This is a genomic window from Streptomyces mirabilis (assembly GCF_018310535.1).
Classification (GTDB): Bacteria; Actinomycetota; Actinomycetes; order Streptomycetales; family Streptomycetaceae; genus Streptomyces.
In genome coordinates this window covers 2295383-2410725 of the sequence record NZ_CP074102.1, presented here as the reverse complement: position 1 = coordinate 2410725, position 115343 = coordinate 2295383, and the positions used below count along the sequence as shown (strand labels likewise).

Below are 115343 nucleotides of genomic sequence, written 5' to 3'. Positions count from 1 at the left end.
GCGGCGCGGCGAAGTAGCCCGAAGAGGCGCACGCACGCGCCGTAGGGCAGGGGACTCCAGCGCGCCCCCACACGGCCGAACTTGGGACTGAACGGTGACAATCCCGGGGAGCCATCTCTCAGAGCCGTGTGATTAATTAGCGCGATACGCGCGGTGACGCGCTGGGGTGCGGGCCTGATCAGGCCGTGCGAGGGGAGAACAGACTTGAACGGGCGACCGATATCGGGGGCGTCGGTTGGAACGCGGGCACGGGGAAGCCGGGGGAGCAAGGGAATCCTGGCGCTGCTGCTGGGCGTGCTGCTGCTCGCCGTGACCGCGTGCGGTGGGGGAGGGGACTCGGACTCCGGGAACGGCAAGGGCAAGAGCACGGGAAGCTCCGCCAAGGCCGACACCAAGGTCTCGCAGGCCGTGGTGACCATAGCCCCGAAGGACGGCACGAACGGCGTGGCCACCAGCGGGGCCCTCAAGGTCACCGCGGCCAAGGGCAAGCTGACCGAGGTCACGGTCAAGGACGGCAAGGGCAACGCGGTCGACGGCGCGATATCCGGCGGGGGTGCCACCTGGACGCCCTCGACCCACCTCGCCTCCGCCACCAAGTACAAGGTTCACGCGGTGGCCAAGGACACCGACGGCCGTGAGGCCGCCGAGGAGTCCGCCTTCACCACGCTGACCCCGAAGAACACCTTCGTCGGTATGTTCACTCCCGAGGACGGTTCCAAGGTCGGCGTCGGCATGCCCTTCTCGGTCCGCTTCACCCGGGGCATCACACACCCGGACGCCGTCGAGAAGGCCATCAAGATCAAGACCGAGCCGGCCGTCGACGTCCAGGGCCACTGGTTCGGCAACGACCGCCTCGACTTCCGCCCCGAGCAGTACTGGAAGTCCGGTACGAAGGTCACCGTCACCCTCAACCTCGACGGCGTCGAGGGCCGGCCCGGGGTCTACGGCAAGCAGGCCAAGACCGTGTCCTTCACGATCGGCCGCAGCCAGGTCTCCACGGTCGACGCCAAGACCCACAAGATGGTCATCAAGCGCGACGGCAAGGTCATCAAGACCATCCCGATCACCACGGGCAAGCCGGGCTACGACACGTGGAACGGCCAGATGGTCATCAGCGAGCAGCTCCGGGTGACCCGTATGAACGGTGAGACGGTCGGCTACGGCGGCGAGTACGACATCAAGGACGTGCCCGACGCCCAGCGCCTGACCGACTCGGGCACCTTCATCCACGGCAACTACTGGGGCGGCGACGCCTTCGGCAACTACAACGCCAGCCACGGCTGCGTGGGCCTGCGCGACGTGCGCGGCGGCGGCGACCGCAGTGCGCCCGCGGCCTGGTTCTTCGACCACTCCATCACCGGTGACGTGGTGATCGTGAAGAACTCCCACGACAAGACGGTCGCTCCGGACAACGGCCTCAACGGCTGGAACATGTCCTGGTCGGCCTGGACCGCCTGATCGTTCCGCCTCGACGGGCCCGCTGCGCCAGGTCACCTTTGTGACCGAGCACACCGGGCCCGTTGTCGTTGGTCCCCATGCTGCACTTGCCCCGGGGGACAACCCCCCAGACCCCCCGATACGGTGCCCTCATGACTGTGCATCTCGAAGTGGCCGAAGGCGTCGGCACCCTCCGCCTGGACCGCCCGCCCATGAACGCGCTGGACGTCGCCACACAAGACCGGCTCAAGGAGCTCGCCGAGGAGGCCACACGCCGCGAGGACGTGCGCGCCGTGGTCATCTACGGCGGCGAGAAGGTGTTCGCGGCGGGCGCGGACATCAAGGAGATGCAGGCCATGGACCACGCGGCGATGGTCGTGCGGTCCCGTGGCCTGCAGGACTCCTTCAGCGCCGTGGCCCGCATCCCCAAGCCGGTCGTCGCCGCCGTCACCGGCTACGCGCTGGGCGGTGGCTGCGAGTTGGCGCTCTGCGCGGACTTCCGTATCGCCGCGGACAACGCCAAGCTCGGCCAGCCGGAGATCCTGCTGGGCCTGATCCCCGGCGCCGGCGGCACCCAGCGCCTGTCCCGCCTGATCGGTCCCTCCAAGGCGAAGGACCTCATCTTCACGGGGCGGATGGTGAAGGCCGACGAGGCGCTGTCGCTCGGTCTTGTGGACCGGGTCGTCCCGGCCGACGAGGTGTACGCCCAGGCACACGCGTGGGCCGCGAAGCTGGCGCAAGGTCCCGCACTCGCGCTGCGCGCCGCCAAGGAGTCCATCGACGTGGGTCTGGAGACCGATCTCGAGACGGGGCTCGCGATTGAACGGAACTGGTTCGCGGGGCTGTTCGCGACCGAGGACCGCGAGCGCGGCATGCGCAGCTTCGTGGAGGAGGGGCCGGGGAGGGCGAAGTTCCTCTGATCCGCCGTTTCCGCCGCTTTCCCGGGGCGCCGATTCTCAGAATCACCGGTTCTCAAAATCACCGCCGGAGCCCCCGTGGTGCCGCGAAACTCACTCTCCAAGTTCCGCTGATCCACTTGCAGTTGACGCGATGTCCTCTCCGGTGTCCCCCGAAGGGCTGGTTTATGCCAGCCTTAAGGGAACCTTAAGCTTGCCTTGTCGGGAGCGAATGGCGATTGCCGCCAACCAGGTCATTCCGGCAGGTCGGATGGGCCTTGATAGGCCCTGAACTGCCGTGGGCATATGCCGATCGGATGTGGTGGAATGGGCGGTTCCGGGGGGCGTATTCCTCCGGAACGGCCCCGAAGCGGGCTCTGGGCGGCCATGATGGGGGGCATGGCGGGGCTGGAGGGTATCGAACAGCCGCGGCGGCACGGGAGTGCGACCGCGGCGCGCTGGTCGCCTGCGGTCGAGGACGAGCGGGCGCTCAAGGCGCTCGAGTTGTTCGGCAATCCGACGGAGGGCGAGGTCCCGCTGCCGTCCCGCCCCGAGTCCGCCGCCACCGCGCGGCGGCTCACCCAGGTCATCGTCCTGCGTCACTGGGGGCTCTCCCCGAAGATGACCGAGGACGCCGTGTTACTGGTGTCCGAACTCGTCGGCAATGCCGTACGGCACACGGGCGCCCGCGTCTTCGGACTCCGGATGCGGCGCCGCCGGGGCTGGATCCGCGTCGAGGTCCGTGACCCCTCCCGCGGTCTTCCCTGTCTGATGCCGGTCCAGGAGATGGACCTGAGCGGCCGCGGTCTCTTTCTCGTCGACAAGCTCTCCGACCGCTGGGGAGTCGACCTCCTGCCCCGCGGCAAGACCACCTGGTTCGAGATGCGCGTCGCCGACCGCTGACCGCTCGCCCCCGGGGCCCGCACCGCGACCCGCACCCCCGCCAATCGGACGAATCGCACGTTTTCTTACCATTACACCCTTAAATGGTGCGGGTGATCACGCCCGCTCGTCCCCCTCAGCCGTCCCCCGACGGAAGCCCCGACGGAAGCGTCGCGCGTGCGGCGCCGGAGCCTCGTACGGTTCCGGATCGGCGTGCGGCGCTGCGGTCGGGTGTCGCGCTCGCCGCCGGGACACTCGCCGCGGGGTGTTCCGCGACCGGCGTCGTCGCACACCCGGTCGCCGCGTCCCGCACGTCCGTCTCTCCCTCCGCGAACCCGGCCGCGGCCTCCTCCGCGAACCCCTCCGCCAAGCCCGCCGCCGCGCCCGCGCCCCGCCGCTTCCCGCAGCAGCCCGCCGAGATCACCCACGGCCCCCGCGACCGTCCCCGGGTCGCCCTCACCTTCCACGGCCAGGGCGACCCGGCCGTCGCCAAGGCACTGCTCGGCGAGGCGGAGAAGGCCGGCGCCCGGGTCACCGTGCTCGCGGTGGGCAGTTGGCTCGACGAGCACCCCGGCATCGCCCGCCGCATCCTCGACGGCGGCCACGACCTCGGCAACCACACCCTGCGCCACCTCGACATCAACGCGATGTCCGAGGCGGACGCGGAGGCCGAGATCCGGGGCTGCGCGGACCGGCTGCGACGGCTGACCGGGTCCATCGGCACCTGGTTCAGGCCCTCCCGCACCCCTAGCGCCTCCGCCCTCGTGGCGGGCGTGGCCCGCCGTGTGGGCTACCCGCACGTCCTCTCCTACGACGTCGACTCGCTCGACTACACCTCGCCGGGCGCCCCCGCCGTCACCCGCCAGGTCATCGGCGGGGTCCGCGACGGATCCGTGGTGAGCCTGCACTTCGGGTACGCGGACACGGTCGCCGCGCTCCCCGCCGTCCTGGAAGAACTCGGCCGCCGCGGTCTGCGCGCGGTCACCACCACGGAGCTGCTGAACTGATGCACCGCAACCGGAACCTCACGAAGCGCGCCCTGCTCGCGGGCGCGGTACTCGCCGCACTCGCCGTACTTCCGGGCTGCGACAGCGAGTCCAAGAACACCGCGCACGAGGCCGTCGGCACCCAGGCCGCCGTCAAACCGGCCCAGCCGAAGCAGGTCGACGGCCTGCCCGGCATGCCGCCCGTGCTCGACCCGACGGACCTCTACGCCGCCGACCGGCCGAACAAGCTCTCGCCGGTCGTCAAGGACTTCCCGTCCCGCGTGTACGTCCCCAACACCAACTCCAACACGGTCTCCGTGATCGACCCGAAGACGTACGAGGTCATCGAGACGATCCGGGTCGGCACCCAGCCCCAGCACGTCGTCCCCTCCTGGGACATGAAGACGCTCTGGGTCAACAACGACCGGGGCAACACCCTCACCCCCATCGACCCGAGGACCGGCAAGGCGGGCAAGACCGTCGACGTACACGACCCGTACAACCTGTACTTCACGCCCAACGGCAAGTACGCGATCGTCATGGCCTCCCTCGACCGCGAGCTGGTCTTCCGCGACGCGCACACCATGAAGACCGTGAAGACCGAGCCGGTCACCTGTTACGGCGTCAACCACGCCGACTTCTCCCTGGACGGCCGCTACTTCATCGTCTCCTGCGAGTTCAGCGGCGAGCTGCTGAAGGTCGACACCGAGCGGATGAAGGTGGTCGCCCAGGAGAAGCTGCCCTTCCGCGGCGCGATGCCGCAGGATGTCAAGATCTCCCCCGACGGCAAGCGGTTCTACATCGCCGACATGGTGACCAACGGCGTGTGGATCCTCGACGGGGACAAGTTCACGAAGCCGTCCTTCCTCCCGACCGGCAAGGGCTGCCACGGGCTGTACGTCAGCCGCGACTCGCGCGAGATGTACATCTCCAACCGGGGCGAGGGCACCATCTCCGTCTTCGACTTCACCCAGAACAGGCTGACCAAGAAGTGGCGCCTGCCGCACGGCGGCAGCCCCGACATGGGCGGCGTCTCGGCCGACGGCAAGGTCCTGTGGCTGTCGGGTCGCTACAACTCCGAGGTGTACGCCATCGACACCCGCACCGGCGCCCAACTGGCGCGCATCCCGGTCGGCAGCGGTCCCCACGGACTGGCCGTCTACCCCCAGCCGGGCCGCTACTCGCTCGGCCACACCGGTATCTTCCGCTGATCCAGGCATGGCTGACCCGAAGGCGGTGACACGCCGCCGTACGGGTGAAGATGCCCGGCCCGCCGCCGCAGAACCGAGATCGTGCTCCCCGTGATCACAACTCGCCTGCGGCGTCGGGCCGCCGCCGACCACCGTGTGCAGGTCTAGCGCTTCACCCCCGAGCCGGTCTGGCGCAAGACCTGCGGCACGCTGTACCGCAGCGACAGCCGGGGCCCCGCCACCGTCTTCGAGCAGGGCTTCAATCCCAAGGACGTCATCGACGGGCAGTACGACATCGAGCAGTACGTCCTGGTCAACCAGCCCTCGCCGTACGTGTCGACGATGTACGACCACGACCTGTACAAGACCTGGTACAAGTCGGGCTTCAACTACTACATCGACGCGCCCGGTGGCGTAGACGTCAACAAGACCATCGGTGACACCCACAAGTGGGCCGACCAGGTCGAGGTCGCCTTCCCCGGCGGTATCGCGCGCCAGTACATCATCGGCGTCTGCCCGGTCGACAAGAAGACCAAGACCGAGATCATGAGCGACTGCGAGAGCAACCCGTACTACGAGTAATGGCACTGGCGCCTACCCGGCGATGAGCAGCGCCTCCGAGCCCACGGGACGGTAACCGGCTGCCTGGAACGCCCGCATGCTGCGGGCGTTCCCCGGCGCGACCTGGGCCCACAGCGGCTCCGTGGCGAGCTGCCGGGCCGCCGTCACCAGGGCCCGGCCCAGCCCTCGGTGCCGCATGGAGTCGGCGTCCAATGAGCGGCTCGCCCGGTACCGGGAGTTGGTGTCCACGGTGAAGGGCGCGGGGACCCCGTCCGCGCACCGGGAGGAGTTCGGCTGGGTGGTCGCCGCACTGAGGGCCGGCGCGGACCGTTAATCTGACCTCCGTCAACACAGCTGTAATGCACTACGAAGGGGCGGATCGGTGGCGGACATCGAGGAAGCACGCAAGCAGTTCGAGCGGATCGATACGGACGGTGACGGTTTCATCACCGCGGCCGAGTTCAAGAGCGCCCTCGCCCAGGGCGGCGACTGGAACGTCACCGACTCGGTGGCGGAGGCCATCATCGCCACCCGCGACCTCAACGGGGACAAGGTCCTCTCGTTCGACGAGTTCTGGACCCACCTGAACAAGTGACCCGGGCCCTGAACAGGTGACCCGGGCACAGGGGCGCCCGCCGACCATCCGGCGGGCGCCCCTTCGTCATGCCGTGCGCGCGGTGCGCAGGAAGGCTGCCGGCATGTCGATGCTGATCTCGGTGATTGAAACCCGCACCAGCATGCCCGCGAGGTGCCCGGCCTCGACGGCGAGCGGTTCGCCGGCGTGCACCATGAAGGCGTACGCGTACAGGGCCGCCACTTCCTCGTTACGGCAGGCGAACGGCCTTGACCGCACCACGGTCGCTGCAAGCGTGGCCGCTCTCCAGGCGTTGTCGGCGTCGGCGCGGTTCTTGCTCGCGTGCCGGGTGATCGCGGCCTCCAGGGCGGGGATGTCCTCCACCTCGGGTGGGTCGGAGAGCTGGTCCGCGATGACGAGGGCCCAGCTGGTGGAGGTGCAGGCGGCCCGACTCGCCGCCGCCCGCCGCACACCGGAGGACGTCACCGCGCTGGCCGGCCGCCGCGCCGCGTCCGCCGGGGACGACGCGGCCTTCGTCGACGCCGACATCGCGCTGCACGCGGCCGTGGTCGCCGCCGTCCACAACCCCGTACTCGCCGACCTCTTCAGGGAGTTCGTGCCCGCGCTGCGGGAGGGCCTGATCGAGATGCTGGATCTGGTGGGGATGCGGGAGCACGACCCCAACACGGGCGACGACGCCCACGCGGCGCTGGTACGGGCCGTCGCGGACGGGGACGCGGAGACGGCGGGGACGGTGCTCCGAGGGGAGCTGGAGGAGACGCTCGCCCTGTTGCGGCGGCCCTGAGGGGCCTGCTCGCGGTACTGGCCCGACGGCGCCCCGGGCCTCGGCGCGGACGGCGGGCACCCGAACGCCGTACGTCCCGGAATAGGTGGGCGTGCACCGGGGTTGCCGATCTCCGTCAGTCCAGTGGCGTCAATCCCGGAAGGACCTGTCCATCATGAAGATCGGCATCATCGGCGCGGGCAACATCGGCGGCAACCTCACCCGGCGGCTCACCGCCCTCGGACACGACGTCTCCGTCGCGAACTCCCGCGGTCCTGGGACCCTCACCGCGCTCGCCGAGGAGACCGGTGCGACCCCCGTCAAGGTCGAGGACGCGGCGCGCGGCGCCGAGGTCGTCGTCGTCACGGTTCCCCTGAAGGCGGTTCCGAACCTGCCGGACGGGCTCTTTGACCAAGCCGCGAAGGGCGTCGCCGTCATCGACACCGGCAACTACTACCCCCAGCAGCGCGACGGCAGGATCGCAGCGATCGAGGACGAGGGTCTGACCGAGAGCGGCTGGACGGCCCGGCAGATCGGCCACACCGTCGTCAAGGCGTTCAACGGCACGTACGCCCAGGACATTTTGGACCGGCACCGCCCGGCCGGCGCCCCCGACCGACTGGCGCTGCCGGTGGCCGGTGACGACGAGGCCGCCAAGCGGGTCGTACGTGAGCTCATCGACGAACTCGGCTTCGACACGGTCGACACGGGCGGCCTCGACGACTCCTGGCGCCAGCAGCCCGGCACCCCGGTCTACGGCCTTCAGGAGGGCGTGGACGAGGTCACCAAGGCGCTGGCCCAGGCGCCCCGGGAGCGCTCCGCGGACTTCCGCGCGTAACGTCACACGATCCGCAACGGAAGGTGCGGCCCGACCGGCAACTCGACCTCGACGGGGTCCCCGGGCCGCACCACGCCGCCTTCCCGCACGACGCCCATGACCCCCGACTTGTAGACGACTCCGCCGCCGTCCTCGTCCCTCCCGACGACCTGCTTGAGCAGCCCCTTCTGGAAGTCGTCGATCTGTGCGCAGGGATTGCGCAGGCCGGTGATCTCCACGACGGCCGCGTCCCCGAGACGCAGCAGCGTGCCCACCGGCAGCCCCAGCAGATCGACACCCCGGGTGGTGACGTTCTCCCCGAGCTCCCCGGGAGCGACGGTGAAGCCGCTCTCGCGCAGCTCGTCGAACAGCTCCTCGTGCATGAGGTGCACCTGACGCAGATTCACCTGCGACGGGTCCTTCGCCATCCGGAACCGGTGCTTCACGGTGGTACCCGCGTGCACATCACCCTCCACCCCGAGCCCGGCGAGCAGCGTGATGCTCTCCCGGTTCGGCTTGGTGAAGGAATACGTCCCGTTACTGCTGACCGTGGTGACCGTCCCACCCATGTGCGAGAGCTCCCCTCTCTCCTGCGACTTCCGCCGAGCCGCAGGTCAGAGCCTACGCGTCAGGAGAACTCATGGGTCAGCCGGACTTCTCCCACCCCGGCTTCCGGGCCGGATCCGGCGGCCCGTCAGCCCCCCGTCGCCCACTCCTTCAGCGCGGCCTTGCTGCCGAAGTTCGCGACGTCCCTGTCCAGGGGCTCGTCGGTGTACTGGTGGAATCGCCACGAGGCCTTGATACGGGGCTTGCCCGCGGTCACGTAGTCGGCGATCCACAGGCCGTCTCCGGCGTACGAGGTGGTGTCGACGGTGAGCCAGTAGTTGCGGTTGGTGTAGAGGAGGACCCGGTGGTTCGGCCGAAGCTCCTTCACCATCCGGATGAAACGGTCCTTCTCGGCGTTGCTCGCGTGCGTGCCGTCACCGGTGGCCTCCCAGTCGACGGCGAGCAGGTCTCCGGCCTTCTCGGGGGCCTTGCCGACGAAGTACTCGGCCTGCGCGGTGATGTCGCCGGGCCACAGGAAGTGGTAGAACCCGACCACGCACCCGGCGTCCCGGGCTGTCTTCACCTGGGCGGTGAGTTTCGGATTGACGTACGTATGGCCCTCCGTCGCCTTGACGAAGACGAAGGAGAGACCGTCGGTGGAGAAAGAGGACGACTGATAGGCGCTTACGTCGATGCCGCGCAGCATGGGCGACTCCTCCGTGCGTGGGGGGGATGTACACGTACGTTCTGCCTGATACGTGCAGGGGCCTACTTCTTTTCAAATGCCCCCACTTCCTCCACCGCACCCTCGAACACCGGCCCGGACATGGAACCTTCTCCCGGTCGTCCGCCGGGCCGAGAAGTCCGAGCCCTGCCCGGGGCGGCACCTCGCGTTGGCCGGCGGGAGATGCCGTGGGTGCTCGCCGAGCGGCTCCTCCGACTCGCCCGCCCCGAGACCGTTGACCTCCGCTTTGATCATTCCCTCGGGCCGGCTACCGGGCTCTCCTCGGTATCCGCGGCATCGGTATGCAGTTCGGGCCGACCCAGCCAGGACACGAACAGCCCGTCGGGGTCCCAACTGGCGCGGAGGGTGTCGAGCCGCAGGAGGTTCTCGTCGGTCACGAAGCGATACGGGCGGTTGACCAGGTTCTCGTCAGCCAGCTGGATGCCGCTGCGCGAGGGGCGACGTATTTCCCGCCCATCCAAAAGCGCGAACGCGTCTCGGCGCCGCCCTTCACCCGGCGTACGTAGTGGACACCTGTCGCGGTAGGGAGCACTCTGGTCCCCCTGCCGCCGGTCAGCCGGAGAGTTTCACCACGCGGGAGTCCCCGATGACCCTGCCCTTCGCGTCCAGCGCCCTGACCTTGAAGTACGGTCCTGGTCCGGGCGTGGTGACGGCGGTCTCGAATCCGGACCGTGGGGCGTGTCTGACGACGACCGACAGGGAATTGGGGTCGGATCCGGCGAGTACCTGCCATGCGGCGGTCTGCGTCGAGCCGTTCCAGGAGGCGTAGACGACGCTGTGCCCGGCGTGGGACCGTGCCGCCGCACTCGGTGGGTAGTAGGGCGTGCCGATCCATTTGTTGCGGAAGGCTCGGTAGGAGATGTCGGCGCCCGGCAGTTTCGCGTCGTAGAGCAGGTTCTTCGAACCGTTGCCCTCGGTGTTCCCTGCACCCGCGTACTCCGAGTAGTACGGGCTCTGGCCCCACCCGATGAATTCGTTGCCGTTGGAGAGGGCCTGGGTGTTTCCCTGGGTCGGTGACTCCAGCGGCGGCCGGTGGTAGTAGGTCTTGACCGCCGTCGCCTTGTGGCTGCGGAAATCAAGGCTGAGGATCAGGCCGTGCGAACGCTGTTCGGGGGCGCCGTCGGGAAGGTCGCAGCAGCCGTCGTCGAACATGCTGATCCGGTTTCCTGGCCGGAATCGGGCGTCGTGCTGCCAGTAGAAGTCCGCGTTCGGACCGAAGGTGAAGTCGCTTTTCTTTCCCCCGATCTGATAGCGGACCTTCCCGGACTTCTTGGTGACGTCGTAGATCGCCCACATGTTCCGGGCCGAGATCAGCAGCCGGCCGTCAGGGCCCTCGTCGACGGAGTTGATGTGAAAGGCGTCCCACACTCCGCCGGACGACGATGCGCTGGAGGCTGCCTCCTCGGAATCGGCCGGGTCGATATGGTCCAGCGCGTTCCATGAGTAGAGGAGTCTCCCCGTGGCGAGGTCGACCTCCTGGACCTCGCTGTTCTCGATGGCTCCGTTCTTCGGACCCCCATAGGGGGTGAGATCCATGGGCACCGGTTTGGAGGCGATGAACAGCGCGGTGCCCCTGCGGGTCAGGGTGAATTCGTGCTCGTCCGGGTAGTAGCCGTGATGCGCGAAGACCGTTTTGAGCAGGCGGTAGTGGGAGTCGTAGATGTAGTAGCACCCGCCCGGTTCCGGCGCACCGGCCGGCAGGTTCGTATATGCCGGGGGAAGGGCGAGAGTCCCCTGCCACCAGGTCAGCACCGGTTGTCCCCGGTCCCGGCGGCCGTCGTAATAGGTCTGGACCTTGAAGTCGGCGTTCTGGAGGTTCGCGGAAGGCAGTGGGCGGAACCAGACCGGATCACCCGAGTCGTCGTTGACCAGTGCCCCCGTCTGGCCGACCATCTGGTCCGCGCTGAACGGGGCGACAAAGATGTCTCCGTGAGCCGTTCCCGGTCTGTTCGCAGTCACGGTCACCCGCATGGGGTGAAGGCCCGGTTCGGAGACGAAACTCCACACATCGCTGCCCGACAGGATCGGGGGTGGAGTGCTTTCCGATGGAGGGAAGGGTTTCGTCGCGCACCGGCGGGACGCGCCCCCTTGGGGACTCGCCGTGGCCGACGGCACGCAGTTTGTGAAGACACACCCCGCGGCGAGCACGCAGGCTCCGACGGTGCGACGGGTCCTTCTCCGTGTCCGGCGGACCCGCGGAGCTCGCGTCACCATTGCCGACCTCCTTGGCACCCGGAACCCTTCTCCGATGGCGGTGCCGCTCGTCTTCGAACGTCTGGTTCGGTTCACTCCTCCGACCCAGAACGATCAAGACCGGGAGCTGTTCCTCTGGTGACGGTATGCAGCAAGAGGGGCCCGCGCCTGCTGAAGGCCACTCAGGTAGGCCGTTCGGCAGGTACGGCCTCACCCGGACATACGGCAGCGCAGCTCCCTTGCGAGCAGCAGGCCGTCCTTGAGGGCGAAGTGTTCCCGGCCAGGGGCGATGAGGCCAGGCGGTGGATGGAGAGAGCACCCAACTCACTTGCGATGCGCCGGAGTTCGCTGACCCCGCCGCGTCCGCTTCGGCGCAGGTAGCGGCCGTGCGCGGACAGAGTGCCACGAACCCCCAGGCCAGGCGCACGTCCCGTGGGATTCCCGGCGACTTTCACGCCTGCCCCAGGGGCATTTTGGGGACTTTGCGCCGAGCAGGCAGGGAAGCCCCTGACAGCGCTGAAAGACGCGAACGCTCAGGTCGGGGCCCGTCCCCTCAGCACTCGATGATATTGACCGCCAGCCCGCCCCGCGCCGTCTCCTTGTACTTGACGCTCATGTCCGCGCCCGTCTCCTTCATGGTCTTGATGACCTTGTCGAGGGAGACCTTGTGGGAGCCGTCGCCGCGCATGGCCATGCGGGCGGCGGTGACCGCCTTGACCGCTGCCATGCCGTTGCGTTCGATGCAGGGGATCTGGACGAGGCCGCCGACCGGGTCGCAGGTGAGGCCGAGGTTGTGTTCCATGCCGATCTCGGCGGCGTTCTCGACCTGTTCGGGGCTGCCGCCGAGGACCTCGGCGAGGGCGCCCGCGGCCATCGAGCAGGCCGAGCCGACCTCGCCCTGGCAGCCGACCTCGGCGCCGGAGATGGAGGCGTTCTCCTTGAAGAGCATCCCGATGGCGCCGGCGGCGAGCAGGAAGCGCACGACGCCGTCCTCGTCCGCGCCCGGGATGAAGTTGATGTAGTAGTGGAGGACCGCCGGGATGATGCCCGCGGCGCCGTTGGTGGGGGCCGTGACCACCCGGCCGCCCGCCGCGTTCTCCTCGTTCACCGCCATCGCGTAGAGCGTGATCCACTCCATCGCGTGGGCCAGCGGGTCGCCCTCCGCCCGCAGCTGGCGGGCCGAGACGGCGGCGCGGCGGCGGACCTTGAGGCCGCCCGGCAGGATGCCCTCGCGGGACATGCCCCGGGAGACGCACGCCTGCATCACACGCCAGATCGCGAGGAGCCCCTCGCGGATCTCCTCCTCGGTGCGCCAGGCCCGCTCGTTCTCCAGCATCAGGGCGGAGATCGACAGGCCGGTCTCCTTCGTCAGGCGCAGCAGCTCGTCGCCCGTGCGGAACGGATACTTGAGCACCGTGTCGTCGAGCTTGATGCGGTCCTCGCCCACCGCGTCGTCGTCGACCACGAAGCCGCCGCCGACCGAGTAGTACGTCTTCTCCAGGACGAGTGCGCCGGAGGCGTCGTACGCGAAGATCGTCATGCCGTTCGCGTGGTACGGCAGGGCCTTGCGGCGGTGCAGGACCAGGTCGTCGTCGAAGGAGAAGGCGATCTCGTGCGTGCCGAGCAGGGCGAGACGGCCCGACGACTTGATCTGCTCCACGCGGTCGTCGGCGCCCTCCACGTCCACCGTTCGCGGCGACGCGCCCTCCAGGCCCAGCAGCACCGCCTTGGGGGTGCCGTGGCCGTGGCCGGTCGCGCCCAGGGAGCCGTACAGCTCCGCCCGGACCGTGGCCACCGAGGCCAGCAGCTCCTCGTTGCGCAGCCGGCGGGCGAACATGCGCGCCGCACGCATCGGGCCCACCGTGTGGGAGCTCGACGGGCCTATGCCGATCGAGAACAGGTCGAAGACCGAGATGGCCACGGGGACTCCTCACAACAGGGGTGGTGCATGGGGGCGGGCGCCGCGCACGGCTCCGGTTCCAGTGTGCGCGGCGTCCTGGTGAATCGTACGTTCCGTGCGAATTTCTGTACGAAAGTGAAATTTCGCAGGAACTGGTTCTGTACTACTTCAGGCCGGGGTACAGCGGGTGCTTGTCGGCCAGGGCGGAGACCCGGGTCTTGAGGGACTCCGCGTCGTACGAGGGCTTCAGCGCCTCGGCGATGATGTCCGCGACCTCGGTGAAGTCCTCGGCCTGGAAGCCGCGGGTGGCGAGGGCGGGCGTGCCGATGCGCAGGCCCGAGGTCACCATCGGGGGCCGCGGGTCATTCGGGATCGCGTTCCGGTTGACCGTGATGCCGACCTCGTGGAGACGGTCCTCGGCCTGCTGGCCATCCAGCTCGGAGTTGCGCAGGTCGACCAGGACCAGGTGCACGTCCGTGCCGCCGGACAGGACGTCCACGCCCACGGCCTTGACGTCGTCCTGGACCAGGCGCTCGGCCAGGATCCGCGCGCCGTCCAGCGTGCGCTGCTGGCGCTCCTTGAAGTCGTCGGAGGCGGCGACCTTGAAGGAGACGGCCTTCGCGGCGATCACATGCTCCAGCGGACCGCCCTGCTGGCCGGGGAAGACCGCGGAGTTGATCTTCTTGGCCAGCTCGGCGGTGGACAGGATCACGCCACCGCGCGGGCCGCCCAGCGTCTTGTGGGTCGTGGTGGTGACCACGTGGGCGTGCGGCACCGGGTTGGGGTGCAGGCCCGCGGCCACGAGGCCCGCGAAGTGCGCCATGTCGACCATCAGGTACGCGCCGACCTCGTCCGCGATCCGGCGGAACGCGGCGAAGTCCAGCTGACGCGGGTACGCCGACCAGCCCGCCACGATCAGCTGCGGCCTGGACTCCTTGGCGAGGCGCTCGACCTCGTCCATGTCGACCTGACCGGTCTCATCGTTCACGTGGTATGCGACCACGTTGTACAGCTTGCCGGAGAAGTTGATCTTCATGCCGTGGGTCAGGTGCCCGCCGTGCGCGAGGTTCAGACCCATGATCGTGTCGCCCGGCTTCAGCAGCGCGAACATCGCCGCCGCGTTGGCCTGGGCGCCCGAGTGGGGCTGTACGTTCGCGTGCTCGGCGCCGAAGAGCGCCTTGACGCGGTCGATGGCGATCTGCTCGACCACATCGACGTGCTCGCAGCCGCCGTAGTAGCGGCGGCCCGGGTAGCCCTCGGCGTACTTGTTGGTCAGGACCGAGCCCTGGGCCTCCATGACCGCGACCGGAGCGAAGTTCTCCGAGGCGATCATCTCCAGGGTGGACTGCTGGCGGTGCAGCTCGGCGTCGACGGCGGCGGCGACGTCCGGGTCCAGCTCGTGCAGGGGCGTGTTCAGAAGCGACATCAGTCAGAAGTCCTTAAGAGCCGGAGAACTCGGTGTACTCGTCCGCGGAGAGCAGGTCGCCCGGCTCCTCCGCGATGCGTACCTTGAACAGCCAGCCACCCTCGAAGGGGGCGGAGTTCACCAGCGACGGGTCGTCCACCACGTCCTGGTTGGCCTCCACGACCTCGCCGGTGACCGGCGCGTACAGGTCGCTGACGGACTTGGTCGACTCCAGTTCGCCGCAGGTCTCGCCCGCGGTCACCGTGTCACCGACCTCCGGAAGCTGGGCGTAGACGACATCGCCGAGCGCGTTGGCCGCGAACTCGGTGATGCCGACCGTCGAGACGCCGTCCTCGGCGACCGACAGCCACTCGTGCTCCTTGCTGTAGCGCAGCTGCTGGGGGTTGCTCATGGCCTGAATTCTCCTGTACGCGGGGGAGTGCGGATGAACGGGATGACCGAGTGGTCCTGGGATACGAGACGTGACACAGCGGCGTGCGTCACGTGGGCGCGCTGAACGGGGCCCTTTCGGCCCCGAAGCTACTTCTGGCGCTTGTAGAACGGCAGCGCCACGACCTCGTACGGCTCATGGCTGCCCCGGATGTCCACGCCGACCCCGGCCGTGCCCGGCGCGGCATGTGCGGCGTCGACGTACGCCATCGCGATCGGCTTGCCCAGCGTCGGGGAGGGCGCGCCGGAGGTGACCTCGCCGATCACCTTGCCGTCGGCGACGACCGAGAACCCGGCGCGCGGTACGCGACGGCCCTCGGCGACAAGCCCGACGAGTACCCGCGGGGGGTTCTCCTCGGCACGGGAGGCGGCCTCCTGGAGCGCGGCACGCCCCACGAAGTCCCCCTCCTTCTCGAACTTCACGACCCGCCCGAGCCCCGCGTCGAAGGGGGTGAGCGAGGTGGTCAGCTCATGCCCGTACAACGGCATGCCCGCCTCCAGGCGCAGCGTGTCGCGGCAGGACAGGCCGCAGGGGACGAGCCCGACGGGCGCGCCCGCGTCCGTCAGCGCCTGCCACAGCTTCTCGGCGTCGGACGGGGCCACGAACAGCTCGAAGCCGTCCTCGCCCGTGTAGCCCGTACGGGCGATCAGCGCCGGGACGCCCGCGACGGTGCCCGGCAGGCCCGCGTAGTACTTCAGCCCGTCCAGGTCGGCGTCGGTCAGCGACTTGAGGATGCCGGGGGACTCGGGGCCCTGCACGGCGATCAGCGCGTACGCGTCCCGGTCGTCGCGCACGAGGGCGTCGAAGCCGGCGGCACGCTCGGTCAGCGCGTCCAGCACCACCTGGGCGTTGGAGGCGTTCGCGACGACCATGTACTCGTTCTCGGCCAGCCGGTAGACGATCAGGTCGTCCAGGATGCCGCCGTCCTCCCGGCAGATCATCGTGTAGCGGGCGCGGCCGACGCCGGCGGAGGCGATGTTGCCGACCAGCGCGTGGTTCAGCAGGGCGGCAGCCCCAGGCCCGGTGACCGTGATCTCGCCCATGTGCGACAGGTCGAAGAGGCCGGCCCGGGTGCGCACGGCGAGGTGCTCGTCGCGTTCGGAGCCGTAGCGCAGGGGCATGTCCCAGCCCGCGAAGTCGGTCATCGTCGCGCCGAGCGAGCGATGCAGGGCATCGAGCGCGGTGAGACGGGGTGCGTTACTGCTCATCGGTGGGGCTCCCAAGGCATGACGGCGAGGTCGTTCCTCCCCATCTGTCATCGGAACCTGAGAGGTTCATCACGACCCCGCGAACGGAGGTCCTGACTTGCACCTTGGGTGGAGCCACTGGAGAGCGGCCCGCTTTTCAGATGTGCCTCGCCCGCGCGGTAACGGGGCCTGAGAGATTCAAGGGAGGGACTTGCTCCTTCGGCGCCCGGGTACCCGAAGGTTCCCGGAACTCTCCCGCGCGGATTCAAGCGGCCGGTATGCAGTTGGCGGGCACATCATCGCACGCGCCGTCCGATCACGGCAGTCCGCATCTGTAACCGGCCTGTGGCAGTCCGCGTACGGAAACGAGAGACACCGCGCATTACCTTCTCTTTACACTCGACGGGGATGGGACTCCACACCCAAGGGGAGGACGATCACGGTGAACAGGACCACGGCGTACGCCACGACCTCGGGCCTCGCGCTGCCCGAGCAGCCCGGCGCCCCGGCCAGGACCCGGGAGGCGTGCGGAGCGCTGCCGTCGGCCGTCGTCCGCGACCTCAGGGCGCGCGCGGGACACTCTCCGCACGGTCTGCACTTCGGAGCGGCCGACGTCGTCGTGGTCACCGGGTTGCCGGGCAGCGGCAAGTCGACCCTGATGCGCCGCGCCGTCGAGGGACCGCGCATCGACTCCCAGGACACCAGGGACCGCTGGGACGAGCGGGGGGCCGGCCGGCTGCCGTACGCCGTCTACCGGCCCCTCGTCCGCCTCGCGCACTACGCGGGCCTGCGCCGCGCGCTGCGCTCCGGTACCGGGGTCGTCGTGCACGACTGCGGTACGCAGGCCTGGGTGCGCCGCTGGCTCGCCCGCGAGGCCCAGCGCCGCGGTGGCACCCTCCACCTGCTGCTGCTCGACGTCACGCCCGGCACGGCGCTGGAGGGCCAGCGCGAGCGCGGCCGGGGCGTCTCGCGCTACGCGTTCGCCCGTCACCGGGGCGCGGTCGCCCGGCTGCTGCGCTCCGCCGAGCGGGGCGACCTGCCGGAGGGCTGCGGCTCGGCGGTGCTCCTCGACCGGGATGCGGCGGACGTGCTGCGGAGGATCGGCTTCGGTGACTGAGAAACGGACGGGAGTGGCGGCGAGTAGCCGAGAGCGACCGAGAGCGGTCGGGAAGTCGTACAGGCCCACTAATCTTTCCAGCCAGAACACCAGAACAGTGGTTCACCGCAGGCGGTAGACAGGTAGACAGATGGACATCCCCGACTTCCCGGACTTCTCGGCATCGGCGTACCCGCAACCCGGCTCTCACCCCCACTCGCACGGCGGCTGGCCGGGCAACGAACTGGAGGAGGTGCTCTCCGCCTCCCTCGGAGTGCCCTCGGCCGGCGGCCGCATCGTCGAGGTCCTCGGCCGCAGCTTCGTCTGGGTGCCGCTGCCCAACGGCGGCGGACCGCACGCGGGATCCCTCGACCTGCCCACCCTGGAGATCGACGGCCAGGCGTACGTGCCGGTCTTCAGCTCCGAGGAGCAGTTCCGCCAGGTCGCCGGCAGCCATCTGTCGTACACGATCGCGCCCGCGGTCGATTTCGCCCGCGGGCTGCCTCCGCAGGTCGGCATCGCGATCAACCCGGACGGGGTGGTCGGTGTGCCGCTGCCGCCCCTCGCGGTCGCCGAGCTGTGCCGGGCCGGGCGCACCCCGCTGGACGGGCCCACGAGCGGTGGCCGGGTGAAACTCTACGAGCCCGACTGGCAGGACGATCCGGTGGACTTCTTCGCCGCCGCCTCGGCCGAGTTCGCGGCGACGGGCGTCGTACGGACCGCCCGCCGTTGTCTGGCCAGCATCGAGGGCGACGACCCGGTCATGTTCGTCGGGGTCGAACTCTCCGTGTGGGAGGGAGACCTCCGCGCCCTCCCCATGGACGCGCTCTCCCGCGCCCTCTCCCGCGTCGCGGTCAAGTGGCCGGTGAACCTGGTCCTCCTGGACGTCGCCCAGGACCCGGTGGGCGACTGGATGCGAGCCCAAGTACGGCCCTTCTATCAGCAGACCCAGTAGAAGCGCCCCGCAAGGGGCGCGAGGAACTGCGCGCCCAGCCACGAACAACCCGCAGCCTCCAGACCACAACGGGCACCGAGCTCTCAACGGCTCCCCCAGCGGAGCGCATTCGCCGCTTAAGCTGGTTTCATGGCTCGGCCGGGGTTCGGCCGAGGTGTTGGTCGACGTCATGATTTCTTCACGAAGGGGCGGTTGAAGGTGAGCGCGTCGGGCACGGCCGCGGCCGGTCAGGTCGAGCACATGCTGCGCCAGGTGACGCCCGGGCGTTACGACGCCTACGAGGCGCTCCTTCGCGCGCTCGCGACCCCGTCGTCCGGTCAGGTGTGGATGCTGCTCTGGCACGGCCAGGGCGGCTCCCCGGACGCCCAGTACGGGAACATGGAGGTGGACGGCTTCGGCTACGCGCCGTGCGTCACCTCCGCCCAGGAACTCTCGGCCAGCGGCTGGAACCGGTCGTACGAGGTCGTCGACGGCCTCGACGTGGCCCGCACCCTCTACCCCAATGCCGCGTAGTTAAGCGACCTGCGGTTTCGTCAAATGGGCGGCGGGATGCGGCTCGTCACATCATGCCCAGTCCGGGACGAGGGCGTAGGTGTCCTTGGCGATCTTGCGGAGCATCCCGTCTTTCACCCAGGTCGAGAGCTGTGTCCATAGGCTCTTGATGTTGGAGCAGGCGATCGCTTCGGCGATCTCCTGTGACCGCCAGGGTCGTTCGGGATCGGTTCGCAGGAGGTCGAGCACGAGCGTCTTGCGGCCCGGAGTGAGGGATGGGCGGGTAGGAGCGGGCGGTGGCATGACCGCCTGATGGACCGCGATGTCCAGGGCAGTGATGTCCTGGCTGATCGCCGGGCGGGGGTCGACGGGGTTGCCGGGGTATCGGGTCATGGGGCACTTCACCTTGCGGGCGCTGACGCGGGGGCGCCGGGCCGGCAGCAGGTTGGCGAGTACGGCTTGGCCGATGCGTCCCGAGCACCCGCTGCTGTCTTCGGCGGGCAGGATGCCTCGCGCCGCGGTGAGCTGGTCCCGCGCTGCTTCGAGGGCCACGGTGAAGCTCACGCGGTCGGGATCAGTCCCCGACGCGGCCTCGGCGGCCTCGACCATGGCCCTGCGGAGAACCTGGTAGAAGGCCAAGGTCGCCCACAGTTCCTGCTCCAGTCCGAACGGGTCGCAAGACCGCAGGACCCGTCCGCGAAGCAGCGTGTGCCGCAGCGAATAGAAGGCCGACTCGATCTCCCACCGCTCATGGTAGAGCCGCACCAGCACGGACGCCGGGTCGCTGCCGGGGTCGAGCAGTGTGGTGACCAGACGGTAGCGGTCGTGCACGCGTTGCCCGTCGCGAAGGGTCACGGTGATGTCCGCCTCAATGACCCGGAGCTTGAGCCCGCCCAGCAGGGTGAGGTAGGAGCCGTCGGCGAGGACTTCCAGGACGACGGGCTTGCGGTGCGGGCCGAGGCGGACCAGCAGCTGAGCACCGCTGCGGGCGACGGCTGCATAGAAGTTGTTCCCGTCGAAGCCACGGTCGGCCAGGAGGAGCATTTTTGGTGACAGGAGGTGCATGAGCTGGGCGGCATGGGTCGGTTCGCCGACGCTGGTGGGGCCGAAGACTGCGCCGAGTAAGCCTCGTGTCCCGGTCTCGACCAGGGCCGTCAACCGCAGGGCCGGGTAGCCGGAGATGCCCCACCGGTGCTTGGACTTGCTGAACAGACTGCGGATCCGAGGCTGGTCAGGGGCCTTGAGCGAACTGCAGCCGTCGAAGGCGACCGTGCGCCAGGAGCGGTAGCAAGTGCCCTTCGTGCCTGGCCGGGCGAGTGGCCCGGACACCGCGTCGAACAACGCCTTCAACGGAGCCGGCCCCAGACGGCGCCGCAGATCGCGTAGTGCCTTCTCCGACGGCCGGTGCGGCGCCAGTCCGTGCAGGCCGACGACAAGCTTGTCCCAGACACGCGCATAGCCCAGGGCCGGGAACATCGCCAAAGCCAGGAGGAAGTAGATGCCGACGCGTGAGGGGAGATGCCGCAGGCGACGATGCCCGGTCCGAGTCTCCTCCAGTACGGCGTCAGCCAGTTCGAACGGCACATGCTGGGTCAACTCGCCGAGGTGCCCGGGCGCGAAAGCGCCAGCCGCGCAGGTGATGGTCTCGGTGAACGTGGTGGTGGCACACTGATCGGGCAACGGGACCTCTCGGGAGGGAAGACCTTGGTCGGCTTCTCTGCCTAACGAAGGTCCCGTTGTCACGTCCGTGGCATCGACGGGCGCAGTTTGACGAAGCCGCAGGTCGCTTAACTACGCGGCATTGCCCTCTACCCCGACCACTTCGGGCTCTGGCTCAATCCGCACGCCCCGGGCGGCGGGGTCGGCATCCCATGGCTGGATCTGCGCAGAATCGCGGCGGGTCTGGAGCGCCAGCCCGCCGGTCCGCTGGGACTGTCCGAACCCGGCATCGAGATCCCGCAGTTCTACGCCCTGCTCACCCAGAACGCACATCGCACCACCGCCGTGCGCTCGCTGCGCCGCGCCTGGGTGCAGCCGGCGCTCGGGGCGCCGTATCTGGCCATCGGGCTCGACGTCTACGACACCTCGCCGCCCGCTGTCGACTCGGTGCGGGCGATGATGCAGCAGTCCATCGGCGCGGTTCCGGACGGGCTGCCCGTGTCGACCGTCGCGATGTCGGACGAGTACGACCCGGTGGCGATGTGGCTGCGCGCCAACGCGCGGCCGTTCTACGACCGCGAGGCCCACGCGGCCCCCGCCCAGGCTCCGATGGCGGGTGGGTACGGCTATCCACCGGCACCCGGCGGATACTGATCCGACGTCCGGCGAACCGTGAAGGATCGGCACGGGTCCTTCACCGCGGCTCTGCATTTCTTCGCGCGTAGATGGCAATGGATTGTCCGGATAATGCCCGTATTCATCTCCGGCGTCCCAACTGCCCCGTGTCCGACCCCCGTTACCCGCCGTCCGGATAACGGAACCCCCCTGACAGCATCACGTTTACGCATCCATTCACCGTCAAGTCTGGCTACAGATCGCCGAGGCGTTGAAGACTCCCGCTCCAGGGGGTTTAGCCCCTGTGTACGACGGACTGATCACGCCGCTACAAGCGGCACGTGTGGGCCGGCTACCGCCGGTTGAGAGGGGTCCCTGCCAGATGACGGCACCATTGCACGAGCCGACCGCGGAAGCGGCCCCGAGTGCGGCCGAAGAAGCGGCGGCTGCCGCCGCCGGCGAGAAGGTCGTGCAGGGACGTTCCCTGGGCCGGATCGCCTGGGAGCGCCTGAAGAGGGACAAGCTCGCGCTGACCGGCGGCATCGTCGTGCTCGTCCTCATCGTGATCGCCCTGCTCGCGCCAGTGATCACCCACCTGCTCGGTCAGGACCCGGACACCTTCAACGAGAAGCTGATCGACCCTCTGTTCGGCACTCCCACGGGGTCATTGGGCGGCATCAGCGGCGACCACCTGCTGGGCGTCGAGCCCGTCAACGGCCGCGACATTCTCGCCCGCATCCTCTACGGTGCCCGCGTCTCGCTCCTGGTGGGCTTCCTCTCCGCCGTCGTCGCGGTCATCCTCGGCACCGTGCTCGGCATCCTGGCGGGCTTCTTCGGAGGCTGGGTGGACTCGCTCATCAGCCGCGTGATGGACGGCCTGCTGGCCTTCCCGCAACTCCTGTTCACGATCGCCCTGGTCTCGGTGATGCCGAACGACATGCTGGGCCTGTCCGGCTCCAACGTGCGCGTGTTCGTGATGATCCTGGTCATCGGCTTCTTCGGCTGGCCCTACATCGGACGCGTGGTGCGCGGCCAGACGCTCTCGATGCGTGAGCGCGAGTACGTCGAGGCCGCGCGATCGCTGGGCGCCGGGCGGTTCTACATCCTGTTCAAGGAACTGCTGCCCAACCTGGTCGCGCCCATCATCGTGTACACGACGATGATGATCCCCACCAACATCCTCACCGAGGCGGCCCTCAGCTTCCTGGGCGTGGGCGTCAAGCCGCCCACCTCGTCCTGGGGACAGATGCTGTCGAGCGCCATCGACTACTACGAGTCCGACCCCATGTACATGGTGGTCCCGGGTGTGGCGATCTTCATCACCGTCCTGGCCTTCAACCTCTTCGGAGACGGCGTGCGGGATGCGCTGGACCCGAAGGCATCCCGCTGAACAGCCGTACCCCAAGCGTCCCGTGGCACCAATCACGGGGTCTCTCATCAAATCCGGAGGATCCGAGATCGTGACTACCCAACGCACCTCAGGGCGGCGTAAGCAGGCGTTTGCCGCCGCTGCTGCGGTCGCCGCACTGCTGACCACGGCGGCGTGCGGCGGCGGCAGCGACGACAACAACGGTTCGAAGACCGGCGCCGCCGGCTTCGACGCCGCCAACAACAAGGTCGCCCAGGCCTCCCTGGTCAAGAAGGGCGGCACGCTGCGGTTCGGCGGTGCCCAGGACGCCGACTCGTGGGACACCACGCGTGGCTACTACGGCTTCATGTGGGACTTCGCGCGCTACTACAGCCGCCAGCTGGTCACGGGCAAGACGGAGCCGGGCAAGGCGGGCGCCGAGCTCACCCCGGACCTCGCCACGGGTCTCGCGAAGGTCACGGACGACGGCAAGACCTACACGTACACCCTGCGTGACGGCGTCACGTGGGAGGACGGCAAGGCGATCACGTCCAAGGACGTGAAGTACGGCATCGAGCGCGTGTGGGCGCAGGACGTGCTGTCCGGCGGTCCGACGTACCTCAAGGACTTCCTGGACCCCAAGGGCGAGTACAAGGGTCCCTACAAGGACACGTCCAAGGACAAGCTGGGCCTGAAGGCCATCACCACGCCGGACGACAAGACGATCGTCTTCCACCTCCCCAAGGCCAACTCGGACTTCCAGGAGGTGCTGGGTCTGGTCTCGGCCTCCCCGGTCCGCCAGGACATGGACACCAAGTCCAAGTACGGCCTGAAGCCGTTCTCCTCCGGCCCGTACAAGTTCGACTCGTACAGCCCGGGCAAGAGCCTGACGCTGGTGCGCAACACGAACTGGAAGCAGTCCTCGGACCCGATCCGCAAGGCGTACCCGGACAAGATCACCGTCCAGTTCTACTCGGACGCCAACCAGCTGGACCAGCGCCTGCTCAACGGTGACCTGGACCTGGACATCAACCAGACCGGCATGTCCCCGCAGGGCCGCACCACCGCCCTGAAGGAGCACAAGGCCAACCTGGACAACCCGATCTCGGGTTACATCCGGTACGCGGCCTTCCCGCAGAGCGTGAAGCCGTTCGACAACGTCGAGTGCCGCAAGGCCGTGATCCTCGGCGCGGACCACGTCTCGCTGCAGACCGCGCGCGGTGGCCCGATCGCCGGTGGTGACATCGGCACCAACATGCTCCCGCCGTCCGTCCCGGGCGCCGAGGGCCAGAAGTACGACCCGTACGGCATCTCCGGTGCCGACAAGAACGGCAACGTCGAGAAGGCCAAGGCGGCGCTGAAGGCGTGCGGCAAGCCGAACGGCTTCTCCACCACCATCGCGGTGCGCAACAACAAGCCGGTCGAGGTCGCCACGGCCCAGTCGCTCCAGGCGTCGCTGAAGAAGATCGGCATCAACGCGCAGATCGACCAGTTCGACGGTTCGCAGACCACCGGCATCATCGGCAGCCCTTCGAACGTGAAGAAGAAGGGCTACGGCATCATCATCATGGGCTGGGGTCCGGACTTCCCGACCGTCCAGGGCTTCGGTCTGCCGCTGTGGGACAGCAAGTACATCGCGCCGAGCGGTAACAACAACTTCTCCCTGATCAACGACAAGACCATCGACGGTCTGTTCGACCAGTACGTCACCACGCTGGACGAGGCGGGCAAGACCAAGATCTCGACCGAGATCAACCACAAGGTCATGGAGGGCGCGTACTACCTGCCCTTCACCTTCGAGAAGTTCATCAACTGGCGCAGCGACAACCTCGCGAACGTCTACACGACGGACAACTACAGCGGTACGTACGACTTCGTCAACCTCGGCCTGAAGAACCCGAAGAAGTAAACCGGCACACCCGCCGTACAGGCACGAAAGGCAGGTGAAGGCCGGCGCGGCGTGGTCGCGGGCCATCGGATGACCTCCGGTGGCCCGCGGCCCCGCGGCGGGCCGTAAGCTGTGCTCGCTTACCTCATCAGGCGGCTGTTCGCCGCCGCAGTGATGCTCGTGGTCATCGTCATGGTGGTCTTCGGCATCTTCTTCCTCGTCCCCAAGTGGGCGGGCGTCGACATCGCCTCGAGCTTCGTGGGCAAGCAGGCCGACCCGGCAGCCGTCGAGGCCGTACGGCAGAAGCTGGGCCTGAGCGACCCGATCTACTCCCAGGTCTGGGAGTTCTTCAAGGGCATCTTCGCCGGCCGCACCTACTCGGGCGGTGGCGACGTCACGCACTGCGCGGCGCCCTGCTTCGGCTATTCCTTCCGCAGCGAGCAGGCCGTCTGGCCGGTGCTCACCGACCGCTTCCCGGTGACCCTGGGGCTCGCGCTCGGTGCCGCCGTGCTGTGGCTGGTCTTCGGTGTCGCGGCCGGTGTGCTCTCCGCGCTCAAGCGGGGCAGCATCTGGGACCGTGGCGCGATGGTCGTCGCCCTGGCGGGCGTCTCCCTCCCCATCTACTTCACCGGTCTGCTCAGCCTGGCGATCTTCGCCTTCGGCCTGAAATGGATCAACGCGCAGTACGTGCCCTTCGACCAGAGCATCAGCGGCTGGTTCGGCGGCATGATCCTGCCCTGGATCACCCTCGCGTTCCTCTACGCGGCGATGTACGCCCGGATCACCCGCGCCACCATGCTGGAGATCCTCGGCGAGGACTACATCCGCACGGCACGCGCCAAGGGCCTCAAGGAGCAGGTCGTCATCGGCAAGCACGCCATGCGCTCCACGATGACCCCCATCCTCACCATGCTGGGCATGGACCTCGGCGCCCTCATCGGCGGCGCCATCCTGACGGAGTCGACGTTCAACCTGCCCGGCCTCGGCCGCGCGGTGCTCGACGCCATCCGGAACCAGGACCTGCCCATCATCCTGGGCGTCACCCTGATCACTTCTCTCGCGGTGCTGATCGCCAACCTCGTGGTGGACGTCCTGTACGCCGTGATCGACCCCCGAGTGAGGCTCTCATGACCGAACTCAGCAAGAGCGGAGCGGTGGCCGAGCCCGTCAAGGACTCGCCCGCACCCTCCGCCTTCCTCGAAGTACGCGACCTGAAGGTGCACTTCCCGACCGACGACGGCCTGGTCAAGTCCGTCGACGGGCTCAGCTTCCAGCTGGAGAAGGGCAAGACCCTCGGGATCGTGGGCGAGTCCGGCTCCGGCAAGTCGGTGACCTCGCTCGGCATCATGGGCCTGCACACGGCCGGCCAGTACGGCAAGCGCAAGGCGCAGATCTCCGGCGAGATCTGGCTGAACGGCACCGAACTGCTGTCCGCCGACCCGGACTACGTACGCAAACTGCGCGGCCGCGAGATGGCGATGATCTTCCAGGATCCGCTGTCCGCGCTGCACCCGTACTACACGATCGGTCAGCAGATCGTGGAGGCGTACCGCATCCACAACAACGTGGACAAGAAGACGGCGAAGCGCCGCGCGGTCGAGATGCTCGACCGGGTGGGCATCCCGCAGCCGGACAAGCGCGTCGACAGCTACCCGCACGAGTTCTCCGGCGGTATGCGCCAGCGCGCGATGATCGCGATGTCGCTGGTCAACAACCCCGAGCTGCTCATCGCGGACGAGCCGACGACCGCCCTGGACGTGACCGTCCAGGCGCAGATCCTCGACCTGATGCGGGACCTGCAGAAGGAGTTCGGCTCCGCGGTCATCATCATCACCCACGACCTGGGCGTCGTCGCGGAGCTCTCCGACGACATCCTGGTGATGTACGGCGGCCGTTGCATCGAGCGCGGTCCGGCCGAGAAGGTGTTCTACGAGCCCCGGCACCCCTACACCTGGGGGCTGCTCGGCTCGATGCCGCGCCTGGACCGTGAGCAGACCGAACGCCTCATCCCCGTCAAGGGCTCCCCGCCCTCGCTGATCAACCTCCCGTCCGGCTGCGCCTTCAACCCGCGCTGCCCGTACGCGGACGTTCCCAAGGACAACGTGACCCGCACGGTCCGCCCCGAGCTGACCGAGGTCGGCGGACGGCACTGGGCCGCCTGCCACATGACCCAGGAGCAGCGGGAACGCATCTGGATCGAAGAGATTGCGCCGAAGCTGTGAGCGAGAAAGCCAAGGACGCGGAAGTGACCATTCCCGCACAGGCACAGGACGAAGGCGGCGCCACCCTCACCAAGGACGCCGCTCCCGGTGACGTCCTGCTGAAGGTGACCGGACTGCAGAAGCACTTCCCCATCCGGAAGGGCCTGCTGCAGCGTCAGGTCGGTGCCGTGCGCGCCGTCGACGGCCTCGACTTCGAGGTGCGCTCCGGGGAGACCCTGGGCGTCGTGGGCGAGTCCGGCTGCGGCAAGTCCACGATGGGCCGGCTCATCACGCGGCTGCTCGAACCGACCGCGGGCACGGTCGAGTTCCAGGGCAAGGACATCACGCACCTCGGTGTGAGCGGTATGCGTCCGATGCGCCGTGACGTCCAGATGATCTTCCAGGACCCGTACTCGTCACTCAACCCCCGCCACACGGTCGGCACGATCATCAGTGCCCCGTTCAAGCTGCAGGGCGTGACCCCCGAGGGCGGTGTCAAGAAGGAGGTCCAGCGACTGCTGTCGGTCGTCGGCCTCAACCCCGAGCACTACAACCGCTATCCGCACGAGTTCTCCGGCGGCCAGCGCCAGCGCATCGGCATCGCCCGCGCGCTCGCGCTCAACCCGAAGCTGGTCGTGGCGGACGAGCCGGTCTCGGCGCTCGACGTGTCGATCCAGGCGCAGGTCGTCAACCTTCTCGACGACCTGCAGCAGGAGCTCGGCCTCACGTACGTGATCATCGCGCACGACCTGTCGGTGGTCCGGCACGTCTCGGACCGGATCGCGGTGATGTACCTCGGCAAGATCGTGGAGCTCGCCGACCGCGACTCGCTCTACAAGGCGCCGATGCACCCGTACACCAAGGCGCTGATGTCCGCGGTGCCGATCCCGGACCCCAAGCGCCGGAACGTGAAGAGCGAGCGCATCCTGCTCAAGGGCGACGTGCCCTCGCCGATCGCGCCGCCGAGCGGCTGCCGCTTCCACACGCGGTGCTGGAAGGCCACGGAGATCTGCAAGACGACCGAGCCGCCGCTCCTGGAGCTGAAGCCCGGCCAGCAGGTCGCCTGCCACCACCCGGAGAACTTCGAGGACCAGGCGCCGCAGGACACGGTGCTGCTGTCCGTGGCGAAGGAGGCCGCGGCGCTCGTGGCCGACGAGGTGCTGGCGGAGTCGGCGGAGACGTCGGCTGCGGTGGCCGCGGAACTGGAAACCACGGAGGAGACTCCGGAGCCCGCCGCGGAGACGACCACCGAGCCTGGCGAGGAGGCCACCACGGAGGAGGCCGCCACGGAGGAGGCCGCCACGGAGGAGGCCGCCACGGAGGAGGCCGCCACCGAGGAGGCCGCCACCGCCGAGGAGGCCTCCGAAACGGTCGCGGTCGACGAGTCGGACTCGTCGGAGGAGTCGGGAACCGACAGCCAGAAGTGATCGGGTAAAAGTAAATGCCCCGGTAACCAGAGAAATGGTTACCGGGGCATTTGTTTTGAAGAATTATCAGGAACTGGTTTCCCAGTAGTGCCAGCCGACCGAAGTCGCCGGAAGTTTGGCCGTACCCCTCGCGAGCGTCGTCACCGAACAGTTCGGATTCGTGCGGTTCGACTCCCATCCGACCTTGAAGCCGTTGGAACCGTACTGCAGGTTCCCGTACTTGTTGGAGTGGATGTTGTGCGAGTACGTGTGGCCGGTCGTGACCGCCACGGACTTGGTGATGCTGCCGCTCACCGAGGCCTTCGCCGAGGCGAACAGGTAGCTCGCGCTCACCTCCAGGGAGGTGGAGAGGCTGTACGTGATGGTGGACGCCCTGGTGACGGAGGCGGTGATGGTGCCGCCAGGACCGTCCTTGAAGTACGCCCCCGAGGCGGGAATCCGATAGGACGAGTGCGAGGTGATCAGGACCCCGTAATCGACCGGGCACGACCTTTTCGGAGTGACGACCGCCGAGGCCGGCGCCGCACCCGCGACGAGCGGCATTACTCCGGCGACGACGAGTGTGGCCAGCTTGGTTCTCTTACGCATGAATTTCCCCCATGCAAGTGGTCCGGCCTCCGTTTCGGCGGAGCCCGTCAAGCTGGAATGAGCCTATGAAGTTGACCGAGACCGGTCAATCACATTCTGTGGAGTTGAGCAACAATTGAGCCTGCCGCTCCGGGTGGTAAAGACTCGGAAATGCCAGGGTCTTCGTGCGGTCAAATGGCGGACTGCTTCCGCCCGTTCGGGGAGCGGAAGTCGATCGTCAGGAGTCAACTGGCGGGTAGGCCATGACGATTGGGCAAAGTCATGAACATGCCCGAACGGAAGAGTGCAGAGTCTCGCGTGTCCAACTGATCGGGAACGATCGGAACACGTACGAAAGGGACGCTCATGGCACTCTCCCGTTCGGCACGTTTAGGGGCCCTCGCGACCGCGGCGGCCTCCTTCCTCGTCATCGCCGCCTCCTCCGCCCCGACCCCGGGCGCCGACGGCATCGGCGACTCCTACTTCCCCCAGCTCGGCAACGGCGGCTTCGACGCCCGCCACTACGACCTGAACGTGGCGTACAACCCGGACACCGACCGCCTGGACGGCCGTACGACGCTCACGGCCCGCGCCACCCAGTCCCTCTCCTCCTTCGACCTCGACCTCCAGAGACTGGAGGTCACGCGCGTCGAAGTGAACGGCAGACGCGCCGACTTCACCCGCGACGGCGACGAGATCCACATCACCCCGCACGGGGCGATCCGCAAGGGCAGGACCTTCACCGTCACCGTCACCTACGGCGGCGTCCCCGAAGCCCTCAACGGTCCCATCGTCTTCGGCTCCGACTACGGGTGGATGAAGACCGCCGACGGAGTCTTCGTCGCCTGTGAGCCCAACGCCGCCTCCACCTGGTTCCCCTCCAGCGACCACCCCTCCGACAAGGCCACCTACGACATCCGGATCAAGGCACCCAAGGGCCTGACGGGCGTCTCCAACGGGCGGCTGATATCGACGTACGACACTGGCGACAGCACGGTCGCGCACTGGCGCGAGAGCAGGCCGATGGCGACCTACCTCGCGACCGCGACCATCGGGAAGTTCGACGTGAAGACGGGGACGACCCCGGCCGGGACGCCGATCTACGTGGCCATCGACCCGGTGCTCGCGGGCAGCAACAGCGTCGACGTGTACGCCGTGACGGCCGAGGCCACCGACTACTGGTCGCAGGTCTTCGGGCCCTATCCCTTCGAGGAGACCGGCGCGATCGTCGACGACATGCCGCAGGCGGGGTTCTCGCTGGAGGTGCAGTCGAAGCCCGCGTACTCCGCCGTGCGCTCGGAGTCGACCATCGTGCACGAGCTGGCCCACCAGTGGTTCGGCGACTCCGTGTCGGTGGAGCGCTGGAAGGACATCTGGCTGAACGAGGGCTTCGCGACCTATGCCCAGTGGCTGTGGTCCGAGCACAAGGGGATCCGCTCGGCGCACGACTCCTTCCTCGCCGGGTACAACGCGCGGCCCGCGGACTCCGCCTTCTGGGGGACCGTCGTCGCCGACCCGCAGCGCGACACCATGTTCGCCTCGGCGGTCTACCAGCGCGGCGCGATGACCCTCCAGATGCTGCGCGAGCGCATCGGCGACACCGCGTTCTTCAAACTGCTGCCCGCCTGGACGAAGCTCCACAAGTACGGCAACGCGAACACCGCCGACTTCATCCACCTCGCCGAGAAGATCTCGGGACGACAGCTCGACGACCTTTTCCAGACCTGGCTGTTCACCACAGGGAAACCAGCCCTGTAAGCCTTTCTTTGTAAGGCGCAAGCCCCGCGACAGGTGAGAATGTCCGGGTGCTTCAGGAACTGTTCACCCCCTCCGTCCAGCATGTGCTCGACCTCGTGGGGATCTTCGTCTTCGCGATCTCCGGCGCCCTGCTGGCCGTCCGCAAGAACTTCGACGTCTTCGGCATCGCCGTCCTCGCCGAGGTCACGGCGCTGGGCGGGGGGCTGTTCCGGGACGTGGTCATCGGTGCCGTGCCCCCGGCCGCGTTCACCGACCTCGGCTACTTCAGCACCCCGCTGCTCGCCGCCCTGCTCGTCTTCTTCCTCCATCCGGAGGTGGAGCGGATCCAGGTCGCCGTCAACGTCTTCGACGCGGCCGGGCTCGGTCTCTTCGCCGTGGCGGGCACCACGAAGGCGTACGAGTACGGCCTCGGCCTGACCCCGTCCGCCGCGCTGGGCCTGGCCACCGCGGTCGGCGGCGGTGTGCTGCGCGACGTCCTCGCCAACGAGGTGCCCTCACTGCTGCGTTGGGACCGCGATCTGTACGCGGTCCCGGCGATCGTCGGCGCCACGATGGTGGTCCTGTGCATCCGCTACGACGCGCTGTCCCCGTTCACCAGCGGGCTCGCCGCTGTCACCGCTTTCGTCCTGCGGTTGCTCGCGATGCGGTACCACTGGCGAGCGCCGCGTGCTTGGCACCGCCGGTCGACGGCGACGGAGTCGGAGACTCCTTAGCGTGGGCCCCCGGCCCGATCTGCAGGGTCAGCCAACGGAAGGTCTCCGGGATCTGCGGCCGCCACAGGGCCATGTTGTGGCCGCCCGCACTCCGCGGCAGCAGCACCACCTGCACGCTCGTCGGCGCCTTCGCGATCGACTGGAGCGCCGCGCCGGCCTCGTAGCCGTCATGGGCCTCGCCGGAGATGTAGAGGGAGATGCGGGGCGGCGTGCGGTAGGACTTGAGCAGCAGGTAGGGATTGTTCTCCCGGCGCAGCGTCAGGGTCCGCGCCGCGAGCGAGTTGCGTTCCCCGATCGGGTCGTTGTACCCGGACATGCTCACCGCGGCCCGGTAGCGGTCGGGGTGGGCGACCGCGAGCTTGGCCGCGCAGTGCGCCCCAGCCGAGTAGCCGGCCACGCCCCAGCCGTCCGGCGCGGACTTCGCCCGGAAGTTGTCCACCACCATCTTCGGCACGTCGATGCTGAGCCAGGTGTCGGCGTTCACCTTGCCGGGCACGTTCGCGCAGCCGGTGTCGGTCTTGGCCAGCAGATTCGTGCGCGGCGCCACCAGGATGAACGGCGCGACCTGCCCGTCGCGCATCAGCGGCAGCAACTGCTCATGCACCTTCAGCGAACCGAACCACGCCTTCGCCGAGCCCGGATAGCCGGGCAGCAGCTCCACGACGGGGAACTTCCGGTTGCGGTAGGCGGGCTCGTTGTACTGCGGCGGCAGCCAGACGTAGACCTCCGCGTCCACACCCGACACCTGGCCGTGCAGCTGCGTGACCTTCACCCCGCCCGCCTGGGACATACCGGGGCCGTCGGCCTGCGAGAACGTCTGGCGGACCTTGGGGAGCTGGCGCAGCGAGATACCGCCGGTGCCGTCACGGCCGAGGTTGGCGGCCGCCCGCACGTGGTTGCCCGTGCCGAGCAGGTCGGACCAGTTGTCGTACAGGCTGTTGGAGTTGTTCACGAGCACGAAGACGAGGGTGATCGCGGTGCCCTGGGCGAACAGCAGCATCACCATCCGGGCCACGCTACGCACCACCGTGGGGCCCGGAACGCGCGACCACAGCACGAGGGGAAGGAGCAGGGCGACCGCGACCAGGATGATGGCGGTGAGGAGGAACGGCGTTCCGGTGAGGCTCACGGTGTGTGCGGCTCTTCCTGTGACGGGCTGGATCAACGGTCTGCAGCTGCATCGGGTTCTATGTCCTTGGAGAGGGGGATCCGATGCCGTTGGTTCACGGAAGAGTTCGGACACTTACCAAGAAATTGCCGAAACCTCACTCCCGAGTGACGGGGTTCACATGCCCGAAACAGGAAAAGCTACCGCTTAGTAATTACCTGTTGTACCGTTCAGGCATGTCAGAAGCAGCTACCGCACAGGCCGCGCGCGCCGCGATCGGTGACAGCGAGTTCGACCGCGACACCGCGGTCACCCTGCGCGAACCCGGCGTCTACGACATCGACCTGTCCGCCGGATGGACCATCATCAGCGCCGTCAACGGCGGCTATCTGCTCGCCGTCCTGGGCCGCGCCCTCGCCGACGCCCTGCCGCACAGCGACCCGTTCACCGTCTCCGCGCACTATCTGACCGCGTCGCAACCCGGCCCGGCAGTGGTCCGAACGGACGTCGTCCGGACCGGGCGGACCCTGTCGACCGGCCAGGCCTCGCTCTTCCAGTTCGACGACGAGGGCCGCGAGGTCGAACGGATCCGCGTGCTCGCCTCGTACGGCGATCTCGACGCCCTGCCCGACGACGTCCGCACCACGGCGACACCGCCCGTGATCCCGCCCATGGAGCACTGCTTCGGGCCGGAGGACGGACCGGCGCCCGTCGACGGCAGCTCCGCCATCACCGAGCGGCTGATGCTCAAGCTCGACCCCGCGACCCTCGGCTGGGCCCTGGGGGCGCCGTCCGGGAAGGGCGAGATGCGCTCCTGGTTCGGGCTCGCCGACGGCCGTGACCCCGACCCCCTCTCGCTGCTCCTCGCGGTGGACGCGCTGCCGCCCACCGCCTTCGAGCTCGGCATCTCCGGCTGGGTGCCGACGGTCGAACTGACGGTCCATGTGCGCTGCCGTCCGGCGCCGGGCCCGCTGCGGGTGTCGATCACCACCCGCAACCTCGCCGGTGGCTTCCTGGAGGAGGACGCCGAGGTGTGGGACAGCGCGGACCGGCTGGTCGCGCAGTCCCGGCAGCTCGCCCGGGTCCGGCTCAGCTGAGCGGTCGCCGGCCCAGGTAGGCCGCGAGCAGTCCGTAGGCGTCGGCCCCTTCGGGGGCCGGCACCGCCGAGTCGAACGGCAGCTCCTCGTCGTCGCGCCGCTCGTCCGGCAGCACACGCCGGGCGATCCCGAGCGCGAACTCGGCCAGCTCCGGATCGAGTGCGAGCGGCCGTCCGAGGGACTCGGAGAGGTCCCACGTGTGGGTGACGGCCTCCATCACATAGCCCGACAGGGCGATACGTCCGGGGGCCTCGCCCCACGGCACGGTGACGAGGGCGTCCAGGCGCGCGTCGTCCGCCCAGGACTTCTGGACCTCCGTCCTGACCTCGTCGTACGCCGCGCTCCAGCGGTCGTCCTCGACGCCGTCGAGGAACGGTCGAACGGCCATTCCGTCACCGCCCGCGCCGACCACCGCGATCCGGCGGGTACCGCCCGCGATGTGCGACAGCAGGGTCCGTACGTCGAACTCGGCGCACGGGGTGGGACCGGCGAGCTGCTCCGGGCGAACCGTCTTGACCAGAGCGGCGATCTGGTCGGTGGCGCGGGAGTAGAGGGGGCGGGGGTCGATGTTCATGGCGGACCTCAATCGGCGTAGGTGTGTCGGGTGTCGGGTGTCGGCGTCGCGCTGTCTTGCCGTTGTGCCTCAGGTTCGCTGGATAACCTGACAGTTTCCGTCAGCATTTACCGCGGGCTTCGGACGAGCGTCGGCGGGCATCGGCGGCCGTGATCCGCGGTGCGCGATCCTGGTGCGCGTGAAGTCCGACCGCCTGCTCTCGATCCTTCTGCTGCTGCAGACCCGCGGCCGCGTCCCCGCACGCGAACTCGCCGACCGGCTCGAGGTGTCGGTGCGCACCATCTACCGCGACATCGAGGCCCTTTCGGCCTCCGGCGTCCCGGTGTACGCCGAGCGCGGGCGGCACGGCGGGATCGAACTGCTCGCCGGATTCCGTACGGACGTCACGGGACTGACCGCCGACGAATCCCGTGCGCTGTTCATCCTGGCCGCGCAGGGCGCGCACGCCGCGCTCGGCCTGGACGCGGCACTCGGGTCCGCGCTGCGCAAGGTGATGGCCGCACTGCCGGCGCCGCACCGCCCGGCCGCCGAGGTGACCAGCCGCCGGATCCTCGTCGACGCGACGCGCTGGAAGGGCGGCCCCCAGCGTGCCGTGGACCTGGAGGTGCTCCAGGACGCGGTCTTCGCCGACCGCAGGCTGCGGCTCAGCTACCGGCACGGCGGGCACACCGAGCCCAGCACCTACACCGTCGACCCGTACGGGCTCGTGTCCAAGGCGGGCGTCTGGTACCTCGTGGCCGACCGGCGCGGGCAGCCGCGGCTGTTCCGGGCCGACCGGGTGCGCTCGGCGACGCTCCTGGGCGATCCCGTGAAGCGGCGCCCGGGCGTCGAACTGGGAGACGTCTGGGAGGTGTTGCGGCGCCAGGTCGAGGAGCGGCCGGGCGGTCTCGATGTCACAGTTCGGGTACGGCGTGCCCGCCTCGACATGTTCCTCAGGCTCAACGCGGCCTCCCTCACGGCGCTCCCGGAGGACGACGGCGAGAGCGAGTGGGTCCTCGCGCAGCTGTCGTACGGCGTCGTCCGCGAGGCCCGCACGCTGCTGGCCTTCGTGGATGCGGTGGAGGTGCTCTCGCCGCCGGAGGCGCGGGCGGAACTGGCCGGGGCGGCGGCCGCGATCGGTGCGGTGTACGGCGGGGATCGGGCCCCGCACGAGGGAAGTTGACCCACAGGTAACCACAGGTTCGGCACAGCGCGGCCCTACGTGGATCTGGTCCTCTGTCCACCGCTCATCCCGCACTCATCCGGCCTTCATAAACCGGTCCACGTGATTTGACTGGGAGTTACCTCATGAACCGTCGTGCCCGACTCGTCCCCGCCGTCGCCCTGCTGGCGCTCTCGCCGTTGCTGGCGGCCTGCGGCTCGGGCGACTCGTCGTCCTCGAACAGCGGCAACTCGAGCCAGAACTGTCAGCGGCCCTCCGGCATGCCGAGCGGAGGCCCGTCGGGCATGCCGAGCGGCGGGCGCTCCGGGATGCCCACGGGCTCGCCCTCCGGGACGCCGTCGAACATGCCCACCGGCAAGATGCCCTCCGGCGGTCCCTCGGGCATGCCGTCCGGCGGTCCGGGCGGTGGCCAGGGCGGCGGTCAGGGTGGCGGTCAGGGCGGCTGCGGCGGCGGCCCGGGCGGTGGCGGGCAGCCGAGCGGGCAGGCGGCACAGGGCTGAGCCCGTCCCGGTTCTCTCAGGGGTGACGTACTCGATACTCGGGTGCGTCACCTCGCCCTTCGGTGAACGGGTGTCGTCACCCCGCCCTTCGGGGACGGGTGCGTCACCCCAGCCAGTTGCGGCGGCCGATGGCGATCAGCCGCATCTGGCGGGTCGCGACACGGGCCACCCGCTCCCGCTCCTCCTCGGACGCCTCCAGCGCCTCCAGATAGAGCGAGGCCGTCATCAGCATCTGGTCGACGTACAGTCCCGCGAGCATCAGCAGATCGTCGTCGCTCCACCCCTCCGACTCGGGGTGCTTGGCCAGTTCGACCTTCACCTCCTCGGCGAACCGCTCCAGTTGCTCCCTGATCGCCCGCCGCACCCGCTGGACGCCGCCGTGCCGCTCGCGCGCGATGAAACGGACGTGCGCGGGATGGGATTCGACATGGTGGGCGATCAGGTCGACCGCGCGCTCGATGCGTCCGGCGCTGTCGCCGGCCGCGGAGACCGTGTCCCCGATCATCGGGTGCAGACTGCCGAGCGCCTCCTCGACCAGCGCCACGCCGAGGTCCTCCGTCGAGCGGAAGTGCCGGTAGAAGGCGGTCGGCGCGACTCCGACGGCGCGTGTGACCTCGCGCAGACCCAGGCTGCTCAGGCTCTGCTCCTCCAGCAGTTCCAACGCCGCGTCCAGGAGCGCCTGACGGGTCTTCTGCTTCTGGGCCTGCCGGATGCCGAGAGTGTGACTCATACCATGCAGTTAACAACTGTTCTCTGTAATTGAAAAGCCGGGCGACACGCTAGACTCTAGAGTCAGTGAACAAGTGTTACTACAACCGTTCACTGAGTCGTCAAGTCCCCGAAACAATCGGGGTTCACTGTCGAGAGGCACCTCATGCTGTTCCTCGTTGCCGTCCTGCTGCTGCTGGGTGTCGTGATGGGCTCCGTAGCCCACGCCCCGCTGCCCGTCACCCTCGTCGCCGCGGCCGTCATCGGCGTCTGGCTGGCCGTCTTCGCGGTCCGCGAGCGCAACGCCCGCCGGCGCCACACCTCCACCAACTGATTGTCGGGAGCTGACTCACGTCATGGAACTCACCGAGCGAACCGACCTCACCACCGCGCCCGCGCCCACCGCGTCTGCGGCCAACGCGCCCACCCGCGGGACCGGCACCAAGGACGCCGACGGCATGGCCGTCGCCTCCTTCATCCTCGGCCTCCTCGGCCTGCTGGTCCTGAACGTCTTCCTGGGCCCGATCGCCATCGCCCTGGCCTCCGTCGCCCTCTGGCGCGGCACCGCCCGCCGCGGCCGGGCCATCCTCGGCCTGGGCCTCGGCATCGCCGATCTGCTGGTGCTGGTGGCGTTCATGCAGTTCGACAGCACGGTGTCCTGGAACTTCTGAGCCGCCGCCGAACGAGGCGTTCGATCCAGCGCGGAACGAGGGGCGGACGGGCGGCTACCCCGACGGGGGCCGAGGCCGTGGACGGACGGCCCGTAGAATCGGGCCCATCATGGCTTACCTCGACCACGCCGCGACCACACCGATGCTCCCCGAGGCGGTAGAGGCGCTGACCGCCCAGCTGAGCGTCACGGGCAACGCCTCCTCCCTGCACGCCGCCGGCCGCCGCGCCCGGCGGACGGTCGAGGAAGCCCGGGAAACCCTGGCGGAGGCCCTCGGCGCCCGCCCCAGCGAGGTCGTCTTCACCTCCGGAGGGACCGAGGCCGACAACCTCGCCGTGAAGGGCCTGTACTGGGCCCGCCGTGACGCCGACCCGGCCCGCACCCGGGTCCTCGCGAGCCCGGTCGAACACCACGCCGTCCTCGACGCCGTCCACTGGCTCGGCGAACACGAGGGCGCCACGGTCGAGTACCTGCCCGTCGACTCCTACGGCCGCGTCCACCCGGGCGCCCTGCGCGAGGCCATCGTCCGAAACCCCGACGATGTCGCCCTCGTCACCGTCATGTGGGCCAACAACGAGATCGGCACGGTGATGGCGGTCCGCGAACTGGCCGACGTCACGGCCGAGTTCGGGATCCCGCTGCACGCCGACGCGGTCCAGGCCTTCGGCCAGGTGCCCGTCGACTTCACGGCGTCCGGTCTCGCCGCGATGACCGTCTCCGGCCACAAGATCGGCGGTCCGTACGGCATCGGCGCCCTGCTGCTGGGCCGCGAGTACACCCCCGTACCCGTGCTGCACGGCGGTGGCCAGGAGCGGCATGTGCGCTCCGGCACCCTCGACGTACCCGCCATCGCCTCGTTCGCGGTCGCCGGGCGGCTCGCCGCCGAGCAGCGCGAGTGGTTCGCCCGCGAGATCGGCGCTCTGCGCGACGACCTGGTCGACGTGGTGCGGGCTGCCGTGCCCGACGCGATCCTCGGCGGCGACCCTGCGGCCGGGGGCCGCCTGCCCGCCAACGCGCACTTCACGTTCCCGGGCTGCGAGGGCGACTCCCTGCTGCTTCTGCTGGACGCCCAGGGCATCGAGTGCTCCACGGGCTCCGCGTGCACGGCGGGGGTCGCCCAGCCCAGCCATGTCCTGCTGGCCACCGGCACCGACCCCGACCTGGCCCGCGGCACCCTGCGCTTCTCCCTCGGCCACACCTCCACGGAGGCGGACGTCGAGGCGGTGGCCAAGGCGATCGGCCCGGCGGTGGAGCGGGCACGGACGGCAGGTCTGACCTGACACGCCGGCGCCCGCCCGCAGGGCCGGACAGGCGCTAGCTGTCCGTCACCATGAGGGAGGCCATCATGCCCTCGTCCTCGTGCTGCAGCAGATGGCAGTGGAGCATGTACATATAGGTGTCGTCCGAGAAGTCGGTGAACTTCATCGCGATCTCGATGGAGCCGCCGCCGACCACCTCGAACGTGTCGTACCAGCCCAGTTGGACGCCTGTCGGATCCTCCCCGTTGATGGAGATCAGCTGGAACGGCACATCATGCAGATGGAACGAGTGTTCAAGCTGCGTGCTGTTCTTGACCGTCCACACCTCCTCGGCGCCCAGGGTGGTGCTGATCATCGCCATCGAGGACATGCTCGTCCCGGCGGAGCCGTTGATCGTCATCGTTGTGCCGCTCTGGCCGAGCGTGATCGTCCGGGCGGTGAAGTCGCTGGTGTCGTAACGGGTGATGGTGTTGAGGGTCGGCAGGGTCTCGGGGGTGTCCGAGGTGTCCGGGGTGACGGTCAGGAACTCGTACGTCCCACTGCCGCCGCGCACCCAGCCCGTCGTCACCACGGCTTCCAGGGTCACCGCGTCGCTGAGCTCCATGACGAACTCGGCCCGCGCGCCCGCCACCAGCCGGATGGACGCCACCTCGGTGGCCTCGGTCAGATAGCCCTGATCGGTGGCGATCTGGGTGAGCGTCGCACCGTCGCTGCGCTGGACGGTGATGATGTCGGACGGTGAGGCGTTGAGCAGCCGAAAGCGGGTGCGCTTCTTGGTCGCGGTGAAGGAGAGCGTGGTGTCGTCGACGTTCGTGCCGTTGCACAGCAGCGGGAAGCTGAGACCGTTGCTGAGGTAGCCGCTCAGGTTGTACTTGATGTCTCCCGCGCTGTCCGTGGCCAGACACTGCAGGATGATCGGGATGTCGTCGGTGCCGTAGGTGCTCGGCAGGGCCGCGGACGCGTCCGAGTCGTCCTCGACGATGATCATTCCCGCGAGGCCGTGGGTGGCCTGCTCCGCCGTGGTGCCCAGGGCGTGCGGGTGGTACCAGAGCGTCTTCGCCTCGTCCTTGACCGTGAAGGTGGGCGACCAGGTCTTCCCCGCGGCGAAGGCGTTCTGCGGGCCGCCGTCCATGCTGGGCGGGACGTGTGCGCCGTGGAAGTGGACGGTGGTGTCCTCGGTGAGGCTGTTGGTGATGTTCAGCAGGACGGTGTCGCCGGAGGTCCACTTCATGGTGGGGCCGAGGAACGACTGGTTGTAGCCCGCGGTCGTGCTGGTCACTCCGCTGAGCACCTCGCTGGTGCCGGTCTTCGCCTCCAGAGTGAACGTCGTGGTGCCGTCCGTGGTGGTCCCCTCCAGGAGATCGGGGATGGTCAGCGTGGTGCCCGCGGCGTGCGCCTTGTTCTGTGTCGCGTTCGTCAGCAAGGCGATGGCCGTGCCGCCGGCGGTCACCGCCGCGATGCCCGCCCCGGCCATCCCGCCGAGGAACTTGCGGCGGTGCATGCCCTTGCCCTTGGTCTTGGACCGGCCCTTGTCCTTGCCCGCGCCGGAGGCGGGCTGTGTGGTGTGCGTCATGGCGGTGGACTCTCGACCTAAGGGCTGTGTAAAGACTTGGGTCGACTTAGGAGAACGCCGTCTTCGCTGTGAAATCCGATGACTAAAAGTCAGGATCAACTCCCTTCGGAAGAAGGAGAGTTGACGTGCCGCTGGTCACATCGGCAGCACGGGACGCAATGGACAGGCGCGTCCCGCGAGTGCCTCACAGCATCACGATTAGGTGACTCGAACCCTGCGTACCGCAGTCTGTGAGCGCGCGTCGAAAGCGCTCTCTGGCAGCTACGCCCCGGCTGTGCGCGTCGGCTCCGCCGCGGTGCGGGCCTGTCGTACGAGGCGTATGTACCGGTCCCAGTCCCAGTACCGCCCGGGGTCGGTGTGGTCCGTGCCCGGCACCTCGACGTGTCCGATGATGTGCGTACGGTCGACGGGAATGCCGTACCGCCCGCAGACCGCGGCCGTCAGCCGAGCCGAGGCCGCGTACATGGCGTCCGTGAACGACGAGGCGCGCTCGACGAAGCCCTCGTGCTCTATGCCGACGCTCCGCTCGTTGTACCCCCGGTTGCCCGCGTGGAACGCCACGTCCAGCTCGCGGATCATCTGGGTGATGTGGCCGTCCTTGCGCACGATGTAGTGCGCCGCCGCGCCGTGTGCCGGGTCCTGGAAGACCTTCACGGCGCTTCGGTAACTGCCCTGGGTGACGTGGATGACGACCCGGTCTATCCCGTAGTCGTCGGGCCGGTCCGCCCGCCGCCAGTTCGCCGACGAGGCGGCCACCCACTGCGCACCCCGGAAGTCGACGGCACCCGCCACCCGGGGCTTCTCGACGCCGGGCAGCCGCCACCACAGGTGGCCGAGCTCGCCGCGTGCGAGCACCGCCGTGCCCACGGCGGCCGCGGCGCCACCGATCAGCAGCGTCCGGCGCCCGATCCGCCGGTCGCGGTCCCGGCCGGCACGCCCCTTGGTCTTGTTCGCGCCCACGCCGCCCCCGCTGCTCCCGGTGCTCCCGGTGGATTCTCCGGCTCCGGCGATCCCCGTGGTGCCCACAGCCCTCGTGGATTTCGTGGTCCCTGTGCCGACCGCGGCCCCACTGCTTCCCACGGTCCCTGTGGCCTCGGTGGTCCCTGTGTTGCCTGTGTTCTCCGTGTTCTCCGCGGCCTCACTCATCGCGTCCGCCCCGTCCTTCGTGCCCGCCCGTCCTCCGGCGGTCCCCGTTGCGATCATCAACGGATACCCGCGGGCTTCGGTTCCCGCGGCCCCGTACTCTGGAGGGGCTATGACTGAGACCTCGCAGCGCCCCCGCCCCCTCCGCGTCCTCGCCGCCATGTCCGGCGGCGTGGACTCCGCCGTCGCCGCCGCCCGCGCGGCGGAAGCCGGCCACGACGTGACGGGCGTGCACCTCGCGCTCTCCGCCAACCCGCAATCGTTCCGCACGGGCGCGCGAGGCTGTTGCACCATCGAGGACTCGCGCGACGCCCGCCGCGCCGCGGACGTCATCGGCATCCCGTTCTACGTGTGGGACCTCGCCGAGCGCTTCCGGGAGGACGTGGTCGAGGACTTCATCGCCGAGTACGAGGCCGGGCGCACCCCCAACCCGTGTCTGCGCTGCAACGAGAAGATCAAGTTCGCCGCCCTGCTCGACAAGGCGCTCGCGCTCGGCTTCGACGCGGTCTGCACGGGCCACTACGCCAAGGTGATCGTGAACGAGGACGGCACGCGCGAGCTGCACCGCGCCTCGGACATGGCCAAGGACCAGTCGTACGTCCTCGGTGTCCTCGACGACAGCCAGCTCGCCCACGCGCTGTTCCCGCTGGGTGACACGGTGACGACGAAGGACGAGATCCGCGCGGAGGCGGAGCTCCGGGGCCTGGCCGTCGCCAAGAAGCCCGACTCGCACGACATCTGCTTCATCGCCGACGGCGACACCCAGGGCTTTCTGGCGAACCGCCTGGGCAAGGCGGAGGGCGACATCGTCGACGAGTCGGGGTCGGTCATCGGCTCCCACGAGGGCGCGTTCGGCTTCACGATCGGGCAGCGCAAGGGGCTGCGCATCGGCACGCCGGCCGCGGACGGCAAGCCGCGCTACGTCCTGGACATCTCGCCGGTGAACAACACGGTGACGGTGGGTCCGGCGGCATCCCTCGATGTCAGTGGGCTGACCGCCATCAAGCCCCGCTGGTGCGGCGCCGCCCCCACCGGCCCGGGCACCTACACCGCCCAGCTCCGCGCCCACGGAGGCGAGACGGAGGTCGCTGCCGAGCTGGTCGACGGCGAACTCGAGGTCACGTTCACCGAGCCGGTCCGCGGCGTCGCCCCCGGCCAGGCGATCGTCCTGTACGACGGCACGCGCGTGGTCGGCTCGGCGACGATCGCTTCTACGGTGCGTGCGGCGGTCGTCGTTTGATCGTTCGGGGGTGGCTCCGGGGCCACAGCCGTCATAGGCTGCTGCCGCGGAGTGTCCGCACGGTCATGTCCCTATGACCACTGACGAGCACGTGAACGACGGGCACCCGCCCGTCCTCCTGGAGGTCGACGGTGCTGCTGCGCTTCAGGGTGGCCAACCACCGGTCGATCCGTGACGAGTGCGAGCTGTCGCTGGTCGGCACGAAGGACTACGACGACGGCGGTGCGAGGGCGATCGGCCTGCGTCAAGGCGACGACGAGGTGTCGGTCGAGCCCGTGGTGGGCGTCTTCGGCGCCAACGCCTCGGGGAAGTCCAACCTCCTGAGCTCGATGTACTTCATGCGCAGAGCGGTACGCGAGTCGTTCGCGGAGTGGACGAAACTCACGGGGGTGCCGCGTGAGCCGTTCAAGCTGGACCCCGATGCACGCGAGGAGACCTCGGTCTTCGAAGTCGATCTGGCACTGGGACGGCGCAAGAGCCGCTACACCTACGGTTTCGAACTCTCGGACGACCGGGTCGAGGCCGAGTGGCTGTACGCCTACCCGGAGGGGGAGCGCGTTGTCTGGTTGGACCGTGAAGCGGACCGGTCGCCAGAGCAGGGCGGCGAGTACGTCTTCGACCCCGGGGGATTCCGAGGCCGGCGCGACGACCTGGTCGGTTTCACCCGTCCGAACGCCCTGTTCCTGTCCACCGCCGCCGCCCTGAACGACCCGCAACTGTCGGCTATCCACCGGTGGTTCCTGGACAACATGTGGCTGGTCACACCGGGCAAGGATGTCGCGGCCCGCACGGACTGGACGCGACGCCTTCTCGCCGAATCCACGGCCGGGGCGAAGAAGCGGACGCACGCCGAGCCGCGAGACTACCCCGAGCGCCTGACGCGGCTGCTGGCCATGGCAGACCTCGGACTGACCGGAGTGGACATCGACCGCGAGACAGGCGAGGTGACCCTGCGGCACCGCACCCCGGATGGTGACGAGGCGCTGCTGGACTTCCGCAGCGAGGAGTCGCTCGGCACGCATACCTGGTTCGCGTTCCTCGGCCCCATGTTGCACGTCCTGGACCACGGCTCGGCCCTGCTGGTGGACGAACTCGACTCCAGCCTCCACCCGACGCTCGCGGCCGAGGTCGTACGCCTCTTCCAGGACCCGGAGGCCAACCCTCGGGACGCCCAACTGGTCTTCACCACGCACGACGCGACCCTCCTCGGCAGCGAGGTTCTGGACCGTCCGCTCGGCCGCGACCAGGTGTGGATCACGGTGAAGCGCAAGTCCGGCGAGACAGAGCTCTACCGCTTGACAGAGGCTGACCCGGGCCCCGGCGAGAACCTGGAGCGCGGCTATCTGAGGGGCCGCTACGGCGGCGTCCCGCGGCTCGGCGCGGGGGACATCGCCCGCGAGCTGGCCTGGCGGGAGCAGGAGAAGGTACGCGAGCGGGAGGCGAAGGCGTCAGCGTGACCAGGCGGGGCGGAGGACACCAGGGGCACGACGCAGGCACCGGGGCTCGGCAGGACGGGCGGGAGCAGACCGATGGCACCGGCACGGGCAAGCGCAAGAAGGGACGGCGCGACCGGCGCGCGGAGCACCCGCTGGTGCCGACGGCTCCCCCTGCCATCACCCGTCGTCGGCGTGTCCTGTACGTCGGCTGCGAGGGCGAGTCGACGGAGCCGGACTACCTGAGATATCTCCAGGACCGGTTCGGGTCCGGTGAGCTGACCGGACAGCCGTTCGTGATCCACACGGTCAGCAAGAAGAACGGGCTCAAGCCGGAAGAGGTCGTCGAAGAGGTGAAGGCCCAGGCTGCCGAGGACGAGGCGTGGGCGCTCTTCGACCGCGACCAGCACACCAAGATCCCGCAGGCGGTGGCGGACGCCGCTGCGTTCGGTGTCGAGATGTGCTTCTCTCATCCCTCCTTCGACCTGTGGCTGCTTCTGCACTTCCAGGCGTTCGGCGGTGCGCAGAGCGGCAGCAGCGAGGTCGTGCATGACAAGCTGCGCAAGGCCCACCCCGCGTTCAAGAACTTTGACAAGCGCAACGACAAGAGTGTCAAGGGCGCGCGGGCCGAAGCCCTGGAGGACAAGGCGGACAAGGCGATCGCGAACGCCAAGAGCCTGCTCGCCCAGTGCGAGTACGGGGCGTGCAAAGCCATCCAGGCCAAGATCGTCGAGCCTCAGCGCCAGTACGGGGACGGGGCGGTTGCGCTGCCGAGCCCCAAACCGCCTGAGCGCTGGGCGGCCCGGTCCGGGCACGCGCCGGGCTGCCAGGTCCTGGACCGGGACCCGTCCACCGACGTCTGGCGGCTCCTGGTCAGCCTGGGGATCACCGAGGGCTGACCAGCGGCGAAGCCGCGGGCGGCCGAGACCTGAGTGGCGCCCTCGGTTCCGTTTTCCACCTGACCCGCCGGGCGTCTAGGCTTCCAGGGCACTCCGGCCGACACGGTGTGCCCCTGGATCCCCGTCACACAAAGGACCGGCGCGTGGCCCGACTCACCCTGCCCGAACTGGAGCGGCACCTGTTCGCCGCCGCCGACATCCTGCGCGGACGAATGGAGCCCTCCGACTACCGGGACTACATCTTCGGGATGCTGTTCCTCAAGCGCTGCTCGGACGAGTTCCAGCCCGAGTGGGAGCGCGTGCACGCGGAGGCACTGAAGACCACAGGCGGTGACGAGGAGCGTGCCCGGAAGCGGGCGGACGACCCGGAATCCTACGATCGCGTCTACTACGTCCCACCGCGCGCCCGCTGGTGGGCGGGACCGCACCGTGACCCGGAGCTCTCCGACGGCTTCGCCCCAGGAATCTCCGAACTCACCGAGCGCGTGGGGGAGCGGCTCGACGAGGCGCTGGCCGCCCTGGAGGCCGGCAACGACCTGCTCGCCGGAGTCACCTCCCACATCACCTTCAACGCCCAGATCGGCAACCGTTCCCGCTTCACCACCACCGAACTGCGCTCCCTGATCCGCCACTTCAGCGTGTACCGGCTGCGCAACGAGGACTTCGAGTTCCCCGACATGCTGGGCGCCGCGTACGAGTACCTGCTCGCGCGCTTCGCCGACAGCGCGGGTCAGAGCGGCGGCGAGTTCTACACCCCGCGTTCCGTGGTGCGCATGATGGTGCGCCTGGTCGACCCGCAGCCCACCGAGACCGTGTACGACCCGTGCATGGGCTCGGGCGGCATGCTCATCGCCGCCAGGGAGTACGTCGAGGAGCACGGCGGCAGACCGGAGGAACTGGGCGTCAACGGCCAGGACCTCCGCCCCGAGTCGTGGTCGATGGCCAGCATGAACATGGTGCTGCACGGCATCCGCGACTTCGACCTCCGGCACGGCGACACCCTCACCGAGCCGCTGCACATCGACCCTGCCACGGGCCGGCTCCGCACCTTTAAGAAGGTCCTCTCCAACCCGCCCTTCTCCCAGCTCTACGACCGCCCGTCGGTCGAGGCGGCCGAGGCGCGGCACGGCACCCGTATGAGGTGGGGATGGGCTCCGGAGAAGGGCAAGAAGGCAGACCTGATGTTCGCCCAGCACATGCTCGGTGTGCTGGAGGAAGAGGGCATGGTCGCGGTCGTCATGCCGCACGGCGTGCTCTTCCGGGGCGGCAGGGAACGCGACATCCGGATGGAGCTGCTGCGCGACGACTGCGTGGAGGCGGTCATCGGCATCGGCCCCAACCTCTTCTACGGTGTCGGCGTTCCGGCGTGCATCCTGATCCTGCGGCGTCCCCACCGCAAGCGCCCGGCCCGCGTGAAGAAGGTCCTCTTCGTCAACGCGGACCGCGACTTCACGCCGGGCCGCAATCAGAACGAACTTGGCCCGGAACACGTCGAGAAGATCGTCACGGTCTTCCAGGAGGGCCGCGAGGTCCCCGGCTACTCGGCGTTCGTGGACCGCGACACGCTCCTCGCCGCCGACGCCAACCTCAACATCCGCCGCTGGGTGGACAACTCCCCGCCCGCCGAGCCGCACGACGTGCGCGCGCACCTGTACGGGGGCGTCCCGGTCACCGAGGTCGCCGCGAAGAAGGACCTGTTCGACGCGTACGGCGTCGACGCGACCTCCCTCTTCGCGGTGCGCGAGGACGACCCGGCCTACTACGACTTCCTGCCGGAAGGGCCGGAGGCAAGCGCGGCCCGCATCCCCGAGCTGGCGGCTTCGCGCGAGGCGGCGCTGCGGGAGGCGTACGAGACCTGGTGGGCCGAGGGCCAGGAGCTGTTCGTGCAACTGGCGAAGGACGGTCCGCGCAGGCTGATGCAGCTGCGCACCGGCCTGCTGGACGGCTTCGCCGAGGCGATCGGGGGTGTGGGCGTCCTCGACCGCTACCGCACGGCGGGCACCGTCGCCGATTGGTGGACGGAGTCCCGCTACGACATGAAGGCGCTGGCCGCCGGCGGCTTCAAGCGGGTCCTGGAAGGCTGGGTCGACTCGACAGAGGCGATCCTGACCCCGGCCGCCGGTTCCACCGGCACGACCCGCCGCGCGACCGTCGCGGCGGCGGACCGTCGGACGGCCATGGACCGGCCGGTCGTACGGCTGCTGATCCCGGACTTCCTAACGGCGTACACGGCGGCCGAGGCGGACTCGGCGGCGGCCGACGCGGCCTTCAAGGAGGCGACGGAGGCACTGGTGGCGGCGAAGCCGGAGGATGCCGAGGAATCCGAGGACGCGGACGGTTCGGAGGAGGCCGAGGAGGCCACGGACGTCGACGGTGACGAGTCGGCCGCCGAGCCGGTGTCTCCGGAGGAACTGGCCCGCCTGGAGAAGGAGTTGGCGGCCCGGAAGAGGGAACGCGCCGCCGCGACGAAGAAACGCAAGGCGTTGGAGGACCAGTTCCTGACGCAGCTTCTGGCGGCTGCGGAACTGGCGCTGGTGGATGAGGTGCGTACGCGCGAGGTCGTTCTGTCGATCCTGAACGAGAGCCTGTCGGCGCGGCTTGAGACTGCGGTCGCCGTCGGGCGGCGGGAGCTGGTGGCGGCGTTCCGCCGGTGGGCCGAGAAGTATGCGGTGTCGCTGGCGGAACTTGAGGGGGAGAGCGCGGGGGCTCAGGGGGAGTTGGCTCGGTGGCTGGAGGAGTTGGGTTATGGGCGGTGAGGGTCGGGTGGTTCCATTGGTGCGGCTGGGAGACGTGCTGCTCGGGAATCCGAGGAACGGTTACTCACCAAAGGCTGTGGCTGGTTGGACTGGGGTTCAGGCGCTGGGCCTTGGCTGTCTGACTGCGAACGGCTTCTCTCCGATCCAGCTGAAGAACGTTCCGAACACGCCGTTGGCACGTGCGGCGCTTCTGGCAGACGGTGATCTGCTGATGAGCCGGGCCAACACGCGTGAGTTGGTGGGACTCGTCGGTCGTTACCGATCCACGGGACGACCCTGCATCTATCCGGATCTGATGATGCGCCTGCGCACGGATGAGGACCGGTGCTTGTCTGAGTACCTGGAGATCGTCCTGCGCTCCACTCGCACTCGCCGAGAAGTGACTGCTGGAGCCCGAGGAACCAGCGAAAGCATGGTCAAGATCAGTGCGGAGCTGGTCAAGTTCCTGGAGATCCCGCTACCTTCGGTGGACGAACAGCGCCGCATTGTCGCCGCGCATGCCGCGTTCGAGCGGCGGATCTCGGGATTGGAACGGGTCCGGGAGAAGCTGCGTGAGGCCGAACGGGCCACGTCGGAAGCGTTGCTGGCTCGCAGTGTTGGCCGAGAGAGCGTGTGGCTGGGTGAGCTGCTCGCAGACATTGAGACGGGCTGGAGCCCGGCGTGCGACAGCATTCAGCCTGCCTCAGATGAGTGGGGCGTCATCAAAGTCAGTGCGGTCACTTCAGGACAGTTCGAAGCAGATGAGTCCAAGAGGCTCCCCGCCGGGCTGGTGCCACGGCCTCGGATCGAAGTACGGGAAGGTGACATCCTGGTCGCCCGCGCCAACGGAGCACGTTCACTGGTCGGCGCTGTATGCCAGGTGGGACCAACGCGGCGACGGCTGATGCTCTCGGACAAGATTCTGCGCCTTGTCCCTGATACGGACCAGGCTGAAGGCGCGTTCCTGCCCGTCCTGCTTCGCTCGGTCGGCGTGCGACAACAGATCGGCAACTTGTTGAATGGCGGTACTGGGCAGAACAACATCTCGCAGGGAGACGTGAGAGGCCTGAAAGTGCCCCACGTCACTCTTGGGGAGCAGCGGCAGATCATCGCCACGCAGGCAGGCTGGCAGCGGCGTTTCGACGCTGTCGGGAAGCAGGTCGAGAAGCTTCGGACGGTTCAGCAAGCCGTAGCGGAGGACCTTCTCGGCGGTCGAGAGGCCGACTCAGTGACCTGACCCGCCCGATGCCCTGGCTCCGGTCTTCACCCCACGTATGAGCGACAGCAGCGCATCCCGGCCCGTCACCAGGACCTCGGCCGGGCTGTCGCTCTCGCGGAGAGCAACGCCGTCGCCGGTGGCGGCCAGCTCGACGCAGTTGTTGCCTCCGCCCCCGCAGAACGACGAACGCTGCCACCCGTTCTCGATCATGTCTCTGCTCCCCTCATAGCTCACGCACGATGGACCGGATGAGCTGCTCCGACTCATCAGGGGGCAGCGCCGACTGCTCCATCAAGTCCAGAAGGGAACGATAGTTCGCCAGGGGGGTCGGGGCATCCACAAAATGGGCGCCGAGGGCCGTGTCGAGTTGCACCGTGTCCAACTGCTGCACTGGGCCCTCCGCGTACAGGATCGACTGTCCGGCGCCGTGGAAGGCTCCGGCGCTGAACGGAATCACCAGCAGTGTCACGTTGTCTCGGTCGGCTGCGTCAGCGAGGTGTTCGAGCTGGGCGCGGGCTACATCACGTCCGCCGAACTCCAGGCGCAAGGCGGCCTCGTGGATGATTCCGACGTAGGGCGTCGGGTTCTGTCCGACGAGGATGCCCTGTCGCCTGAGCCGGTGTTCGACCCGTAGCTCCACGTCCAGTCGACGCAGCTTGGGCACCGTGAACTCGAAGATCGCCCGCGCATGATTCTCTGTCTGGAACAGGCCAGGCAGGTGCACTGTCTGTGCTGTCCGAATCCGGGTGGCGAAATGCTCGACCTCGGAGACCTCCAGGTGCCCCTCTGGAAGCTTGCCGCTGTACTCGTCCCACCAGTAGCTCGGTCGACGCGGGGTCGCCATGGCCGCCAGGGCATCGACCAGTGCTGAGTCGGGGCACCTGTAGTGGCACGCGATCTGGCGTACCCGCTCCTCGCTGAGGCCGGTGCGAGCTGCTTCGATGTTGGAGATCATCGTCCGGTCCGAGCCGAGCAGCGAGGCCGCTTCCTGGATGGAGATGCCGGCTTGCTCACGCATCCGGCGCATCTCCGTGGCCAGGCGTCGCTTGCGGTTCGTGGGTGCGTTTCGTGGGGCCATGAGTCCTCTCTCGTGCGCGCGAGCAGTCTGTCAATCAGAATGTGAGCGGTCTAGTGAGTGAATCAACTGTTCACTAGAAAGTGGAAGTTGCGCTCACTAGTGAGTCTTAGTGGTTTACGGTGTGACCCGTGCCACTCCCTCTCCGCCGGAACCGGAAGCGCACCGCCCCCTCCTGCCCGCCCGGGACGGCAGGCGCGGCGCGGCAGAGCCACCACCCTGACGGCCGAACAACCCGTGGCACACGTTCACTTGACCCATCACCACTGCGCACCCCAGGAGGTGCCACGTGAGTACAGACCACGACCGAGCCCAGAGCCGAAACCGGCCCCAGCACCAGACGAGGCCGCAGCCCCAGAACCGGAGCCATCAACCCCCACCCACCCAAGAGCCTCCGCCCTCCGCCGCACAGCACCAGACCCCGCCCACACCTCCCGGAATCCCCTACCTACTTCCCACCCTCGACCCGCTCTCCGGCCTCCCGCACCCCCCGCCCCTCCCCTTCACCGCCCCCTGGCACTACGAGCTCCACTTCCCCTGTGATCCTCGGGGCCCTGGCATCGCGCGCCTTACCCTCCGGGCCGTCCTCACGGCCCACGGGCTCGCCGAACTCATGGACCGCGCCGAGCTGTTGACCTCGGAGCTGGCGACGAACTCCGTACGGCACACCAAGGGCCCCGCCTCCGTACGGCTCCAGTGGCTGCATCCCGTACTGCGGGTCAGCGTCTGGGACATGAGCCCCGATCTGCCCGCGCTGCCGGGACCGCTCGGAGCGCCGACCGCCTCGCCCGAGGCGCACGCCGACGGTGGGCGCGGGCTCCTGATTCTCGGTGCGGTCGCCGACCGGTGGGGCGGTTGCGCCATAGGCGATGAACCGATGGGGCCGGGTGGCAAGACCCTCTGGTTTGAGCTGAACCTGCCCACACCGCCACCGGACGGCAGCCCGGCCGCCGCGCTCGCCGCCTGACCGGCGTACCGGCCCGCCTGCGCTCTCCGCTCTCGTACCTTCCCCGGTCGCCTCCGCTGTGGCCGATTCCCGATCATCGTGTCCCGGTCATATCCACACCCCACGAGTACAGTTGTGCGCACGCTTCGTGAGGGAGCCGCGGGGCGGTCGTGACGGTGTGGTGACGGGCGGGAGAGCGGCAGTGGCGCGGGCGCTACCGGAGTACGAGAAGACCGAACAGCCGCTGATCGAACAACTCGTGGCCCTGAGGTGGGAGCATCTGCAGGGCGCGCCGCCCGGATCACCCGCTACCGACCCGGCGGCCTCGGAACGGCAGACCTTCACCGAGACCGTCTACCCCGAGCGTTTCAAGAAGGCCGTCTCCCGCATCAACCCCGGTGCGGACGGACGGCCCTGGCTCGACGCGGCCCAACTCGACGCGTTGCTCGCCCTCGTCCTCGGGACCAGCCGGGGCCACGGCCACGCGGAGCCCGGAGTCGCCGGGAACCTCCAGGTGACCCGCCTTCTGCGCGAGGGCGTCAACGCCCGCACCCTGGTCGGCTGGGAGGAGGGCGACCCCGAGTTCGTACGGCTCGTCGACTGGGACGGAACGTTCGGCCCAGAGGACGGGGAGGCGGAAGGCGACGGACGGGGCGGGAACGACTGGCTCGCCGTCTCCCAGTTCCGCGTCGAGCGCGCTGGCGTCGGCCCGGCCACTCCCGACCTCGTCCTGTTCGTCAATGGCCTGCCCTGGGCCGTCGTCGAGTGCAAGGCCCCGCTCACCTCCGGCAGCGACAGCCGGGCCGCACTGGACGCGGCCGTGGCTCAGGTCCTCGGGTACGCCGGTGCGTACGCCGCCGCCCCCGTCCCCGCGTTCACCCGCTTCGCGCAGCTCCTGGTCGCCACCGACCGCGACCACGCCGAGCTCGGTACCGTCACTGCCGACCCCGAGTACTTCACCCCGTGGCGCACCACCGCGCCCGCGCCCGCCGCCGGATGCGGCAACGACATGGCGGTCCTGGCGGTCGGTGTACTGACTCCACGTCATTTTCTGGCCCTCGTCAGGGATTTCACCACCGAGCGGCTCCAGGGCGGCCGTACCGTCAAAGTGATCGGGCGCTACCAGCAGTTCCGCGCCGTGACGTCCCTCGCACGCAGGCTGCGGGAACGCCAGAAGGCCATCGCGTCCGGCCATGCCCCCAACCACCGTGGCGGCGTCGTCTGGCACACGCAGGGCTCCGGCAAGAGCCTCACCATGGCCTTCCTCGTGCGGCACCTCAGGAGCGACCCGGAGCTGAGGACACACAAGGTCGTCGTCGTCACGGACCGGCGCGACCTGGAGAAACAGATCAGCCGGTCCCTGGCCGCCGCCGAGGAAACCGTTCACCGCGCCACCTCCGTGCCCGACGCCCGCGCGCAGCTCGGCGTGGACGTGCCGGACATCGTCCTCGTGATGCTCCAGAAGGCGCGCCGGGACGACAGCGCCGACGACGGCACCGAGGAAACGCTCGGGAGCGACGACGAGTCCCCCCGGCTGCACAACGTGCCCGCCAACGAGAGCTCCCGGATCGTCGTCCTGGTCGACGAGGCCCACCGGGGCCAGGACAGCTGGCTGCACGCCCGGCTCCGCAGGATGCTGCCGAACGCCGTCCTGATCGGCTTCACCGGCACCCCCATCATCGACGACACACGCAAGAAGACCGAGCAGATCTTCGGCGACCTCGCCGACACCTACACACTGCGGGACGCGGAGCGGGACGGCTCGGTCGTCCCCGTGCGCTACGAGGCGTGGGACGTCCCCCTGGAGGTCGTCGAGAAGGCCGTACTCGACGCTCGCTTCGACGAGCGAGTGCCCAGCGATCCGGACCAGCGGCGCCGTGTGCTGCGCAAGTTCGCGCGGCGCAAGGAGATCCAGGAGGCGCCTGTCGTCATCGCCGCCAAGGCCGAGCATATGCTCCGGCACTGGGCGGTGAACGCACTGCCCGACCGCTTCGGCGCCCAGGTCGTTGCTGTTTCCCGGCGCGCCGCCGTCAGCTACCGCGACGCCCTGCTCGCCGCCCGCGACCGGCTCCTCGCCGAGGTCGACGCCCTGGACCCCGACCTCGTACATGATCCGAACGCCGCATTCGACGCCGACGAGCCGACACGCGAGCTGCTCACCATCCAGCGACAGCGCGAGCTTCTGCGCTCCATCGACGCCGCAGTGGTCATCTCCGAACGGTCCCCCACATCGCCGGGCAGCGACCCCGAAAGCTGGCGTCGTTGGAAGCTCAAGTCCCGCCAGGACGCGTACATCGAACGGTTCCTGCAGGGGCTCGGCGACCCGCTGGCCGCAGCCGACGACCCCTCCTGGTACGCCGATGCGCACGGCCCCGCAGGGCAGGGACTCGACGGCGACGGGGACACCACGGGCGGCGACGAATGGCACGTCCCGGGCACGGGTGACGGTCCGCCCGACCCGGACGACTCCGGCGCCGCTGACCAGGAGAGCGGCGAGGAGCCACTGGCCTTCCTCGTCGTCCAGTCCATGCTGCTCACCGGCTTCGACGCCCCCGTGGAACAGGTCCTCTACCTCGACCGCGCGATCAGCGGCGTGAACCTGCTACAGGCCGTGGCGAGGACCAACCGCCCCTACCCGAAGAAGGAGTGGGGCCTGGTCGTCGACTACGCGGGCGTCGGACCGGAGCTCGCCCGTCTGCTGCGCGCGTACGACCAGCGGCACCTTCGCGAGGTGTACGGATACGAGCGGGTCGACGTGGACCACCTCAAGCGCGACGACGAGGGCCGCTATCCGGACGACCAGCCGACGGGCGACGGTCTGCTGCTCCAGGCGGACGCGGCCGCCGACCGGCTCCTTACTGACCTCCACGACGCCCTGTTCCGCTTCCTCGACGGCCAGGGCCTGGCGGTCCGCGACCTGGACGGCATCGTCACACTCGACGACGAGGGGCGCCGCGAAGACCTGCTGGACGCCCTGCGCGATCCGATCACGCGCGGTGAGTTCGACGAGCTGGTCCGGGACTTCCTGTCCGCCCTCGGCGCCGTGCTGCCCCGACCGGCCGCGTTGCCGTACGAGCGGCTCGCGGGGCATCTCGGAGAGGTGCAGTACCTGGTGCGCCGCCGCTACCTGGACGGACGCGACGAGTTCAGCCCGCGTCGCTACGGTGCCAAGGTCCGGCAGCTCATCGCCCAGCACCTGCGCGCCAACGACGCGGAGCTTCGGGTTCCGCGCGTCGACCTGAGCGACCCGGAGTTCATGGAGCGCGTCAACGCCAACCCCGACACGCGGGCGCGGATCGCCTACATGGAGAGCTCCCTGCGCACCCGCATCACCGCCCGCCTGGCCGGTGACCGGGCCACGTACGACAGGTTCAGCGAACGCCTCGACGCGATCGTGCGTCAGATGCGCGACGACAGCGAGCAGGCGGCAGCCGACCTCGTCCGGCTCGTCGGAGATGTCAACGCGGCGGAGGCGGAAGCCGGGAGCGCCGACGCGGCGGCGGGACTCGATCCGCTCACCGAGGGCCCCGTATGCCGGGCGCTCGCCAAGGCGCTGGAGGAAGCGGGGATGCTGCCTCTGCCCCCGACAGAGGAGCTCCACCAGGCCGTCCGCGTGATCACTAGCCAGATAGTGGATCTGGTGCGCATGCCCTCCTTCACGACCTCCAACGCGACCCGGATCGATGCCCGCAAAACCCTGCGGCGCACGGTGGAGGTACGCCTCGGCATGCAGTGGGAGGACACTGCGGAGGTGGCCACCGAGTTGGTGCGGCTGGCTGAGGCCCGACGCCAGGACTTCCTGCTCCGCGGGGACCGGCCGCCCCGCCCCTGACCGGCACTGTCAGTGCAGGGTGGTACGAATACGGCGTGAGCATCACTGTCGAGTCGGCACTCGCCGCCCTGCCGCTGCCGGCGGAGTGGCGGTGGCGCGTGGCCGTCCGGCCCCGTCGGCAGACCCTGGGCATCGAGGTCGCCGAGGACGGCGCGGTGCTCTTCGCCGTCCCGGCGGACGCCGAGCCGACGGCTGTCGCGGACGCCGTCCGCTCGCGGCTTCCGCGCCTGGCCGCCGAGGTCCGTAGGCGCGGCCCCCGTCCCGGCCAGCCCGTGAAGGAGCTGGTCAGCGGCGCGAGCTTCACCTACCTCGGTCGCCGGTATCGGCTCCGCGTACTGCCCACGGCGGTGAAAGGGAGGGTCCGGTTGTACCGGGGTTGGCTGGAACTGCCGCAACCCGCCACCCGTGCGGACGGTGCCCGCCGTCTTGCCGAGTGGTACTCGGTAAGAGGCACTCCTTGGCTCGCGGCCCGAGCGGAAGCCCTTGCCGCCCGAGCCGGGGTGAAGCCTCAGCAGATTGCGGCACGAGACCTGGGCGACCGCTGGGGATCCTGCGATCGCGACAGTCGGCGCATCACCGCGCACTGGGCACTCATGCAGCTGCCCCCGGCTCTGATCGACCTCGTCCTCGTCCACGAACTCGTCCACCTGAAGACGTCCGGCCATGGAGCCGCGTTCCGCCGAGCGATGAGAGCGGTGCTCCTCGACCTCGACGATCTCGAACGGCGCTTCGAGCAGGCGGAGCCAGAACTCTGGCGCGGAGCGGTGGAGTAGCCCGCAGCGAGGCGGCGCACGCGATGATCACGGTCGCGTGACCGTCCGCCCTGCGACGCGAAGAACTCGGCCAGCACTGGCGCGAGCACGCTGGGATCCACGATATGGGTCTGTCCTTCGAGGGTCCGGTACGTGTTCTTCAGGGACCGCTTCCATGACCGCCCGTACGGCCTCGCGCAGCCACCGCGGGCTGGCCCCTCCCACGACCGCCAGCACGGGAACCGTGCCCGGGGGGACCAGATCGTCTCCCATGGCGGCGTTGTCGTACACGAGGGTCGGTGCGATCGCCTCCATGCCCGGCCGAACGGGGGACTGCCCTGCGCCGGCGATCATCTCCCGGGGCATGCCGATGAGCGCCATGAAGAGAGTTCCACGGCGTCCCCGCGCCGGCCTCGGCCGAGGAGCTCCGTCAGCCGCTCCGTGTACTCCTGGCGCTCTTTTCCGCCCCCCTCGTAGACGGCGAACGGCGTCTCGTGGACGGCGCCCCCGCTGACCGGCAGGCCGCTCGCAGCCGCCTCCAGGGCCAGCGCGCCGCCCGGCGAGATGCCGTAAAGCGCCGCGCTGCCCCCGGACGCATCGATCAGCGCCGCGATGTCCTAGACCTCGCGGGCCACCGCGAAGGGTGCGGTGTCGCCGCTGCCGCCGCGGCCCCGGCGGTCGTAGGTGACGGCACCGAAGCGGCCCGAGAGCGCCTGCACCAGCGGCGCCGCCATGGCGCCAGTGCACAGGGCGCCGCCGACCAGGACTACCGCCAGGCCATCCCCGAAGCGTCCGTACGCGAGAGGGGTCCCGTCACGCGAAAAGGTCTTCTTGTCCATGCCCGTGGAGACCGCTGCCGGGCACGGGCTTCATCGGTTACGCCACTTCGACTTCGTAGAAGCAGAAGTGGTCCTTGATCCGGGCGACGTCCGGCTTGGGGTCGGGGTAGGACCAGACGAGGTCGGGGGCGTCGGGCAGGGACCAGTAGGACGCGTCGCCCTTGAAGGGGCAGTGCGTGTGGGTGTCGGAGGTCGTCAGCAGGTCCAGGCGGACGTCCTCGGCCGGTAGGTAGTAGCGCACGGGACAGCCGGTCTCGCGCAGCACCAGGGGCCGGTCGCTCTCCGCCAGCACCTGGTCGCCGTGCACGACGCGTACCCGCTCCGTGCCCTGTTCGATCGTGATCGTGTGTCCATTGGCCATACCCGTACAGCGCGCGTGGGACCCGGGTTCTTCCCTCGTACCGTAGGCACATGAATATCTGCGTCTTCCTCTCCGCCGCCGACCTCGACGACCGCTACACCCGACCCGCCCGGGAGTTCGCCGAACTCCTCGGCAAGGGCGGCCACTCGCTGGTGTGGGGCGGTTCCGACGTCGGGCTGATGAAGGTGGTCGCCGACGGGGTGCAGGAGGCGGGTGGACGGCTGCTGGGCGTCTCCGTGGACTTCCTGGCGGCCACGGCACGGGCGGGTGCCGACGAGATGGTGATCGCCCGGGACCTCGCCGAGCGCAAGACGCTGCTCCTGGCCAAGGCCGACGCCGTCGTGATCATGGTGGGCGGCACCGGGACCCTCGACGAGGCGACCGAGATCCTGGAGCTGAAGAAGCACGGGAAGACCGAGAAGCCGGTCGTCCTGCTCAACACTGCGGGCTTCTACGACGGCCTGAAGGAGCAGTTCCGCCGCATGGACGCCGAGGGCTTCCTGCCGTGCCCGCTCACCGACCTGGTGTTCTTCGCCGAGGAGCCGGTAGGGGCGCTGGCCTACCTGGAGGAGAGCGTGGGCACCCAGTGATGCGAGCATGGCGTCCATGGCTACACATGTGATCACCGGGGCGGGCTCCGGCATCGGCGCGGCCGTCGCCCGCCGTCTGCACGCGCGCGGGGACGACCTCGTGCTCCACGCGCGCGACGCGGGCCGCGCGAAGGAACTGGCGGCCGAGTTCCCCGGGGCCCGGACCCTGGTCGGCGACCTGGCGGACCCGGACAAGCTGTCCTGGGCGTTCTCGCACCAGTCCCTGCCCGAGCGCGTCGACTCGCTCCTGCACATCGCGGGCGTGGTCGACCTCGGCCCCGTCGGGGAGCTGACCCCGAAGTCCTGGCGCCACCAGCTCAACGTCAACCTGATCGCCCCCGCCGAGCTGACCCGCCACTTCCTGCCGCAACTGCGCGTCGCCCAGGGCCACGTGGTGTTCGTGAACTCCGGCGCCGGCCTCGCCGCGCACGCCGACTGGTCCGCGTACGCCGCCTCCAAGCACGGCCTGAAGGCCCTCGCGGACTCCCTGCGCCACGAGGAGCACGCGGGCGGCGTCCGGGTGACCTCCGTCTACCCCGGCCGGACGGCGAGCCCCATGCAGGCGAAGGTCCACCAGCAGGAGGGCAAGGAGTACGACGCCTCGAAGTGGATCGACCCGGAATCCGTCGCGACGACGATCCTGATGGCCGTCGACCTGCCGCGCGACGCGGAGGTCAACGACCTGACCGTGCGGCCGGGACGATGAGTTTCACCTGGGGCCCCGCCACCGGGGTCGGATCCATGCCCGGCGACGACGCCCGCGAGGCCGCCAAGACCGTGACCGGGTCCTTCGAGGACTTCCCGTTCCTGCCCGAGCTGCCCGCCCGGGGACCCGGCGCGGACATGATCGGACGGACCGCCGGGATGCTGGTCGAGCTCTATGCGCGCGTGGAGCCCAGCGGCTGGCGGATCGGGGACCGGCCGGGGCGCGACACCAAGCGGGCCAGGTCCTGGCTCGGCGAAGACCTCGACGCGCTGGAGGAGTTCACCCAGGGCTACGAGGGGCCGCTCAAGGTGCAGGCCGTGGGCCCCTGGACGCTGGCCGCCGCACTGGAGCTGCGGGGCGGCGAGGCGGCGCTCTCCGACCTCGGCGCCTGCCGGGACCTCGCCGGATCGCTCGCCGAGGGGCTGCGCACGCACCTCGACGAGGTACGGCGCCGGGTGCCCGGCGCCCAGATCGTGCTGCAGCTCGACGAGCCCTCGCTCATCGCGGTGCTGCGCGGCCAGGTGAAGTCCGCCAGCGGCTACCGCACCCATCGCGCCGTCGACCGGCAACGGGTGGAGTCGACGCTGCGGGACGTCGTCGGGGTGCACACCGACGGCCCGGTCGTGGTGCACTCGTGCGCACCCGACGTACCGTTCGCGCTGCTGCGCAGGGCGGGGGCCGCGGCCATCTCGTTCGACTTCTCACTGCTCACCGAGCGTGACGACGATGTCATCGGCGAGGCGGTGGAGGGCGGCACCCGGCTGTTCGCCGGTGTCGTGCCGGGCACGGACGGACCATTGTCAGACCCTGCCGGTAGCGTCATGGGTGTCAGGACGCTGTGGCGCAGGCTGGGGCTGCATCCGGGTCTTCTCGCGGAGGCGGTCACGGTCACTCCGACGTGCGGACTCGCGGGCGCTTCCCCGGAGTACGCGCGCCGGGCACTCGCCCACTGCGCCCGGGCGGCGAGATCCCTCGCGGACAACCCAGAGTAACGGGAGGACAACACGGTGGCCGGCGACAAGGACGCACAGCCCAATTCCCTGCCCGCCGAGGCACGGGAGCAGCACGCCCAGCTCGCTGAGCAGATCGAGGAGCACCGCTTCCGGTACTACGTGAAGGACCAGCCGGTCGTCAGCGACGCGGAGTTCGACCAGTTGCTGCGCTCGCTGGAGGCCCTGGAGGAGCGGTATCCCGAGCTGCGCACCCCCGACTCCCCGACCCAGAAGGTCGCGGGCGCGTACGCGACCGAGTTCACCTCCGTCCAGCACCGCTCGCGCATGCTCTCGCTGGACAACGCTTTCAGCGACCTGGAGCTCGCGGCCTGGGCCGAGCGCGTCGCCAAGGACGTGGGCACCTCGGACCACCACTTCCTGTGCGAGCTGAAGGTCGACGGCCTCGCGGTCAACCTGACCTACGAGCACGGCCGCCTCACCCGCGCGGCGACCCGCGGCGACGGCCGCACGGGCGAGGACATCACGCCCAATGTGCGCACGATCGCGGAGATTCCGGACCGCCTCAAGGGCGACCACGTCCCGGACCTGGTGGAGATCCGCGGCGAGGTCTACTTCCCGATGGAGAAGTTCGAGGAGCTCAACGCCCGCCTGGTGGAGGCCGGCGACAAGCTCTTCGCCAACCCGCGCAACGCGGCGGCGGGTTCGCTGCGGCAGAAGGACCCCCGCGTCACCGCGAGCCGCCCCCTGCACATGGTGGTCCACGGAATCGGCGCCCTGGAGGGCTTCGAGGGCCTCACCCGGCTCTCCGAGGCGTACACACTGCTGCACTCCTGGGGCCTGCCGACCACGCGGTACGCGAAGGTGGTCGACGACCTCGACGGCGTACGGGAGTTCATCGCGTACTACGGCGAGAACCGGCACTCCGTGGAGCACGAGATCGACGGAGTCGTCGTCAAGCTCGACGAGATCCGTCTCCAGGGCCGCCTCGGTTCCACGGCCCGCGCTCCACGCTGGGCCATCGCCTGGAAGTACGCGCCGGAAGAGGTCAACACCAAGCTGGTCGACATCAAGGTCGGCGTCGGCCGAACAGGGCGCGTCACTCCGTACGCGCAGGTCGAGCCGGTCACCGTGGCGGGCTCAGAGGTCGAGTTCGCGACTCTGCACAACCAGGAGGTCGTGAAGGCCAAGGGCGTCCTCATCGGGGACACGGTCGTGCTGCGTAAGGCCGGTGACGTCATCCCGGAGATCCTCGGACCGGTGGTGGATCTCCGCGACGGCACCGAGCGGGAGTTCGTGATGCCGGCCGAGTGCCCCGAGTGCGGGACGCCGCTGCGCGCCATGAAGGAAGGCGACATCGACCTGCGCTGCCCCAACGGCCGTACCTGCCCGGCCCAGTTGAGAGAGCGCGTCTCCTACCTCGCGGGCCGGGAGTGCCTCGACATCGAGCACTTCGGCAATGTGGCCGCGGCGGCGCTGACCCGTCCGCTGGAGCCCGCCGCCCCACCGCTCGTCGACGAGGGCGACCTCTTCGACCTCACGGTCGAGCAGCTGCTCCCGATCAAGGCGTACGTCCTCGACCAGGACAGCGGCCTGCCCAAGCGGGACCCCAAGACCGGTGAGGAGAAGGTCGTCACGGTCTTCGCCAACCAGAAGGGCGAGCCGAAGAAGAACACGCTCGCTCTGCTCGACAACATCGCCGAGGCGAAGAGCCGCCCGCTCGCGCGCTTCATCAACGGACTCTCCATCAGACACGTCGGCCCGGTGGCCGCCGAGGCGCTGGCCCGCGAGTTCCGTTCCATCGACCGCATCGAGCAGGCCACCGAGGAGGAACTCGCCGCGGTCGACGGGGTCGCCGGGATCATCGCGACCTCGGTCAAGCAGTGGTTCACGGAGGACTGGCACCGCGAGATCATCCGCAAATGGAAGGCCGCCGGCGTCCGGTTGGAGGACGAGGGTTCCGGCGAGGACGAGGGCCCGCGGCCCCTCGAAGGACTCACCGTCGTCGTCACCGGCACGCTCGAACACCACACGCGGGACGGCGCGAAGGAGGCCCTTCAGAGCCGGGGAGGGAAGGTGACCGGTTCGGTCTCGAAGAAGACGTCTTTCGTGGTCGTGGGCGACAATCCAGGATCTAAGTACGACAAGGCGATGCAGCTGAAGGTGCCGGTTCTGAACGAGGAGGGCTTCGCCGTCCTGCTCGAACAGGGACCGGAGGCCGCCGCGGAAGTCGCCCTCCCGACCGGGGAGTAGCGGTTGAAGACCACCCGTTCGGCGCATATCAGATGCATACGGGTGGCCGGGTCGCATTCGGGCAACCGTCGTCGACCGCTGCCCGTAGAAGCCTTCTGCGGCCTACTGTTGAGGTGTGCGCCTGCCGTGCCCAGCTGCGGTTGGGGCATCCCCTGCTCCGCAAGAGTCTGGGGAAGGGTTTTCAGACGCGGTGCCGTTGGCAGTTGTCGCCGGCAGCGGACCGCGTGGCGTGGGCACCGCCGGCTGTGAGAGGGACGGGAATGGAACCGACCGAGAGCGCCGCCCCGGACTCACGGCTGCGCCTGCGCCGGATGACCGGCGCGTGGATGGCCGGCCTCCGGACGGGGCGTTCGTCGGAGCGCCCCGGCACGGGCGGGCAGGGCTCCGCACCACCCCTCACCGTAGCGGCTCCGGCCCCGGGTGTCGGCAGGCTCACCGCCGGGCGTGGCGGCGGCCTGTCCGGTCACGATCCCGAACGGCACATCTCCTTGCCCACGCTGCCCGCCGCGGTAGTCGGGATGGCCGCGTTCGTCCTCGGCGGCGGCTTCTACCGGGCGTTCAGCGGCCACCACGCCCTCTTCCCGTCCGGCGCGGTCGGCTGGTCGCTGGCCGTACTGACCGGCATCATCGTCGGCCATCTGGTCGCCCTCGGCCGCGCCCGCTGGTGGGGCGGCACGGGCTCCGGCGCCGCGCTCACCCTCGCGGTCCTGCTGCTGTACGGCTGGGTGGCCGCCGGGATGGTCAGCCTGACCGTCGTCGTGCTGGTCGGCGCCGCCCGCCGAGGCCGCTGGCGCCAGGGGGTGTTGCACGGCGCGGTCGACATCCTCGGCATCGGCGCCGGAGCGCTGGTCCTCGCCATGTTCGGGCGGGTGTCGTCCGTGGAGGCGCCCTGGGATCCGGAGAGCTGGAACTTCTACGCCGCACCCGAGGTGGTGCTGGTCGCGACCGCCTATCTCGCGGTCACCCGCGTCCTGCTCTGGTACCTGCACGCGCCGGGCACCGGCGGACTGCCCACCGCCACTCGCACGGCGCTGGTCAGGCAGGGCCTGGTCGCCGTCGCGCTGCTCGGCATCGCGCCGCTGATCTGTGTGGTCGCGGTCGCCCAGCCGATGCTGCTGCCGCTGTTCTCGATCCCCCTCATCGCACTCGACTCCACCCTGTGGATCGCCCGCGTCCGGGCCGAGGAGCAACTGCGCGACCCGCTGACCGGGCTGCCCAACCGCCAGTGGCTGCTCGAACGGACCTGGACGGCTCTGGACGATGCCGAGCGCATCGGTGCGCGCTCCGCCCTGATGCTGATCGACCTCGACCGCTTCCGTTCTGTGAATGACACATTGGGGCACCTCGCCGGCGACCGACTGCTCCTTCAGATAGCCGACCGGCTGCGGCTGGCGCTGCCGCGCGGGGCGGAGGCCGCGCGGCTCGGCGGGGACGAGTTCGCCGTGTTACTGCCCGTCGCCGACTCCACCACGTCGGCCACGCGGGTCGCCCGCAATCTTGTCGCCGCCCTCGGCTCGCCGCTCGACCTCGACGGACTCACCCTCGTCCTGGAGGCCAGCGCCGGGCTGGCCGTCTTTCCCGACCACGCGCTGGACGCGGAGGGGCTGCTGCGGCGGGCGGACGTGGCGATGTACCAGGCCAAGCGGGACCGTACGGGGGTGGAGGTGTACGAGTCCAAGCGGGACTCGAACACGCCGGACCGGCTCGGTCTGCTGGGGGATCTGCGCCGGGCGCTGGACGCCGGTGACGTCGAACTGCACTACCAGCCCAAGGTCCGCTTCGACGGACAGGTGGTCGGGCTCGAGGCGCTGGTCCGCTGGGTGCATCCCGAGCGGGGGAGGGTGCCGCCGGACGAGTTCATCGCGATCGCCGAGTCGTCCGGGCTGATGCCGTACCTCACCGAGTACGTGCTGGAGACCGCGCTCGCCCAGGTCGCGCGCTGGCGGGCGCAGGGACTGCGCGTACCGGTCGCGGTGAACGTGTCCCCGCGGGACGTCCACACTCCCGGTTTCGCGGGCTCGGTGGCCGCGCGGCTCGCCCGGCACGGGGTCCCCGCGGGGGCGTTGCAGCTGGAGATAACGGAGCATGTGCTCCTGGAGGACCCGCAGCGGGCCGCGGACACGCTGGCCGCGCTGACCGGGCACGGCGTGAAGATGTCGCTGGACGACTTCGGTACGGGGTACTCCTCGCTGGTGCATCTGCGGCGGCTGCCGGTGAGCGAGCTGAAGATCGACCGGTCCTTCGTCGCGCGGCTCGCCGTGGACAACGAGGACGCGGAGATCGTGCGCTGCACCCTCGATCTCGCGCATTCGCTGGGGCTGCTCGTCGTGGCGGAGGGTGTCGAGGACGACGAGACGTGGGAGCGGTTGCGGGATCTCGGGTGTGACGCGGTGCAGGGGTGGCTGGTCGCGGCGGCGATGCCTCCGGAGGAGGCGACGGCGTGGCTGCTGGCGCGGGGGTCGCGCGGCTGGCAGCGGCCGCGTGCCGCGCTGCCGGCGGCGGAGTAGCTCCGACGGTTCGTTGTCGGGTGCCGGGTCGTGGGGCTCCCGCCGGGTTCTCCCACCCGCGCACCACCCGTGACGGCCACCCGACAAGCGGACCTCTCCCGTGCGGCTTGTTCGCCGTCGGCGTCCGCGCCCCGTCAGGGGCACGGAGAACCGCGCCATCAGCCACGGACGGCCCGCAGCTTCATCACGGTGGAGAATGACGCGCCGATGGGGGCGCGGGGAACCGCGCGATCAGCCACGGGCGGTCCGCAGGTTCTGGACGGTGGTGCCGGTTCCCGGACGGGTCGGCGCCGACGGCGGGGAACCCCCACCGGCGACTTCCACCTCGTACACAAACCGTCACGGATGGTACGGGTGGGAAAGGGGCCTGAGGCAAACCCGGGCGCAGGCATCGGCCCCGGACCCATAGGATTGGGCCAAACCACACACTCTCACCCAGAGGATCGCTGCATGCCTGGCATCACGCGCGAGGAGGTCGCCCACCTCGCACGGCTGGCGCGTCTGGAGCTGAAGGCCGAAGAGCTCGACCACTTCGCCGGCCAGCTCGACGACATCATCGGCGCGGTCGCCCGCGTCAGCGAGGTCGCCGACCAAGACGTACCGCCGACCTCTCACCCGCTGCCGCTGACGAACGTCATGCGCGCGGACGAGGTCCGTCCGTCGCTCACCCCCGAGCAGGCGCTCTCCGGCGCCCCGGCCCAGGAGCAGCAGCGTTTCAAGGTGCCGCAGATCCTGGGGGAGGACTAATCACCATGACGGACACCAACGTCAACATCATCAAGCTGACGGCGGCCGAGATCGCCGCGAAGATCGCCGCGGGCGAACTCACGGCCGTCGCGGTCACCGAGGCCCACCTCGCCCGGATCGAGGCCGTCGACGAGAAGGTGCACGCCTTCCTGCACGTCGACCGCGAGGGTGCCCTCGCGCAGGCCCGCGCCGTCGACGCGAAGCGGGAGCGGGGCGAGAAGCTCGGCCCGCTGGCCGGTGTGCCGCTCGCGCTCAAGGACATCTTCACCACCGAGGGCATCCCGACGACCGTCGGTTCGAAGATCCTCGAGGGCTGGATCCCGCCGTACGACGCGACGGTTACCGCGAAGCTGAAGGCCGCCGACGTCGTCATCCTCGGCAAGACCAATATGGACGAGTTCGCCATGGGGTCCTCCACCGAGAACAGCGCGTACGGCCCCACCGGCAACCCCTGGGACCTCACCCGTATCCCCGGCGGCTCCGGCGGCGGGTCGAGCGCCGCGCTCGCCTCGTTCGAGGCGCCCCTCGCCATCGGCACGGACACCGGCGGCTCCATCCGCCAGCCCGCCGCCGTCACCGGCACGGTCGGCGTCAAGCCGACGTACGGCGGGGTGTCGCGCTACGGCATGGTCGCGTTCTCGTCCTCCCTCGACCAGGGCGGTCCCTGCGCCCGTACGGTCCTGGACGCCGCGCTGCTGCACGAGGTCATCGCGGGCCACGACCCGCTCGACTCCACCTCCATCGACGCCCCGGTCCCGCCGGTCGTCGAGGCGGCCCGCAACGGCTCGGTCGCCGGCATGCGTGTCGGTGTCGTCAAGCAGTTCCGCGGCGAGGGCTACCAGGCCGGTGTCGTGCAGCGCTTCGACGAGGCCGTCGCCCTGCTGGGGGAGCTCGGCGCCGAGATCGTCGAGCTGGACTGCCCGTCCTTCGACCTGGCGCTGGCGGCGTACTACCTGATCGCCCCGTCCGAGTGTTCGAGCAACCTCGCCCGCTTCGACGCCATGCGCTACGGCCTCAGGGTCGGCGACGACGGCACGAAGTCGGCCGAGGAGGTCACCTCCCTCACCCGTGAGGCGGGCTTCGGCCCCGAGGTCAAGCGCCGCATCATGCTCGGCACGTACGCGCTCAGCTCCGGCTACTACGACGCCTACTACGGCAGCGCCCAGAAGGTCCGTACGCTCATCACGCGCGACTTCGAGAAGTCGTTCGAGAAGGTCGACGTCATCGTCTCGCCGACCACGCCGACCACCGCCTTCCCGATCGGCGAGCGAGCCGACGACCCGATGGCGATGTACCTCGCGGACCTGTGCACCATCCCGACCAACCTGGCGGGCAACGCCGCCATGTCGCTGCCCTGCGGTCTCGCCCCGGAGGACAACCTCCCGGTCGGTCTGCAGATCATCGCCCCCGCGATGAAGGACGACAGGCTTTACAAGGTCGGCGCCGCAGTCGAGGCCGCCTTCGTGGAAAAGTGGGGGCACCCGCTGCTCGAGGAGGCTCCGTCGCTGTGAGTAAGGCTCTGACCAAGGCCAAGGGCTTCAAGAAGTCCAAGTCCGGCACGTACCTGTCCATCGCGACCACCGCGTTCGGTGCCGTCGGCGTCGCCAAGCAGGCCAAGAAGGCCCGCACGGAGCACGACACGCTGCGACTCATCGACGCGGCCGTGTCCGCCGCCGCCATCGTCACCGGCCTCGCCATCCTCTACCGGGAGCTCAGGCGCCTGGGCGACGACGACGTCCTGCTGGGCTGAGAGGGAAGTTTTCACCGTGACCACCACGACCGACGAGCTGGTGTCGTACGAGGACGCTCTCGCGACGTACGACCCCGTCATGGGCCTCGAAGTCCATGTCGAGCTCGGCACCAAGACCAAGATGTTCTGCGGGTGTTCCACCGAGCTGGGCGCCGCGCCCAACTCGCAGACCTGCCCGACCTGCCTCGGCATGCCCGGCTCGCTGCCCGTCGTCAACGCGACCGGCGTCGAGTCCGCCATCAAGATCGGCCTCGCGCTGCACTGCGAGATCGCCGAGTGGTGCCGCTTCGCCCGGAAGAACTACTTCTATCCGGACATGCCGAAGAACTTCCAGACCTCCCAGTACGACGAGCCGATCGCCTTCAACGGCTACCTCGACGTACAGCTGGAGGACGGCGAGGTCTTCCGCGTGGAGATCGAGCGCGCACACATGGAGGAGGACACCGGCAAGTCCACCCACGTGGGTGGCGCGACCGGCCGTATCCACGGCGCCTCGCACTCCCTGCTCGACTACAACCGCGCGGGCATCCCCCTCATCGAGATCGTCACCAAGCCGATCGAGGGTGCGGGCGAGCGCGCTCCCGAGGTCGCCAAGGCGTACGTCGCCGAGCTGCGCGAGCTCATCAAGGCGCTCGGCGTCTCGGAGGCCCGCATGGAGATGGGCCAGATGCGCTGCGACGTGAACCTGTCGCTGCGCCCGCACGGCCGCGAGAAGTTCGGCACGCGCTCCGAGACGAAGAACGTCAACTCGCTGCGCTCCGTGGAGCGTGCGGCCCGCTTCGAGATCCAGCGGCACGCCGCGGTTCTCAACAGCGGCGGCACGATCATCCAGGAGACCCGCCACTTCCACGAGGACACCGGGTCCACGACCTCGGGCCGTGTGAAGGAGGAGGCCGAGGACTACCGGTACTTCCCGGAGCCCGACCTCGTCCCGGTCGCCCCGTCCCGCGAGTGGGTCGAGGAGCTGCGCGCGGGTCTGCCAGAGCAGCCGCTCGCGCGTCGCAACCGCCTCCGTGAGGAGTGGGGTGTCTCGGCGCACGACATGCAGTCGATCCTGAACGCCGGTGCCATCGACCCGATCGTCGCCACGATCGAGGCCGGTGCGGACGCCGCGTCCGCCCGTAAGTGGTGGATGGGTGAACTGGCGCGCAGCGCAAACGAGTCGGGCAAGGCCCTGGAGGACCTGCCCATCACCCCGGCGCAGGTTGCCCGGGTGACGCAGCTCGTCGCCTCCGGGGACCTGAACGACAAGCTCGCCCGCCAGGTCATCGAGGGCGTGCTCGCGGGCGAGGGCACCCCGGACGAGGTCGTCGACAAGCGCGGTCTGAAGGTCGTCTCGGACGAGGGCGCGCTGACCGCCGCCGTCGACGAGGCCATCGCCGGCAACCCGGGCGTCGCGGACAAGATCCGCGGCGGCAAGGTGGCCGCGGTCGGCGCCCTGGTCGGCGCGGTCATGAAGGCCACCCGCGGCCAGGCCGACGCGGCCCGCGTCAAGGAACTCATCCTGGAGAAGCTGGGCGTCAGCGAGGGCTGAGTACCCGTCAAGCACCCACCTGGGGGGATGCATCGACACCGATGCATCCCCCCAGGCATGTCCGGGGGCCCTTGATGCGACAGAGTTCATCGGATTGTCGTGTGAACTACCTCGCACTCTTGTGAGCAGGCCCATGAATGAGGCAAACGATCGCTTCTGGCTGCAAGAGTGATGACGCATTAGTCATGCGTTCTTTGCGGGCAAATCCCGGTAAAGATCCGTAAAACACTCTGGGAGCTTGTCCGTTGGCAGCCCTTGCGCGCTGGTGTGTACGGCACCGCCTCGTCACCGTCCTGCTGTGGCTCCTCGCCCTCGGCGGGGTGAGCGCCGCCGCGGCCGTCACGGGCTCCGCGTACTCGAACAACTACGAGGCCCCCGGCACCGAATCGGGCCACGCCGACCGGCTCCTGCAGCAGGGCTTCCCCGGTCTCGGCGGCGACAGCGACACCGTCGTCTGGCGGACCACCCCCGGCACCGTCCGCGCCGCCGCCGTCGAACAGACCATGACGCGCGCCCTCGACGAGATCGCCGCCCTGCCCGGCGTGGCCTCCGTCGTCAGCCCCTACGAAGGGCAGGGCACGGGCCGGATCAGCGGCGACGGACGTACGGCGTACGCCACCGTCACCTTCGACGGCCAGGCCGACAACATCTCCAAGAGCGAGGCGCAGGCCGTCGTCGACGCCGCCAAGGCCGCCGAGACCGACGGGCTCCAGGTGGAGTTGGGCGGCAGCGCCATCGGGCTCACGGAGTCCTCCGGCGGGCACCTCGCCGAGGTCGTCGGCGTGGTCGTGGCCGCCGCGGTGCTCTTCCTCGCCTTCGGCTCGCTCGCCGCCTCCCTGCTGCCCATCGCCACCGCCCTGGTCGGCGTCGGGACGGCGTACGCCTCGATCGTGCTCCTGGGGCACGCGATGACCGTCGCCGACTTCGCGCCCATGCTCGGCACGCTGATCGGCCTCGGCGTCGGCATCGACTACGCGCTGTTCATCGTGACCCGGCACCGGCGCGGGCTCAAACGCGGGCTTCCGGTGGCCGAGGCGGCCCGCAACGCCGTCGCCACCACCGGCCGCGCGGTCGTCTTCGCGGGCGCCACCGTCTGCATCGCCCTGCTCGGCATGCTCATCCTGCGGCTCAGCTTCCTCAACGGTGTCGCGATCGCGGCCTCCTCGACCGTGGTCCTCACCGTCGCGGCCTCCGTGACCCTGCTGCCCGCCCTCCTGTCCTTCATCGGCCCGCGCGCCCTCAGCCGGCGCGAGCGGCGCAGGCTGTACGAGCACGGGCCCCAGCCGGAGCTCCCCACCGGACTCGCCGCCCGCTGGTCGGTGTTCGTGGAGCGCCACCCCAAGCTGCTCGGCGCGGTCGCCGTGGCCGTCATGGCGCTGCTCGCCCTGCCCACGCTCTCCCTCCATCTCGGCACCTCCGACCAGGGCAACAACCCGAGGTCGACGACGACCCGGCAGGCGTACGACCTCCTCGCCGAAGGCTTCGGGCCGGGCGTGAACGGACCGCTGACCCTGGTCACCCACGTCGGCGGCGCCGAGGACAGGCTCGCCCTCGACAGCCTGGACAGCACGCTCCGGGCGACCGCAGGGGTCGCCTCGGTGACCCCGGTGACGTACGACACCGGGGGCGACACCGCGTACCTCACCGTCGTCCCGCGCTCCGCGCCGCAGTCCCAGCAGACCAGCGACCTCGTGGACCGGCTGCGCACCGAGGTGCTGCCGCGCGTCGAGGCGGGCACCGGGCTCGACGTGCGCGTCGGCGGCGTGACGGCGAGCTACGACGACTTCGCCGCCGTCATCGTCGGCAAACTGCCCCTCTTCGTGGGCGTCGTGATCGGCCTCGGGTGTGTGCTGCTCCTGCTCGCCTTCCGCTCGCTCGGCATTCCGCTGAAGGCCGCCGTGATGAACATCGCCGCCGTGGCCGCCGCGTTCGGGGTGGTCGTCGCGATCTTCCAGTGGGGCTGGGGGAGCGAGCCGCTGGGCCTCGGCCGCGCGGGTCCGATCGAGCCCTTCCTCCCCGTGATCATGGTGTCGGTCCTCTTCGGGCTCTCCATGGACTACCAGGTCTTCTTGGTCAGCCGGATGTACGAGGAGTGGCTGGAGACCGGCGACAACCGCCGTGCCGTCCGGGTCGGGCTCGCCGAGACCAGCCGGGTGATCAACTCCGCCGCCGTCATCATGATCTCGGTCTTCCTCGCCTTCGTGCTCAGCGGCGACCGCGTCATCGCGATGTTCGGCATCGCCCTCGCCTCCGCCGTCGCTCTCGACGCCTTCGTCCTGCGCACTCTCCTGGTCCCCGCCCTCATGCATCTGCTCGGCGGCGCCAACTGGTGGCTGCCCCGCTGGCTCGACCGGCGGCTGCCGCGCATCAGCGTCGAACCGCCCGAGTGCCGCGCCGCCCATGAGAGGCTGGCTGCTGCGACGGACGCCGAGGTGGCGGACGTACTGGAGGACGAGCTGGAGAAGGGGCGGCAGCAGGATGTACGCGATATCCCTGGGTGACGACGGCGCGGAACTGCGGCCCCTGGAGCCCTGGCAGGCGGAGGAGTTTCTCGCGCACCTGGACCGGGGGAGGGAATTCATCGGGCAGTACATCCCCTTCGGCTCCAAGGCCACGGACGTGCCCTCCGCGCGGGAGACACTCCAGCGGTACGCCGACATGCGCGCCGCCGACACCGGGTCCCTGCACGGCCTGTGGCTGGAGGGGAAGCTCGTCGGCGGGGTGCTCTTCCTGAATTTCGACGCCGAGCATGGCAACTGCGAGGTCGGCTGCTGGCTGGAACCCGCCGGCACCGGACGCGGTCTGGTCACCCGGGCGATGCGGATCCTCATCGACTGGGCGGTCGAGGAGCGCGGGATCCACCGTGTGGAGTGGATCGCCGCCTCGGCGAACGTGCCGAGCGTGAACGGCGCCCGGCGGCTCGGGATGACCCGGGACGCGGTGTTGCGGGAGAGCTACCCCCACCGGGGCGTACGCCTCGACATGGAGGTCTGGTCGGTGCTCGCGCCCGAGTGGCGGGCGGCACGCGCGCGTGAGCAACGATGATCGTGGCCGTCGCTCACAACGATCATTAAGAGACTTCTCAGACTCCGTCCGTACGGTGCGGGTCATGGGAACCAAGACAGTTGACGAAGCCGTGGACGCGAACGGCACCGAGGCAAAGAGCGACGAGGAGACCGTGAACGTCACCAAGACCGACGAGGCGCCGGACGCCGAGGTCGAGGAGACCGGCAACGCCGTAGCCGAGGACCAGGACGACCTCGACGCCGAGGCCCTGGAGGGCGAGGACGCCCCCGAGGCCGAGAAGGGCACCCCCGGCGTCGGCCAGGGCGCCGCCGCCGTCGTCTCCGCCGGCCTTGGCGTCGTGTCCCTCACCGGCAGCTGGGTCGCCACCGTGGCCGCCGCCCGCGAGACCCTCGTCGGCCAGCTGGGGACCTCCTCGACCGCGAGCGTCGCCAAGCAGGTCAAGGAGGTCTACGGCGACGCGTGGGCGACCACCGCGCTGGTCGGCGGCCTCTTCGCGCTGGCCGCGCTGATCGTCGGCGTCGTGGTCCTGGTCCGGCCCGCCTTCGGGGCCCCCGGCAAGCCGCAGGCCGCCTGGATCAAGTCGGTCGCCTGGGCGGGCGTCTCGCTCGGCGTCATCGGCCTGGTCCTCGCCGTCGCCAAGTACTCCGACATCATTCTCGGACTGCCGTCCACCAGCTGAATCCCGGGCTGAATTCCCGGCTGGATCTCCGTACCTCTGAGGGGCCTTAGGGCCGCCGTAAGTCACCTACGGCCGCTCTAAGGCCCTTCGCGTGCGCAAGATGCGGAACTCTCCCGATGCGACGCACCCCCCTGGGAGACGAAGGTTGAGGCATCGCGGAAAGCGATGACGAAACCCACTCCTCACGAGGGACACGACATGTTCGAGTACGAGCTTCAGCAGATGCGATCCAACGAACTGATCCGCGAGGCACAGAACCACCGCCAGGCGCAGGAAGCCCTCCGTGGCCGTCGCGCCGCAGCGCGCGAGTCCGGGCAGAACGACTCGGAGGGGCAGGCGCATAGTCCGCGTCCCCGCCGACACCGGTTCGCCCGCGCCGCATGAGCGCGGGGGCGGGGGGCGGCCGTACGGGGGTCGGCCGCCTCCCAGCGAGCGGGGTGGCGGTCGCCCGCTCGATAACCAGTGCCGCACTGTCAGACCCCTGTGCGATGCTCGGGCCTGTGGAAACCAGGTCCGTCAGCCCGGTGTTCGTCGGTCGCACCGACGAACTCGGCGTCCTGCACGACGCGCTCGCCCGTACGGTCACTGGGGGTACCTCCCAGGCGTTCAGCACCGGGGGAGAGCCGCAGGCGTTGCTGCTGGGTGGTGAGGCCGGAGTCGGGAAGACCCGCCTGCTCGAGGAGTTCGCCACCGTGGCCGTCCGCGAGGGCGCCGTCTTCGTGTGCGGCGGCTGTGTGGAGATCGGCGCCGACGGACTGCCCTTCGCCCCGTTCTCCACCGCCCTGCGCGCTCTGCGCCGGCTGCTCCCCGACGAGCTCGCCGCCGCGGCCGCCGGACAGGAGGACGAGCTGGCCCGGCTGCTGCCTGAGCTGGGCGAGACCGGCCGCGGCGGACGGCCCGACGAGGAGGGCATGGCCCGCCTCTTCGAGCTCACCGCCCGCCTCCTGGAGCGCGTCGCCGCCGACCGCACCGTCGTCGTCGCCCTCGAAGACCTGCACTGGGCCGACGCCTCCACCCGCCACCTGCTGGCCTACCTCTTCCGCACCCTGCGCAGCGGCCGCCTCGTCGTCATCGCCACCTACCGCGCCGACGACATCCACCGCCGCCACCCCCTGCGCCCCCTGCTGGCCGAACTCGACCGCCTCCGTACGGTCCGCCGCATCGAACTCGGCCGCTTCAGCCGCGCCGAGGTCGGCCGTCAGATCGCCGGCATCCTCGCCCACGAACCCGACCCCGCCCAGGTCGACGACATCTTCGAACGCTCCGACGGCAACGCGTTCTTCGTCGAGGAGCTCGCCGTCGCCGCCCACCAGGGCTGCCGCACCGGACTCACCGACTCCCTGCGCGACCTGCTCCTCGTCCGCGTCGAAGGCCTCCCCGAGAGCGCCCAGCGCATCGCCCGGATCGTCGCCGAGGGCGGCTCCACCGTCGAGTACCCGCTGCTGGCCGCCGTCGCCCGGCTCGCCGAGGACGACCTCATCGAGGCGCTGCGCGCCGCGGTCGGCGCCAACATCCTGCACGCCTCACCCGGCGGCGACGGCTACCGCTTCCGCCACTCCCTGGTCCGCGAGGCCGTCAGCGACGACCTGCTCCCCGGTGAGCGCTCCCGTTTCAACCGCCGCTACGCCGAAGCCCTGGAGGCCGACCCCACACTCGTCCCGGCCGACGAGCGCGCCACCCGCCTGGCCAGTTACTGGTACCACGCGCACGACGCGGCCAAGGCCCTGCCCGCCGTCCTCGACGCCTCCGTCGCGGCCCGCCGCCGCCACGCCCACTCCGAGCAACTCAGGCTCCTGGAGCGCGCGATGGAGCTGTGGGAGGCCGCCCCCGAAGCCGTACGGGACGAGCTGCGCCCCATCGACTACGTGGAGGTCTTCCCACCCTGTGGCTGCGACCCGGCCAAAACCCCTCTGCGTTACCTCGACCTGATGGCCGAGGCCGCCGTCGCGGGCCGGCTGTGCGGGGAGCGCGAGCGCGCCCTGAAGATCACCAAGCGGGCGCTGCGCGTCCTGGAGGACGAGGACGACCCCCTCCGCGCCGCCTGGTTCTGGACCCAGCGCTCCCGCCTGGTGCAGGCACAGGCCCGGGGGGACGGCTGGACGGAGCTCGCCACCGCCCAGGACCTGGTGCGCGGCCTGCCGCCGTCGGAGGTGCACGCCGAGGTGCTCTCCATGGTCGCCGCCTGGTGCATGCTGCACGAACCGGGCCCCGGCGCCCTCTCGGCCGCCGAGCGCGCCGTGGAGTACGCGCGCATGGTCGGCGCCCGGGACATCGAGCTGAACGCCCGGCTCACGCTCGGCGGCCTCATGGTCGACGCGGGCGACGTGGAGACGGGCATCGCGGAGATGTACGAGGTCAAGGAGCGGGTACCCCGGCACGGCGCCTCCCACGTCACGGGGCGTGTATACGTCAACCTGCCGTCCCACCTGGAGTCGGTCGGCCGCTCCCGGGAAGCGATCACGATCCTGCGCGAGGGCATCGAACTCGCCCGGAAGGCCGGGCTGTTGGACACCGAGGCCTGGGTGTGGGGCAACCTCTCGGAGTCGCTCTACGCGCTCGGCCAGTGGGACGAGGCCGTGGAGGCCGCGCGCAACGCCCTGCGTGTCGGGCTCAGCGGCAAACCGTCCGGCAGCGGTGCCATGCGCCTCGCGGATCTCGCGCTCGCCCGCGGCGACCTCGCCGAGGCCGCACGTCAACTCACCGCCGCCCGCGCCCACTTCGGCACCCACGACTCCATGCCGCAGCACTCGCTGCCCCTGGTCCGCACCGCGATCGGCATCGCCGCCGGAGAGGGACGCCTCCTCGACGCCCGCGCCGCCCTGGAGGACACCCTCGACGCGGGCTTCCCGCCCGGCACCCAGCGTGACGGCTGGCCGCTGCTGCTCGCCGCCGCCACCGCGGAGGCCGACGCCCGCGGACTGCCCGTCGCCGAGGCGGGCCGCGCCGGCACCCTGGAGCGGCTGCGCAAGGCCGCCAAGTCCCTGGCCACCGGAGCACCCGTCTGGCTCGCCCATGAAAGGTGGGTACGCGCCGAGCTCCGCCGCGCCGAGGGCACGGCCGACCCGCACGAATGGTCCGAGGCGGTCACCGCCTTCGAACCGCTGGAGCGCCCCTACGACCTCGCCCGTGTCCGTCACCGACTCGCCGAGTCCCTGCTGATCGCGGGAGCCGACGAGGACGACCGGGCCCGCGCCACGGAGCTTCTGCGGCTGGCCGGTGCGGCGGCCGGCCACCTCGGCGCCCGCCCGCTCGCCGACGCCGTCGCGCTCCTCGCCCAGCGGGCCCGCCTCGCCCTGGGCCGCGCCCCCGAGCCGTCGGCCCCGGCTCCCGCCGACCCGGCCGAGGCCCTCGGCCTCACCAGTCGTGAGCGCGACGTCCTGCGCCTCGTCGCCGCCGGCCGCAGCAACCGCCAGATCGCCGAGGAACTCTTCATCTCCCCGAAGACCGCCAGCGTCCATGTCTCGAACATCCTGGCCAAGCTGGACGTCTCGGGCCGGGGGGAGGCGGCGGCGCTGGCGCACCGCCTGCGTCTGTTCCCCCAGGAGGCCCCCACCGCCCGGACGGCGGGCTGAGGCATACGCTGGTACGGACCCGGGCCGAGGGAGGCGCCGTGTTCAACATGTTCGAGGAGCTCTTTGCACCAGGCCGCAAGCACACCAACGACGAACGCAAGCGACTCGAACTGAGCCGCGTGGACCTGAACGACGGTGACCCGGGCCGCGGCCCCATAGACCTGACCTCCGGCAAGGTGGTCGTACGGCTGCCCAAGCAGGAGCGAGACCAGGGGCAGGAGGACGGGCAGGACGACACGGGGGAGGAGCCCGCGTCGGAACCGGACGAGTCCTGAGGCCGGACGCCTACTTCACCTCCAGCTCCAGAATCCTGTCGTCGCCCTTCCCGGGGCTGCCGCGGCCGTCCGTCTCGCTCGTCACGAGCCAGAGCTTGTCGCCGCCCGCCGGGACCACCGTCCGCAGCCGGCCGTACTCGCCCTTCAGGAAGGCCTGCGGGGCGGCGGCGGCCTCCGTGCCCTTCAACGGGATGCGCCACAGCCGTTGGCCGCGCAGCCCCGCCATCCAGATGGAGCCCTCGGCATAGGCGATACCGCTCGGGGAGGCCTGGTCCGTGTGCCACTGGGCGACCGGATTGTGGTACTTGGGGTTGTCGCTCCTGCCCTCGACCACCGGCCAGCCGTAGTTGTCGCCCGGCTTGATCTGGTTCAGCTCGTCCCAGGTGTCCTGGCCGAACTCGGAGGCCCACAGCCGCTGCTTGTCGTCCCAGGCGAGGCCTTGCACATTGCGATGGCCGTACGAGTAGACCACCGAGTTGTCGAAGGGGTTGCCGGGCGCGGGATCGCCGTCCGGTGTCATCCGCAGGATCTTGCCGCCCAGCGCCTTCGCGTCCTGGGCCTGCCCCCGGTCACCCGTCTCGCCCGCCCCCGCGTACAGCATCCGGTCCGGACCGAAGGCGATCCGACCACCGTTGTGGATCAGCCCCTTGGGGATGCCCTTGAAGATCGTGTCCGGCGCCCCGAGCTGCTCTCCGGACGGCTTCTTCTCGTCGTACAGCATGCGGACGATGCGGTTGTCCGAGGCCGTCGTGAAGTACGCGTAGATCATGTGGTCGGAGGCGTACGCGGGGGAGAGCGCGATGCCGAGGAGGCCGCCTTCGCCGGCGGGGGCCACGCCGGGCACCTGGCCCAGTTCGGTCTTCCTGCCCGTCTCCTCGTCGACCCGCGTGATCGTCCCCTCGTCCCGCGAGGACACCAGCAGGCCGCCCTCCGGCAGCGGCGCCAGGCCCCAGGGCGACTTGAGGTCCTCGGTGACGGTGCGCACCACCTTCACCGAGCCCTTGGCGGGCGCGGCCGTCTCGGTGGCCCGCGGGGCGGACGACGCCCCCGTCCCCGTACCGCTCGACGACGGGCTCAGGCCGCCGATCGGCGCCCCTCCTCCGCCACCGGAGGAACAGCCGGCCGTCACCACCAGCGCTGCCGCGGCCAACACGGCCTTCATCACTCGACGTTGCACGATCAGAGGTCCCTTCGACGCGGCGGTCCTACTGTTCATACACCGCGCGAGTCCCAGGGGTTCCCGAACCCGGACACCCGGTCCCTCCGGAGCGGGACCTCAGTCCCAGGACCCCCGTGCCCCCGGCAGCGCCGCAACCTCCGCCAGGTCCTCCGCCGTCAGCCGCAGCCCGGCCGCGCCCGCGTTCTCCGTGACCCACCGCTCCCGCTTGGCGCCCGGCACCGGGACCACGTGCCGCCCCTGGGCCAGCACCCAGGCCAGCGCCACCTGGGCCGGCGAGACCGCGTTCCCGAGGTGGCCGTGGCGCCGGGCGATGCGCCGCAGCCCGACGACGATGGGCTGGTTCGCGGCCATCATCTCGGCCGTGAAGCGGGGGTGGCGGGCGCGCAGGTCATCGGGCTCGAACCCCTCGCCGGGGGTGAGCGTGCCGGTCAGGAAGCCGTTGCCGAGGGGCATCGCCGCCAGGAAGCCCACCCCGCGCGCCGCACACCACGGCAGCAGCGCGTCCAGCGCCTCCGTCGACCACACCGACAGCTCCGCCTCCACCGCGCTCACCGGGAAGACCTGCTGCACCCTCTCCAGTTGCCGGATCGTTCCGTCGTGCAGCCGCGCCCCGGAGCGACGGGCGGACCGGGCGCCCACCGCGCACAGCCCGAGCGAGCGCACCTTTCCGGCCGACACCAGGTCGGCCATCGCGCCCCACGTCTCCTCGACCGGAATCTCCGGGTCCGCGCGGTGCAGCTGGTACAGGTCGATCACATCGGTCTGGAGGCGGCGCAGCGACGCGTCGCACGCCCGCTTCACATAGCCGGGGCGCCCGTTGGCCACGATGTGCTGATCGCCCACCAGCAGTCCCACCTTCGTCGACACGAAGGCCTCGGAGCGCCGCTCCTTCAGCACCCGCCCCACCAGCAGCTCGTTGGTGAAGGGCCCGTACATGTCGGCCGTGTCGAGCAGTGTCGACCCCCGGTCGAGCGCCGCGTGCACCGCGCGCAGCGACTCCTCACCGCGCTGTCGCGAACAGGTGTACGCCCAGCTCATCGGCATGCACCCGAGCCCGATCGCCCCCACATCGAGCGTTGCCGCGCCGATCGTCCTGCGCTCCACCTGGCCCTGACCCTCCTTCTTCCGGCACCCCAACCTAGCCTCTGCGCGACCGGGCACCTGGCATAGCCTCCTGACCATGACTTCCGATGTGTGGCTTCCCTTTCAAGCCGACGAGATCGAGGGCATCCCCGAGGGCCTGAGCTACCGCTTCTGGGACGGCGACCAGGAGTTTCCCGCGGATCCCGCCGACTGCGAGTTCTACGTCGTCCCCTATATGAAGGCGCCCGGCGTAGGGCAGCGGCCGCTGGCCGAAATGACCTCCCTGCGGGTCGTGCAGACGCTCTCCGCCGGGGTCGACCACGTCCTGCAGGGCGTGCAGTCCCTGCCCCCGGGCGTGCAGTTGTGCAACGCCCGTGGAGTGCACGAGGCGAGCACCGCCGAGCTTGCGCTCACGCTGATCCTCGCCTCGCTGCGGGGTGTCCCCGACTTCGTACGGGCGCAGGACAAGGGGGAGTGGCACTCCGGATTCCATCCGGCGCTGGCCGACAAGTCCGTACTGATCGTGGGCTACGGCTCGATCGGGTCCGCGATCGAGGACCGGCTCACGCCGTTCGAAGTGGCGCGGGTGGCGCGCGTCGCGCGCTCCGAGCGCACCACGGCGCGCGGTCCGGTGCACCCACTCACGGAACTGCCCGCACTGCTCCCCGAGGCCGATGTCGTGGTGCTTTCCACGCCCCTCACCGACAGCACACGGGGCCTGGTGAACGCCGAGTTCCTGGCCCGGATGAAGGACGGCGCGCTGCTGGTGAACGTCGCCCGCGGGCCCGTCGTCGACACCAAGGCGCTGCTCGCCGAGCTGGACAGCGGACGCCTCACCGCGGCCCTCGACGTCACCGATCCGGAGCCGCTGCCCCAGGGACATCCCTTGTGGCAGACGCCCGGCGTGCTCATCAGCCCCCATGTCGGCGGCCCCACCTCCGCGTTCCTGCCGCGCGCCAAGCGGCTTCTGACCGCGCAGTTGAATCGTTTCGTGAACCAGGAACCCCTGGGCAACGTGGTCCTTACGACGGGCGCGTAGCCGACTTCGGGCACCCTCCGCAGTCCTGTGAATGCGGGCGGTGTCCGTGCGGCCGCTGATCGTCACGGAGCGTAGAGGAGCTATGTCCCTGAGTGACGAGACTGGTGTATCGTCCCGACAGGGGCTGCGCCGCGCACCGTTCGGCGCCGGGGATGGACATTCGGACTGCGAGGGGGGCGACGGGCGATGCACGGCCTATGGACCAACGATCCGACGCGGCGGGGCCGCCGACGACCCTGGCGCGCGGCCACGCGCAGACGCGGCCACGGCGGCCATGGTGGTCACGGTGGCCATCACCACAGCGGGCACAGCGGCCGCAGAAGGCATGCGCATCCAGCGCACACGGGTCGGCGGGACCCCGCGCGGACCGGGTGGGCCCGGTGAGCTCCCCCGGGGCGCTGCTGCCCCGGCGGCCGTTGTGCGGCGGTGGGACGGGCCTGATTTCGCAACTCGTGCTGGCCCTGGTGTGCGCGGGATACGCCTTCGGTTCCGCGCTCGGCTGGGGCTCCGTGACCCTCGCGCTGTTCATGGGCGACTTCGGGCTGAGCGCCGCCGCGGGCACCGCCGCGGTCTCCTGCTTCCTCTATGCCCGCAGCCGCCGCAGCCGCTTTCGACCCGCATGGCTGCTGTTCGCGCTCTCCTCCACCATGGCCGCGCTGGGCAACGGAGTCTGGGGGTGGTACGAGGTCGTCCTCGACCGCCAGGTCCCGAGTCCAAGCTACGCCGATCTCTTCTTCCTCTGTTTCGCTCCGCCCGCCATCGTAGGACTGCTCGTGCTAGCCAAGAGGCCTGTGACCAAGGCGGGTTGGGTCTGCCTGGCGCTCGACTCCTGGCTGATCGGCGGTTCCCTGCTCACGCTGTCCTGGAGCCTCGCGCTCGCCCAGGCGGCGAAGTTCGACGGCCCGAGCGTCGCGCACACCGCGCTCTCGCTGGCGTACCCGCTGCTGGACATCGCCCTGGTCAGCATGGTGCTCGCGCTGCACTTCAGGCGCTCGTCGGTGAACCGCTCGGCGGTGAACACCGCGATCGGCGCGCTCGCCCTGACCGTGATGTGCGACGCCCTGTTCACCTCGCCCCTCCTGCACAACAGCTACCACTCCGGGCAGCTCCTCGACGCGGGCTGGTTCGCCGGGTCACTGCTCCTCGCGTACGCCCCGTGGGTCGGTCCCCGGCTCGGGCAGTCGACCGCCGACAGCCATGGCACGGACGAGCCCCGTAGGGACGGGCACGCACGCGTGGTGCACGAGCACATCCCCGGGTCCCGCCAGGGCGGGCCCGGGATCACCCAGGGAACTCAGGGATCTCAAGAGCCTCAGGGATCTCAGGGGCCTGAGGGATCTCAGGGGCCTCAGGGGCCTCAGGACGCAGGCCACAACCGGTATCCGACCACCCGTCCGATCGCCGGATCACTGGCCGCGCTCACGCCTTACCTGGCCGCCGCCGTGTGCACGCTGGGCATTCTCTACAACGTCCTGAACGGCCGCAGCGTCGACCGCGTCGTGCTCATCACCGCCGGGCTCGTCGTACTCGCCCTCGTGGTGCGCCAGGGCATCATGCTGCTCGACAACATCACCCTCACCCAGGAGCTGGCCCAGCAGGAGAACCACTTCCGCTCCCTGGTGCAGGGCTCCAGCGACGTCATCATGATCGCCGCACCGAACGGCATCCTGCGGTACGTCAGCCCGGCCGCCGCCGGGGTCTACGGCCGCAACGCGGAGGAGCTCGTCGGCTCCGAGCTCGCCTCCCTCATCCACCCCGAGGACCTCGGCTGTGTGGTGCACGAGGTGCGCCGCTTCCTGGCCGCCAGTCACCTGGAGGAGCCCACCACCCGCATCGAGTGCCGCTTCAAGTCCGGCGACGGCGGCTGGCTCAATGTGGAGTCCACCGTCAACCGACACCACGGCGGCCTCATCTTCAACAGCCGTGACGTGACCGAGCGGGTCCGGCTCCAGGCGCAGCTCCAGCACAACGCCGAACACGATCCGCTCACCGACCTGCCCAACCGCGCGCTGTTCACCCGGCGCGTCCAGCAGGCCCTGTCCGGCCGCCGTTCCACCGACCGCGGCGCCGCGCTGCGCGGCACGGCCGTCCTCTTCATCGACCTCGACGGCTTCAAGGCCGTCAACGACACGATCGGGCACCAGGCCGGCGACGAGCTCCTCGTCCAGGCCGCCCGCAGGCTCCAGGACTCGGTGCGGCAGGGCGACACCGCCGCCCGCCTCGGCGGCGACGAGTTCGCGGCGCTCATCGTCGGCGACGGCAGCCGCGACCGGGGCGCGCGCGAACAGCAGATCCTGGAGCTCGCCGACCGGCTGCGGATCAAGCTCTCCCAGCCGTACGCCATCGGCGGCAACGATGTCCGCGTCGCCGCGTCCATCGGCGTCGGCTTCGCAGAGCCGGGACTGGGAGCGGGCGAGTTGCTGCGCAACGCCGACCTCGCGATGTACCGGGCCAAGGCGGCCGGAAAGGGCCGCGTCGAGCTGTACGCGCCCCAGATGCAGCAGGACGTCGTACGGAAGGCGGAGCTGGCCACCCGGCTGCGCTCCGCGCTCCAGGACGGCGAGTTCGCGCTGCTCCACCAGCCCGTGGTCTGTCTCGGGAACGGCCGGATCGTGACGGTCACCGCCCAGGCCCGCTGGCGTTCCTCCCAAGGTGTGCTCTTCACTCCGGCGGAGTTCCTGCGCGTCGCCGAGGACAGCGACAAGACCGCCGAGCTGGGGCGATGGATGCTCGAGGAGGCGGTCGAGCAGGCCGCCGAGCGGACCGCCGCGGGTGTCGCGGTGCCCGTCGCCGTGCGGATGAGCGCCCGGCGTCTGCTGGACCGCTCGATGCCTCTCGGTTCCGTGGAGGCCCTGCTGACCCGGCACGGGCTCGCCTCCGGCTCCCTGATCGTCGAGCTGGCCGACACCGACCCCCGGGTCTCCCTGGACGAGCTGGAGCGGCGGCTGAACGCGCTGCGGCGGCTCGGCGTCCGGATCGCCCTGGACGGATTCGGCAGTGGCTACGCGGCCATCACGACGCTCAGAAGGCTGCCCGTCGACGTACTGAAGCTCGACCGGGGCCTCGTCGAGGGTGTCGTCGAGTCCGCCCGGCTGCACAAGATCACCAGCGGGCTGTTGCGGATCGCCACCGACCTCGGGCTGCAGTCCGTGGCCGACGGTGTGGACCTGCCCGAGCAGGTCGTCGCCCTGCGCGCGATGGGCTGCACGCACGGACAGGGCATGGCCTTCTCCGGGCCGCTCGACGAGTACCGGCTGCGCAGAGCGCTGTCCTGCGGCCACTACCCGGTGCCGCACGGCCCGGCCGAGCCTGCGTTCGCGGGCGGCGGCGCGGGGGTGTATACGAGTGGTGTGCCCGCAGTTCTCGGGGGCGGTACGGCCCTCCGCTCACATAATGAGACTCCCGTCCCACCCACTTGACAGTCGGTGCGTGCCGGGGGGAGGGTCAATGCCATGCGCACCCGAATTCTCGTACTTGGAAAGCGCGTCGGCTGAAGCTGGTGACCACCGGACGGACCCGGAACGCCCAGCGACCGCACCCGGCGCGCTCCCCTCGCTTGCCTCACGGCACGAGGGGTTTTTTGTTGCACAGGCACCAGTCGTACACCGCACAAAACTCGCAAAAACCCTCAGCATCGAGAAGAGAATGCCGATGACCGAGCAGGCCACCGGGGCCCATCACCCGCAGCCGCGGCCCCGTTCCGGAGGACAGCAGTCCGCCCCCGAGCACGTCACGGGAGCGCAGTCCCTCATCCGCTCGCTTGAGGAGGTCGGGGCCGAGACGGTATTCGGCATTCCCGGCGGCGCGATCCTTCCGGCGTACGACCCGCTGATGGACTCCAAGCGTGTGCGGCACGTGCTCGTGCGGCACGAGCAGGGCGCGGGACACGCGGCCACCGGTTACGCGCAGGCCACCGGCAAGGTCGGCGTCTGCATGGCGACCAGCGGCCCGGGTGCCACCAACCTGGTGACGCCGATCGCGGACGCGCACATGGACTCGGTGCCGCTCGTGGCGATCACCGGGCAGGTCGCGTCCAAGGCGATCGGCACGGACGCCTTCCAGGAGGCGGACATCGTCGGCATCACCATGCCGATCACCAAGCACAACTTCCTGGTGACCAAGGCCGAGGACATCCCGAGGACGATCGCGGAGGCCTTCCACATCGCCTCCACCGGCCGCCCGGGCCCCGTCCTCGTCGACATCGCCAAGGACGCACTCCAGGCGCAGACCACCTTCCAGTGGCCGCCCACCCAGGACCTGCCCGGCTACCGCCCGGTGACCAAGCCGCACGCCAAGCAGATCCGCGAGGCCGCCAAGCTGATCACCCAGGCCAAGCGGCCCGTCCTCTACGTCGGCGGCGGCGTCCTCAAGGCCAAGGCCACCGCCGAGCTGAAGGTCCTCGCAGAACTCACCGGAGCGCCCGTCACCACCACCCTGATGGCGCTCGGCGCATTCCCCGACAGCCACCCGCTGCACGTGGGAATGCCGGGCATGCACGGTGCGGTCACCGCCGTCACCGCGCTGCAGAAGGCCGACCTGATCGTCGCCCTCGGAGCCCGCTTCGACGACCGCGTCACCGGCAAGCTGGACAGCTTCGCCCCGTACGCCAAGATCGTCCACGCCGACATCGACCCGGCCGAGATCGGCAAGAACCGCGCCGCGGACGTGCCGATCGTCGGTGACGCCCGCGAGGTCATCGCCGACCTGGTCCAGGCCGTGCAGAAGGAGCACAGCGAGGGCCACGCAGGCGACTACACCGCCTGGTGGAAGGACCTCAACCGCTGGCGCGAGACGTACCCGCTGGGCTACGAGCAGCCGGACAACGGCTCCCTGTCGCCGCAGCAGGTCATCGAGCGCATCGGACAGCTCGCCCCCGAGGGCACCATCTTCGCGGCGGGCGTCGGCCAGCACCAGATGTGGGCCGCGCACTACGTCCAGTACGAGCAGCCCGCGACCTGGCTGAACTCCGGCGGCGCCGGAACGATGGGCTACGCGGTTCCGGCGGCGATGGGCGCCAAGGCCGGTCAGCCGGGCAGGACGGTCTGGGCGATCGACGGTGACGGCTGCTTCCAGATGACCAATCAGGAGCTCACCACCTGCGCCCTGAACAACATCCCGATCAAGGTCGCCATCATCAACAACGGCGCCCTCGGGATGGTCCGCCAGTGGCAGACCCTCTTCTACAACCAGCGCTACTCCAACACCGTGCTGCACTCCGGCCCGGACGCGGACGGCAAGCAGCCGAGCGCCGGCACCCGCGTCCCCGACTTCGTCAAGCTGTCGGAGGCCATGGGCTGCTACGCGATCCGCTGCGAGTCCCCCGAGGACCTCGACAAGGTCATCGCGGAGGCGAACTCGATCAACGACCGCCCCGTCGTGGTCGACTTCATCGTGCACGAGGACGCCATGGTGTGGCCGATGGTCGCCGCCGGCACCTCGAACGACGAGATCATGGCCGCCCGGGACGTCCGCCCCGACTTCGGCGACAACGAAGACGACTGAGACCGAGAGAGAGCCGAGTCCACCACCATGAGCACCAAGCACACCCTCTCCGTCCTCGTCGAGAACAAGCCGGGTGTCCTCGCCCGGATCACCGCCCTGTTCTCCCGCCGCGGCTTCAACATCGACTCGCTCGCCGTCGGCGTCACCGAGCACCCCGACATCTCGCGCATCACCATCGTGGTGAACGTGATCGAGGCGCTGCCGCTCGAACAGGTCACCAAGCAGCTCAACAAGCTCGTCAACGTGCTGAAGATCGTCGAACTGGAACCCGGCTCGGCGGTGCAGCGCGAACTCGTTCTGGTGAAGGTGCGCGCCGACAACGAGACGCGCTCCCAGATCGTCGAGATCGTCCAGCTGTTCCGCGCCAAGACCGTGGACGTCTCTCCGGAGGCCGTCACCATCGAGGCCACCGGCGGCAGCGACAAGCTGGAGGCCATGCTCAAGATGCTGGAGCCGTTCGGCATCAAGGAGCTCGTCCAGTCCGGCACGATCGCGATCGGACGCGGGGCGCGTTCGATCACGGACCGCTCGCTGCGCGCGCTCGACCGATCAGCCTGATCCTTGGTAGGGGCGGTCGGTGATCACCGACCGCCCGTATACCGAGACCCGAAAACTTCCCTTCCCCCGCCCGCCGTACGGTGGGACGCAACACCGCACACCAAGGAGAACCCCAGTGGCCGAGCTGTTCTACGACGACGACGCCGACCTGTCCATCATCCAGGGCCGCAAGGTCGCGGTCATCGGCTACGGCAGCCAGGGCCACGCCCACGCGCTGTCGCTGCGCGACTCGGGTGTGGACGTCCGCGTCGGTCTGCACGAGGGCTCCAAGTCCAAGGCCAAGGCCGAGGAGCAGGGCCTGCGCGTGGTGACGCCGTCGGAGGCCGCGGCCGAGGCCGACGTCATCATGATCCTCGTGCCGGACCCGATCCAGGCCCAGGTCTACGAGGAGTCCATCAAGGACAACCTGAAGGACGGCGACGCGCTGTTCTTCGGCCACGGTCTGAACATCCGCTTCGGCTTCATCAAGCCCCCGGCCGGCATCGACGTGTGCATGGTCGCCCCCAAGGGCCCGGGCCACCTGGTGCGCCGCCAGTACGAGGAGGGTCGCGGCGTTCCCTGCATCGCGGCCGTCGAGCAGGACTCCACGGGCAGCGCCTTCCCGCTCGCCCTCTCCTACGCCAAGGGCATCGGCGGCACCCGCGCGGGCGTCATCAAGACGACCTTCACGGAGGAGACCGAGACCGACCTGTTCGGTGAGCAGGCCGTTCTGTGCGGTGGCACCGCGGCGCTGGTCAAGGCGGGCTTCGAGACGCTGACCGAGGCCGGCTACCAGCCGGAGATCGCGTACTTCGAGTGCCTCCACGAGCTGAAGCTCATCGTCGACCTCATGTACGAGGGCGGCCTGGAGAAGATGCGCTGGTCGGTCTCCGAGACCGCCGAGTGGGGCGACTACGTCACCGGCCCGCGGATCATCACCGACGCCACCAAGGCCGAGATGAAGAAGGTCCTCGCGGAGATCCAGGACGGCACCTTCGCCAAGAACTGGATGGAGGAGTACCACTCCGGCCTGAAGAAGTACAACGAGTACAAGACGCAGGACGAGAACAGCCTCCTGGAGACCACCGGCAAGGAGCTCCGCAAGCTCATGTCGTGGGTCAACGACGAGGCGTAAGCCGTACGGCCGAAGGGGCCGGAGCATCCGCTCCGGCCCCTTCGGTCAACCCTGGGTAACGCCCGTGAGCGCGACGTTGTCCACCCCGTCCAGCCACGGACGGGTGATCCTTCCACGGAGGCGCAAGAAGGCCCCCGTAGCGGCACTACACTGCTGCACAACATACGCGTCAGGCCCACAGCGTCGTGCGTCTTCCACGCGGCTAGCAACCCTCCACCGCATGCGGCCGTCGGGACGGCCGTCCGCATTGGACTTGTGAGGACTCACGTGAGCTCGAAACCTGTCGTACTCATCGCTGAAGAGCTGTCGCCCGCGACCGTCGACGCCCTGGGCCCGGACTTCGAGATCCGGCACGCGAACGGCGCGGACCGCGCCGAGCTGCTGCCCGCGATCGCCGACGTCGACGCGATCCTGATCCGTTCGGCCACCAAAGTCGACGCGGAGGCCGTTGCCGCCGCGAAGAAGCTCAAGGTCGTCGCACGAGCCGGCGTCGGCCTGGACAACGTCGACGTCTCCGCCGCCACCAAGGCCGGCGTGATGGTCGTCAACGCCCCCACCTCGAACATCGTGACCGCGGCCGAGCTGGCCTGCGGCCTCCTGCTCGCCACCGCGCGTCACATCCCGCAGGCCAACTCCGCGCTGAAGAACGGCGAGTGGAAGCGCTCGAAGTACACCGGCGTCGAGCTCGCCGAGAAGACCCTCGGTGTCGTCGGCCTCGGCCGCATCGGCGCGCTGGTCGCCCAGCGCATGTCCGCGTTCGGCATGAAGGTCGTCGCCTACGACCCCTACGTCCAGCCTGCCCGTGCCGCGCAGATGGGCGTCAAGGTCCTCTCCCTCGACGAGCTGCTCGAGGTCTCGGACTTCATCACCGTGCACCTGCCCAAGACCCCCGAGACGGTCGGTCTCATCGGCGACGAGGCGCTGCACAAGGTCAAGCCGTCGGTGCGGATCGTCAACGCCGCGCGCGGCGGGATCGTCGACGAGGAGGCGCTGTTCTCGGCGCTCAAGGAGGGCCGCGTCGCCGGCGCCGGCCTCGACGTGTACGCGAAGGAGCCCTGCACGGACTCCCCGCTCTTCGAGCTCGACCAGGTCGTCTGCACCCCGCACCTCGGCGCCTCCACGGACGAGGCGCAGGAGAAGGCCGGTGTCTCCGTCGCCCGCTCGGTGCGCCTCGCCCTCGCCGGTGAGCTCGTCCCGGACGCGGTGAACGTGCAGGGTGGTGTCATCGCCGAGGACGTCAAGCCCGGTCTGCCGCTCGCCGAGAAGCTCGGCCGCATCTTCACCGCCCTCGCGGGCGAGGTCGCGGTCCGCCTCGACGTCGAGGTGTACGGCGAGATCACCCAGCACGACGTCAAGGTGCTCGAACTCTCCGCGCTCAAGGGCGTGTTCGAGGACGTCGTCGACGAGACGGTGTCGTACGTCAACGCCCCGCTGTTCGCGCAGGAGCGCGGCGTCGAGGTCCGTCTGACCACGAGCTCGGAGTCCCCCGACCACCGCAACGTGGTCACGGTGCGCGGCACGCTCGGCGACGGCCAGGAGGTCTCGGTCTCCGGCACGCTGGCCGGCCCCAAGCACCTGCAGAAGATCGTCGCCGTCGGCGAGTACGACGTGGACCTCGCGCTCGCCGACCACATGGTCGTGTTGAGCTACGAGGACCGTCCCGGCGTCGTCGGCACCGTCGGCCGTATCTTCGGCGAGGCGGGCATCAACATCGCGGGCATGCAGGTCGCGCGTGCCGCCGCGGGCGGCGAGGCCCTCGCGGTCCTCACCGTCGACGACACGGTCCCGCAGAACGTGCTGGGCGAGGTGGCCGAGGAGATCGGCGCCACCTCGGCGCGCTCGGTGAACCTCGTCTGACATTCGCAGTACGCGGGCTGGGGCCCGGTCACCTGGGGTGACCGGGCCCCGGTCATGCGCGGGGGTCGGTCATGCGCGAGGGTTCCGGGGTGGCTCGACCAGCCCCTCCCGGTAGGCGATGGCCACGGCCTCGGTGCGGCCCGCGGCGCCCAGCTTGGCGAGGATGTTGGAGACGTGCACGCTCGCCGTCTTCCCCGTGATGAACAGCTCCTCGCCGATCTGACGGTTGGTGCGGCCACGCGCCAGCAGCCTCAGGACGTCGCTCTCGCGGGCGGTCAGTGCCGGGACACGGTCCGCGGCGGACGGTGAGTCGGCGAGACGACCGCGCCGGATCAGGGTGTCCAGCTCCTCGCGCAGCGGTACGGCGCCGAGCCGGACGGCGGTGTCGCGCGCCGCGCGGGCCCGCTCGGCTGCCTCCTCCCGACGGTCCGCCACGAGCAGCGCCTCGGCCAGCCGCCTTTCGCAGCGGGCCAGTTCATAGGGATCGCCGTAGTCGAACGCGGCGACCGCCTTCTCCCAGGCGGCCACATCGGGACCCGAGTGTGCGCGCAGCCACTCCGCCTCGGCGCGGGCGAGCCAGGCAAGCCCCTCCGGTCCCTGGCGCGACCCGTCCTCCCCTTTGGCGGCCGTACTCCGGGCCACCTCCACCAGCTCGGTCGCGATCTCCGTCCAGCGTCGGGCGCCCGCTTCGTCGCCGGTCGGACGCAGTTCGACGGCGGCGTCCGCGACCGCCGCCAGAGCCAGCGCCGCGAGTCGCACACCGATGTCGGGCCGCTCGCTGCCGGAGCCGTCGCTGAGTGCCCCGAGCGTCGAACGCACGGAGGCGACGGCGCCCTCGGGGTCGCCGTGCAGGGCGGCGGCGTCGGTCAGCACGATGCCCGCGACGAGCGTGGCCATCCAGTCGAACGGTCCGTCGAGCAGCGCGCGGGCCCGCTCGGCGGGCCCCTCCTGGCCGCGCGCCAGGGCGACGTACAACGCGGGCCCGACGGCGAAGCGGCCCGCCGGTGGCAGCCGTTCGGCGTCGACGGCGGCCGCCCGCGCGCACTCGTCCCAGCGGCCCAGGGTGTAGAGGATCAGGGACTGGAGGTAACGCAGCTCCAGCGCGTACGGGGAGGAGAGGAGCCCGGAGCGGTTCGCCCGCTCGAGTCCTTCGGCGAGCCAGGCCAGGCACTCGTCCAGGGCCCCGGACTCGTAGGCCCCGATGGCGAGGTTGAAGAGGGCGCGCATCTCGACGGAGACATTGCCGGCGCGCCGGGCCAGGTCACGGGCCTGCCGAAGCCGCTCCCGGCCCTCGGCCGTACGCCGGTTGTGGTCTTCAAGACCCACCAGGGAGATGATCAAGTCGGCCTGGGCGTCGGCGAGTCGGAGCTCCTCGGCGGTGCGCAGCGCCTGCCGGGCGACGCGCTCGGCGTCCTCGTCGTGGCCCATGTACCGCGCGGCCATGACATGGGTGGCCGCCGCCCACACCCAGGTGTGCGACGGGGGCTCGGCCGGGATCATGGCCAGTGCCTCGCTGCTGTAGGTGAAGGCGGCCTGCAGACTGTCGACGCGCATCAGATTGCCCGCGAGGGTGTAGCGGACGCGGGCGGCGAGCTCCGAGTCCGCGTCCGACCCCGCTCTGGCGAGTGCGGCGCGGGTGAGGGAGACCGCCCGGTGGGTCTCCCCGGCGTGCGCGGCGGCAGCGGAGGCGCGCAGGGTGAGCGTGACCGGGTCGCCGTCCCGGGGGCGGGCGCCGGGGTCCACCGCGGGCCACAGTTCGAGCGCGGCCTCCACGTGGCGCAGCTCCTCGGCGGGCGCGCCGACCCGCTGGGCGTGGTCGGCGGCTTCCAGCGAGGCGGTCAGCGCGTCCGCGAGATCATGGCTCTCCCGCGAGTGGTGGGCGCGCTCGGCCGCGCTCTGTGCCGTGTGACCGCGCCCGGCGAGGAGTTTGGCGAACGCGCCGTGCAGCCGGACCCGCTCGCCGGGCAGCAGATCGGCGTAGACGGCCTCGCGGGCGAGGGCGTGCCGGAAGGAGTACGTGGCGTCGTCGCCGGGGACCAGCAGCTGCCGTCCTACGGCCTCCCGCAGCGCCGACTCCAGCTCGTCCTCGGGCAGTTGTACGGCGTCACGCAGCAGGTCGTGCTCGACGCGCCGCCCGGCGACCGCGGCCGTGCGCAGCACCTGCTGGGCGGTGTCGGAGAGTTGCTCGATCCGGATGAGGAGGAGGTCGGCGAGGCCGCTCGGCATGGCGGGCGCCGCCGGGTCGAGGTCGCCCGGCAGCGCGGCGAGCAGCTCCTCCGCGTAGAAGGCGTTGCCCTCGGCGCGGTCGACGATGCGGCGGACGGTGGTGTCGGAGAGGGCGTCCGTCCGCAGGGCGCGCACCAGGCGGGCCACTTCGGCGTCGGCCATCGGGCGCAGTTCGAGTCGGTCCACGGAGGGCAGGCGGGCCAGCTCGGCGAGCAGGGGGCGCAGGGGGTGGCGGCGGTGCAGGTCGTCCGCGCGGTACGAGGCGAAGAGGGCGAGGCGGTGGGTGGGGGAGCCGGGGGTCGGATTCTGCAGGACGCCCCGGCTGAGGAGGAAGCGCAGGAGGTCCCTCGATGACTGGTCCGCCCAGTGGAGGTCTTCGAGGACCAGGAGGAGGGGGGTGATGTCGGCGGCGTCCGCCAGCAGGCCGGCCACGCCCTCGAAGAGCCGCAGCCGGCTGCCGGTGTCCGTGTCCGTCCCGCTGCCGGCGCCGAGCAGGCGGTCGACCGCCGGGTGCGCCGCGAGGGCGGCGGCGAACCGCTCGTCCCCGCCGAGCACGCCGAGGATCTCCGTGAACGGCAGATAGGGCAGGCCCACGTCGCCGAGGTCCACGCAGTGGCCGGTGAGTACCGTCATGCCGGTGCGCGTGGCGTGTGCGGCTGCCTCCGTCAGGACGCGGGTCTTGCCGACGCCGGCGTCTCCGGAGAGCACGACGGCGCGGGGGGTGCCGGCGCGGGCGCGGTCCAGCACGCCGGTGAGCCGGGCGAGTTCGCCGTCCCGGCCGATGAACGGCGTACCGAATGTCTGTGCCACGCCGCCCATCCTGACACGCCCCACCGACAACGCACCGCCACCGTTCTCGCCCCCGCCGCCATCCCCGGGGGCTCCGCCCCCAGCCCCCTCATCGGCTTGAACGGCCTCGTCCTCAATCGCCGGACCGGCTGGATGGCGTGGGCCGAGGCCTTGAGGGGCGCGGGGAACTGCGCGATCAGCCCCCACCGGCCCGCGGGCAAAACACTTCGGGAGGGCGGGGTTTCGGGGCGCAGCCAGGCCCGAGGGGCGCGGGGAATTGCGCGACCGGACCCCGCCCCCCCGTAGTCGGAGCGCACAGCCGGGGTTCCAAGGGCGTAGCCCTGGTGGTGGGGGCGGTGTCAGGCGGGAGCCTGTTCGGGGTGGGGGGCCTCGGCCCCGATCTCCCGCACCGGCACTCGCCGCAACGTCGCAGACGCCACCGCCGCCGCCCCCAACAACAGCACCGCCCCCGCGATCGCCGCCGCCTGCATCCCACTGGTGAACGCCTCCCGCGCGACCCGCACCAGCGCGTCCCCCGCGTCGCCCGGCAACTGGTGGGCGACCGCCAGCGCGCCGCCGAGGGTCTCCTGGGCCGGCGCCGGGGCGCCGGACGGAATCTCGTGGCGGTAGACGGCCGTACCGATGGAGCCCAGGACCGCCATACCGAGCGCCCCGCCGAACTCGGCACCCGTCTCCAGCAGCGAGGACGCGGCGCCCGCGTTGCCGACGGGGACGGTGCCCAGGGCCAGATCCATCATCTGCGACATCACGGTGACGATCCCCGAGGCGAGGACACCGGCACCGGCGAGGACCAGCCACAGAGAGTCGGTCCCGGTGAGGGCCAGCAGACCGTAGCCGCACGCGGCGAGGACGAAGCCGCCGGAGACGACGTGGGCGCGGTGGACGCCCTTCTGCACCAGCTGCGCGGCGACCGGCGCGGCGACCCCGACCAGGACCGTCGGCAGCAGCGACCACAGGGCGGCCTCCATGGAGCTCTTGCCGAGGACCGACTGCAGGTACTGGGTGGTGAAGTACGCCGAGCCCATCATCCCGAACGAGGAGACAAGGTTGAGGACGACGGCGGGCGCGAAGCCCCGGCCCCGGAACAACTCGGGGGAGATCAGCGGAGACTTGGTGGTGCGCTGCCGCTGGACGAAGAGCGCGGCGAAGACGAGACCGACGACGATCGAGGCGCCGTACTCGAACTTCCAGCCCTCGGACGGGATTTCCTTCACGCCGTAGATGACGGGCAGCACGGCGGCCATCGACAGCGGCACGCTGAGCAGGTCGAACCGGCCGGGTTCCGGGTTCCTGGACTCGGGGAGCAGGACCGGGCCGAGGACCAGCAGCAGCACCATCGCGGGCAGGTTGACGAGGAAGACCGAGCCCCACCAGAAGTACTCGACGAGGACACCGCTCATCACCGAACCGAGCGCGATACCGCCGGTCATGACGCCGGACCACAGACCGATCGCCTTCGCGCGCTGGCCGGGGTCGGTGAACATCGTGCGGATGATCGCCATCGTCGACGGCATGAGGGTGGCGCCACCGATGCCGAGTACCGCGCGGGCCGCGATCAGCATCTCGGCGCTGTCGGCGTAGGCGGCCATGACCGAGGCCGTGCCGAAGGCGGCGGCGCCGAAGAGGAGGAGCTTGCGGCGTCCTATGCGGTCGCCGAGCGAGCCCATCGTCATCAACAGCCCGGCGAGCACGAACGCGTAGATGTCGAAGATCCACAGCTGCTGGGTGCCGCTCGGCTCCAGGTCCGCGCTGATCGCGGGGATCGCGAAGTAGAGGACCGAGACGTCCATCGAGACCAGGAGCAGCGGAAGCATCAGGACGCCGAGGGCGGTCCATTCGCGGCGGCCGGCGAGGCCTCCGCCGGGTGCGGGGGTGGTGCTCGTCGAGTGCTTCGGGTTCGTCATGGCAGGGACTGTACGGACGTATTAAACGCTTGTCTAGTACGAGTGTTTAAAACGTGCGTCTGGGACGGTTGTCTGTATCGGGGGTACGCTGATCGGCATGGGACACCGTGAGGATCTGCTCGAAGGCGCCAAGCGCTGCCTGTTGGAGAAGGGGTTCGTGCGCACCACGGCGCGCGACATCGTGAAGGAGTCCGGGACGAACCTGGCGTCCATCGGCTACCACTACGGGTCGAAGGACGCGCTGCTGACGCAGGCCTTCGTGGAGCTGGTGCAGGAGTGGGGCGAGAAGTTCGCCCTCCACCAGGAGCGCGAGCAGGCGCCCGGGGGTTCCGTGGAGCGGTTCCATGACGTGTGGGCGCGGATGCTGGAGTCCTTCGAGGACTTCAAGCCCGTGTGGGCGGCCAGCATGGAGATCGTGACGCAGGGGGAGCGGGTGCCGCAGCTGCGGGACCTCATGGCGAAGGCGCAGATCGAGGGCCGGTCCGGGCTCGTCTCGATGTTCACGGGCCAGGACGAGGAGACGCTCGACGAGCGGACCGTCAAGGCCGTCGGCGGCTTCTACCAGGCGCTGCTCAACGGTCTGATGGTGCAGTGGCTCTTCGACCCGGCGAGCGCCTCCACGGCGGACGACCTCACGGAGGGGCTGCGAAGGGTGATCGAGGGGGCGGCCGGCTCGCGGGACTGAGGCGTCGCCCGGCCACGACTCCGGTCGGCGTGGTGCCGGACCCGCGATCGGCTCGGGCATCGCGGTACGCCGGGATCAGCGCCACCAGCGCGGGTCGTGGCGGGCTAGGACCGGCGCAGGGCCGCGCGCCAGGGTTCGGGTACCGTCTCGCCGTACTCGACGTCGGTCGCTCCCACGAGGGTTGCCAGGTCGGCGAGTTGTCCGGTGACGGCCTTGCGCAGGGCCACCGTCGGTCTGACGTCGGGCTCCAGGTAGAGGCCCTCGACCAGCAGGGTGCCCCGGTTCCGGTCACGACGGGGCGAGACACGGCCGACCAGGCGGTCCTCGTGCAGGATCGGCAGCAGGTAGTAGCCGTACTCCCGTTTGGCCTTGGGCACGTACATCTCGTTGCGGAAGGCGAAGCCCCACAGGCGTTCGGTCAGGCGCCGGTCGCCCACGAGGTTGTCGAAGGGGGAGAGCAGCGCGGTGCGCCCGTGCCAGTCACCGGCGCGGATCGCCTCCAGCTCGGCCATGGCGTCGACGTGCACGTACCACGTCTCGGTGGCCGAGGTGGCCCCCTCCACCCGTACGGGTATGACGCGACCCTCCTGCGTGAGGGTGCGCAGCACCTCGGCCAGGCCGTCGTACTTGCCTCGCAGGAAGTACTGCTTGATGTCCAGGGGACGGGCGACGCCGAGGGCGCGCAGGGTGTGCTCCGCGGCCGTGGTCACCATCTCCCGCGCCGACACCGCGACCCGGTCGGCGCCGGGCGGCAGACAGGCGTCGGGGAGGCCCCACAACCGCCGGCCCGCCTCGCGCCCCGCGACCATGATCCGGCCCTGAAGCCACAGGAAGGTCAGCATCCGCTCGACGTTGCGGCCCGCGGTCCAGCCGCTGGAGGGCCACTCCATGACCGAGCGGTCCTCGAAGGCGTCGGTGGACAGCGGGGCGCCTTCGGCGAGCCGGGTGAGGATGTGCTCCAGGAGCCCTTCGTTGGCCTCCATCCACACCTTGGTCAACGACAGGTTCTTCGGGGGATAGCCGTCCATCGACACCCGGTGGATCGGATAGTCCTCGGTGAGCACCAGGGCCGCGGCGTGCGCCCAGTACTCGAACAGCCACCGCTCCCCCCACCACAACTCGCCGAGATGCGAACCGGCCCCCGCCCCGAGGCGGCTCCACACCACGAGCTCATGACTCGGCGCCACGACACTGATGGGGTCCAACTGCAGATAGCGCAACGACCGCAGAACGGCCCGCAGCCCCTCCCCGTCACCCGACGGACGCACCCCGCCGAGCCACTGCCGCGACAGCGCAAGCCGACGCGCGTCCACCTGACTGATGGTCAACTTCCACTGGGATGTGGGCATTCCGGGTCCCCTGCTCCCTGCTCGGTGCACCGTTGCCTGAGCACGCGGCGAGCGTTTCGACGGCACACCCTACGGCTGATCGCCGCGCGCAGGCATCACAGTCGCGCCCCCTTCAACGCCATGTGCAGCAGCAGGCGGTCCTCGCCGTCGTCCAGGTCGAGGCCGGTCAGCTGCTCGACGCGGGACAGGCGGTAGTAGAGGGTCTGCCGGTGGATGCCCAACTCCGCCGCCGTGCGCCCCGCCTGTCCCGCGCAGTCGAGGAACACCTCGGCGGTGCGGGCGAGTTCACGGTGCGCGGGGGAGAGGAGGGTGCGGACGGCGGGGTCGTGGGCCGCCTCCGGGGGGAGTGCCGTGAGGAGGCGGTACGGGCCGATGGAGGCCCACTCGGCGACCGGGCCGAGGCGGGGCTCCGCGAGGACGGCGCGGGCGGCGGCGGACGCCTCCTGCCAGGCGGCCCCCAGCTCGGCGAGGCCGACCCGGGCCCCGGCGACTCCGGCGGCCACGGTGGTCCCGGCCATCCCGGCAGCCTTGGCTGTTCCGGCCCCCGCCCCCTGCCCGCCGCCCCCGCGTTCCCCGTCCGCCTCCCGTACGAAGCGTGTCGCCGCCGTGAGTGCCGGAGTCAGTACGTCGGCCGAGCGCAGCCGTACCAGAAGGGCCAGGCTCTGGCCGGTGGCCCCCCACGGCACCGTGCACAGCGCGGTCGCGCCCGGCACCGTACGGACCGAAGGGGCGTCGTCCGGGTCGGCGGAGGGCCAGGGGGCGACGCACACTACCGCGTGCAGGCCGTCGCCGCGCGGGCCGAGGGCAGTGCGCAGCTCGGCCACCGCCATGTCCCTCTGCCAGCCGCGCTCGGCGGTGAGGACCGCGCGCAGCTCGCGGGTGAGGTCCGCGCCCGCCTGCGCCTCGTCCGCGAGCAGGTCGCCGATGCGGGCGGCGACCTCCATCGCCGCGGAGAGCTGCGCCTCGGACGGCCCGGGGTCGTCCTCCAACAGCCAGACGTAGCCGAGGACGACACCCCGATGGCGTACCGGCAGGCAGATCCGGCCCCGGTACACGCCCGCCTCCGGGGTGGGCGGGATGTGTACGGGGGCCGTCGCGCGTGTGATGCCGAAGCCCTCGAACCAGGTACGGACCGCCGTCGTGGAGCGACGGGTGAGGATCGAGCGGGTCCGTACGGGGTCCAGGGCCGACGGGTCGAGCTCGCCCTCGCTGTCGTAGGCACCGAAGGCGATCAGCTCGAAATCCCGGTTCTCCAGCGTCGCGGGCACGCCGAGGAGCGCCGAGATCTCGTCGACCAGCTCCTGGTAGCCGCCGTGGTCGCCACGGTGGTCCCGATGGTCCCTGTGCTCTCTGTGATCCCTTTGTTCGCCGCTCACCCGGGCATTCTCCCGCAATTCCGCAGCCCTTCATACATCTGTCTGAGATCCAGGGCACGGATGCGTGACAGCTGTCGATGGCTCAGGATCGGAGGGATCCTTAGGTTTCACGGTGGTTCTCCGTGCCGTACCCGAATGGTCGGGATACGGCCTTCTGCTCGCCTTGTTGTGGAGGTGCCCCGTGCTGGGTCCCGTGATTCTCGCCGCGTCGCGCAGCGACCGGATGCGCCGCTTCGTGTCGGCGGCCCCCGGCACCAAGCAGGTGGTCGCCCGCTTCATCGCCGGTGAGAGCGTCGACCAGGTCGTTCCGGTCGTCCAGGACGCCGTCGCCAAGGGTCTGGAAGTCACCCTCGACGTCGTCGGCGAGGACATCACCACCCGCGAGCAGGCCTTCGCCGCCCGGGACGCGTACCTGGAGCTCATCGAGCACCTGAAGGAGCTGGACCTCGGCACCAAGGCCGAGATGTCGATCAAGCTGTCGATGTTCGGGCAGGCGCTGGAGGGCGGCCACGAGCTGGCCCTCGCCAACGTGCGCCCCGTCGTCGAGGCCGCCGCCGCCATCGGCACCACCGTCACCCTGGACGCCGAGGACCACACCACCCTCGACTCGATGTTCGCCATCCACGAGGAGCTGCGGAAGGACTTCCCGGGGACCGGCTGCGTCATCCAGGCCTATCTGTACCGCACCGAGGCCGACGCCCGCCGCCTCGCCGCGAGCGGCAGCCGCGTCCGCCTGGTGAAGGGCGCCTACAAGGAGCCCGCCGAGGTCGCTTACCAGGACAAGGCCGAGACCGACAAGGCGTACGTCCGCGTCCTGCGCGTCCTGATGGAGGGCGAGGGGTACCCGATGATCGGGTCCCACGACCCGCGTCTCATCTCCATCGCGCAGGAGCTGGCGCGCAAGGCCGGGCGCAAGCCGGACGAGTACGAGTTCCAGATGCTGTACGGCATCCGCGGCGAGGAGCACCTGCGGCTCGCCGCCGAGGGCCACCGCATGCGGGTGTACACCGCGTACGGCACCGACTGGTACGGCTACTTCATGCGCCGCCTGGCCGAGAAGCCGGCCAACCTCCTCTTCTTCGCCCGCAGCATTCTGACCAAGGGCTGAACCACGGGCCGAGCCCGAACCACCCGCTCATAAAGGAGTTACGGACACCATGGACGCTGTGACCCAGGTCCCCACCCCCGTCAACGAGCCGGTGCACGGCTACGCTCCCGGTTCGCCCGAGCGCGCCCGCCTGGAGGCCAAGCTCAAGGAACTGGCGGAGAACCCGATCGAGCTGCCGATGACCATCGGCGGCGAGAAGCGGCTCGGCGGCGGTGAGCGCTTCGAGGTCGTGCAGCCGCACAACCACAAGGCCGTCATCGGCACCGGCGCGCACGCCACCCAGCAGGACGCGCAGGACGCCATCGACGCGGCCCTCGCCGCCGCGCCGGCCTGGCGCGCGATGTCCTTCGACGACCGCGCCGCGATCATCCTGCGCGCCGCCGAGCTGCTGGCAGGCCCCTGGCGCGAGACGCTGGCCGCCTCCACCATGCTCGGCCAGTCGAAGACCGCCCAGCAGGCCGAGATCGACTGCCCCTGCGAGCTCGTCGACTTCTGGCGCTTCAACGTCGCCTACGCCCGCCAGATCCTCGCCGAGCAGCCCCCGGCCAACTCGCCGGGCGTCTGGAACCGCCTCGACCACCGCCCGCTCGAGGGCTTCGTCTACGCGATCACGCCGTTCAACTTCTCGGCGATCGCGGGCAACCTGCCCACCGCGCCCGCGCTGATGGGCAACGTCGTGGTCTGGAAGCCGTCCCCGACGCAGACGCACGCCGCCGTGCTGCTGATGCGGCTCCTGGAGGAGGCCGGACTCCCCAAGGGCGTCATCAACCTCGTCACCGGCGACGGCATCGAGGTCTCCAAGGTCGCCCTGGAGCACCGCGACCTCGCGGGCATCCACTTCACCGGGTCGACCAAGACCTTCCAGTACCTGTGGAAGACGGTCGGCAACAACATCGAGAAGTACCGCTCGTACCCGCGCCTGGTCGGCGAGACCGGCGGCAAGGACTTCCTGGTCGCGCACCCCAGCGCCGACCGCGCGGTCCTGAAGACCGCCCTGACCCGTGGTGCCTTCGAGTACCAGGGCCAGAAGTGCTCCGCCACCTCCCGCGCGTACATCCCGGCGTCCATCTGGAACTCCGGGTTCAAGGAGGAGTTCGCGGCCGAGGTCGACTACCTGACCATGGGTGACGTCACCGACCTCGCGAACTTCGTCGGCGCGGTCATCGACGAGCGCGCGTTCGCCAAGAACAAGGCGGCGATCGACCGGGCGAAGACCGACCCGACCTGCACGATCGTCGCGGGCGGCTCGTACGACGACTCGGTCGGCTACTTCGTGCGCCCGACCGTCGTGGAGTGCTCGGACCCGGAGAACGAGGTCTTCAAGACGGAGTACTTCGGCCCGTTCCTCGCCGTGCACGTGTACGACGACAGCTCGGCCGAGAGCTACGACGAGATGCTGACGCAGATGGAGTCGGCGTCCGACTACGCGCTGACCGGCTCGGTCGTCTCGGGCGACCGTGCGGCGGCGGCGTACACGATGGAGAAGCTCCGCTACGCCGCGGGCAACTTCTACATCAACGACAAGTCGACCGGCGCCGTCGTCGGCCAGCAGCCCTTCGGCGGCGGCCGTGCCTCCGGCACCAACGACAAGGCGGGCGCCCCGCAGAACCTGATGCGCTGGACGCTGACCCGCGCCATCAAGGAGACGCTGGTCCCGCCGACCGACTACACGTACCCGCACATGGGCTGATCAGCCCTTTCGAACCCGGGCCGGGAAGCCTGACCCCCGAGCAGGCTTCCCGGCCCGTCTCCATGTCGGGGTGTCCTTGGACGTCTCCGGGCAGAATCTCCCCATGGCCCGGACGCGAAGTGAGACGGTCGAGACCGACGACGGAGTACGTCTGTGGGCGGAGCGGACGGGCGAAGGCCCCCCGCTCGTGCTGTGCCACGGAGGACCCGGGCTGTGGGACATGTTCACCGACGTGACGGAACTACTGGCCGACGCGACTCCGGTCGTCCGCTGGGACCAGCGAGGCTGCGGGCGCTCGGAGCGGAGCGCCGGGCCCTGGACGAGCGAGCGGTTCGTCGCCGACCTGGAGGCCGTACGCCGGCACTTCGGGCTGGAGCGGATGGCGCTGCTCGGCCACTCGTGGGGCGCGCAGCTGGTGCTGAGCTATGCGCTGGCCCATCCCGAGCGGGTGAACGCGCTGGTCTATGTGAGCGGTACGGGGATCGGACCCGACTCCGACTGGTTCGACGGCTTCAAGGCGAACCTCCTCGCCCGGCTGGGTGAGCGCCCCGAACGCCTGGCCCGCTGGCGGGAGTTGACGGACCGTCCGGTTCGCTCCGCGGCGGAGGAACGGGAGTGTGCGGTGCTGCAGTGGTCCGCCGAGTTCGTGGACCGCGAGCGGGACCTGGAGCATGCCCGGCGGATGACCGAGCCCTGGTTCGACATCAGCACCGAGTGCCACAAGGCCTTCAACGCCGAGCGGAGAAGGACCTGGGGCACCCCGGAGCTGTACGCCGCCTGCGAGAAGCTCGACCTGCCCGTGGTCGTCGTCGACGGGGCGCTCGACATCCGGCCGCGCTCGGCGGTCGACTCACTGGAGAGGGCGCTGCCCCGGGTACGCCGGGTGATCCTGCCGGAGGCCGGGCACCTGCCGTGGGTCGAGGACCCGAGGGGATTCCGGGAGGCGGTGACGGCGGCGTTGCGGTGATCCGCCGTCCCTCGCCGCGGCGGATATGGCGTCACCCGGCGAACTCCGTCCGCTCCCACCACTCGTACACGGGCAGTCTGCCCTCCGGCGTGTCCGTGTGCCGCGGGGTCGCCCTGAAGTGTTCGTATCCACCGCGCAACTCGATCTTCACGTCCGTTCCAGGGGGCGGGACCGGGACGATCCGCTCGGGCAGATCGTCCGGGCCGCCCTCGAGCAGTGCTTTGGTCGTGTCGCTCATGACGTCACCGTTCCCCCTGCCGGAGCCCGATGTCGCATGCCGCGCGGAGGATCAGTCGTGTGGGCGATCCGCTTCTGAGCCGTCGGCGGTCGTCGTGCGTGAGCGGCTCCCCTGACCCCGCTCGGGGTCAGGGGAGGGGTGTGACGCTTCGATGGGTCAGTTCTCGCAGGTCGTACGGCCTTCGCGTGCGCGACAGGCGAGCGCCGCGAAGCCGCCGTCCGCCACGACCGGTACGGCCAGCGTGCCGCCGTCCCGGACGACGTGCGTCTCGCGCACCAGCCCCGACGGTCCGTCCGTCAGGGTCTCCACCAGCCAGCGGCCCGCGCCCAGCCGCATCGGAACGTCGACCGTGCGGGCCGCGCCCGTGAACGTGCCGCCGATGAACCACCGGCCGTCGGCGGCGCGCCGGGCCAAGGCCGCCGAGCGGCCCGGATCGCCGGTCAGCAGCCGGGTCTCCTCCCAGCGCGCGGGAAGCTGCTCCAGATAGCGGCGGGCCTCGGGCCGCGCGTCGTACGACTCCGGGGTGCCGGAGAGGTTCTGGATCCCGGACTCGTACAGGACGCTCAGGCCCAGCTCACCCGCGTCCGAGGCGACGTTCGGGCGGTACGGGCGGTGGAAGGCGCCCGGGGTGAAGTCCATGGAGCCGATGGCATTGCGGGTGAAGGGGAGCGAGGCCAGCTGCTCCGCCGTGTTGTTGCGCTTCTCCTCGCCGCCGACCCCCTCCATCGTCATGACCTGCGGCCAGGTGCGCTGGATGCCCTTGGGGATCGTCGAGCCGTGGAAGTTCACCATGAGGTGGTGGCGGGCCGTGGACTCCAGCACGTCGTCGTACCAGCGCATCCGCTCCTGGGACTCCGAGTCCATGAAGTCGATCTTCACGCCCTTGACGCCCCAACGCGCCAGCGTGGAAAACCACTTCTCGCGCTCGACGGGATCGGTCAGCAGGCTGTAGTGCAGCCAGACGTGGATGCCCACGCCCTTGGCCGCCGCGTAGCGCACCAGCTCCGGCATCCAGCTGTCCGTCTGCCACTGGGGATCGATCACCTCCCAGTCGCCGGTCTTGTAGTACCAGCCCGCGTCCACCACTTCGTACGGCCAGCCGCGCTCGGCCGCGTAGTCCACGTACTTCTCCTGCGCGGCCAGGCTCTGCCCGGCCTCCTTGCCGCCCGCCAGCCAGGTCCACAATGCCGGGCCCGGCTTGATCCACGAGGTGTCGCGGACCCGGGACGCCGGGGCGAGGTCGTCGATGAACGTCGACTCGGTGACGGTCGCGAGATCGCCGGTGACGATCGCGCGCCAGGGGGTGGTGAGCGGGCCGGTCGTCAGGATCGGCTCGTCGTTCCAGAGGCTCAGCCCGTACGTCGACGAGTCCGCGGCGTGCGTCAGGTGGGCTCCCGCGTAGGTGCCGTTGACGTCCGATTCGGCGATCAGGGCGTAGTCGCCGTCAGCGGCGGCGCCGTTGCCCCCGTCCGTCCTGAACAGGCCCTGCATCATGTACGCGCCCGCCGGCGCCGACCCCGCGGAGTCGTAGCGGATGAAGCGGAGCTCGTTGTCGGCGCGGTAGCCGCCGAGGAGGGCGTTCGCGCCGGTGGGGAGGGTGAAGGCGGAGGCCTCGCGCAGTACGTTGCCGTGGTTGCGCGGCAGGACGTAGCGGTAGGCGACGCCGTCGCGGGCGACCCGTGTCACCAGGTCGAGCCGGGCGCCGTCGGCGGTGCGGAAGCGGAAGCGGGCCTCGGTCATGCGGGTGACGCGGTCGCGGGACTTGCCGGTCGGGCTCGTGTAGTGCTCGGTGATCGTGCGCTCGGAGTGTCCGGTGAGGGTCAACCCCCGGGAGAAGTCGGTCTGTTCGGTGACCAGGCCGAGGGGGGAGGGATCCAGGACCGTTCTGCCCTCGCGTCTCACGGCGAGCGTGGGATGTCCGTCGGTCCGGTCGAGCGCGACGACCGCCGTCGGGGAGCCGTGCGGCCCCTTCACCTCCCAAGCGGCCCGCGCCGTCCCCTCGGCGCGGGCGGGGAGCGCCGCCACCGCCGTGGCGAGCAGGGCGGAACAGAGCGTCAACACGATGGTGCGGGCCCGTAACTGGACCGACATCAGGAACCCTCCTTCTCGCAGTCGTCTCCTGTAGTCATCCGATGATTGTGAGAGTGAAGGTGCGCAATAGGCCTGTCAAGGCGTCCGACCGCATCAGAGATAGGATCAATCTTCATCGGCGCACCTCACCTCCTCCGCCACCCGCGCCAGCGCCCCCCGCAGCCACCGGTGTGCCGGATCCGTGTCCAGCCGTACGTGCCATGCCTGGCCCGTCGAGAACCTCGGCAGGTCCAGCGGGATCTCCAGCACCGCCAGCGGCATCCAGTGCTCCGCCTCCCTCGCGACCTCCGCCGGGACGAGCGCCAGGGCGTCGGTGCGCAGGACGAAGAAGCAGGCCGCGCCGAAGGTGGGGGCGGTGGCCAGGACGTCGCGGTGCAGGCCGAGCCCGGCGAGGCGTTCGTCCACCACGCTGTGTGCCCGGCCGCGCCGTGTCACCGTGATGTGCGGCAGCGCGGCGAACCGCTCAGGCGTCAGCGGCTCGTGCGCGAACTCCGCGCCGGCCCGCGCCACCGCCACCATCCGGTGTTCGTGCAGCGTCGAGGCGCGCACGTCGTGCGGCAGCGGGTCCGGCAACTCGCCCACGTCCAGGTCGACATGGGTGCGCAGATCCGCTGGGTCCTCCTCGCCCTCGGGCAGCAGCCGCAGCCGTACGCCGGGCGCCTCCCGGGCCGCCAGTTCCAGCAGTGGGGCGCCGAGGGACAGGACGACCCCGTCGTTGGTGCGGATTCTGAACTCCCGCCGAAGAGAGGAGAGTTCGATGTCGGTCGGCGGTCGCAGCGCCGCCACCGCGCCCGCCAGCGCCGTCTGCACCCGAGGCTGCATCTCCCGCGCGCGGGGCGTCAGGGTCAGACCCCGCCCCGACGGGACGAGGAGCGGGTCGCCGACCACCCGGCGCAGCCGGCCCAGGGTGCGGCTCATCGCCGAGGGGGAGACGTTCAGTTCGGCCGCCGCGCCCGCCACGCTGCCCGCGCGCAGCAGGGCGTCGAGGGCGGGCAGGAGGTTCATGTCGGGGAGGGGGGCGGTCAGCCCGGAGCCGGACGACGCATGTGCTGAATGCTGCATGAGACGCAAGGCTACGTGAAGCAATCGGACCTTGTGTGCAGCAATGGGCGCCCCGAGTCTGGACCCATGACGGATTCTCACCGGCGCGGCACCGCGACCGCGCTCCTCGTCGCGGGCTGCTTCTTCATGGAGATGCTGGACGGCACGATCGTGTCGACCGCGGCCCCGCAGATAGCCCGGGACCTGCACACCGCCCCCACTTCCGTGGGCCTGGTCATCACCGCCTACCTCGTCACCCTCGCCGTCCTCATCCCCCTCTCCGGCTGGCTCACCGCCCGCTTCGGCCCACGCCGGGTCTTCCTCGCCGCGATCACGGTCTTCACCCTCGCCTCCCTGGCCTGCGCGCTCGCCCCGAACCTCGGCGTGCTCGTCGGCACCCGTGTGCTGCAGGGCGTCGGCGGCGCCATGATGGTGCCGGTCGGCCGGCTGGTCGTTCTGACCGGTACCGCCAAGCGGGATCTGCCGCGCATGGTCGCGTACATCGTGTGGCCCGGCCTCGTCGCCCCGGTGCTCGCGCCCCTGCTCGGGGGCCTGATCACCACGTACGCCTCCTGGCACTGGATCTTCCTGCCGAACGTGCCCCTCGGCGTGGTCGCCCTGCTCGTCGCGCACCGCCTCATCGCGCCGGCCCCGCGGGACGAGACACCCCCGCTGGACCTCGTCGGCACCCTGCTCACCTGCACCGGTCTCGCCGCCCTGACCTGGGCCGCGCACCTGCTCTCCGACCAGACCGGAGGATCCGCCGCGCAGACGGTGGCGGTCGGCGCGATCGCCGCCGTGGCGCTCACCGCGGCCGTACGGCATCTGCTGCGCACCCCGCACCCGCTGGTCAACCTGCGCACCCTGGACGTCCAGTCCTTCCGCGCGTCGGCGCTCGACGGCTCGCTCTACATGGCGGTCGTCGCCGCCCTCCCCTTCCTCCTCCCGCTGCTCTTCCAGGAGGTGTTCGGCTGGAGCGCGGTGAAGTCGGGCGCGGTGGTGCTGTTCGTCTTCGTCGGGAACATAGGGGTCAAGCCCGCGACGACGTATCTGATCAACCGCTTCGGCTTCCGTCCGCTGCTGATCGTCTCCACGCTCGGGCTCGCGGTCACCACCACGGCCTGCGCGCTGTTCACGCGGGGCACGCCGGTCGCGGTGATCGCGGTCGTCGCGGTGCTCTCCGGTGTCGCCCGTTCGGTCGGCCTCAGCGGCTACGCGACCATCGCCTTCAGCGAGACCCCGCCGGAGCGGCTGCGCGACGCCAACGCCCTCTTCGCGACCTCCCACCAACTGGCCGCGGGGCTGGGCGTGGCCGTCACCGCCGTCGCGCTGCGCGGGGGCGCGGCGCTGATGGACGGGACGCGCTCGGCGTACGCCGTCGCGTTCGTGGTGCTCGGCGTGCTGTGTCTCGTTCCGACGGCGGGCGCCCTGCGGCTGCACCCTGCGGCGGGCGATGCCGCGCGAACTGTTGTCCCAGCTCAGGGCCGTGTGACCCAATCCACCGTCTCAGATAGTAGGAAGTCCGACTAACTGTGGAGACAGATGCTCCTTCCTCGCTTAGTTTTGTAGGAGCCGAACGTCTCGCTAGACCAAGCGAATGGCGGTCGTGAGCCGGAGCCCCTGGCAGGCAACCCCTGCGGCACCGCTCCCCGCCCCCGGCGTCTCGTATCCCTCCCTCATCGCACTTCCGGTGGTCCTTTCCGGGCCGCTTCCGGAAGCAAGGAGTCGATTCATCATGGCCGAGACGACCGTCCGCCGAGTCCGCCACGTGTCCCGCACGAGCGAGTCCGACCGCAAGAACGCGGCCGCCGCCCTCCAGCGCGCCCTCGACCGCAGGGACAACGGCGGCGAGACGGGTCACTGACCCGCCCGCACCACCCCCATACCGGGAGCCGCACCCGCACGGGGTGCGGCGCGGGGTCCACGCCCCGCGCCGCACCCCGGAGTGCCGAGCCGCCGCGTGCTCAGCGACCGCGCCGCACCTCGAAGTGGTCGATGCGCCTGCCGCTCTCCGCGAGCGCCGACACCTTGAGCCGGGGCGCCGTGCCCGCCTCCGCCTCCACCGAGAGGAAGGAGAAGCCGGCGTACCGCACCCGGGACCACTCCACCGTCTCCCGCTGCTGGTCCTGCGACTTGGTCCAGTGGAAGCTGCTCACGGACTCGTGGCGGCCGACGTGCCCCTCGTAGCTGTCCTTCACGCCCGACGGGAAGCCGTACAGATCCTTGCCGCCGCCGCCCGCGGTGACGTAGACGATCCCGTCCCGCGTCGGATCCGTCGAGCCGCCCACCGGCACCGAACGGCCCACCCCGCCCTTCTTGACGGCGTCCGTCCGCTCGTACACGTGGTTGTGCCCGTTGATCACCAGGTCCACCTGGTGCTTGCTGAACAGCGGCAGCCACGCCGCGCGCACCCCGCCGTCGGAGGCGTGCGCGGACGTCGAATAGGCGCAGTGGTGGAAGAAGACCACGATGAAGTCCACCGCCGCCGAGGAGCGCAGCTCGCCCAGCTTCCTGTCCAGCCACTTCGTCTGCTTCCCGCCCGTGTAGCCCTGGTTGGCGGGAATCTCGTACGACACGTCGTTCGCGTCCAGTGCCACGATGCCGACGTTGCCGTACGTGAGGGAGTAGACACCCGGTGCCGTCCGGGGGTCGAAGCCGCTGTCCGGGAGGGAGAAACGGGCCGCCTGGCCGCCGTAGCCGTCCGGCGAGTACCAGGCCTCCATGTCGTGGTTGCCGGTCGTCACCATCCACGGCACCGACTTCGCCACCGGCTCGGTCTGCTTGAGGAACAGGTCCCAGTACCCGGGGTCGAACCCGTCCGACTTCTTGCCGCGCCCGGTCCCGTCCGCGTAGCAGATGTCACCCGCGTGAAGGTGGAAGGCGGGCTTCTGGCGCAGCAGCACCTTGTCGTTGGCGAGCGCGGCCGAGCTGACGCCCTGGTCGCCGAAGGCGGTGAACACGAACTTCTCCGGGTTCGCGGGCGCCGTGCGGAAGGAGCCGACGGTCGACCTGCGCGCCGGTGAGGCCGGGTCGAAGCCGTCGTGGCCGACGCCGTAGTAGTACGTCGTGCCGGGTTTCAGACCGTCCAGGGCCGCGTGCACGTAGTACTGGTCCAGTGCCAGCCGTACGCCCGTGACCCCCGGCGTGTGCAGGGCGCGGACCTCGGCCTCGACCTTCCGGCTCAGCTGTCCGGGATGCGTGCCCACCCGCAGATACGGCCTCCGGACCGCGAGCGGCACCTGCCAGGAAACCCGCATCTGGCTCTTCGGGTCGGCGCCGAAGGCGAGGTGGCGGCCGAAGGGGGTGACGACGGAACCGTGCACCTGCCCGGTGACGCTCGTGCCCGGGGCGGAGCCGCGCGTCACCGTCCCCGACGGGGACGAGCAGCCGGCCAGCAGCCCGCCGGCCGCGAACGCACCCGCCGACACCAGGGCGCGGCGCCGCGTGAGCTTCGTACGCAGGTACTCGTACTGCTCCGCCATGCTCATCCGGCTCGCGAGCTGCTGCGGAATGCCGAAGTCGGGAAGGTCCATGCTGGTGAACTTCCCAGTAAGTCCCAACGCCCGCCATACGTACGGGTGAACGCACGTCGACGAAACGCTCCGCGACACCCCGAGGATGTCCGGATGGCGGACACCTCGTGTCATTCCATGGGACACGGAGTACGGTGCCTTCATGTCTCGCAGCATCAATCTCGCAGTGATCCCCGGTGACGGCATCGGCCAGGAGGTCGTGGCCCAGGGGCTGAAGGTGCTCTCCGCCGTCCTTCCGCAGGATGTGAAGCTGGAGACCAAGGAGTTCGACTTCGGGGCCAAGCGCTACCACGCCACCGGTGAGACCCTCACCGAGGCCGACCTCGACGCCCTCAAGCAGCACGACGCGATCCTGCTCGGCGCGATCGGTGACCCCTCGGTCCCGTCCGGAGTCCTGGAGCGCGGCTTCCTGCTCAAGCTCCGCTTCGCCTTCGACCACCACGTCAACCTGCGTCCGTCGAAGCTCCTTCCGGGTGTCGCCACCCCGCTGGCCGGCCAGCCGGAGATCGACTTCGTCGTGGTCCGCGAGGGCACCGAGGGCCCGTACACGGGCAACGGCGGCACGATCCGCAAGGGCACCGAGCACGAGGTCGCCACCGAGGTCTCCGTCAACACGGCCTTCGGCGTCGAGCGTGTCGTCCGTGACGCCTTCGCCCGCGCCCAGGCCCGCCCGCGCAAGAAGCTGACGCTGGTCCACAAGAACAACGTGCTGACCTTCGCCGGTCACCTCTGGACGAACGTCTTCAACAAGGTGGCCGAGGAGTTCCCCGAGGTCACCACGGACTACATCCACGTGGACGCCGCGACGATCTACCTCGTCACGGACCCCGCGCGCTTCGACGTGATCGTCACCGACAACCTCTTCGGCGACATCATCACCGACCTCGCCGCGGCTGTCTCCGGCGGCATCGGCGTCGCCGCGAGCGGGAACATCAACCCCTCCGGCGAATTCCCCTCGATGTTCGAGCCCGTGCACGGCTCGGCGCCCGACATCGCGGGCCAGGGCAAGGCCGACCCGAGCGCCACCGTCCTGTCCGTCGCCCTCCTGCTGCGCCACCTCGGCTACGAGGCCGAGGCCGCCCGCATCGAGGACGCCGTCTCGGCCGACCTCGCCGAGCGCGTGGGCAAGCCCGCCCGCAGCACCGAGGAAATCGGCGACGCGCTCGCCGTACGAGTAGCCGGCTGACCCGCCGCCTTACTTACGTCTCGTAGGAGCCGCCGGGTCGCATCCGCACCCGGCGGCTTTTCCTATGCCCTCGCCGGGTGCCACCATCAACAACCCCTGGGTAACCGCTGGGCCGTCTTCACCCCGTTTCGTCCATGGCTTCGCGCGCGCGATAATCGAACGCGGAGCCGCGGGAATGAGGGAATGCTCGGACGTCCTAGTACTGGCCACTGGCAGTGCAGGCGTGAGCGCGGCCCGTCACACACAACCGGTGAAGGACAACCACATGACGACGCCCACGATCGAGCTCAAGCCCTCTTCGCAGCCCCGCTCCGCGGCGGAGCGCGAGGCGATCCTCGCCAACCCCGGGTTCGGCCGCCACTTCACCGACCACATGGTGACGATCAAGTGGACCGAGGGCCGCGGCTGGCACGACGGCCAGCTCGTTCCGTACGGCCCGCTCTCCCTCGACCCCGCGAACATGACCCTGCACTACGCGCAGGAGATCTTCGAGGGCCTCAAGGCCTACCGCCAGCCCGACGGCTCCGTCGCCACCTTCCGCCCGGACAAGAACGCCCGGCGCTTCCAGGCCTCCGCCCGCCGGCTCGGCATGCCGGAGCTGCCCGTGGAGACGTTCGTCGAGGCCTGTGACCTGCTGGTCCAGCAGGACCGCGCCTGGGTCCCCGCCCATGGCGGCGAGGAGTCCCTCTACCTGCGTCCGTTCATGATCGCGACCGAGGTCGGCCTGGGTGTGAAGCCCGCCAACGAGTACCTCTTCCTCGTCATCGCGTCCCCCGCGGGCGCGTACTTCGCGGGCGGCGTGAAGCCGGTGTCGATCTGGCTCTCCGAGGACCATGTGCGCGCCGTCCCCGGCGGCATGGGCGACGCCAAGACCGGCGGCAACTACGCGGCCTCCCTCCTCGCCCAGGCCGAGGCCGCGGCGAAGGGCTGCGACCAGGTCTGCTACCTCGACGCGGTCGAGCACAAGTGGATCGAGGAGCTCGGCGGCATGAACCTGTACTTCGTGTACGGGGACAAGATCATCACCCCCTCCCTCACCGGCTCCATCCTGGAGGGCGTCACCCGCGACTCCCTCCTCACCGTCGCCCGCGACCTCGGCTACACCTCCGAGGAGGGCCGCGTCTCCATCGACCAGTGGCAACGCGACGCGGAGAACGGCACCCTGACCGAGGTCTTCGCCTGCGGCACGGCCGCGGTCATCACCCCCGTCGGCACGGTCAAGCGCACCGGCACCGAGTGGCAGCAGTCCGGCGGCGAGCCCGGCGAGGTCACCCTGAAGCTGCGCGAGGCGCTTCTCGACATCCAGCGCGGCATCAGCGTGGACAAGCACGGCTGGATGCACCCGCTGGGCTAGGACGCTCCTCGCGACGTTCGCGCCAGTCGCGACCCTCGCGCCCGCCGGTCCCCGGCGCCCCACGCCTCCCGCCGGTCCCCCTCTCCCCAACAGGAGTACGGGGACCGGCGGTTCGTTCGACGCGTAGCGGCTCCGTGACACGGGTATCCACAGATTCCACGGGGGGAGCGTGCCGCCCTCCCGTGTGCCCGCACGGCCACGGAGGGAGCGCAGGTGAGCGCAGGGTCGCCGATACCACGACTGCGCTGGCTGCTGCGCACCTTACGCACCCCACGCCGCCCTCAGAGCCTCACGGCCCTTGTCCTCCTCGCCGCCGTCGCAGCCCTCCTCCTCTGGAGCAGCTCGCGGATGGACAACTACGAGGAGAACCTCACCCTCAACCTCGGCACCGACATCGTCGGCGTCGTCGTCACCGTCTTCGTGATCGGCCCGCTGATCAGCCGCGCCCAGGAGGGCCGGGTCCGCGAACACACCCGGCTGGACTACGAGTGGTTCAGCGCCCAGGTCTACGGCTCGACCTCGAACGTCAAGGTCCTCGACACCTTCTCCAGCGTCTTCGGCCCGCAGTTCTCCGAGCGCCTCTTCCGCGGCATCAAGGCGGCCACCGGGCACGGCGCCCGCGTGCAGATCCTGCTTCTCGACCCGGACTCCCTCGCGGTCATCCTGCGCGGCCGTGAGCTGGGCGAGCAGAGCGCCGACATCCGCCGCGACATCATGCGCAACCTGCGCACGCTGGACCGGTTCGCGCTCCGGCTCGACGAGAACTCCCGCCAGCTCCTCGAAGTACGCCTCTGCTCCACCTCCCCGGGCGTGACCCTCTACCGCTGGGACGAGCGCTCCCTGGTCTCCTTCCTCACCGTAGGGCGCCTCTCCGGCGAGGGAGTCCAGCTGGAGGTCGCCGTCCGCTCCCCGCTCGGCACCTTCGTCGAACAGCGCTTCGACGAACTGTGGCAGCAGAGCAAGCGGATGGAGCGGTTCACCCATCTGCCGGTGACCCTGGTCGACGCGACCGACGGCCGCCGGGAGTTCAGCTGTCGCTTCGTCTATGTGGACGACTGTCTGTACGTCGCCGGGCACGACCTCGTGTCGTACATGGCCCGCCACCGCCTCGATCAACTCTCCGCGTACAGCGAGGCCTTGGGCGTGCAGGGCGCGCACGAACTGATCGTCGTCGACGACGAAAGTGAGCTTCACCGGCTGCTCATGCAGCACTTCGCGGAGAAGTACGATGCGTCGGCGGCCGCCTTCGTCGAGTTGCGGCCGCCGGTTCTGGTCACGGAATAGAGGCACCGGCACCTATGAGTTCAGCGCTCCACCCCGCTCAGCCCGCGAGACCCGGCTCCGCGCACCTGAGCCTCCGGTCTTTGGACACCAGCTCCCGGTCTTCGTACCCGAGCCCCCGCTTTCGCGCCTTCACGCCCCGTGACCTGGACGGCCTGCTGCGGCGCGTGTCCCTGCCGCCCGCCGAGCGACTCGCCCTGCGGGCCGTGGCGGCCGTCCTGCCGTTCCGTACGAACGCCTACGTGGTCGACGAGCTGATCGACTGGTCGGCCGTGCCCGACGACCCGATCTTCCGGCTGACGTTCCCGCAGGCCGAGATGTTGCCCGAGCCCGACCTCCGGCAGATGGCGGAGCTGCTGGCGCGGGACGCCCCGAAGGCCGACGTCCTGCGCGCGGCGCACGAGATCCGGATGAAGCTCAACCCGCATCCCTCCGGGCAGCTCGATGCCAACGTCCCCGTGCACGAGGGGCGGCGTCTCACCGGCCTCCAGCACAAGTACCCGGAAACGGTGCTGGTCTTCCCGCGCCAGGGCCAGACCTGCCATGCCTACTGCACGTACTGCTTCCGCTGGCCCCAGTTCGTCGGCGAGTCCGACCTGCGCATCGCCACCGACGACATCGGCGCCACGTCCGCCTATCTGCGCGCCCACCCGGAGGTCACCAGCGCGCTCATCACGGGTGGCGACCCGATGGTGATGAGCACCGAGGTGCTGCGCCGCTACGTCGAACCGCTCCTGGAGATCGAGTCGATCCAGTCGGTCCGCATCGGCACCAAGTCGCTCGCCTTCTGGCCGTACCGTTTCCTCACCGACCGCGATGCCGACGACGTGCTGCGCCTGTTCGAGAAGGTCGTCGCGAGCGGCCGCCACCTCGCGCTGATGGCCCACTTCACCCATCCCCAGGAGCTGCGGCCCCCGGTGGTGCGGGAGGCGATGCGCCGGGTGCGTGACACGGGTGCCGTGATCCGCTGCCAGGGGCCGCTGGTCAGGGGCATCAACGACAGCGCCGAGGCGTGGGCCGGGCTGTGGAACGAGACGACCGCGCTGGGGGCGGTGCCGTACTACCAGTTCGTGGAGCGGGACACCGGCCCGCAGGGCTACTTCGGGGTGCCGCTCGCCCGCGGTCACCAGATCTTCCGCGACGCCTACGCCCAGGTGTCCGGCCTCGCGCGGACCGTGCGCGGCCCGGTCATGTCGGCGATGCCGGGCAAGGTGTGCGTGGACGGGATCACGGAGGTGGCCGGTGAGAAGGTCTTCGTGCTCCATCTCATCCAGGCCCGCGACCCGGAGCTGGTGGGCCGCCCGTTCTTCGCCGCGTACGACGAGAACGCCACCTGGTTCAGCGACCTAAAGCCCGCTTTCGGCGCGAGCCAGTTCCTGCCCGGCCTCGACCCGGTGTGACGCCCGCTTCGGCGAGAGGGCCACGTACACGAGGCCGCCGACCAGCCCTGACAGGACGAAGCTGCAGTCCACTCCACCGGTGAGGGACAGCAGCGGTCCCTGGTACGACGGGAGGGAGACGGCGAGGAGGCCGGCGAACGCGCCCAGTGCCCAGGCCACCGTCGCCTGGACGTTCCAGCCGGCTCGGTACCAGTAGATTCCGCCCCGGGAACGGCGGTTGAAGACCTGGAGGGCGTCCGGGTCGTAGATTCCGCGGCAGCGGGCGAAGCCGATGAGGGTGATGACCGCCCACGGGGTGCCGATGGCGGTCAGGAGAAGGACGAAGGACGTCATCGCGGACTGCGCGTTCCAGGCGTAGTGGCCGACGAAGACACAGACGGTCGCGACGACGGCGACCGTGAGCGTGGCGCGGGCGCGCGAGGCCTTCGGCAGGATCGCGTCCAGGTCCAGGCCCATGGAGTACAGCATCAGGCCCGCGTTGCCGACCGACCCCGCGGAGGCGGCGAGCAGCAGCGGGACCAGGTACCAGGTGGGGGAGGCGGAGACCAGCGGCCCCGCGTAGTCGAGGGCCGCGCGGGCCGCGTACGCCGTGAAGGTGCCGAAGAGCTGCGGGACCAGCAGCCCGGCGATCAGGCCCAGCCAGGTGGCGTGCAGGACCGTACGGGAGGAGTGCCGGGACGGGGAGATGTAGCGCGTGTAGTCGCCGAGCAGGGTGATGAACGCGATCGGTCCGGACAGGCCCGCCGCGACCGCCGCCAGCAGCCAGGTCGGCCAGAACGAGCCCAGCAGATAGCCGCCGGTCTGCGGGAGCGCGGCGGTGGTGAAGTGCGGCGCGTAGGCGAGCACACCGAGCGCGAGGAGCGCGGTCATGCCGACCGCGAGGACCCGGGACATCGCGAGCAGCACGCGGTAGCCGTACACCGCGCCCGCGACGGTGGCGGCGGCGAGGACGGCGTACACGACGGCGTACGACAGCCCGTTCGCCGGCAGCCCGAACAGGCGGCCGAGCACGCTCACCATCACATCGCCGCCGATCCAGACGGTCAGGGCGGTGTAGCCGAGGGCGAGCAGCAGCCCGACGACCGAGCCGACCAGCCGTCCGCGCACGCCGAACTGGGCGCCGGAGGAGGTGGAGAGGTTCGTCGCCGTGCGCAGGGACACCAGCGCGAGCGGCGCGGTGAGCGCCGTGCCGATCACCGTGCCCGCCACGATCGCGCTCACCGACGACCACCAGTCGAGCCCGAAGGAGGGTGGCAGCCAGCCGAAGATGATCACGCCCAGACACAGGTTCGATCCCAGCAGGATCGAGACGAGGTCCCCCGGCCCGCTGGTTCGTTCCTCGTCGGGGATGGTGTCGACTCCGCGCTGTTCGATCGGCATGGCTGGTCTCCTTCGACGGCCGCCTGAGAGTTAGAGCGACGTTCAATGTGTGTGACCAGATTCTGGATGTCAATCTTTCCGTTCCATGAATCTCGTGTTTAGAGTGGTGCTCTAAATCGAGGAAGGCAAGGAGGTGCCCGGACATGAGACTGACCCCCACGGAACGTGACCGGCTGCTGCTCTTCGGGGCCGCCGAGCTGGCCCGTGCCCGCCGGGCCCGGGGCCTCAGGCTGAACGTCCCCGAGGCGACCGCCCTCATCGCGGACACCGTGTGCGAGGCGGCCCGGGACGGGCGTCGGCTCGCCGAGGCGATCGCGGCGGCCCGGGCGGTGCTCGGCCCCGACGACGTCCTGCCGGGCGTCGCCGACGTCGTCACCGAGGTGCATGTCGAGGCCGTCTTCGACGACGGGTCCCGGCTCGCGGTCGTCAGCGACCCCCTCGGGGGTGGGCTGGGGGAGCGGGCGCCTGGCGCGCTGCTGCCGGGGCCGGAGCATGCCGAGCCCGCCGCGGTCGTCCGGCTGACCGTCACCAACACCGCGACCGTGCCCGTCTCCGTCACCTCGCACTTCCACTTCTTCGAGACCAATCCGCGGCTCGACTTCCCGCGGGCGGCGGCCTACGGGATGCGGCTCGCGGTCCCCGCCGGGTCCTCCGTGCGCTTCGGACCGGGGGAGAGCGCCGAGGTCGGGCTGCTGCCCATAGGCGGTGAGCGGATCGCCATCGGCTTCGCGGGACTGGTCGACGGGCCGCTGGACGCGCCCGGAGCCAGGGAGGAGGCCCTGCGCAGGGCCGCCGCCTGCGGGTACCTCGGGGCCGGGGACACCGGGGACACCGGGGAGAACGAGGGAGCTGAGCGGCGATGAATCCCTACGAGTACGCAGCCACCCACGGCCCCCGCGCCGGCGACCGCGTCCGCCTCGGTGACTCCGGGCTGACCATCCGCGTCGAGTCCGACGCCCAGCGCTACGGCGACGAGTTCCTCGCCGGCTTCGGCAAGACCGCCCGCGACGGACTGCACCTCAAGGCCGCCGCCGTCCGCGAGACCTGCGACGTCGTCATCAGCAACGTGGTGGTGATCGACGCGGCCCAGGGGATTCGCAAGGTGTCCATCGGCATCCGCGAGGGGCGGATCTGCTCGATCGGGCGGGCCGGGAACCCCGACACCCTCGACGGCGTCGACGTGGTGGTCGGTACGGGGACGTCGATCGTCTCGGGCGAGGGGCTGATCGCCACCGCCGGAGCCGTCGACACCCACGTGCACCTGCTGTCGCCGCGCATCATGGAGGCCTCGCTCGCCTCCGGCGTCACCACGATCATCGGCCAGGAGTTCGGGCCGGTGTGGGGCGTCGGCGTCAACTCGCCCTGGGCACTGCGCCACGCCTTCAACGCCTTCGACGCCTGGCCGGTCAACATCGGCTTCCTGGGCCGGGGTTCGTCCTCCGACGCCGCCCCCCTCGTCGAGGCCCTGGCCGAGGGCGGGGCGAGCGGCTTCAAGGTCCACGAGGACATGGGCGCCCACACCCGTGCCCTCGACACCGCGCTGCGCGTCGCCGAGGAGCACGACGTCCAGGTCGCCCTGCACAGCGACGGGCTGAACGAATGCCTGTCGGTCGAGGACACCCTGCGCGTCCTCGAAGGCCGGACCATCCACGCCTTCCACATCGAGGGCTGCGGCGGCGGTCACGTACCGAACGTCCTGAAGATGGCGGGAGTCCCGAACGTCATCGGCTCCTCCACCAACCCCACCCTGCCCTTCGGCCGGGACGCGGTCGCCGAGCACTACGGCATGATCGTCTCCGTCCACGACCTGAAGACCGACCTGCCCGGCGACGCGGCCATGGCCCGCGACCGGATCCGCGCCGGGACCATGGGCGCCGAGGACGTGCTGCACGACCTGGGCGCGATCGGGATCACCTCCTCGGACGCCCAGGGCATGGGACGCGCGGGCGAGACCGTACGCCGCACCTTCGCGATGGCCGGAAAGATGAAGGCCGAGCGCGGCGCCCCGGCGGACGCGGACCACGACAACGAGCGCGTCCTGCGCTACATGGCCAAGCTCACCATCAACCCCGCCATCGCGCACGGGCTCGCCCACGAGGTCGGCTCGATCGAGGTCGGCAAGCTCGCCGACATCGTCCTGTGGCGCCCGGAGTTCTTCGGCGCCAAGCCGCAGCTCGTCCTCAAGTCCGGCTTCCCGGCGTACGGCGTAGTCGGCGACCCGAACGCCGCCACCGACACCTGCGAACCCCTCGTCCTGGGGCCCCAGTTCGGGGCGCACGGCGCGACGCCCGCCGAGATCTCGGTCGCCTTCGTCGCCCAGGCCGCGCTCGACCAGGGCAGCGACCTCATGCCGACACGCCGGCGCCGAGTCGCCGTGCGGGGCACCCGCGGGATCGGCCCCGC

The 115343-nt window shown here is 70.1% G+C and carries 97 protein-coding genes, 5 pseudogenes and 2 riboswitches (2 of these 104 running past the window's edge); of the genes and pseudogenes, 69 read left to right on the top strand and 33 right to left on the bottom strand.

Annotated elements, in window-relative coordinates; genetic code table 11:
* The 7 genes and pseudogenes from SMIR_RS10425 to SMIR_RS10395 all read left to right on the top strand — a co-directional run.
* Window positions 1-17, top strand: partial view of a L,D-transpeptidase gene (locus SMIR_RS10425; protein WP_168495717.1) — the final stretch only. It extends 1201 nt beyond the left edge of the window; 17 of the gene's 1218 nt are visible here — the last part of the coding sequence; its start codon lies off the left edge, out of view; it ends in the stop codon at window positions 15-17.
* Between the two features lie 187 nt (window positions 18-204).
* Window positions 205-1458, top strand: a complete 1254-nt coding sequence (locus SMIR_RS10420) for a L,D-transpeptidase (RefSeq protein ID WP_168495719.1) — start codon at window positions 205-207, stop codon at window positions 1456-1458.
* A 131-nt stretch (window positions 1459-1589) separates the two neighbouring features.
* Window positions 1590-2357 carry an enoyl-CoA hydratase/isomerase family protein gene (locus tag SMIR_RS10415; RefSeq protein ID WP_168495721.1) on the top strand — a complete coding sequence of 256 codons (768 nt, stop codon included), beginning with the start codon at window positions 1590-1592 and terminating at the stop codon, window positions 2355-2357.
* Window positions 2358-2732: 375 nt separating this feature from the next.
* Window positions 2733-3236 carry an ATP-binding protein gene (locus tag SMIR_RS10410; RefSeq protein ID WP_054234655.1) on the top strand — a complete coding sequence of 168 codons (504 nt, stop codon included), beginning with the start codon at window positions 2733-2735 and terminating at the stop codon, window positions 3234-3236.
* Window positions 3237-3319: 83 nt separating this feature from the next.
* The gene (locus tag SMIR_RS10405) at window positions 3320-4222 is read left to right on the top strand and encodes a polysaccharide deacetylase family protein (protein ID WP_168495723.1); all 903 of its coding nucleotides are present in this window, start codon (window positions 3320-3322) and stop codon (window positions 4220-4222) included.
* A complete protein-coding gene (locus tag SMIR_RS10400) occupies window positions 4222-5412 on the top strand; it encodes a YncE family protein (protein WP_168495725.1) in 1191 nt (396 codons plus the stop codon). Before SMIR_RS10405 ends, SMIR_RS10400 begins: the two co-directional genes overlap by 1 nt.
* A 114-nt stretch (window positions 5413-5526) precedes the next feature.
* Window positions 5527-5973: pseudogene (locus SMIR_RS10395) on the top strand (ADP-ribosyltransferase); the annotation flags it as partial.
* A gap of 12 nt (window positions 5974-5985) precedes the next feature.
* Here SMIR_RS10395 and SMIR_RS10390 read toward each other — a convergent pair.
* Window positions 5986-6156 (bottom strand): annotated as a pseudogene (locus SMIR_RS10390) (GNAT family N-acetyltransferase); the annotation flags it as partial.
* On the opposite strand from SMIR_RS10390, the gene SMIR_RS10385 reads away from it, so the two are divergent.
* Window positions 6149-6286, top strand: coding sequence for a hypothetical protein (locus SMIR_RS10385; RefSeq protein ID WP_422664537.1), 138 nt, complete (start codon window positions 6149-6151; stop codon window positions 6284-6286). The pseudogene SMIR_RS10390 and the gene SMIR_RS10385 overlap by 8 nt on opposite strands.
* A gap of 48 nt (window positions 6287-6334) precedes the next feature.
* The gene (locus SMIR_RS10380) at window positions 6335-6547 is read left to right on the top strand and encodes an EF-hand domain-containing protein (protein WP_095852504.1); all 213 of its coding nucleotides are present in this window, start codon (window positions 6335-6337) and stop codon (window positions 6545-6547) included.
* A gap of 66 nt (window positions 6548-6613) precedes the next feature.
* On the opposite strand, the gene SMIR_RS43425 is transcribed toward SMIR_RS10380, so the two are convergent.
* The gene (locus tag SMIR_RS43425) at window positions 6614-6910 is read right to left on the bottom strand and encodes a hypothetical protein (RefSeq protein ID WP_248003131.1); all 297 of its coding nucleotides are present in this window, start codon (window positions 6908-6910) and stop codon (window positions 6614-6616) included.
* A 28-nt stretch (window positions 6911-6938) separates the two neighbouring features.
* On the opposite strand from SMIR_RS43425, the gene SMIR_RS43420 reads away from it, so the two are divergent.
* On the top strand, window positions 6939-7331 hold the full coding sequence (locus tag SMIR_RS43420; protein ID WP_422664419.1) for an FCD domain-containing protein: 393 nt from the start codon (window positions 6939-6941) through the stop codon (window positions 7329-7331).
* Between the two features lie 85 nt (window positions 7332-7416).
* Entirely contained in the window at window positions 7417-8148 is a 732-nt protein-coding gene (locus tag SMIR_RS10370) for an NADPH-dependent F420 reductase (RefSeq protein ID WP_349636899.1), read from the top strand.
* A gap of 2 nt (window positions 8149-8150) precedes the next feature.
* Here SMIR_RS10370 and SMIR_RS10365 read toward each other — a convergent pair whose 3' ends face one another.
* From SMIR_RS10365 to gcvT, 9 genes are all read right to left on the bottom strand, one after another.
* Window positions 8151-8696 carry an MOSC domain-containing protein gene (locus tag SMIR_RS10365; RefSeq protein WP_168495731.1) on the bottom strand — a complete coding sequence of 182 codons (546 nt, stop codon included), beginning with the start codon at window positions 8694-8696 and terminating at the stop codon, window positions 8151-8153.
* Window positions 8697-8821: 125 nt separating this feature from the next.
* Window positions 8822-9379: a glycoside hydrolase family 25 protein gene (locus SMIR_RS10360; protein WP_168495733.1), complete on the bottom strand. Its 558-nt coding sequence runs from the start codon at window positions 9377-9379 to the stop codon at window positions 8822-8824.
* 269 nt (window positions 9380-9648) lie between these two features.
* Window positions 9649-9795, bottom strand: coding sequence for a hypothetical protein (locus SMIR_RS10355; RefSeq protein ID WP_168495735.1), 147 nt, complete (start codon window positions 9793-9795; stop codon window positions 9649-9651).
* Complete coding sequence (locus SMIR_RS44900) at window positions 9792-9950, bottom strand: DAPG hydrolase family protein (RefSeq protein ID WP_168495737.1); 159 nt, start codon at window positions 9948-9950, stop codon at window positions 9792-9794. Before SMIR_RS44900 ends, SMIR_RS10355 begins: the two co-directional genes overlap by 4 nt.
* Window positions 9951-9970: 20 nt before the next feature.
* On the bottom strand, window positions 9971-11377 hold the full coding sequence (locus SMIR_RS10345; RefSeq protein ID WP_249938410.1) for an arylsulfotransferase family protein: 1407 nt from the start codon (window positions 11375-11377) through the stop codon (window positions 9971-9973).
* A gap of 787 nt (window positions 11378-12164) precedes the next feature.
* On the bottom strand, window positions 12165-13532 hold the full coding sequence (locus SMIR_RS10340) for an L-serine ammonia-lyase (RefSeq protein ID WP_168495741.1): 1368 nt from the start codon (window positions 13530-13532) through the stop codon (window positions 12165-12167).
* 142 nt (window positions 13533-13674) lie between these two features.
* Window positions 13675-14937: a serine hydroxymethyltransferase gene (glyA, locus tag SMIR_RS10335; RefSeq protein WP_054234611.1), complete on the bottom strand. Its 1263-nt coding sequence runs from the start codon at window positions 14935-14937 to the stop codon at window positions 13675-13677.
* Window positions 14938-14950: 13 nt separating this feature from the next.
* Entirely contained in the window at window positions 14951-15328 is a 378-nt protein-coding gene (gcvH, locus tag SMIR_RS10330; protein ID WP_168495743.1) for a glycine cleavage system protein GcvH, read from the bottom strand.
* 128 nt (window positions 15329-15456) lie between these two features.
* Complete coding sequence (gene gcvT, locus SMIR_RS10325; protein WP_168495745.1) at window positions 15457-16575, bottom strand: glycine cleavage system aminomethyltransferase GcvT; 1119 nt, start codon at window positions 16573-16575, stop codon at window positions 15457-15459.
* 34 nt (window positions 16576-16609) lie between these two features.
* Window positions 16610-16721: riboswitch (glycine riboswitch) on the bottom strand.
* Window positions 16722-16822: riboswitch (glycine riboswitch) on the bottom strand.
* Window positions 16823-16990: 168 nt separating this feature from the next.
* Between gcvT and SMIR_RS10320 the strand changes: the two genes are divergently transcribed.
* The 3 genes and pseudogenes from SMIR_RS10320 to SMIR_RS10310 all read left to right on the top strand — a co-directional run.
* Entirely contained in the window at window positions 16991-17671 is a 681-nt protein-coding gene (locus SMIR_RS10320) for an AAA family ATPase (protein WP_168501310.1), read from the top strand.
* Between the two features lie 130 nt (window positions 17672-17801).
* Window positions 17802-18605, top strand: coding sequence for an enhanced serine sensitivity protein SseB (locus tag SMIR_RS10315; protein ID WP_168495747.1), 804 nt, complete (start codon window positions 17802-17804; stop codon window positions 18603-18605).
* Window positions 18606-18803: 198 nt separating this feature from the next.
* Window positions 18804-19109 (top strand): annotated as a pseudogene (locus tag SMIR_RS10310) (enhanced serine sensitivity protein SseB C-terminal domain-containing protein); the annotation flags it as partial.
* Window positions 19110-19169: 60 nt separating this feature from the next.
* Here the strand turns inward: SMIR_RS10310 and SMIR_RS10305 are convergent.
* Window positions 19170-20777 (bottom strand): IS4 family transposase, encoded by a 1608-nt coding sequence (locus tag SMIR_RS10305; RefSeq protein WP_248002767.1) that lies wholly within the window; start codon window positions 20775-20777, stop codon window positions 19170-19172.
* A gap of 126 nt (window positions 20778-20903) precedes the next feature.
* Between SMIR_RS10305 and SMIR_RS10300 the strand changes: the two are divergent.
* The 6 genes and pseudogenes from SMIR_RS10300 to SMIR_RS10275 form a co-directional block, all read left to right on the top strand.
* Window positions 20904-21410, top strand: a pseudogene (locus SMIR_RS10300) (enhanced serine sensitivity protein SseB C-terminal domain-containing protein); the annotation flags it as partial.
* Between the two features lie 343 nt (window positions 21411-21753).
* The gene (locus SMIR_RS10295) at window positions 21754-22761 is read left to right on the top strand and encodes an ABC transporter permease (RefSeq protein WP_168495751.1); all 1008 of its coding nucleotides are present in this window, start codon (window positions 21754-21756) and stop codon (window positions 22759-22761) included.
* A 70-nt stretch (window positions 22762-22831) separates the two neighbouring features.
* Entirely contained in the window at window positions 22832-24628 is a 1797-nt protein-coding gene (locus tag SMIR_RS10290; RefSeq protein ID WP_212726909.1) for an ABC transporter substrate-binding protein, read from the top strand.
* Window positions 24629-24739: 111 nt separating this feature from the next.
* A complete protein-coding gene (locus tag SMIR_RS10285) occupies window positions 24740-25738 on the top strand; it encodes an ABC transporter permease (RefSeq protein WP_075031574.1) in 999 nt (332 codons plus the stop codon).
* Window positions 25735-26829 (top strand): ABC transporter ATP-binding protein, encoded by a 1095-nt coding sequence (locus SMIR_RS10280; RefSeq protein WP_075031575.1) that lies wholly within the window; start codon window positions 25735-25737, stop codon window positions 26827-26829. Before SMIR_RS10285 ends, SMIR_RS10280 begins: the two co-directional genes overlap by 4 nt.
* A 23-nt stretch (window positions 26830-26852) precedes the next feature.
* The gene (locus SMIR_RS10275) at window positions 26853-28235 is read left to right on the top strand and encodes an ABC transporter ATP-binding protein (RefSeq protein ID WP_212726908.1); all 1383 of its coding nucleotides are present in this window, start codon (window positions 26853-26855) and stop codon (window positions 28233-28235) included.
* A gap of 66 nt (window positions 28236-28301) precedes the next feature.
* On the opposite strand, the gene SMIR_RS10270 is transcribed toward SMIR_RS10275, so the two are convergent.
* A complete protein-coding gene (locus SMIR_RS10270) occupies window positions 28302-28823 on the bottom strand; it encodes a hypothetical protein (protein WP_129592101.1) in 522 nt (173 codons plus the stop codon).
* 345 nt (window positions 28824-29168) lie between these two features.
* Between SMIR_RS10270 and SMIR_RS10265 the strand changes: the two genes are divergently transcribed.
* Together SMIR_RS10265 and SMIR_RS10260 are read left to right on the top strand one after the other, a co-directional pair.
* Window positions 29169-30560, top strand: a complete 1392-nt coding sequence (locus tag SMIR_RS10265; RefSeq protein ID WP_168495759.1) for a M1 family metallopeptidase — start codon at window positions 29169-29171, stop codon at window positions 30558-30560.
* Between the two features lie 47 nt (window positions 30561-30607).
* A complete protein-coding gene (locus tag SMIR_RS10260) occupies window positions 30608-31273 on the top strand; it encodes a trimeric intracellular cation channel family protein (RefSeq protein WP_075031578.1) in 666 nt (221 codons plus the stop codon).
* Here SMIR_RS10260 and SMIR_RS10255 read toward each other — a convergent pair.
* Window positions 31173-32402: an alpha/beta hydrolase gene (locus SMIR_RS10255; RefSeq protein WP_168495761.1), complete on the bottom strand. Its 1230-nt coding sequence runs from the start codon at window positions 32400-32402 to the stop codon at window positions 31173-31175. The genes SMIR_RS10260 and SMIR_RS10255 overlap by 101 nt on opposite strands.
* A 215-nt stretch (window positions 32403-32617) precedes the next feature.
* Between SMIR_RS10255 and SMIR_RS10250 the strand changes: the two genes are divergently transcribed.
* Entirely contained in the window at window positions 32618-33478 is an 861-nt protein-coding gene (locus SMIR_RS10250; protein WP_168495764.1) for a thioesterase family protein, read from the top strand.
* On the opposite strand, the gene SMIR_RS10245 is transcribed toward SMIR_RS10250, so the two are convergent.
* Window positions 33471-34052, bottom strand: coding sequence for a TIGR03086 family metal-binding protein (locus tag SMIR_RS10245; RefSeq protein ID WP_168495766.1), 582 nt, complete (start codon window positions 34050-34052; stop codon window positions 33471-33473). The two genes, SMIR_RS10250 and SMIR_RS10245, sit on opposite strands and share 8 nt — an antisense overlap.
* Window positions 34053-34230: 178 nt before the next feature.
* On the opposite strand from SMIR_RS10245, the gene SMIR_RS10240 reads away from it, so the two are divergent.
* Both SMIR_RS10240 and SMIR_RS10235 read left to right on the top strand, forming a co-directional pair.
* Window positions 34231-35214 carry a helix-turn-helix transcriptional regulator gene (locus SMIR_RS10240; RefSeq protein ID WP_168495768.1) on the top strand — a complete coding sequence of 328 codons (984 nt, stop codon included), beginning with the start codon at window positions 34231-34233 and terminating at the stop codon, window positions 35212-35214.
* Between the two features lie 125 nt (window positions 35215-35339).
* The gene (locus SMIR_RS10235; RefSeq protein WP_168495770.1) at window positions 35340-35714 is read left to right on the top strand and encodes a hypothetical protein; all 375 of its coding nucleotides are present in this window, start codon (window positions 35340-35342) and stop codon (window positions 35712-35714) included.
* A 103-nt stretch (window positions 35715-35817) separates the two neighbouring features.
* On the opposite strand, the gene SMIR_RS10230 is transcribed toward SMIR_RS10235, so the two are convergent.
* Entirely contained in the window at window positions 35818-36444 is a 627-nt protein-coding gene (locus tag SMIR_RS10230; RefSeq protein ID WP_054234597.1) for a TetR family transcriptional regulator, read from the bottom strand.
* A gap of 144 nt (window positions 36445-36588) precedes the next feature.
* On the opposite strand from SMIR_RS10230, the gene SMIR_RS10225 reads away from it, so the two are divergent.
* From SMIR_RS10225 to SMIR_RS10215, 3 genes are all read left to right on the top strand, one after another.
* The gene (locus SMIR_RS10225) at window positions 36589-36756 is read left to right on the top strand and encodes a hypothetical protein (RefSeq protein WP_168495772.1); all 168 of its coding nucleotides are present in this window, start codon (window positions 36589-36591) and stop codon (window positions 36754-36756) included.
* Between the two features lie 124 nt (window positions 36757-36880).
* Window positions 36881-37093, top strand: coding sequence for a DUF4190 domain-containing protein (locus SMIR_RS10220; RefSeq protein WP_168501311.1), 213 nt, complete (start codon window positions 36881-36883; stop codon window positions 37091-37093).
* A 109-nt stretch (window positions 37094-37202) separates the two neighbouring features.
* Window positions 37203-38372 carry a cysteine desulfurase family protein gene (locus tag SMIR_RS10215; RefSeq protein WP_168495774.1) on the top strand — a complete coding sequence of 390 codons (1170 nt, stop codon included), beginning with the start codon at window positions 37203-37205 and terminating at the stop codon, window positions 38370-38372.
* A 34-nt stretch (window positions 38373-38406) separates the two neighbouring features.
* On the opposite strand, the gene SMIR_RS10210 is transcribed toward SMIR_RS10215, so the two are convergent.
* Both SMIR_RS10210 and SMIR_RS10205 read right to left on the bottom strand, forming a co-directional pair.
* Window positions 38407-39924 (bottom strand): multicopper oxidase family protein, encoded by a 1518-nt coding sequence (locus SMIR_RS10210; RefSeq protein ID WP_168495776.1) that lies wholly within the window; start codon window positions 39922-39924, stop codon window positions 38407-38409.
* A 261-nt stretch (window positions 39925-40185) separates the two neighbouring features.
* On the bottom strand, window positions 40186-40884 hold the full coding sequence (locus SMIR_RS10205) for an N-acetylmuramoyl-L-alanine amidase (RefSeq protein WP_168501312.1): 699 nt from the start codon (window positions 40882-40884) through the stop codon (window positions 40186-40188).
* A gap of 295 nt (window positions 40885-41179) precedes the next feature.
* Here SMIR_RS10205 and mnmA point away from each other — a divergent pair, with 295 nt between their 5' ends.
* From mnmA to SMIR_RS10180, 5 genes are all read left to right on the top strand, one after another.
* Window positions 41180-42307 carry a tRNA 2-thiouridine(34) synthase MnmA gene (mnmA, locus tag SMIR_RS10200; RefSeq protein WP_212726907.1) on the top strand — a complete coding sequence of 376 codons (1128 nt, stop codon included), beginning with the start codon at window positions 41180-41182 and terminating at the stop codon, window positions 42305-42307.
* 131 nt (window positions 42308-42438) lie between these two features.
* Window positions 42439-43764, top strand: a complete 1326-nt coding sequence (locus SMIR_RS10195) for an AAA family ATPase (protein WP_212726906.1) — start codon at window positions 42439-42441, stop codon at window positions 43762-43764.
* Window positions 43761-44639 carry an RloB family protein gene (locus SMIR_RS10190; RefSeq protein ID WP_212726905.1) on the top strand — a complete coding sequence of 293 codons (879 nt, stop codon included), beginning with the start codon at window positions 43761-43763 and terminating at the stop codon, window positions 44637-44639. The genes SMIR_RS10195 and SMIR_RS10190 overlap by 4 nt, the downstream gene beginning before the upstream one ends.
* 143 nt (window positions 44640-44782) lie before the next feature.
* Window positions 44783-47395 (top strand): type I restriction-modification system subunit M, encoded by a 2613-nt coding sequence (locus SMIR_RS44290; RefSeq protein ID WP_212726904.1) that lies wholly within the window; start codon window positions 44783-44785, stop codon window positions 47393-47395.
* A complete protein-coding gene (locus tag SMIR_RS10180) occupies window positions 47385-48611 on the top strand; it encodes a restriction endonuclease subunit S (protein ID WP_212726903.1) in 1227 nt (408 codons plus the stop codon). The genes SMIR_RS44290 and SMIR_RS10180 overlap by 11 nt, the downstream gene beginning before the upstream one ends.
* Here SMIR_RS10180 and SMIR_RS10175 read toward each other — a convergent pair.
* Both SMIR_RS10175 and SMIR_RS10170 read right to left on the bottom strand, forming a co-directional pair.
* A complete protein-coding gene (locus SMIR_RS10175) occupies window positions 48600-48803 on the bottom strand; it encodes a DUF397 domain-containing protein (RefSeq protein ID WP_212726902.1) in 204 nt (67 codons plus the stop codon). The genes SMIR_RS10180 and SMIR_RS10175 overlap by 12 nt on opposite strands.
* A 13-nt stretch (window positions 48804-48816) precedes the next feature.
* Window positions 48817-49671 carry a helix-turn-helix domain-containing protein gene (locus tag SMIR_RS10170; RefSeq protein ID WP_212726901.1) on the bottom strand — a complete coding sequence of 285 codons (855 nt, stop codon included), beginning with the start codon at window positions 49669-49671 and terminating at the stop codon, window positions 48817-48819.
* A gap of 286 nt (window positions 49672-49957) precedes the next feature.
* On the opposite strand from SMIR_RS10170, the gene SMIR_RS10165 reads away from it, so the two are divergent.
* The 3 genes from SMIR_RS10165 (at window position 49958) to SMIR_RS10155 (ending at window position 55219) form a co-directional block, all read left to right on the top strand.
* Complete coding sequence (locus SMIR_RS10165; RefSeq protein ID WP_349636898.1) at window positions 49958-50635, top strand: ATP-binding protein; 678 nt, start codon at window positions 49958-49960, stop codon at window positions 50633-50635.
* Window positions 50636-50816: 181 nt separating this feature from the next.
* Window positions 50817-54446 (top strand): type I restriction endonuclease subunit R, encoded by a 3630-nt coding sequence (locus SMIR_RS10160; RefSeq protein WP_212726900.1) that lies wholly within the window; start codon window positions 50817-50819, stop codon window positions 54444-54446.
* 35 nt (window positions 54447-54481) lie between these two features.
* Window positions 54482-55219 (top strand): M48 family metallopeptidase, encoded by a 738-nt coding sequence (locus SMIR_RS10155; protein WP_212726899.1) that lies wholly within the window; start codon window positions 54482-54484, stop codon window positions 55217-55219.
* Between the two features lie 53 nt (window positions 55220-55272).
* On the opposite strand, the pseudogene SMIR_RS10150 reads toward SMIR_RS10155, so the two are convergent.
* Window positions 55273-56037 (bottom strand): annotated as a pseudogene (locus SMIR_RS10150) (alpha/beta fold hydrolase); the annotation flags it as partial.
* 37 nt (window positions 56038-56074) lie between these two features.
* The gene (locus SMIR_RS10145) at window positions 56075-56398 is read right to left on the bottom strand and encodes a DUF427 domain-containing protein (RefSeq protein ID WP_060901251.1); all 324 of its coding nucleotides are present in this window, start codon (window positions 56396-56398) and stop codon (window positions 56075-56077) included.
* Between the two features lie 50 nt (window positions 56399-56448).
* Between SMIR_RS10145 and SMIR_RS10140 the strand changes: the two genes are divergently transcribed.
* The 15 genes from SMIR_RS10140 (at window position 56449) to SMIR_RS10070 (ending at window position 74988) form a co-directional block, all read left to right on the top strand.
* The gene (locus SMIR_RS10140; RefSeq protein WP_212726898.1) at window positions 56449-56988 is read left to right on the top strand and encodes an LOG family protein; all 540 of its coding nucleotides are present in this window, start codon (window positions 56449-56451) and stop codon (window positions 56986-56988) included.
* Window positions 56989-56995: 7 nt separating this feature from the next.
* Complete coding sequence (locus tag SMIR_RS10135) at window positions 56996-57694, top strand: SDR family oxidoreductase (protein WP_101400822.1); 699 nt, start codon at window positions 56996-56998, stop codon at window positions 57692-57694.
* Window positions 57691-58686, top strand: a complete 996-nt coding sequence (locus SMIR_RS10130; RefSeq protein WP_168495782.1) for a methionine synthase — start codon at window positions 57691-57693, stop codon at window positions 58684-58686. Before SMIR_RS10135 ends, SMIR_RS10130 begins: the two co-directional genes overlap by 4 nt.
* Window positions 58687-58701: 15 nt before the next feature.
* A complete protein-coding gene (ligA, locus tag SMIR_RS10125) occupies window positions 58702-60897 on the top strand; it encodes an NAD-dependent DNA ligase LigA (RefSeq protein WP_212726897.1) in 2196 nt (731 codons plus the stop codon).
* Window positions 60898-61157: 260 nt separating this feature from the next.
* Window positions 61158-63404, top strand: coding sequence for a putative bifunctional diguanylate cyclase/phosphodiesterase (locus SMIR_RS10120; RefSeq protein ID WP_212726896.1), 2247 nt, complete (start codon window positions 61158-61160; stop codon window positions 63402-63404).
* A gap of 450 nt (window positions 63405-63854) precedes the next feature.
* Window positions 63855-64151 carry an Asp-tRNA(Asn)/Glu-tRNA(Gln) amidotransferase subunit GatC gene (gene gatC, locus SMIR_RS10115; protein WP_010984178.1) on the top strand — a complete coding sequence of 99 codons (297 nt, stop codon included), beginning with the start codon at window positions 63855-63857 and terminating at the stop codon, window positions 64149-64151.
* Window positions 64152-64156: 5 nt separating this feature from the next.
* Window positions 64157-65662, top strand: a complete 1506-nt coding sequence (gene gatA / locus SMIR_RS10110; protein WP_168495788.1) for an Asp-tRNA(Asn)/Glu-tRNA(Gln) amidotransferase subunit GatA — start codon at window positions 64157-64159, stop codon at window positions 65660-65662.
* Window positions 65659-65901, top strand: a complete 243-nt coding sequence (locus tag SMIR_RS10105) for a hypothetical protein (protein ID WP_101400827.1) — start codon at window positions 65659-65661, stop codon at window positions 65899-65901. Before gatA ends, SMIR_RS10105 begins: the two co-directional genes overlap by 4 nt.
* Before the next feature lie 16 nt (window positions 65902-65917).
* A complete protein-coding gene (gatB, locus tag SMIR_RS10100; protein ID WP_168495790.1) occupies window positions 65918-67435 on the top strand; it encodes an Asp-tRNA(Asn)/Glu-tRNA(Gln) amidotransferase subunit GatB in 1518 nt (505 codons plus the stop codon).
* A gap of 245 nt (window positions 67436-67680) precedes the next feature.
* Window positions 67681-69936, top strand: a complete 2256-nt coding sequence (locus SMIR_RS10095) for an MMPL family transporter (RefSeq protein ID WP_212726895.1) — start codon at window positions 67681-67683, stop codon at window positions 69934-69936.
* Window positions 69914-70480, top strand: coding sequence for a GNAT family N-acetyltransferase (locus SMIR_RS10090; RefSeq protein WP_067370891.1), 567 nt, complete (start codon window positions 69914-69916; stop codon window positions 70478-70480). Before SMIR_RS10095 ends, SMIR_RS10090 begins: the two co-directional genes overlap by 23 nt.
* Before the next feature lie 64 nt (window positions 70481-70544).
* Window positions 70545-71141 carry a hypothetical protein gene (locus SMIR_RS10085; RefSeq protein WP_212726894.1) on the top strand — a complete coding sequence of 199 codons (597 nt, stop codon included), beginning with the start codon at window positions 70545-70547 and terminating at the stop codon, window positions 71139-71141.
* Between the two features lie 198 nt (window positions 71142-71339).
* Entirely contained in the window at window positions 71340-71525 is a 186-nt protein-coding gene (locus SMIR_RS10080; RefSeq protein ID WP_168495796.1) for a hypothetical protein, read from the top strand.
* A gap of 104 nt (window positions 71526-71629) precedes the next feature.
* Window positions 71630-74713 carry a helix-turn-helix transcriptional regulator gene (locus SMIR_RS10075; protein WP_212726893.1) on the top strand — a complete coding sequence of 1028 codons (3084 nt, stop codon included), beginning with the start codon at window positions 71630-71632 and terminating at the stop codon, window positions 74711-74713.
* Between the two features lie 38 nt (window positions 74714-74751).
* Window positions 74752-74988 carry a DUF6191 domain-containing protein gene (locus SMIR_RS10070; RefSeq protein WP_212726892.1) on the top strand — a complete coding sequence of 79 codons (237 nt, stop codon included), beginning with the start codon at window positions 74752-74754 and terminating at the stop codon, window positions 74986-74988.
* A gap of 10 nt (window positions 74989-74998) precedes the next feature.
* Here SMIR_RS10070 and SMIR_RS10065 read toward each other — a convergent pair whose 3' ends face one another.
* Together SMIR_RS10065 and SMIR_RS10060 are read right to left on the bottom strand one after the other, a co-directional pair.
* The gene (locus tag SMIR_RS10065) at window positions 74999-76150 is read right to left on the bottom strand and encodes a PQQ-dependent sugar dehydrogenase (protein WP_248003133.1); all 1152 of its coding nucleotides are present in this window, start codon (window positions 76148-76150) and stop codon (window positions 74999-75001) included.
* Between the two features lie 114 nt (window positions 76151-76264).
* Window positions 76265-77272, bottom strand: coding sequence for an aldo/keto reductase (locus tag SMIR_RS10060; protein ID WP_168495802.1), 1008 nt, complete (start codon window positions 77270-77272; stop codon window positions 76265-76267).
* Window positions 77273-77348: 76 nt separating this feature from the next.
* Between SMIR_RS10060 and SMIR_RS10055 the strand changes: the two genes are divergently transcribed.
* The 6 genes from SMIR_RS10055 (at window position 77349) to serA (ending at window position 87321) form a co-directional block, all read left to right on the top strand.
* On the top strand, window positions 77349-78290 hold the full coding sequence (locus SMIR_RS10055; RefSeq protein WP_168495804.1) for a 2-hydroxyacid dehydrogenase: 942 nt from the start codon (window positions 77349-77351) through the stop codon (window positions 78288-78290).
* 197 nt (window positions 78291-78487) lie between these two features.
* Window positions 78488-81709 (top strand): putative bifunctional diguanylate cyclase/phosphodiesterase, encoded by a 3222-nt coding sequence (locus tag SMIR_RS10050; protein WP_422664418.1) that lies wholly within the window; start codon window positions 78488-78490, stop codon window positions 81707-81709.
* 226 nt (window positions 81710-81935) lie between these two features.
* Complete coding sequence (locus tag SMIR_RS10045) at window positions 81936-83792, top strand: acetolactate synthase large subunit (protein ID WP_168495806.1); 1857 nt, start codon at window positions 81936-81938, stop codon at window positions 83790-83792.
* Window positions 83793-83819: 27 nt separating this feature from the next.
* A complete protein-coding gene (gene ilvN, locus SMIR_RS10040; protein ID WP_054234575.1) occupies window positions 83820-84350 on the top strand; it encodes an acetolactate synthase small subunit in 531 nt (176 codons plus the stop codon).
* Between the two features lie 115 nt (window positions 84351-84465).
* On the top strand, window positions 84466-85464 hold the full coding sequence (gene ilvC / locus SMIR_RS10035) for a ketol-acid reductoisomerase (RefSeq protein WP_054234574.1): 999 nt from the start codon (window positions 84466-84468) through the stop codon (window positions 85462-85464).
* A 267-nt stretch (window positions 85465-85731) separates the two neighbouring features.
* Window positions 85732-87321, top strand: coding sequence for a phosphoglycerate dehydrogenase (gene serA / locus SMIR_RS10030; protein WP_101400838.1), 1590 nt, complete (start codon window positions 85732-85734; stop codon window positions 87319-87321).
* A gap of 69 nt (window positions 87322-87390) precedes the next feature.
* Here serA and SMIR_RS10025 read toward each other — a convergent pair whose 3' ends face one another.
* Both SMIR_RS10025 and SMIR_RS10020 read right to left on the bottom strand, forming a co-directional pair.
* Entirely contained in the window at window positions 87391-90357 is a 2967-nt protein-coding gene (locus tag SMIR_RS10025) for a helix-turn-helix transcriptional regulator (RefSeq protein WP_422664417.1), read from the bottom strand.
* A 338-nt stretch (window positions 90358-90695) separates the two neighbouring features.
* Window positions 90696-92261, bottom strand: a complete 1566-nt coding sequence (locus tag SMIR_RS10020; RefSeq protein ID WP_212726890.1) for an MFS transporter — start codon at window positions 92259-92261, stop codon at window positions 90696-90698.
* Window positions 92262-92358: 97 nt separating this feature from the next.
* Here SMIR_RS10020 and SMIR_RS10015 point away from each other — a divergent pair, with 97 nt between their 5' ends.
* Window positions 92359-92946 carry a TetR/AcrR family transcriptional regulator gene (locus SMIR_RS10015; protein WP_168495812.1) on the top strand — a complete coding sequence of 196 codons (588 nt, stop codon included), beginning with the start codon at window positions 92359-92361 and terminating at the stop codon, window positions 92944-92946.
* Window positions 92947-93050: 104 nt separating this feature from the next.
* Here the strand turns inward: SMIR_RS10015 and SMIR_RS10010 are convergent, their stop codons facing one another.
* Both SMIR_RS10010 and SMIR_RS10005 read right to left on the bottom strand, forming a co-directional pair.
* The gene (locus tag SMIR_RS10010) at window positions 93051-94295 is read right to left on the bottom strand and encodes a winged helix-turn-helix domain-containing protein (RefSeq protein ID WP_168495814.1); all 1245 of its coding nucleotides are present in this window, start codon (window positions 94293-94295) and stop codon (window positions 93051-93053) included.
* Between the two features lie 95 nt (window positions 94296-94390).
* The gene (locus SMIR_RS10005) at window positions 94391-95689 is read right to left on the bottom strand and encodes a PucR family transcriptional regulator (protein ID WP_422664416.1); all 1299 of its coding nucleotides are present in this window, start codon (window positions 95687-95689) and stop codon (window positions 94391-94393) included.
* Between the two features lie 163 nt (window positions 95690-95852).
* Between SMIR_RS10005 and SMIR_RS10000 the strand changes: the two genes are divergently transcribed.
* The 3 genes from SMIR_RS10000 to SMIR_RS09990 all read left to right on the top strand — a co-directional run bounded on the left by SMIR_RS10000 (window position 95853) and on the right by SMIR_RS09990 (window position 99436).
* Window positions 95853-96779, top strand: a complete 927-nt coding sequence (locus SMIR_RS10000) for a proline dehydrogenase family protein (RefSeq protein WP_168495816.1) — start codon at window positions 95853-95855, stop codon at window positions 96777-96779.
* A 49-nt stretch (window positions 96780-96828) separates the two neighbouring features.
* Window positions 96829-98469, top strand: a complete 1641-nt coding sequence (gene pruA / locus SMIR_RS09995; RefSeq protein WP_168495818.1) for an L-glutamate gamma-semialdehyde dehydrogenase — start codon at window positions 96829-96831, stop codon at window positions 98467-98469.
* A gap of 103 nt (window positions 98470-98572) precedes the next feature.
* A complete protein-coding gene (locus SMIR_RS09990) occupies window positions 98573-99436 on the top strand; it encodes an alpha/beta fold hydrolase (RefSeq protein ID WP_168495820.1) in 864 nt (287 codons plus the stop codon).
* Between the two features lie 31 nt (window positions 99437-99467).
* On the opposite strand, the gene SMIR_RS09985 is transcribed toward SMIR_RS09990, so the two are convergent.
* The 3 genes from SMIR_RS09985 to SMIR_RS09975 all read right to left on the bottom strand — a co-directional run bounded on the left by SMIR_RS09985 (window position 99468) and on the right by SMIR_RS09975 (window position 102827).
* Complete coding sequence (locus tag SMIR_RS09985) at window positions 99468-99674, bottom strand: DUF5988 family protein (protein WP_168495822.1); 207 nt, start codon at window positions 99672-99674, stop codon at window positions 99468-99470.
* A gap of 156 nt (window positions 99675-99830) precedes the next feature.
* Window positions 99831-101765 (bottom strand): glycoside hydrolase family 97 catalytic domain-containing protein, encoded by a 1935-nt coding sequence (locus SMIR_RS09980; protein WP_168495824.1) that lies wholly within the window; start codon window positions 101763-101765, stop codon window positions 99831-99833.
* A gap of 105 nt (window positions 101766-101870) precedes the next feature.
* Entirely contained in the window at window positions 101871-102827 is a 957-nt protein-coding gene (locus tag SMIR_RS09975; RefSeq protein WP_168495826.1) for a LysR family transcriptional regulator, read from the bottom strand.
* A gap of 66 nt (window positions 102828-102893) precedes the next feature.
* Between SMIR_RS09975 and SMIR_RS09970 the strand changes: the two genes are divergently transcribed.
* Both SMIR_RS09970 and SMIR_RS44285 read left to right on the top strand, forming a co-directional pair.
* Window positions 102894-104336, top strand: a complete 1443-nt coding sequence (locus tag SMIR_RS09970; protein ID WP_168495828.1) for a DHA2 family efflux MFS transporter permease subunit — start codon at window positions 102894-102896, stop codon at window positions 104334-104336.
* A gap of 205 nt (window positions 104337-104541) precedes the next feature.
* Window positions 104542-104670 carry a hypothetical protein gene (locus SMIR_RS44285; protein ID WP_097286358.1) on the top strand — a complete coding sequence of 43 codons (129 nt, stop codon included), beginning with the start codon at window positions 104542-104544 and terminating at the stop codon, window positions 104668-104670.
* 100 nt (window positions 104671-104770) lie between these two features.
* On the opposite strand, the gene SMIR_RS09965 is transcribed toward SMIR_RS44285, so the two are convergent.
* Window positions 104771-106339 carry a purple acid phosphatase family protein gene (locus SMIR_RS09965; RefSeq protein WP_168495830.1) on the bottom strand — a complete coding sequence of 523 codons (1569 nt, stop codon included), beginning with the start codon at window positions 106337-106339 and terminating at the stop codon, window positions 104771-104773.
* Window positions 106340-106481: 142 nt separating this feature from the next.
* On the opposite strand from SMIR_RS09965, the gene SMIR_RS09960 reads away from it, so the two are divergent.
* From SMIR_RS09960 to SMIR_RS09945, 4 genes are all read left to right on the top strand, one after another.
* A complete protein-coding gene (locus SMIR_RS09960; protein WP_054234560.1) occupies window positions 106482-107525 on the top strand; it encodes a 3-isopropylmalate dehydrogenase in 1044 nt (347 codons plus the stop codon).
* Between the two features lie 265 nt (window positions 107526-107790).
* Window positions 107791-108879: a branched-chain amino acid aminotransferase gene (locus tag SMIR_RS09955; protein ID WP_168495832.1), complete on the top strand. Its 1089-nt coding sequence runs from the start codon at window positions 107791-107793 to the stop codon at window positions 108877-108879.
* Between the two features lie 213 nt (window positions 108880-109092).
* The gene (locus SMIR_RS09950) at window positions 109093-110163 is read left to right on the top strand and encodes a hypothetical protein (RefSeq protein ID WP_168495834.1); all 1071 of its coding nucleotides are present in this window, start codon (window positions 109093-109095) and stop codon (window positions 110161-110163) included.
* A gap of 80 nt (window positions 110164-110243) precedes the next feature.
* A complete protein-coding gene (locus SMIR_RS09945) occupies window positions 110244-111560 on the top strand; it encodes a KamA family radical SAM protein (RefSeq protein ID WP_211118815.1) in 1317 nt (438 codons plus the stop codon).
* Here the strand turns inward: SMIR_RS09945 and SMIR_RS09940 are convergent.
* Complete coding sequence (locus SMIR_RS09940) at window positions 111507-112940, bottom strand: cytosine permease (protein WP_212726888.1); 1434 nt, start codon at window positions 112938-112940, stop codon at window positions 111507-111509. The two genes, SMIR_RS09945 and SMIR_RS09940, sit on opposite strands and share 54 nt — an antisense overlap.
* Before the next feature lie 143 nt (window positions 112941-113083).
* Between SMIR_RS09940 and ureA the strand changes: the two genes are divergently transcribed.
* Window positions 113084-113803 carry an urease subunit gamma gene (ureA, locus tag SMIR_RS09935; protein WP_168495838.1) on the top strand — a complete coding sequence of 240 codons (720 nt, stop codon included), beginning with the start codon at window positions 113084-113086 and terminating at the stop codon, window positions 113801-113803.
* On the top strand, window positions 113800-115343 hold the 5' portion of the coding sequence (locus tag SMIR_RS09930) for an urease subunit alpha (protein ID WP_168495840.1). It continues 133 nt past the right edge of the window; only the first 1544 of its 1677 coding nucleotides appear in the window; its start codon is at window positions 113800-113802; its stop codon lies off the right edge, out of view. The genes ureA and SMIR_RS09930 overlap by 4 nt, the downstream gene beginning before the upstream one ends.

What these genes read in the sequence shown, in the direction of transcription:
- SMIR_RS10225 (WP_168495772.1), top strand. Translation starts at nt 36,589, where the DNA reads ATGCTGTTCCTCGTTGCCGTCCTGCTGCTGCTGGGTGTCGTGATGGGC.
- SMIR_RS10250 (WP_168495764.1), top strand. Translation starts at nt 32,618, where the DNA reads ATGTCAGAAGCAGCTACCGCACAGGCCGCGCGCGCCGCGATCGGTGAC.
- SMIR_RS10020 (WP_212726890.1), bottom strand. Translation starts at nt 92,261, where the DNA reads ATGACGAACCCGAAGCACTCGACGAGCACCACCCCCGCACCCGGCGGA.
- SMIR_RS43420 (WP_422664419.1), top strand. Translation starts at nt 6,939, where the DNA reads ATGACGAGGGCCCAGCTGGTGGAGGTGCAGGCGGCCCGACTCGCCGCC.
- SMIR_RS10280 (WP_075031575.1), top strand. Translation starts at nt 25,735, where the DNA reads ATGACCGAACTCAGCAAGAGCGGAGCGGTGGCCGAGCCCGTCAAGGAC.
- SMIR_RS10050 (WP_422664418.1), top strand. Translation starts at nt 78,488, where the DNA reads ATGGACCAACGATCCGACGCGGCGGGGCCGCCGACGACCCTGGCGCGC.
- SMIR_RS10245 (WP_168495766.1), bottom strand. Translation starts at nt 34,052, where the DNA reads ATGAACATCGACCCCCGCCCCCTCTACTCCCGCGCCACCGACCAGATC.
- SMIR_RS10360 (WP_168495733.1), bottom strand. Translation starts at nt 9,379, where the DNA reads ATGCTGCGCGGCATCGACGTAAGCGCCTATCAGTCGTCCTCTTTCTCC.
- SMIR_RS10130 (WP_168495782.1), top strand. Translation starts at nt 57,691, where the DNA reads ATGAGTTTCACCTGGGGCCCCGCCACCGGGGTCGGATCCATGCCCGGC.
- SMIR_RS10085 (WP_212726894.1), top strand. Translation starts at nt 70,545, where the DNA reads ATGGGAACCAAGACAGTTGACGAAGCCGTGGACGCGAACGGCACCGAG.
- SMIR_RS10295 (WP_168495751.1), top strand. Translation starts at nt 21,754, where the DNA reads ATGACGGCACCATTGCACGAGCCGACCGCGGAAGCGGCCCCGAGTGCG.
- SMIR_RS10065 (WP_248003133.1), bottom strand. Translation starts at nt 76,150, where the DNA reads ATGAAGGCCGTGTTGGCCGCGGCAGCGCTGGTGGTGACGGCCGGCTGT.
- SMIR_RS10015 (WP_168495812.1), top strand. Translation starts at nt 92,359, where the DNA reads ATGGGACACCGTGAGGATCTGCTCGAAGGCGCCAAGCGCTGCCTGTTG.
- SMIR_RS10385 (WP_422664537.1), top strand. Translation starts at nt 6,149, where the DNA reads ATGGAGTCGGCGTCCAATGAGCGGCTCGCCCGGTACCGGGAGTTGGTG.
- SMIR_RS10210 (WP_168495776.1), bottom strand. Translation starts at nt 39,924, where the DNA reads ATGACGCACACCACACAGCCCGCCTCCGGCGCGGGCAAGGACAAGGGC.
- glyA (WP_054234611.1), bottom strand. Translation starts at nt 14,937, where the DNA reads ATGTCGCTTCTGAACACGCCCCTGCACGAGCTGGACCCGGACGTCGCC.
- SMIR_RS09985 (WP_168495822.1), bottom strand. Translation starts at nt 99,674, where the DNA reads ATGAGCGACACGACCAAAGCACTGCTCGAGGGCGGCCCGGACGATCTG.
- SMIR_RS09955 (WP_168495832.1), top strand. Translation starts at nt 107,791, where the DNA reads ATGACGACGCCCACGATCGAGCTCAAGCCCTCTTCGCAGCCCCGCTCC.
- ureA (WP_168495838.1), top strand. Translation starts at nt 113,084, where the DNA reads ATGAGACTGACCCCCACGGAACGTGACCGGCTGCTGCTCTTCGGGGCC.
- SMIR_RS10140 (WP_212726898.1), top strand. Translation starts at nt 56,449, where the DNA reads ATGAATATCTGCGTCTTCCTCTCCGCCGCCGACCTCGACGACCGCTAC.
- SMIR_RS10365 (WP_168495731.1), bottom strand. Translation starts at nt 8,696, where the DNA reads ATGGGTGGGACGGTCACCACGGTCAGCAGTAACGGGACGTATTCCTTC.
- SMIR_RS10080 (WP_168495796.1), top strand. Translation starts at nt 71,340, where the DNA reads ATGTTCGAGTACGAGCTTCAGCAGATGCGATCCAACGAACTGATCCGC.
- SMIR_RS10265 (WP_168495759.1), top strand. Translation starts at nt 29,169, where the DNA reads ATGGCACTCTCCCGTTCGGCACGTTTAGGGGCCCTCGCGACCGCGGCG.
- SMIR_RS10045 (WP_168495806.1), top strand. Translation starts at nt 81,936, where the DNA reads ATGCCGATGACCGAGCAGGCCACCGGGGCCCATCACCCGCAGCCGCGG.
- mnmA (WP_212726907.1), top strand. Translation starts at nt 41,180, where the DNA reads ATGACTGAGACCTCGCAGCGCCCCCGCCCCCTCCGCGTCCTCGCCGCC.
- SMIR_RS10170 (WP_212726901.1), bottom strand. Translation starts at nt 49,671, where the DNA reads ATGGCCCCACGAAACGCACCCACGAACCGCAAGCGACGCCTGGCCACG.
- SMIR_RS10415 (WP_168495721.1), top strand. Translation starts at nt 1,590, where the DNA reads ATGACTGTGCATCTCGAAGTGGCCGAAGGCGTCGGCACCCTCCGCCTG.
- SMIR_RS10410 (WP_054234655.1), top strand. Translation starts at nt 2,733, where the DNA reads ATGGCGGGGCTGGAGGGTATCGAACAGCCGCGGCGGCACGGGAGTGCG.
- gcvH (WP_168495743.1), bottom strand. Translation starts at nt 15,328, where the DNA reads ATGAGCAACCCCCAGCAGCTGCGCTACAGCAAGGAGCACGAGTGGCTG.
- gatC (WP_010984178.1), top strand. Translation starts at nt 63,855, where the DNA reads ATGCCTGGCATCACGCGCGAGGAGGTCGCCCACCTCGCACGGCTGGCG.
- SMIR_RS10235 (WP_168495770.1), top strand. Translation starts at nt 35,340, where the DNA reads ATGAACCGTCGTGCCCGACTCGTCCCCGCCGTCGCCCTGCTGGCGCTC.
- SMIR_RS10220 (WP_168501311.1), top strand. Translation starts at nt 36,881, where the DNA reads ATGGCCGTCGCCTCCTTCATCCTCGGCCTCCTCGGCCTGCTGGTCCTG.
- SMIR_RS10400 (WP_168495725.1), top strand. Translation starts at nt 4,222, where the DNA reads ATGCACCGCAACCGGAACCTCACGAAGCGCGCCCTGCTCGCGGGCGCG.
- SMIR_RS10175 (WP_212726902.1), bottom strand. Translation starts at nt 48,803, where the DNA reads ATGATCGAGAACGGGTGGCAGCGTTCGTCGTTCTGCGGGGGCGGAGGC.
- SMIR_RS10120 (WP_212726896.1), top strand. Translation starts at nt 61,158, where the DNA reads ATGGAACCGACCGAGAGCGCCGCCCCGGACTCACGGCTGCGCCTGCGC.
- SMIR_RS44285 (WP_097286358.1), top strand. Translation starts at nt 104,542, where the DNA reads ATGGCCGAGACGACCGTCCGCCGAGTCCGCCACGTGTCCCGCACGAGC.
- SMIR_RS09975 (WP_168495826.1), bottom strand. Translation starts at nt 102,827, where the DNA reads ATGCAGCATTCAGCACATGCGTCGTCCGGCTCCGGGCTGACCGCCCCC.
- SMIR_RS10090 (WP_067370891.1), top strand. Translation starts at nt 69,914, where the DNA reads ATGTACGCGATATCCCTGGGTGACGACGGCGCGGAACTGCGGCCCCTG.
- SMIR_RS10215 (WP_168495774.1), top strand. Translation starts at nt 37,203, where the DNA reads ATGGCTTACCTCGACCACGCCGCGACCACACCGATGCTCCCCGAGGCG.
- SMIR_RS09980 (WP_168495824.1), bottom strand. Translation starts at nt 101,765, where the DNA reads ATGTCGGTCCAGTTACGGGCCCGCACCATCGTGTTGACGCTCTGTTCC.
- SMIR_RS10405 (WP_168495723.1), top strand. Translation starts at nt 3,320, where the DNA reads ATGGTGCGGGTGATCACGCCCGCTCGTCCCCCTCAGCCGTCCCCCGAC.
- SMIR_RS10315 (WP_168495747.1), top strand. Translation starts at nt 17,802, where the DNA reads ATGGACATCCCCGACTTCCCGGACTTCTCGGCATCGGCGTACCCGCAA.
- SMIR_RS09990 (WP_168495820.1), top strand. Translation starts at nt 98,573, where the DNA reads ATGGCCCGGACGCGAAGTGAGACGGTCGAGACCGACGACGGAGTACGT.
- SMIR_RS10075 (WP_212726893.1), top strand. Translation starts at nt 71,630, where the DNA reads ATGCTCGGGCCTGTGGAAACCAGGTCCGTCAGCCCGGTGTTCGTCGGT.
- SMIR_RS09965 (WP_168495830.1), bottom strand. Translation starts at nt 106,339, where the DNA reads ATGGACCTTCCCGACTTCGGCATTCCGCAGCAGCTCGCGAGCCGGATG.
- SMIR_RS09940 (WP_212726888.1), bottom strand. Translation starts at nt 112,940, where the DNA reads ATGCCGATCGAACAGCGCGGAGTCGACACCATCCCCGACGAGGAACGA.
- SMIR_RS10135 (WP_101400822.1), top strand. Translation starts at nt 56,996, where the DNA reads ATGGCGTCCATGGCTACACATGTGATCACCGGGGCGGGCTCCGGCATC.
- SMIR_RS10270 (WP_129592101.1), bottom strand. Translation starts at nt 28,823, where the DNA reads ATGCGTAAGAGAACCAAGCTGGCCACACTCGTCGTCGCCGGAGTAATG.
- pruA (WP_168495818.1), top strand. Translation starts at nt 96,829, where the DNA reads ATGGACGCTGTGACCCAGGTCCCCACCCCCGTCAACGAGCCGGTGCAC.
- gcvT (WP_168495745.1), bottom strand. Translation starts at nt 16,575, where the DNA reads ATGAGCAGTAACGCACCCCGTCTCACCGCGCTCGATGCCCTGCATCGC.
- SMIR_RS10180 (WP_212726903.1), top strand. Translation starts at nt 47,385, where the DNA reads ATGGGCGGTGAGGGTCGGGTGGTTCCATTGGTGCGGCTGGGAGACGTG.
- ilvN (WP_054234575.1), top strand. Translation starts at nt 83,820, where the DNA reads ATGAGCACCAAGCACACCCTCTCCGTCCTCGTCGAGAACAAGCCGGGT.
- SMIR_RS10145 (WP_060901251.1), bottom strand. Translation starts at nt 56,398, where the DNA reads ATGGCCAATGGACACACGATCACGATCGAACAGGGCACGGAGCGGGTA.
- SMIR_RS10055 (WP_168495804.1), top strand. Translation starts at nt 77,349, where the DNA reads ATGACTTCCGATGTGTGGCTTCCCTTTCAAGCCGACGAGATCGAGGGC.
- SMIR_RS10230 (WP_054234597.1), bottom strand. Translation starts at nt 36,444, where the DNA reads ATGAGTCACACTCTCGGCATCCGGCAGGCCCAGAAGCAGAAGACCCGT.
- SMIR_RS10010 (WP_168495814.1), bottom strand. Translation starts at nt 94,295, where the DNA reads ATGCCCACATCCCAGTGGAAGTTGACCATCAGTCAGGTGGACGCGCGT.
- gatA (WP_168495788.1), top strand. Translation starts at nt 64,157, where the DNA reads ATGACGGACACCAACGTCAACATCATCAAGCTGACGGCGGCCGAGATC.
- SMIR_RS09960 (WP_054234560.1), top strand. Translation starts at nt 106,482, where the DNA reads ATGTCTCGCAGCATCAATCTCGCAGTGATCCCCGGTGACGGCATCGGC.
- SMIR_RS09970 (WP_168495828.1), top strand. Translation starts at nt 102,894, where the DNA reads ATGACGGATTCTCACCGGCGCGGCACCGCGACCGCGCTCCTCGTCGCG.